Raw genomic sequence first — 90518 nt, forward strand, 5'->3', positions numbered from 1 at the left:
CTAAGTAAAAGTCAGCCGCCCGTTTTCGGGCGGCGAATCCACCATTATCTATGACAGGCAGTTAAGCAATCTGATGACAATTCGTGTGAGCAGTCTGGTGACAGCTCATGAAATCATTAACACCATTAGTACCACAAAATTTCTTATTGCAGAATTAGCGGTTGCAGATTATAATTTCCATAGGTGGACAAGCAAACCGACAGAATATTATTCTGTGAATAGCAAACCAACCTGCAAACCACCAGAACTGCACACAATAATGAAAAAATGCAATGGTACTGGAATGGTACTAAAAATATGTGAAACGAAAAATAATGTGTGGAAAAGACACATATTATCAATACAAAACAGTATAGATAACCATATTAAAACAACCAGAATCAAACCAAACTTTGCGAGTTTGAGTAGGAAATGGACTGAGAACAGTCATAAAATAAAGAAAGTGCCAACTGCAAGCTTGCTTGCATGTTGGCACTTTCTGATTTTTGAAATGAACTTTACACGATGACAAGTCGATGGTTTATAAGTACTATTGACACTATCCTCCATTGGATATTACGATGCGGCGGAGCCGCCAGTCTGGTGTGGCGGGAGCCACCTGTCCGGACTAACGGAGCCACCTAAGTTAAGCTGCCTATAGGTTACTGTGCCTGTGCTGGATCAAGACCGTAGACTTCTCTCATGAATCTGTCCTGAGTCTTATCGATGTACTCGATGTTGATCTTGTAGGAGTCATAGCAGATGCGATCCATGAGAGCATCTGCCAGAGTGTTTTCACCATTGCAGATCTGGCTGTACCAGTCTTTCTCCTCGAACTGAGAGCAGAAGATGGCCTCAAGATCGCTTAAGCACTAGGCATTGATCCACATGAGCTTTTTACATACGAAAATTTTGAATGACCCGCCCAAAATGGTGCATCGTTCAACGAATCCGGAGACGAAGAGCGGGGAGAATTCCAAGTAGAATTTAGTTGGGTGCTTTTTATCGGATTGCAGATTGGGCTCCGGGAACAGGAGATTTCCAGGATGTCCTTTGGGGCCTGGTGCGACCTGTTCGACCACTGGAAATCCTACCACAACATGAAAATACGGAAGTTGTTGTTTGAAGAAACAAAGAAAGAGAATTCCATTCTGGACCTGTAAATGGTATAATGGAAGATAGAAGGGAGTCTTTGCTATGAAGAATAAAATCAAACGATATGCAAGGCTTTTGTGGAAGTACAAATGGATTGTGTTATATGTGACATGTTTGATATTTGTCACGGCAGGAAGCAAGGAAAGTGATTTTAGCTTTTTCGAGGGATTATTTTATGACGGAATCCTGGTAGGACTGTTTGTTGGCGGAATGTGGCTGCTTGTGTTATATATCCGTTTTACCATTTCTTATTGCAAGGATGTGATTGATCTTAACAAGTATCTGGATGAAGCAACGTTTGAGAGCCGATACCAAAGGGAAGTGGAACGGAGAAGAAGAAAAGCAGAAAAGCGGATGAGATTAAAGAAAAAAATACAAATGTTACAGAACCGTCTGTGATGAAAGCAGGCGGTTTTTTCTTGAATGACCCGCCAAAAGAGTGTGTGAATTCTAATCCGAAATTCCAAGTTCAGCTTTTGTGAAATGTAGTGATATAATCTATATAACGTTCCTTTTCGCGAAAAACACAGATTATGTTATGAATAGATTGATTCAAAATACCATAAAGGGGGAACAAGAAAATGGCATTAAAGAAGTTGGGAAATTCAATTAGTAATATTGCAGGAGAAATAGGAAAAACAGCAGTAAATGCATCTCAAAAAGTGGCAAGCAATATTTCAAAAATAGATAAAGATAAAATCAATGAGTTAAGAGATAATGTAACAGATAATGCTCATAAATTGGTGGAAAAAGCATCTTCAAAGGTTAAGGAAGGGGTCAATAAATCAACAGAAATCGTAAATAATGTTATGGATGTAAATGGAGATGGTCAAGTTGATATTGAAGACGTGATCATCATGGGATTAAAAATACCGGGAATATGCATCAAACGAGAGGAGTTTCTGCGTGGAGAGTTTATGAAAGATTTTCCACAAGAGACAATAGATGATGCAATAGCATTTAATCCAGCGCATGCGGGAATTACAACAAAAGAAATTGAAAAGTATGCGGATGAAGTTATCAAGTATGAGAGAAATTGTGTTTCAGGTATTTCAGCAGCCTTATCAACACCTGGCGGCTTTGCTATGGCGGCAACAATTCCAGCAGATATTGCACAATATTATGGTTATATGTTAAGAGTAACGCAAAAATTATTGTATTTGTATGGATTTCCGGAAATTGACGTTACAGAAAAAGGAAAAAAATTTGATACTGAGACATTGAATATCTTGACCCTTTGCTTGGGAGTCATGTATGGAGTCGCAAGTGCTAATAATGCATTGAAAGCAATAGCGAAAGCTCTTGGTTCAGGGGTTCAGAAACAACTTATGAAAAAAGCATTAACCAAAGGTACGATATATCCGATAGTAAAGAGCGTAGCTAAATGGTTTGGTGTCAAAATGACAAAAGAGGTTTTTACGGGCTTTTTTAAGCATGCAATACCAGTAGTTGGAGGGGTTATTGGAGGTGGATTGACTTATGTATCCTTCAAACCTTGCTGCGATAAACTGAAAGCATCTTTGCAGGATACGCTTCTGAGCAATCCAGATCATGAGGTGACAGAGGAAGAAAATGCTTTCGATTTTGAAGATGCTGAAATCATAGAGTACGGTGAGGAAAGCGAAGAATAAAAACATGAGCTGTAAAATTTTAAGTTGAATTTTACAGCTCTTTTGCGTATAATAAAGATAGAAATAATAATGGTTAATCAAGGAAGGAGACAGGTTTATATGGCGAACATTTTACCAGTATCTGATTTGAGAAATTATAATGAGGTTTTAAAAAATTGTCGGACAGGAGAACCGGTGTTTTTGACAAAAAATGGAAGAGGACGCTTTGTAGTACTTGATATAGAGGATTATGAGCGTGATCGTGCAGAGAAGAAACTATTAATGAAACTGCAGGAGGCAGAGGATGCGGTCAAAGACGGCGAAGGTTGGCTCAGTTTGGATGAATTAAAAGCACTTGTGGGGGAATAACCTATGTTGAAATTGCGAATTAACCCATTAGTTGCATCAGATTTAAAAGAAATACGTGATTATATTGCCGAGGATAATGTAGAATATGCGGCAAAGACGATAAAGGAAATCTATGGTAAATTTGAAAATATTCAACTGTTTCCTGGGATGGGTACAGATCTCTCCAAAAGAGTTAGTTTCCGAACAGATTACAAGTATGCGGTTTGGGAAAATTATGTGATTATATATAAAGTTGGAGAAGAGTATGTGGAGATTTACCGGGTGGTGAATCGGTATCGTGATATTACGAAAATTTTTGATTTAGGAGAATAACAATGAAATTAATATCGTGTCAAGTTGCGTTATTTGCGATGGAAAAAATTAAACGACCGGATTTGCTTTTGAATGAGATAAATGCAAAGTTATCTAATCTTTTTGATGCTGAATCTGACAGAAGATATTCCTGACGAAATCCCAATTGTACAATCAAAATCGAATAATGGGAAATATATATTAAATATTACACGAAATAGGGTTGCTTTATTGTGAATATAGAAGAGTCATAAGACATTTCCCAGATGTACGAGTTCCTTTAACAGTATCAAGCTCGACTACAGAAGCATCAGGGTGGTGCTCCATATAGAATTCAAAATCCTTGTAAGTCCGCTTATTTCGATAAAACTGATTAAGGTGTCTACTGTCTGGTTTGCTGTCGGAACGACGCTTTTTGTAGCGTACACGACGGTGTAAGTCGATGTTTCTGGCTGCAAAGACACGCCGATCCAGATAGTTGTAAAGCGTTCTCATGCAAACAGGGATATCATCAGAATGGACAGCAAAGATATGACTAAGCGGCTGACCCTTCTTTATTAGTGGAGAGAGTATTGCATCAAGTTCGGCAAGTTCTTCAGGAGTCATATTTATGCCTTGACGTGAAGTAGTAAGCGTGGCTTCATATTCTGCCTGAGCTTTGGCTGCATGATAATAATGTTTCTCTAAATGGCAATGGTTTCTTTCATCGAAACCGTTACAGACGTAAGGCGGTTTGAATGGAGCATCACACGTGTACTGGTTATCATCAGGGCAATTGTGGTGATGTTGAAACAGGTTGCACGACTTACATTTTCTTTTGCAGGTTATGCTGCCACACATATGTTGAAGCGTACATTCCTTGTAATTCCGACAATTACTGCAACCGTGTGCACTTCCGGAGGCTTTACGTGTTTCCATATGAAGTTTTATTTCTTTAGCAATAGTAGAAGGAGCTTTGCCAAGTGCTTTCCCAATGTCAGTGAAAGAGGACCCTTTTACCAGTTCTTGCTCAATAAATGTTCTGTCAGTAAGAGAGAGATGACGTTGTTTTTTCTTTTTGCTTGCCATAAGTATTCCTTTCTGGCAGACAGATAACCAACATCATCATGAATCAAATAAAGAGTTTGTGCAAGACTTACTTCCAGTCCAAGAGAAAAAATCATGGTTTGACTGGAAATAAGAAATTCATTCTACAATTCTACGTTCAATATTTCAGCCAATAAAAAAGACGGAACGTTTGATCTGGGAGGTTTATTGGACATCCGGGGGTGTAAAATATGAACATATCAAAGGACTGAATGTTCATGTTTTTTATTATTTGTATTGAAATAAGATGGCTGATCATGAAGCGGATGATGTAAAAGGCCATTCGCCGGGCAATTGTGAAAGGAGAATCATGATGAAAAAAGAATATGTATTGAGCATATTAAGTATCATTGCGGTTGTGTTCGCAGTTGGTTTTGGAATGTATCTTGATTACTCGCATCGTCAGGAAGTAGAAAATGCATATGCGGAAGCGGGAAATCTGATCGATCAGGAGTACTATGAAGCAGCAATTGATGCATTGAGCGTTATCGAGCATGAGAACTATGAAGACACACATGAACTCATGGAATATTGCCGAGCGCATATTTCTTACGATTCCGGAAACCTGGAAGCAGCATATGAGAATTTAAAATATGGGATGTACGAAAACCAGCCGGTTGAGAGAAAGCAGAAAATGGCTGCATTTAAAAACCGGGTAGAAACGGAGTATGATGCATATTGCGAAGCGGAGAGGACAAGGGAGCGGGAGGAGGAAGAAAAAGCGTATCAGCAGAAGGTCAGGAGTGGGGTTCCGTTTGTAGGAATGCGGGAAAGCGATATTTCCAATACAATTATCGGAAGCCCATCTCCGAAAACCAGAGGAAATCATGAGTTTATCAATGGAAAACAGTATAAAGCTACCCTGTATGACTTTATGAAAGATGGCCGCGTGATATTTACTGCCCGATGCATTCGGGGAAAGGTAACAGAAGTATGGGATAAACGGGACAATCCACATGAGCCGTATGGATCCATCGGATCGAAATCCAGCAGCAAGCCAGGTAAACTTGATTCGTACGATGATGGTTACGAAGATATATACGAAAATGGTGACTACGACTGGGACAGATATCAAACAGATTTCGATTATGCGGATGGAGTAGACGAAGCGATAGAAGATGATGAATATTAAAAGTAATAAGTAAAGGAGCCTTGAGTGATATGAGATTTGAGACGGATAGATTATTTCTTCGTCCGTGGACAGAAGATGATGCAGAAAGTTTATTTGAATATGCGAAAGATCCTGCTGTTGGACCGATCGCAGGTTGGCCGGTACATAAAAGCGTTGACAACAGCAGAGAAATTATCAGGGGAGTATTATCGGCCGATGAAACATATGCGGTATGTCTTAAAGAAGACAATCGTGCAATCGGAAGTATTGGGCTGATTCCGCCGGCACAGTCACATACAAAGGCGGCCGATGATGAGATTGAAATCGGTTACTGGATTGGAGTTCCGTTTTGGGGGAGGGGATTGATCCCGGAAGCTGTGAGACGGCTGCAGGAGCATGCTTTTTTTGATCTTGGCTGCAGTGCCATGTGGTGTGGATATTATGATGGAAATGAAAAGTCTAAAAAGTGTCAGGAGAAATGTGGATTTACCTATCATCATACGGAGAAAAATAAGCCCTGTGTATTAATGGGTGATGTCAGGACTGAGCATTTTACGAAAATTACCAGGGATGAGTGGATGGCCGGACGGAAAACAAATGAAGTAGTCTTATACATTCATGGTAAAGGCGGCAGCGCAGATGAATCAGAGCATTACAGACAGTTCTTTCCCGGAACGGATGTATATGGATTTGATTATAAATCAGATAATCCCTGGGAGGCGAAACAGGAGTTTGCGGATAAGGCTGCTGAATTATCCGAAAAGTATCATAGGATCATTTTGATAGCCGGAAGTATTGGCGCGTATTTTTCAATGAATGCCGGTATCGGCAGATTTATAGATAAAGCATTTTTTATTTCTCCGATCGTTGATTTTGAAAAGTTGATATCCGATATGATTGACTGGGCCGGGACGAGTGAGTGTGAGCTGGAAAAGAGAAAGATAATACCTGTAGATTCTGGCGAAGATCTGTCGTGGGATTATTTGCAGTATGTAAGGAATCATAAGATCAGCTGGGATGTTCCAACAGAAATCCTGTATGGAAGCAATGACCATTTGCAGTCGATTGATACCATACAGGAGTTTGCCATGAAAGAAGCTGCGAAACTGACGATCATGGAAGGTGGGGAACACTGGTTTCATACAGATGAACAGATGAACTTCTTGGATCAATGGCTGAGGATGAAGATTTCGGAATAAACATTGGCGGATTTTAGTTTTGAGAGCTGAAAATGCTGCGGGACGTTGCCTGTCTCAATTGCATTGACCGGGATTTTCGTGTTATACTGAAACAAAATATCAGGAGAGATACCGAGTATGGAAATCAAATCAGAAGCCAGATTAACTACATTTGAGGCAATCAGTATGATCGTGGGCAACAGTATAGGAACCGGAATTATTGCGGTGCCCTATCTGGCGACGAAGAACAGCATGCTGGATGTGGTATGGATGGTGGCGCTTGCTTATGTTGTTAATGTGGTTCTGCATCTGATAATCGCAGAGCTGTCTTATAATAACGGAGGAGTACAGCTGGTCAAAAGCTTTGAAGGCGAACTGTTCCATGGTGCGGCAAAGAAAATATTCAGCTGGATTGTATTTGTTGTGTATGGATTGGCGATAATGCTTGGTGTAAGCGGGAACATTAATGGTGGGGCCCAGATATTCACAAACTGGTTTGGAATGCCTTTGTGGTCAGCGCAGCTTGTATATTATGTTATTGCAGGAAGCATAGTGTTCATGGGAATGAAGGCAGTTGGAATTGCACAGAAATATGCTGTGGTACTTCTCATGGGCATCGTGGCGGTCATGACAGCCGGAACATTTATGCGTCCGGTAAATGCACTGTATACGGCGACGTTTCACTGGAACAATCTGCTCGCACTTTACAGCATGGTAGTGTTTGCAACTTCAGCGAATCAGGCAGTAATTCAGGTGGTAAAGGGACTTGATGGGAATCCCGGCAAGATAAGAAAGTCAATATTCATCGGCTTCGGTCTCTCCTCTGTGTTTGTATTGATCGTGACAATGACGGTGCTGCTTGGGACAAAGGGGGAAATCAATAAGGAGCTCGCATATATGCAGCTTGGTGAGAGTATCGGAAAATGGGCAGTTATCCTGGCTGGAATTTTCTCGCTGTTTGCATTGCTGACTACTTTCTGGTCAAATACATTGGCTCTGCGTGATGTGGTCCATGAGCAGGTCGGCATTGGAAACCGTTTGAGCTGGCTTGCTGCCACGATTCCATGTATCCTGTTTGCCGTTTTTGGAGTAAACAGCTTTATTATTCTGACACGGATCATGAGTGGTGTTGTGATTTTGGTCAGTATCATGCTTGTGCTTACCTATGGCAAATCAAGACGAAAAGCCGGCGCGAGTCCGATTTGCGGTGTGATAGGAAGTGTGCCTTTTCAGGTACTTATGGTTGCTTCAACGATCGTGTCGGCTGTGGGATCCCTCATTCCGTTAAGCTAGGAGGCTTTTGTGTATAGTTCAGATAAGATAAGACAGATAGATGATGAAACCTTTCAGGTGAGAATACCGGCAGACAGGGATTTTCGAATTTTGCAGCTGACGGACCTGCATTTGGGCTTTGGGCTTATATCGAAGGGCAGGGACAGGCTTGCGCTGGATGCTGTACGGATAATTATAAAAAGATCCAGACCGGATATGATAGTGCTGACCGGGGATTCTGTATTTCCGTTTTTACCAAAGGCAGGGACCTTGAACAACCGCAAACAGGCAAAGAAGCTGATGGCGTTTCTGGATGGTTTTCAAATCCCTTATACGCTGGTTTTTGGCAATCATGATTGTGAAATGGGATCGACCTGCAATAAGGAAGAATTGGCACAACTGTTTAAAAAAGGAAAGTATTGCATATTCACAGAAGGCAGGAGGGCTCTTACAGGTGTGGGAAACTTTCTTATCGAATTAGTTGATAATTCCGGGAAAGTGCTTCTCCCGCTGGTTATGCTTGATTCCAATATGTACAGAGAGGGCGGCTGGTTTTACAGTGGGTTTGACTGTATTAAAGAGGATCAGGTCGATTGGTGTATGGAGCGTCTTAATGCACTGAAACAGCAGGATCCGGATATAAAGGCTATGGCATTTTTTCATATGCCGCTTCGGGAATTTAAAGAGGCATATGAAAAAATGAAGCTCGGTGACAAAAGTGTCCTCTACCGGCATGGCAGTGTTGGCGAGAAGAATGAGTATTTTGGTATTTCAAAGTATGAGGGAACATTTTTTGACAGGGCAGCAGAGAATGGTGTGATAAAGTGGATGTTCTGCGGACATGATCACTTAAATACATTGTCGCTCATATATAAGGGCATTCAGATGACTTATGGAATGTCAATCGATTACCTTGGTTACAAGGGCATAAAGAAAAGCTATATACAGCGAGGCGGAACGCTTATTACGAGGAAAGTGAACGGAAGCGTGGATATCAAAATGGTACCCCTTGGGGCGGTGGTGTCGACAAGGGTCAGAGGAGTGAAAGAAAAAACAGCCGGTTTGTAGTGTGTAAAGTGTTATACTTTGGATTTTAACAAATCAAAATTCCATAAAAGCTGCTTTGTTGCTCAGATCAAGGCATTGGTTTCTGTAATCCGGTTCATCCGGTCATAGGCCTCGTCCGTGTTCAGCAGTATTTACTTCAGACTCTTTCCCTCAGCATAACTGCCATAATCCAACTGACCGATCTCTTTATTATGGTTTGCCTGCTTCTTCAAAAAAATGTACATGGCAGAAATGATTTTTTCCTTAGAAGAAAAATGACTGTACTACGAGGATTCTTGGTATAGTCAGAAACAAAGACTCCTGCTATAATAAAATCAGAGCTGAATGGAATTGGCTTTGTAAATGGAGAAATGGATGTTGCCTGTTTGGGCAGAGGGGGGACGGGGAATATGGTTGTGGCGATTATTCTTGGTGCAATAGGTGCCCTCTTCCTCGTACTCGGTTATTTATTATGGAAAAAAGAAAGAATTTCGCTCCTTCATCAATATCATTATGATAAAGTATCGGAGGAGGACAAGAAGGCTTTTTGTGCAGTTTCGGGAAAAGGTGTGACGGTGATGGGCGCGGGAAGCCTGATCAGCGGCGTGCTGGTGGGGATCACTGGTTCAAAATGGAGTATGATTGCGTTTTTAGTCGGTTTTCTGGTGGGACTTGGAATGCTGATCTATGCAGGAATCCGGTATAATCAGTGAAGAACAGGCCAGATGAAAAGTGAGGGACGATTTTGTCAAATGGATAAGACTCAATTGATTGAAAATGTGATTGAACAGATAAAGGAGATCCAGCTTAAGCTGGGATTCGCAAAAGAGACTACAAGGCTGTATTTTCCGGTGGAGTCTTTGTGTCAGCTGCTGCGGACGGAACCGATGAACGGGGCAAAGCTGCTTTCCATATTGGAGAGTGACAAAAGTTTCGATGAAACGGTGCTGGGCCACATCCGTTTTTTTCTTTGTAAAGGGGAAAGGATGGAGGTGCGGATCCCTGCAGAAGGTGCCGCTTATGTGCATGAGTCTGTGCCGGATCCGCCGTTTCTGGTAAGTATGATCGGGCTGTTTCAGGAACATCATCATTTGACCATAGACGAGATCTGCACATGCTTTGCGGCGTTCAATGAACATTATGTCTGTGAAAAGATGCAGCCGGGAGCTGATTTTGACTACGTACTGTATTTTCCTGATCAAAAGCCGGATCCCTGGCATTACTGTATCCGGATGGAAATGGGACATACCATTTATCATCGGTTTACGGAGGCGGATTACCGAGCAATCATAAGTCCAGGGTCATAACATGGCAGGAAGAGGCAGCGGGGAAGCTATCATAAGCAACAGTGAAGTGGAACTTGCTGAGCAGGGCGGATGCGTCCATGTATCGGAAAAAAACAGGAGTATGGAATAATAGCTTTGAGCGTGGGGGGGGGTAAAAATGAAAAAACGGGAAGCTTTTCGTTCCAGATGGGGATTTATTCTTGCCTGTATCGGATCGGCAGTGGGAATGGGAAATATCTGGATGTTTCCGACCAGAGTCTCTCTTTATGGAGGCGGATCTTTTATTATTCCCTATCTGATTTTTGTTGTGCTGATCGGTTCGACCGGTATTATCGGTGAGATGAGCTTTGGCCGTGCGACCAGATCGGGCCCGGTGGATGCCTTTGGTTCTGCCTGTGGGCGGAGAGGAAAGCGGAAGCTGGGAGAAGGTATTGGCCTTATTCCGGTGCTGGGGTCTTTGGCCATGGCAATCGGCTATACCATTGTGCTTGGCTGGATTCTCAGGTATGCAGTGGGAGCCTTTATGGGGACAACGCTGGCCCCGCAGGACATAGACGGCTTCGCAGCTGCGTTCGGAACCATGGCCTCCGCTTTTGGAAATAATGGCTGGCTGTTGGGAGCCCTTGCCATCGGCATGATTATTCTGATGTTTGGTGTGGGAAAAGGAATTGAGAAGGCCAATAAGATCATGATGCCGATCTTCTTTTTCCTGTTTGTTGTGCTCGGCGTTTATGTGGTTTTCCAGCCGGGGGCGGTGGAGGGTTACCGGTATATTTTTCGGGTGGATGCTAAGGCTCTGGCCGATCCGGTTACCTGGATCTATGCTCTTGGACAGGCGTTTTTCTCTCTGTCCATTGCAGGAAACGGAACTTTGATCTATGGCTCCTATCTGTCAGACGAGGAGGATATTCCAGCTTCGGCAGCGCGGGTGGCTTTATTTGATACGATAGCGGCAATTCTGGCGGCACTGGTGATCATTCCGGCCATGGCAACGACAGGAACCCGGCTGAATCAGGGCGGCCCGGGGCTTATGTTTATCTTCCTTCCCAATCTGTTTCGATCCATGCCGGGCGGCACTGTGGTGGCAATGATCTTTTTTGTGGCGGTACTGGTTGCCGGTATGTCGTCACTGATCAATCTGTATGAGGCACCGATTGCCACTGTACAGGAAAAATTTGGCCTGGGACGCGTTTCAGCCTGTGCAGTTGTGGGCATTTTCAGCGGAGCTGCTGCTGTTTGTATCCAGGGAATTGTTTCCGGATGGATGGACGTGCTTTCCATTTATATCTGCCCCCTCGGCGCCGGACTTGCAGCAATCATGTTCTTCTGGGTGTGCGGAAAGCGATATGTGGAGGAGCAGGTCAATCTGGGAAGGAAAAAGCCGGTGGGAAAGATGTTCTATCCCCTCTGTAAATATGTATTCTGTCCGGTCTGCTTCCTGGTTTTGATCCTGGGTATCGTACTGGGAGGGATCGGCTGATCGATCATGATGAAAGAAAACAATTATTACTATAATCAGATGGACAAAAGACAGCAGAAAGCCTATCAGGCCATGAGGACCGGGCTTTGTTCGCTGGCACCGTCTTTTCCGGTACCATGGCTGGAGACCGGAGAACTGAATGATATATATTTCCGGCTTCGGCTGGACCATCCGGAGATATTCTGGACCTCTGGCTTTCGCTATCGGTATTATCCGGATTCGGAAAATGTGGAGCTGATGCCGGATTATCTTTTTAAGAAAAATAAGATCATGGAGCATCAGAAGGCCATGGAAGCCAGAGTGAGGAAGCTGGCAGGACAGGCAGAAAAGCTGGATGAAAAGGGAAAAGAGCTTTTTATCCATGATTTTATTTGTCAGAATGTCCGCTATGACAAGCTGAAAAAGGCTTATTCCCATGAGATCATCGGCCCTCTTGGTCAGGGAGTAGGAGTGTGCGAGGGGATCGCAAAGGCAGTTAAGATCCTCTGTGATACCCTTGGCATCTGGTGTATGATCGCTTTATCCGGTTCGAATCCGGAGAAGGGCATCAAATACCGCCATGCCTGGAATGTTGTCAGGCTGGGCGGAACCTATTACCATCTCGACGCGACTTTCGACAATACCATCAGCAAAGAGCATGGAATCCGTTACGATTATTATAATCTCAGCGATGGGCAGATTTTTCGGGATCACGAGCCGGTGATCTGGAAGGTGCCGGTCTGTGATGACGGGGCTCACAGCTATTATCGGGAGAAAAAATTAACTTTCACGAAGTATGAGGATGTGAGGAAGCGGAGCGCCCAGGCGGCAAAGAAGGGACGGGAATTCGTTTTTCAGTGGCGGGGCGGTTATCTGACAAAAGAGGTTCTTAAGGAGCTTCTGGCGATCCTGGAGGAAGAGGCGGAAAAACAGGGAAAATATGCACTTTTGTCGCTTAACTGGCCTCAGGCGGTACTGCGGATTTCCTTTGAAGCTTCGGTTCCGGAAAATCAGATCGTGGTGGAGGAACAGAATCCGGAACTGGCAGAAGGGGATATGCCGCAAAACGTGGAAGAAGCGGAATAAGGGCTTTTACGGATGGGATAATCCGATACAATAAAGGCAAATATACAGAAACAACAAAGGAGAGGGAAAATGAAACAGGATATGATTGTAATTTTGGATCTGGGAAGCACGGAGAATACGGTGCTGGCCCGTCAGATCCGTGACTTGGGCGTCTACAGCGAGATCCATCCCCACGATATTACGGTGGAGGAGCTTCGCGGGCTGGATAACGTGAAGGGTGTGATCCTGAATGGTGGGGAAAACCGGATCGTGGACGGAAAGCCTGTAGTGGTTCGTCCGGAGCTGTACAACTGCGGATATCCGATGATCTCTGTGGATTATCCGGAGTCAAAATGCGAAAAGCAGTATGAGGAGCTTCCGACAGAGGAAGAATTGAAGGCTTTTGTATTCCAGGAGTGCCATGCTGAGCCGAACTGGAACATGAAAAACTTCATTGAGGATCAGGTGGAGCTGGTGCGCAGGCAGGTGGGAGACAGAAAGGTTCTTCTGGCCCTGTCCGGCGGTGTGGATTCGTCGGTGGTTGCGGCGCTTCTTATTAAAGCCATCGGCAAGCAGCTGGTGTGCGTCCACGTCAACCATGGTCTGATGCGTAAAAATGAATCGGAGAGCGTGGTGGAAGTTTTCCGCAATCAGCTTCATGCCAATCTGATCTATGTGGACGCTACGGAGCGTTTCCTCGGCAAGCTGGAAAATGTGGCGGATCCGGAGAAAAAGCGCAAGATCATCGGCGGAGAATTTATCCGCGTGTTTGAGGAGGAGGCAAGAAAGCTGGAGGGAATCGATTTCCTGGGACAGGGAACCATTTATCCCGATATCATCGAAAGCGGCACAAAGACAGCCAAGATGGTAAAATCCCATCACAATGTGGGAGGTCTTCCTGAGGATCTGCAGTTTGAACTGGTTGAGCCCTTAAAGCAGCTGTTTAAGGACGAGGTGCGTGCCTGCGGCATCGAACTGGGACTTCCGGCTTCCATGGTATACCGTCAGCCCTTCCCCGGACCGGGACTTGGCGTCCGCTGCCTGGGCGCGATCACCAGAGATAGGCTGGAAGCAGTCCGTGAGTCCGATGCCATCCTCCGTGAGGAGTTTGCCAGAGCAGGGCTGGACAAGAAGGTATGGCAGTATTTTACCGTTGTGCCGGATTTCAAATCTGTCGGCATGAAAAATCACGCCAGATGCTTTGAGTATATGGTCATTATCCGCGCCATCAACACGGTCGATGCCATGACTGCCACCATTGAGAAGGTAGACTGGGAGGTTCTGGAGCGGATCACCAACCGGATCCTGGCTGAGGTGGACAATGTCAACCGGGTGTGCTATGATATGAGCCCGAAGCCGCCGGCTACCATTGAATTCGAGTAGAACAATTGATGCTTTCCGAACTCTACGCTCCGCAGGTTGCCGTTCTTTATGAAAAGAGATATGATTTTTCCATAAAGGAGGAAGCATTATGTGTTATGTAAACGGAAAGACCATCAGGGAATTGCGGGAGAAGCGCAGGTTCACCCAGAGGGAACTGGCGGAAAAGATCTGTGTCAGCGATAAAACGGTATCGAAATGGGAAACCGGAAAAGGGTTTCCGGATGTGGTGGTTATCGAAGATCTGGCGAAGGCTCTGGGGGTATCCATCGCCGAGCTGCTGACCGGCGATCTGAAGGAAAATGAAAATCCGTCGGGAAATATGAAGAAAATGCATTTCTTTGTGTGCCCGATCTGTGGAAATGTGATAACATCAGTGGGACTGGGCTCTTTTTCCTGCTGCGGAGTCACTCTGCCGGGCGAGGAGCCGCAGTCCTGCGATAAAGAGCATGAAATTCATCTGGAAGAGGTGGATCTGGAGTATCATTTGTTCCTGGATCATCCCATGGAGAAAAAGCATTATGTGTCCTTTGTGGCCTATGTCACAGCGGAAAGCGTGGAGGTCGTGAAATTATATCCGGAGCAGGATATTTCGGTGAGATTCAGAAAAAAAGGGCACGGATTGCTGTATGTTTACTGCAACAGACATGGAATGTTTCAGATCCGGGTCTGAAAAAAGAAGGAGCAGCGCTCCGGCGGAGATTCTTTGATCTCACACCGGAAGTGCTGCTCGATTTTTTGCAGAATCAGAATTTACAGCTTTTCGCCGGTCAGCATCTCATAGGCCTGGAGATACTTGCCGATGGTCTTGTCCACGATGTCCTGGGGCAGGGTCCAGTCGTTGCCGGGGTTTGCCTTCAGCCAGTCGCGGGCGAACTGCTTGTCGAAGGAGGGCTGTCCATGGCCGGGCTCATATCCGTCGGCAGGCCAGAACCGGGAGCTGTCAGGGGTGAGCATCTCGTCGCCGATGACAATGTTACCTTCCTCATCGAGACCAAATTCAAATTTGGTGTCGGCAATGATGATGCCGCGGCTCAGGGCATAATCGGCGCATTTTTTGTAGAGGGCGATGGTACAGTCGCGGAGCGTGGAGGCGTACTCCTCACCCTTGCCGGGGAAATATTTCTCCAGATGGGCAATGCTCTGCTCATAAGAGATATTTTCATCATGGTCACCGATCTCTGCCTTGGTGGAAGGGGTATAAATGGGCTCCGGCAGCTTGTCGGATTCCTTTAAGCCCTCGGGCAGGCGGATGCCGCATACGGTGCCGTCCTTCTGATAGCTGGCCCAGCCGCTTCCAGTGATGTAACCGCGGACGATGCACTCCAGAGGAAGCATGTTCAGCTTTTTGCACATCATGCTGTTTCCGTCGAATCTGGGCTGCTGGAAAAATTCAGGCATATCCTTCACATCGGTGGAGATCATATGATTGGGAAGAATATCTTTGGTCAGGTCAAACCAGAATTTGGACATCTGGGTCAGGACCGTTCCCTTTTTTGTTACAGTATTGTTTAAGATCACATCAAAGCAGCTGATCCGGTCGGTAGCGACCATGATCAGGCTGTCGCCGTTGTCGTAAATCTCACGGACTTTTCCTTCCTTCATGGGTTTCATGTGGTACACCTCGCTATGATATTCTTAAATTAATTACTTATTACTATACAATAGATGAAGGGATTTTTAAACAAGGAATCCGCGGATTTTGAAAATTTGTGTAAATTTATGTGGTGCAAGGGATGGGAAAAGCGCTTTTTGGGCATTTTTGCGCCGGAGCATTGATATCCGGCGCAATTGTGATTATAATAAGAAACGGCAGAAAATTTTTGCAGAAGGAGACGAACGTGATGAAGGGAATTTCAGAAGAAAAATTTGACAGAATAGAAGAAATCAAAGAGCAGGCAAAGGCGGTTTTCGATGAGCTGTGGGATGCGGCAAAGCTGGAAGAGGGAGATATCCTGGTGGTGGGCTGCTCCTCCAGCGAGATTGCCAGCCATAAAATCGGCTCCTGGTCCAGTGAAGAGGTCGGGAGAGCCGTTTTTGAGACGCTGTATCAGGCCTGTCGGGAAAAGAAGATCTATCTGGCAGCTCAGTGCTGTGAGCATCTGAACAGAGCGCTCATCGTGGAAAAAGAGGCGGCGAAGGCATATGGCCTGCCCAGGGTCAATGTGGTACCTCAGCTGAAGGCGGGCGGTTCCTTTGCAACGGCTGCTTATTACGGTATGGAATGTGCCGTTTCCGTGGAGGAACTGAAGGCTCAGGCGGGAATCGATATCGGCGATACGCTGATCGGCATGCATCTTGCCCCGGTGGCAGTTCCGGTACGCACCTCGGTAAAAAACATTGGAGCAGCCCATGTGGTATGTGCCCGCACAAGATTAAAATATATCGGCGGAGAGCGGGCGGCCTACTCACCGAATCCCAGATAGATACCGGACGATTCACCATAGCTTGATGGCCTGAACGGACAGGAAAGACAGGCTTCCTCCTGAGTGACCGCGAAGAAATGACAAATGACCGCGGGAGATTGACAAAACTGCTTGAATAATTGGAGTAAATACGATATGATTTTAATCAGTATGAATTTTCAGGAGGAAAGAATCAATGTATATCACATGTTTGGATCTGGAAGGCGTGCTGGTGCCGGAGATCTGGATCGCATTTTCAAAGGCCAGCGGAATCCCTGAGCTGAAACGGACGACGAGGGATGAGCCGGATTATGACAAGCTGATGAAATGGCGGCTCGGCATTTTGAAGGAGCACGGTCTGGGACTTAAAGAAATCCAGGATACTATTGCAACGATTGATCCGCTGCCCGGTGCGAAGGAGTTCCTTGATGAGCTCCGTTCCTTCACCCAGGTGATCATTATCAGCGACACCTTTACCCAGTTTGCCACACCGCTTATGGAGAAGCTGGGCTGGCCCACGATTTTCTGCAATTCGCTGGAGGTGGCTCCCGGCGGGGAGATCACCGGCTTTAAAATGCGGATCGAAAATTCCAAGCTGAGTACGGTTAAGGCACTTCAGTCCATCGGATACGATACTATTGCGGCGGGGGACAGCTATAATGATCTGGCGATGATCCGGGCCGGCAAAGATGGATTTTTATTCCGAAGCACCGAGCAGATCAAAAAGGATAACCCAGATCTTCCTGCCTTCGAGACCTTTGAGGAGCTTCTGGCAGGAATCAGACAAGCGATGAAATAGGGCGCCGTCGTCTTCGGGGAGTCTGCGGCGTTCATTTGACAAGGAGGAATAGTAGTATGAAAAACCTGATTAAAAAATGGAACAGCATCAGCCTGATCCTGCGGATCCTGATCGGAATGATCATCGGTGTTGTTCTCGGACTTTTGGTCCCTCAGTTTAAAGTGGTTTCCATTCTTGGAAGCGTGTTTGTAGGAGCATTGAAGGCGATCGCGCCGGTTCTCGTATTTGTACTGGTTATGAGTGCACTGGCCAATGCCAGTGTCGGTATCGGCGGACGGTTCCGGACCGTGATCATTCTGTACATGCTGAGCACTCTTCTGGCTGCAGTGGTGGCTGTTGTAGGAAGCTTTCTGTTTCCTGTCACCATCAAGCTGGATGTGGCGGCAGCCTCCAACACTCCGCCCAGCGGCATCGGGGAGGTCCTTACAAACCTGATCAATAATATGGTGGCAAACCCTGTTGCCTCCCTCATGAACGCCAACTATGTGGGCATTCTGTTCTGGGCTGTTATTTTCGGACTGGCCCTCAAGAAGCTGGCGGCCCCTGCAACCCGAAAACTTGTTTCAGACTTTGCAGATATGGTTTCCCAGGCGGTGCGCTGGGTGATCCAGCTGGCGCCCTTCGGTATTCTGGGTCTGGTGTTTGACACCGTTGCAGAAAACGGTCTTGGCATTTTTACCGATTACGGAAAGCTGCTGCTTCTTCTGGTGGGATGCATGCTGGCGGTGGCTCTTATCGTAGATCCGCTGATCGCCGCAGTTTTCCTGCGTCGGAATCCCTATCCCCTTGTATTCCGCTGCCTGAAGGAAAGCGGTCTGACGGCTTTCTTCACAAGAAGCTCTGCAGCCAATATTCCCGTCAATATGACCCTTTGCGAGAAGCTTGGACTGGAGCCTGATTTCTATTCGGTTTCCATCCCACTGGGGGCAACCATCAATATGGACGGTGCTGCCATTACCATTACCGTCATGGCACTGGCCGTGGCACGTACCATGCAGATCCCGGTGGACATTCCGACGGCATTGATTCTGAGCCTTCTGGCAACCCTGGGTGCCTGCGGCGCCTCCGGCGTGGCCGGCGGTTCCCTGCTGCTCATTCCCATGGCCTGTGCGCTGTTTGGCATCAGCAATGATATTGCCATGCAGGCGGTTGCAGTTGGCTTTATCATCGGCGTGGTACAGGATTCCCTGGAAACAGCCATCAATTCCAGCGGCGATGTCATGTTTGCAGCAGTCGCGGAGTTCCATGACCGTATGAAACGCGGTGAGGAAGTGAAATTCTGAGGTTGAAAGGAGACAGCCATTCATCTTTTCCGGAAGGTGGATGGCTGTTTTAGGAAAGGTTATGAAACGTTATCAGATTAAAAATGAGGAGCTGACACTGGAGATCGATTCTCTGGGGGCAGAAATGAAATCTCTGAAGTACAATGCCTCCGGGCAGGAATATTTGTGGCAGGCGGATCCGGCCTATTGGGGAAGAACGTCTCCTGTCCTGTTTCCGTTGGTGGGAAATTACCGGGAGAAGAAGACAGAATATGAGGGGACATATTATACGCTGTCTCAGCATGGCTTTGCGAGGGACATGGAATTTTCCGTGACCGCAGAGACAGATGGAGAGATCTGGTTCAGTCTTTCCGATACAGAAGCGACGAGGGCAGTCTATCCCTTCCGTTTCAGGCTGGAGCTGGGGTACCGTCTTTCCGGAAGAGAGGTGGAGGTGCTGTGGAGGGTAACCAATACTGATGAGAAGACGATGTATTTTTCCATCGGCGGCCATCCGGCTTTCCTGTGCCCGTTAAATCCGGAAGAGAGCCAGACTGACTGCAGACTTGGCTTTGATGCGAAAGGGCCGTTGATCTGCAGTGTACTGGGAGAAAGTGGCCTTGTGTCCGAAGAAACCAGGGAATTTGTCCTGGAGGAAGGGCAGCTTCCCATTGAAAAGGATCTGTTTGACCGGGATGCGCTGATCATTGAGAATCATCAGGCACACTGTGTTTCTCTGGCTGGGAGTGACAGAAAGCCGTATGTGGAGGTTTCCTTTGATGCGCCGCTCTTTGGGATATGGTCCCCGGCGGGAAAGCATGCTCCCTTTGTCTGTATTGAACCCTGGTATGGAAGGAGCGACCGGGAGGATTTCTCCCAGAAGCTTTCCGAGAGGGAGTGGGGCAACACACTGGGGCCGGGAGAGGTTTTTGAGAAGAGCTACCGGATCCGGATCATATGACAGGAGCTTGAAGAGGACAGATCATGGAAATCATTGCCCGTATTTATACGGATTTTGCGGAAAAATTTGGAATTCCCAGGCAGAGCGGTCTTGTGCGGGAGCTTACGGGAAAAATCGTATTTGAGCCGAAATACCGCTGTACCGATGCGGTCAAGGGTCTGGAGGGATTCGATTATATCTGGCTTTTATGGAAGTTTCAGGGGACAGAACGGGGGCACTGGTCGGCGACGGTCAAGCCGCCCCGGCTGGGAGGAAATACCCGCATGGGGGTGTTTGCCACCCGATCGCCCTTTCGCCCCAATCCCATCGGGCTTTCCTCAGTGAAGCTGGAACACATCGAGTATTCGGAGGATGGGCCGGTGCTTTTTGTATCAGGGATCGATCTGAAAAACGAGACGCCGATCTATGATATCAAACCGTATCTTCCCTATACCGACTGTCATCCGGATGCCAGAGAGGGCTTTGCCCATGCAGTGAAGGAGTATGCTCTTCAGGTGGAGTTCCCGGAGGAGCTTTTAAAGCTGTTTCCCGCTGAAAAGCAGGAGGCCATCATTGAGGTTTTAAGGCAGGATCCACGGCCGTCCTACCATGATGATGAAACAAGAAAATACGGCGTGGCTTTCGCCGGCTACGATGTACATTTTCGTGTAAAGGGAGATGTGCTGACGGTTTTTGAGGTGGTCCCTTATGTCGGCTGAGGGAAAAAAAGAAAATTTTTTGCCGAAGGGAGAAAGAGGTTGTACCCCGGTACGGCACGTGATAAAATGAAAAGAAAACACGGGAGGGTATGAAAAATGGAAGCAAGAAAGATCATTCAGGTGGAAGAAAAGGTGCCCATAAAGATGTTGATTCCGCTCAGTATTCAGCATATGTTTGCCATGTTCGGCGCATCGGTGCTGGTTCCTTTTCTGTTTGGAATCAGTCCTGCCATTGTGCTTTTTATGAATGGCGTGGGAACACTCATCTTCATCGCGGTGACAAAGGGAAAGGCGCCTGCCTATCTGGGCTCCAGCTTTGCGTTCCTGGCTCCGGCAGGGATCGTCATCAGCAAAATGGGCTATGAATACGCGCTGGGCGGCTTTGTGGTCGTGGGCTTTCTGGGCTGCGTCCTGGCACTGATCATTTATAAATTCGGCTCTGACTGGATCGATATCGTGCTTCCTCCGGCAGCTATGGGTCCGGTGGTGGCTCTTATCGGGCTGGAGCTTTCCGGCACTGCGGCCAGCAATGCAGGCCTTCTCGATGAGGTAGTTGATCCGAAAAACGTCATTGTATTTCTGGTGACTCTTGGAGTTGCCGTGTTCGGAAATATTCTGTTCCGGGGCTTTTTGTCGGTCATTCCCATTCTGATCGCGGTGGTGGCCGGATATGTTGCGGCGCTCTGCTGCGGTATCATTGATTTTGCTGCTGTGGCGGAGGCACCGATTCTGGCAATGCCCAATTTCCAGACGCCCAAATTCAATCTTGAGGCGATCCTCATTATCATGCCGGTCATTCTTGTCATTGCCTCGGAGCATATCGGCCACCAGGTAGTCACCAGCAAGATCATCGGACGGGATCTGCTCAAGGATCCCGGACTTCACCGTTCCCTGTTCGGCGATAATTTTTCTACTATGCTTTCCGGTCTTATCGGTTCCGTGCCGACGACCACCTATGGAGAGAATATTGGCGTCATGGCGGTGACCAAGGTTTACAGCGTGCGCGTGATCGCGGGAGCAGCGGTGCTCTCCATCATTTGCTCCTTTGTAGGAAAGCTGTCCATGCTGATTCAGACCATTCCCGGTCCCGTGATCGGAGGAATTTCCTTCCTCCTTTATGGAATGATCGGAGCATCCGGTCTTCGGATCCTTGTGGATTCCAAGGTGGATTACGGCCGTTCCAGAAATCTGACCCTGACCTCGGTGATTTTTGTAACCGGTCTTTCCGGCATTTCTCTGAAGCTTGGTAATGTGGAACTGTCCGGTATGGTTCTGGCCTGCGTGGTTGGCATGATTCTGAGCCTTATGTTCCATATCCTTGACAGATTGAAGCTGACCAACGATCAGGAGGAGTAAAGAATGGCAGTACGATTGAACGAAGATAAGGAGCTTGTGGCGACGATCCGGGAAGGGCTGAAGCAAAAGGGCGGTTACTGCCCCTGCCGTCTGGAGATCACAGAGGACAACAAGTGTATGTGCCGGGAATTCCGGGAGCAGATCGCTGATCCAGAGTTTGAGGGCTATTGTCACTGCATGCTCTATTATAAAAGCAAAGATTGAAACAGAAACGAAAAAGCCGGGCTTCCGGCTTTGGAGTAATAGAAAAGGACGTTTCGCCGACAGGCAAAACGTCCTTGTTTCAATCATCACACTACCGAAGTTTTGGAAAAGTCAATACTTTTTTCGGAAAAAAGTATCTGAGTTTTCGCTTATTCTGCCAACGTGGATTCTCCTGTTTTGTAATCCAGGGAAATACCGGGCTGGACATTGTAACAGAAGACACAGAAGGAAATTTCCTTTCCCTCATCTTCCACGGATTCTGCTTCCAGAAGAACACCGGAGGCCAGAAGATTGTCGTCTTCAAATACCGGTGTCACCCGGTACAGAACATGATTTTCCGTGAACAGTACATAATCGGCAATTTCATTTTCAAAGGGAAGCATTCCTTCCACGTTCAGATATCTGGTTCCGGTGATCAGATTCTTTTTGTTGGCGTTTTCACCGGAGAGCTGATAACCGATGAGATGACAGCGATTATAGAGATATTTTCCCTCCACACAGTCATACTTGACCGTCTGCCAGCCGGTAGGACGGACATTTCCGATGTTTCCGCGCTCCTCAGTGGGCATCAGATCGAGTCCGATGCAGGCAAAGGCAGGACCGCACCGTCCCAGACTGTCCAGTTCGCTGTAGCTTTCAAAGATTCCTACGATATCGGTGTCTGATGCCAGAGCCCGTTCTTCCTCAGTGAAGGAGGGGACATTGCCGTTCACCTCGATCCAGGGAGAACCGGAATAGGGAGGCAGCTCATCGAGAGATAAAGAACCGATGGATGAGTTTTGGGTATCTGCGGTTTCGGAAACTGCCGGTTTGATTTCGGGGACATGCTCATTGAGAGCCGGAATGCCCAGACCGAAGATCAGTGCCAGAGCGGCACAAATGGATGTAATAAGAGGCACCTTTGCCGGTTTCCGTTGTTTGGAAGACATCTTACGATCAATCCTTTCTGGTGAAAAATCCGATAAGGTTATGGAAAGCTGGTCAGTTTTTAACCGGGAATGGCCATCTCCGGCCAGGTGAGGATCAGATCAGCGATCTCTGTCTCGTAATCACCGAGGATATCTTCACTTTTCCCGGCACATTTCACATTGGTTTCAACGCCGTAGGTCTCTCCGTCAAGAAATTCCCAGATATGATAGCGGAGCCCCCGAAACTGAAAATCAAGGCTTCCGCAGTCATCTTCCTCGTGATAGGTGAAATTGATCTTTTTTGTGATAAGGGCATGCTGTATTTTTTTGAGCCGCATAAAAACCTCCTTGTCTGCAGGATTTCCCCGGACAGCGCCGGCTGTGAACGGGGAAACAGATCTCTTTATAGAGTATAAGGCATCGGGCTGTTTTTTTCAAATCCTTCGGACAGAATTTCTTCTTTACATATTCGAAAGATTGCGCTATCTTTAGAGGGATATATTTCTATACCCCGAGATACGCGTCAATGCATGCCACGTGGGCGGGCGCATTTTGTGCGGTAAAGTACACCAACAGGAGCGGATAAGCAGATGGAACAGCAGGCGAACAAAACCAGTGATTTCACAGAGGGCAGTATTGCAGGTAAGATGCTGAAATTCATGATACCCATTCTGGGAGCCCTGATTCTTCAGGCTATGTACGGCGCGGTGGACGTTCTGGTGGTCGGCCGGTTTGGCACGACAGCGGGAATTTCCGGTGTGTCCACGGGAAGCAATATTGTCAATCTGGTGATTTTTACGATCACGGGCCTGTCCATGGGTGTCACGGTGCTGATCGGTCAGTACATCGGCGAAAAGAAGGAGTCACAGATCGGAAGGCTCATCGGGGGAGCTATCTGCTTTTTTGCAGCACTGTCTGTGGTCCTTGCAGCAGTCCTTCTGATTTTTGCAAAGTCTTTTGCACTCCTCATGCAGGCGCCGGAGGAGGCGGTGGAGCTTACGGCTCAGTATGTGCAGATCTGCGGCGGCGGGATCATTTTCATTGTGGCCTACAATGTGATCAGCAGTATCTTCCGGGGAATGGGGAATTCCCGGCTGCCCCTTGTCTTCGTGGCCATCGCCTGTGTCGTCAATATTGTCGGCGACCTGTTTTTTGTGGCGGTGCTCCATATGAATGTGGTGGGCGCTGCTCTGGCAACCGTTATGGCTCAGGCGGTCAGTGTCGTTCTGTCATTTGTGATTATCCGCAGGCAGAAGCTGCCTTTTGTCATGAAGCGGAGGGATATCCGGTTTAACAGGGAGATCAAAAGCTTTGTCCGCGTGGGAGCCCCTGTTGCCTTTCAGGAGGTCATGACGCAGCTTTCTTTCCTGGCGCTGTGTGCCTTCATCAACCGGCTGGGGCTGGATGCCTCCTCCGGCTACGGTGTTGCCAATAAGATTGTTCGATTTGTTATGCTGGTTCCCAGTTCTCTCATGCAGTCCATGTCTTCCTTTGTTGCCCAGAATGTGGGGGCCGGAAAGGAAAAGAGAGCCAGACAGACCATGTTCACCGGCATGGCTGTGGGCTGCAGCATCGGAATCGTGATCGCTTCACTGGCTTTTTTCCGCGGGGATATCCTGGCAAAAGTGTTTTCCGATGACGGGGCAGTGGTGGCGAGAGCCGCCGAGTATCTGAAGGGCTTCAGTCCGGAGGCCGTTGTCACCTGCATTCTCTTCAGTTTCATCGGCTATTACAATGGCCACGGACAGACGTTTTTTGTGCTGCTGCAGGGCCTTGCCCAGACCTTCCTGGTGCGGCTGCCCATGTCTTATTATATGAGTATTCAGGAGAATGCCAGTCTGATGCACATCGGTCTTGCCGCGCCCTGTGCCACTGTCTTTGGCATTGGTATCAATGCTGTGTTTTTTGCATATTGTATGAGAAAAGAGAGAAAAAAGAAAAATTCCTGACAGGGTTGACAAATCCTGACGGGGTCATTATAATAAAACACAACTGAATAGCAAAAAACCTGTGACGGAGAGAAGTATCCGGCAGATGAACTTTCAGAGAGCCCCCGGTTGGTGTGAGTGGGGCAGGAAATCGTCGGTGAATGGGCTTCGGAGGGCGGACCGAAAGGGGCAGACCTGAGTAGGAACCGACGGGTATCCCACCCGTTATCCATCGGGACGCGTATAGATGGTACGTGTGAGCGAGAGGACGTGAAACGTCAATTTGGGTGGTATCGCAGAAGCAGAGGCTTTTGTCCCATGTGTGGGGCAGAGGCTTATTTTTTTTAAAAAGAAACTGCAATCCCCTTTTTGCTCCGGCGAGGCAAAAAGGCCATCTGCCGCTCAAAATGAAAAATATGGAGGACATCAAAATGAAAAAACACAGCCTGGTAAAAAAAGTAATCGCAATGACAGCAGCTATCGCCATGAGCCTTTCTCTGATTGCCTGCGGAGGGACAAAAGCGGAGGAGACAAAGGCAGAAACAAAGAAGGAAGAAACCACTGAGAAGGAGACAGAAAAGGGAACAGAGGCTTCAAAGGAGACTGCAGCACAGACTGAGAAGAAGGATCTGAAGATCGCCATCGTAAAACAGATGGATCACGCTTCCCTGGATGAGATCGCAAATGCCATCGCAGCCGAGCTGGATGCCATTGCAGAGAAAAACGGCATTACCATTGATTATGAGATCTATTCCGGTCAGGGAGAACAGAGCGTTTTGAAGCAGCTGGGAGATCAGGCCATTTCAGATCAGGTGGATGCGATCATTCCCATTGCCACCATGGCAGCGCAGGTCATGACCGTATGCGCCGAGGAGACAAAGACTCCCGTCATCTATGCAGCCATTTCTGATCCCATTGCGGCAGAGTTGACCGGCATTGATTATGTGACAGGAACCAGCGACGCTCTGAATGTGGAATTTATTATGGATATGATGCTGGCCCAGAATCCGGATGTGAAGAAGGTGGGTCTCCTGTATTCGCTGTCCGAGGTCAATTCTGCGACTCCCATTGCCGAGGCAAAGGCTTATCTGGAAGCAAAGAACATTGCCTATACGGAAGCAACCGGAAATACCAACGATGAGGTCATCGCAGCAGCCAGCGTTCTGGTATCAGAAAAGGTGGATGCCATCTTCACTCCTACGGACAATGTGGTCATGGCAGCAGAGCTTGCCAACGCAGATACCTTTATCGAGGCAGGCATTCCCCATTATACCGGAGCGGATTCCTTCGTGAGAAACGGTGCCTTTACCACCTGCGGCGTCAACTACACCGATCTGGGAACAAAGACTGCGGATCTTGCCTATGAGGCAGTTACCGAGGGAATGGATGGCCTGGAGGATTTCTATAAGATGGACGGCGGTATCATCACTGTCAATACAGAAACTGCAGCGGGTCTTAACATTGATTATTCCGTATTCAAGGATATGGGAGAGCTGGTTGAGGTGACGACCAGCGAGGAATAGTTAAAAAGAAAGGGGAGTTCTCATGCTTTTCATCACGCAGACAGCCCTGGAGCTGGGCTTCATGTACGCACTTGTTTCCATGGCCCTGTTTTTGAGCTACCGGGTGCTGGATATTGCTGATCTGACCACAGACGGTGCCTTTGTTCTGGGAATGGCGGTTTCGGTTTCTCTTGCAGCAGCCGGACATCCGTTCCTTGCCATACCGGCTGCCATGGCAGCGGGAGCCTGCGCAGGGTTTGTAACTGCTTTCCTGCAGACAAGGATGGGAGTGCCGTCCATTCTGGCCGGCATTATCACCAACACGGGCCTGTATACGGTCAATCTGATGGCTATGGGCTGGAGCTCCAATGTGAATCTGCTGAAGCAGCAGACCATTTTTACCATTTTTAAGAAAACGGGAATCGGCGGCGACTGGTATGAATTTATTCTCGCCGCGGTGGTGACAGTTCTTGCGGGAATTTTTATTATCTGGTTTCTCCGCACAAGGCTGGGGCTTTCCATCCGCGCCACCGGCGACAACCGGGATATGGTGAGGGCATCCTCCATCAATCCGGCGGTAACCGTTACGGTAGGACTATGTATTGCCAATGCCCTGACGGCTCTTTCGGGAGCCGTCGTTGGGCAGCTTCAGAAATCGGCTGATATCAACGGCGGTACCGGGATCGTGGTCGTCGGCCTTGCCTGCCTCATCATCGGTGAGACGGTCGTGGGGCGTGGAACTGTTCGTCGGGGCGTCGTTGCCGTTGTGGTGGGAAGTGTCATTTACCGGTTTATTTATGCCGTTGTGCTGAAAACAAAGGTGGTTCCCATCGAATGTCTCAAGCTGATGACAGCAATCATCGTGGCACTTGCGATTGCTGCACCGTCTCTCAGGGCATGGGCGGCCCTGAAACGGAGAAAGCTGGCTGCCAGACAGAAAGGAGGCCGGTGATATGCTGAAGATCACAAATATTTCAAAGACCTTTAATCCCGGCACGGTCAATGAAAAAAAGGCCCTGTCCGGGCTTTCTCTCCATCTGGCACCGGGAGATTTTGTCACTATTGTGGGCTCCAACGGAGCAGGAAAATCAACGCTGTTCAATGCGGTTGCCGGCAGCTTTTATGTGGATGAGGGCAGCATTCAGCTGGGAGGGAAGGATATCACCTTCGACCAGGAATACAGAAGGAGCCGATACATCGGCAGACTGTTTCAGGATCCTTTAAGGGGAACAGCTCCCCACATGACCATTGAGGAAAATCTGTCCCTCGCTTATCTTCGCACCTCAAAGGGGGCAGCGCCCTTCAGCTGCATTTCAAAAAAGGATAAGGCGCTCTTTCGGGAGAAGCTTTCTCTGCTTGACATGGGACTGGAGAACAGGATGTCCCAGCCGGTGGGCCTTCTTTCCGGCGGACAGAGACAGGCGCTGACTCTTCTTATGGCGACCATTGTTCCTCCCAGGCTGCTTCTTCTGGATGAACATACGGCAGCCCTGGATCCGGCGACGGCGGAGAAGGTTCTGAACCTGACAAAGGAGATCGTGGCAGAGAATAAGATCACCTGCATGATGGTCACTCACAACATGAACCAGGCGCTCACAGTGGGAAACCGTACGCTTATGATGGCTGACGGGTCCATCGTCCTGGATATTTCCGGGGAAGAGCGGAAGGGAATGACCGTGGAGGATCTGCTCCACAGGTTCCGGGTCGGTGCAGGCTATGAGTTGGATAATGACAGAATTCTTTTGTCGGAATGAGGATTGAAAATCTCAAAAAGCTGAGTTATAATAGCCCATAAGAAAAATTTACCCGCTGGCAGACAGCAGAATGGAGAAATGTGATGGAAAAGAAGAATATTGACTGGGGCAATCTTGGATTTGCCTACATGGAAACCGACAAACGATATGTTTCCTATTACAAGGATGGTACATGGGACGAGGGCGCCCTGATCTCTGACGCAACAGTCACCATGAGCGAATGTGCCTGTGTTCTTCAGTATGCGCAGACCTGCTTCGAGGGTCTGAAGGCATATACCACGGAGGATGGCCATATTGTCACCTTCCGTCCCGACCTGAATGCAGAGCGTCTGGAATCTTCCGCAAAGCGTCTGGAGATGCCTGTATTCCCCAAGGATCGTTTTATTGATGCAGTTGCCCAGGTAGTAGCGGCCAATGAGGCTTATGTTCCGCCCTATGGCTCCGGTGCGACCCTGTATCTGCGTCCCTATATGTATGGCAAGAACGCCGTGATCGGTGTTAAGCCTGCAGATGAGTTTGAGTTCCGTATCTTCTGTACACCGGTTGGTCCTTACTTCAAGGGCGGTGTGAGACCTCTGACTCTCTGCGTCAGCGACTTTGACCGTGCAGCGCCCTGCGGCACCGGCCATATCAAAGGCGGTTTAAACTATGCCATGAGCCTTCATGCAGGGGTTACTGCCCATGCAGCCGGCTATGATGAGAATATGTTCCTGGATCCCAAGACAAGGACCAAGGTTGAGGAGACCGGTGGAGCCAACTTCCTGTTCGTGACCAAGGACAACAAGGTGGTTACTCCCAAGTCCAACAGCATCCTGCCCTCCATCACCCGCCGCTCCCTGGTATATGTTGCCAAGGAATATCTGGGACTTGAGGTTGAGGAGAGAGAAGTATTCTTTGACGAGGTCAAGGATTTCGCAGAGTGCGGTCTTTGCGGTACTGCAGCTGTTATTTCTCCTGTTGGCAAGATCGTGGATCACGGCAAGGAGATCTGCATGCCCAGCGGTATGACCGAGATGGGCCCTGTTACAAAGAAGCTTTATGAGACTCTGACCGGCATCCAGATGGGACGCATCGAAGCTCCTGAGGGCTGGATCAAGGTTATCAAATGATCGGCAAGGATATGCTCATCAGTGAGCTGATCGAAACCTATGAGGAGGCGGCTCCGCTTCTTGCCCAGGCCGGGATGCACTGCATCGGCTGTGTTTCCGCTGGGGGAGAGACCATTGAGGAGGCTGCCCTGGAGCACGGAATAGATCCGGTCCTTTTGGTTCGGAAGCTGAATCTGCATCTGCTCCACACAATATAAAATTATCAGCTATATAATTATCAGAAGTCCGGCCTCAATGCCGGACTTCACGATTTTCCGGATTGCAAAAAATTGTGGCAGCCGAAACCGATTTATAAACCTGTTGTCCCTTGCTTTTCGAGATGTCCCCATAAAAAGAGGAGTAGCCGGTGCGTTGGCACCGGCCGAGTATGAAAAAGACAATCTATATAAATGGTAGTTGTTGTTTGGCGAAGCTGACAACGGATGCGCGCTTTTGAATTGTTATCAGCTCCTTTTGATGATTTTAGTATACCGGACAATTGTGACAAGAGTTTGTATGGTTTCTAAAAAAAACGTGAAGATTATTAGGGATTTCTTTACTTTCCTTTAGAGCCTAATGGGGTGTGCCCGTTTGTCCATGGCCGTGCACCTCTCTTTTTCCCTTAGTATATGAAAGAAAACAGGAATTATGCACATTGAGAATAAAAGATATAACTAATAGGTATGGAAATACCGGGGAAATATAACAAAAAAAGGGGAACAGCGATTGAAATTCCCAAAATGGTGTGATATTATTGGAATAATCCGTTGAAGAATTGGCGAGAAGGAGGATGCCTACAATGAGAAGAGCAGTGTTCTCACTTTTGATGGAAAACACGCCCGGAGTCCTTAGCAGAATTTCAGGGCTTTTCAGCCGCAGAGGCTACAATATCGACAGTCTGACCGTTGGCGAGACGGAGAATCCGCTGTATTCCAGGATGACTGTGGTGGCCAGAGGCGACGATGAGATTCTGGAGCAGATCCACAGGCAGCTGGAGAAGCTGGTAGACGTCATTGAGATCAAGGAGTTGAAATCCCATACCACATCGGTATGCCGGGAACTGGTGCTCCTGAAGGTGGAAGTGAAGCCGGAGGAAAGAGATCAGCTTCTGTCCATCGTAAATATTTTCCGCGCGAAGGTCATCGATGTGGCGGAGGAATCCATGATCATCGAGCTGACAGGAAATCAGGCGAAGGTGGATGCATTCCTTCGTTTGATCGGAGGCTTTGCGGTTCAGGAAATGGCAAGGACAGGTCTTACGGGTCTTGAAAGAGGCAGCGTATCACCCATAGATTAATTATTATCACATTTTATTATTACCACACTTTGGAGGAATGTATTATGGCAAAGATTTATTATCAGGAAGATTGCAATTTATCACTGCTGGAGGGAAAGACAATTGCAGTTATCGGCTACGGCAGCCAGGGACATGCACATGCACTGAATGCAAAAGAGTCCGGTTGTCATGTGATCATCGGTCTTTATGAGGGAAGCAAATCCTGGGCAAAGGCTGAAGCACAGGGATTTGAGGTATATACTGCTGCAGAGGCAGCAAAGAAGGCCGACATCATCATGATCCTCATCAACGATGAGAAGCAGGCTAAGATGTACAAAGAGTCCATCGAGCCCAATCTGGAGCCCGGCAACATGCTGATGTTTGCTCATGGTTTCGCGATCCACTTCGGACAGATCATTCCTCCGAAGAATGTAGATGTGGCTATGATCGCTCCCAAGGGACCGGGCCACACCGTAAGAAGCGAATATCAGGCCGGCAAGGGTGTTCCCTGCCTGATCGCTGTTCATCAGGATGCAACCGGCAAGGCTCATGATATGGCACTGGCATACGCTCTGGCCATCGGCGGCGCAAGAGCAGGCGTTCTTCAGACCACCTTCCGCGAGGAAACTGAGACTGACCTCTTCGGTGAGCAGGCAGTTCTCTGCGGCGGCGTGACTGCCCTGATGAAAGCAGGCTTTGAGACTCTGGTTGAGGCAGGCTATGAGCCCGAGAGCGCATACTTTGAGTGCATCCATGAGATGAAGCTCATTGTAGACCTGATCTATGAGAGCGGTTTCGCAGGCATGAGATATTCCATCTCCAACACTGCTGAGTACGGCGATTACATCACCGGACCGAAGATCGTGACCGAGGATACCAAGAAGGCCATGAAGAAGATCCTGTCCGACATTCAGGATGGTACCTTCGCAAAGGATTGGCTGACCGAGAACCAGGTAGGCGCTCCTCATTTCAAGGCTATGAGAAAGAGAGAGGCTGCTCATCAGCTGGAGGCTGTCGGCGAAGAGCTTCGTAAGCTTTACAGCTGGAACAATGACGGCAGCAAGCTGATCAACAACTAAGGCTGGCTTTATTAAAGAATATAGGAGGAGCTGTTGTTCCAGGCAGAGAAATCTACCGGAGCAGCAGCTCCTTTTTTCGATTATCGGAATGGAAAAACGATCCGGCTGACCAAAACTGAAACTGTCTGGTTTGCCTGCCGCCGATCATGCATTCTGATAAAAATGCCGGTAATATTTGATAAACATATTGAGCGCCTTGGAATGGGAGGACTGGCTGTTGTATACGAAGCCGATGGAACGCTTCGGAATGGGAGGCGTCAGCGGGATCTCCACAAACGTACCGTTTTTGATTTCCTCCCGGACAAAATTTTTAATGACACAGCCGGCTCCGAGACCGATCCTTGCAAAATCAATGATCAGATCCATGGTGGAGACCTCCAGCAGATGGTTGGGCTCTACGTGCTGCTCGCGGAAATAATCCTCAATGTAGGTGCGGCTGACATTGCCTTTTTCCAGCATCAGGACCGTACCGTTTTTGAATACGTCGGACTGGAGAGCGCCTTCCCTGAGCCGCATGTTGGTCAGGTAAGCGGGAGTGGCAATGAATCCGTCCTCGATATCCGTTACCTTGTCAAAGATGATGTTTTTTTTGTGGGAGGGCTCCGCCGTCAACCCCAGATCGATCTGCTGTTTTTCCAGAAGCTCCAGGGTCTGCAGGGTCGACTGGCAGTGGATGGTAAATTTTACATGGGGGTACCGGGCCACAAATTCCTTCAGGCAGGGGAGGAGCACATATTTGCACAGCACAGTGCTGACACCGATACGGATGTGGCCGACGCCCAGCTCCATCATCCGTTTCAGCTCGTCTTCGCCGTGATCCAGCATTTCAAAGGCAGCGCGGACGTGTTCGAAAAGAATGGCACCTTCCTCTGTCAGCTGGACTCCGCGGGAATTGCGGATGAACAGGGGAAGATGGAGATTGTCCTCCAGCTTGCTGATGGCCTTGCTGATGGCCGGCTGGCTGATGTAAAGATTTTTGGCGGCCCGGGAAATGTTTCCGGTCTGGGCAACCTCAAAGAAAATGCGGTATAAGGATAAATTTTGTTCCATGGCAGCCTCCCGATTAAAAAATCTGTGATTTCTTTCAGCATACCATAACTTCAGTTCATAGTAAACATGCAAAATCCGTATTTCAATTATAATGCATGGGATGGTATAATGAGCTGTGAGTTGAGGCGGCGGCCTCGTGTGCAGAAATGAAGGAGGATACATACTATGGGAATGACAATGACGCAGAAGATTCTGGCGGCCCACGCAGGCCTTGAGTCTGTGGAAGCAGGACAGTTAATCGAGGCCGATTTGGACCTGGTTTTGGGAAATGATATTACATCTCCTGTGGCGATCCATGAGATGGATGGCAAAATGAAGGACAGCTCAGTATTTCATAAAGATAAAATTGCTCTTGTTATGGATCATTTTGTTCCTAACAAGGATATCAAATCAGCAGAGCACTGCAAATGTGTGAGAGAATTTGCTGCAAAGCATGAAATCACCAATTTTTTCGATGTGGGAGAGATGGGCATTGAGCATGCACTGCTTCCGGAGAAAGGACTTGTGGTGGCTGGCGATGTGGTGATCGGCGCCGATTCCCACACCTGTACCTACGGTGCTCTCGGTGCTTTTTCCACCGGCGTGGGAAGTACGGATATGGCGGCTGGTATGGCCACCGGAAAGGCATGGTTCAAGGTGCCCTCCGCCATCAAGATCGAGCTGACCGGCAAGCTTCAGAAGTGGGTCAGCGGTAAGGATGTGATCCTTCACATCATTGGAATGATCGGTGTGGATGGTGCTCTTTATCAGTCTATGGAATTTACCGGTGACGGTGTGGCAGAGCTTTCCATGGACGACCGCTTTACCATTGCCAATATGGCCATTGAGGCCGGCGGCAAGAACGGAATTTTCCCGGTGGATGAAAAGGCTGTCGCTTATATGAAGGAACATTCCATGCGTCCCTTCAAGGCCTATGAAGCCGATGAGGATGCAGAGTATGCGCGGGTGATCCGTCTGGATCTGGGAAGCATCCGTCCGACGGTGGCATTCCCTCACCTTCCGGAAAATACACGCAGTATTGATGAAGTGGGAGATGTGCCCGTGGATCAGGTGGTCATCGGTTCCTGTACCAACGGTCGGATCGACGATCTGAGAGTGGCTGCGAAGATCCTGGAAGGGAAAAAGGTGAAGAAGGGAGTCCGCGTCATTATCATTCCTGCAACTCAGAAGATCTATCTGCAGGCAATGGAAGAGGGGCTTATCCGCACCTTCATTGAAGCGGGAGCCATTGTAAGCACTCCTACCTGCGGTCCCTGCCTGGGCGGATATATGGGAGTTCTGGCCGAGGGCGAGCGCTGCATTTCAACCACCAACCGGAACTTTGTAGGCCGTATGGGCCATGTGAAATCAGAGGTTTATCTGGCAAGCCCCGCAGTGGCGGCGGCAAGCGCTGTGACCGGAAAGATCTCCGGACCGGAAGAACTGGGAATGTAGGAGGGAGGACACATCATGAGAGCACAGGGTACTGTTTTTAAATATGGCGATAATGTGGATACCGACGTGATCATTCCGGCAAGGTATCTGAATTCCTCCGACCCGGCGGAGCTGGCGACCCATTGTATGGAGGATATTGATAAGGATTTTGTAAATAAGGTGAAAAAGGGTGATATCATCGTTGCCGCAAAGAATTTCGGCTGCGGCTCCTCCAGAGAGCATGCACCGCTTTCCATCAAGGCAGCAGGCGTCAGCTGTGTCATTGCCGAAACCTTTGCCAGAATTTTCTACAGAAATGCCATCAACATCGGGCTTCCCATCATTGAGTGCCCGGAGGCATCGAAGGGAATCGAGGCAGGAGACGAAGTAGAGATCGATTTTGACAGCGGTATGATTTACAATAAGACAAAGAATACCCAGTTCAAGGGACAGGCATTCCCGGAGTTTATGCAGAAGATCATTAAAGCTGAGGGCCTGATGAATTATATCAACGAACAGAAAAAGTAACAGAAAAATGAGACGGCCCCGGAGCAGATATTCTGCTTTCCGGGGCCTTTGTAAAGTTGAAATAAGAAATAAGCAAATCAGTTGGTTTGTGAGGCAGCCTTTTTCATCAGTCTTTCATGCATGAGGATCATCAGAAATATAAGCAGAAGCAGATAAAAGGGAAAAAGCCCGATGAGAACAAGTCCTGCAAGGGACAGCCTGGATCAGGGCAACGGAGCGGTAGCCTGCGGTCCAGCCAAGCTGCCTTGTCATGGCCCAGCCCATGAGCACAGGGCCGATGGAGGCACCGACGCCCCACATACAATGAAGCCAGCTCATGTGGCGGCTGGCAAAATGGAGAGCCACATAATTATTGAGGGCAGCATCGATGCTTCCTGCGCCCAGTCCGTAGGGGATGGCCCAGAGACAGAGCACGGAAAAGGATCTGCTCATTGAGAAGCCGAACAGGGCAGCCATGGTCATCGCTACGCTGAACAGCGTTACTTTTCCGACTCCCAGCCATTTGATCAGCCGGTCACTTTCAAGACTGGAGAGTACAGTGCCGGCGGCGATGATCATGGAAACGGTTCCTGCATAGGAGATAGGGACACTGAAATCCTGATAAATGCCGGGCCAGGCAGAGCCAAGCAGAGAGTCCGGAAGGCCCAGACTGATAAAGGTGAGATAAATAATTGCAAGAAGCAGAGTCATCATCTTGATTTCCTCCTTGTTTTGTAATAGGATTATATCATCAAAAATATAAGTATGTTAGAATAAAAACTGCAGAAATATAAGATAAAATCCTCAAAGTAAGAGAATTAAAGAAAGGAGCTGCAGCGATGCCCGTTAATATATTCGGTGAGCTGGATGAAAACGGCCGGGAGATCATAAACCGCAGGGCGGGAGAATTTCCGGCGATCATCTGCAATGACGATCTGACCTTTGATCCGGTTCCCTGGCATTGGCACGATGAACTGGAAATCAATGTGGTAAAAAAAGGAAAAATCCTGTTCAAAGCAGGGAAAAAAGAAATTCTCCTTTCAGAAGGAGAAGGATATTTTGTCAATGGAGGAGTTCTCCACGCAGGAGAGAGAGGAGACGGGACAGAAACGGATCCATGTCTTCTCCGGGCAGTGGTTTTCCATCCGCAGCTGGTGGGAGGAACCATGGACAGTGTTTTCTGGCAGAAATATCTGCTGCCGCTTCTGACCAGCCGGACCTTGCAGGGAATGGTGCTTTCTCCTCAGGTGGAATGGCAGAGAGAGGCGATAGAAGCCTCCCTGCAGGCTTGGCGGGCAATCAACGAGAAGCCCGATGGCTATGAATTTACGGCGAGAGAGCAGCTTTCCCGTCTTGTGTATCTTGTGACCGCCCACCGGCCGACAGCAGAAACTGCGTCCACAGAAAAAGTATTCAGGGATAACCGGCGGATCAAGGCAATGCTGCAGCACATTGAGACTCATTTCGGTGAGGAGCTTTCCATGGGGGAGATTGCAGTCAGTGCCGGAATCAGCGAAAGCGAATGCCTGCGCTGTTTTCGTTCGGTGCTGAACGTGACGCCGATCCAGTATCTGAAGAAGTATCGGATCGGCCGCGCCGCCGGGCTTCTGACTTCCACGGATGCCAGGATTTCGGACATTGCCGTCCGGTGCGGCTTCCAGGAGATGAGCTATTTTGCAAAGGTGTTTAAGGAATTGTACGGGAAGACTCCGTCGGCATACCGGAGGGAGCTGGCAGGGGAACAGGATTGTACCGAAGGAAAAGGGGAATAAGGATATGACAGAAAAATCGGTAAAAACAAATGCAATGCGTCTTTTGGAGACAGCGGGGATTCCTTACCGCACCGCCGAATATGAGGTGGATGAAAACGATCTGAGCGGCGCCCATGTGGTGGAACTTCTGGGGCTCGACAAGGATATGGTGTTCAAAACCCTTGTGGCAAGGGGAAAGAAACGTGGTATCCTGGTATTCTGTATTCCCGTCTGTGAGGAACTGGATTTAAAGAAGGCTGCGGTGGTGGCAGGAGACAAGCAGGTGGAAATGATCCACGTCAGGGAGCTTTTGGGGCTGACCGGCTATATCCGCGGCGGCTGTTCTCCCATTGGAATGAAAAAGAAGTATCCTACTTATATAGAAGAAACAGCGCAGCTTTTTGACGAGATCGGGATCAGCGCAGGGGTGAGGGGCTGCCAGATCTTTGCTGATCCGGAGAAGCTGGCCGGATATCTGGAGGCGGAATTCTGCAGTCTGGTGAAAGAATAGGGAAAAAGGACTGAAAACCGGGGTGACAAATGAAAAACCCTGTGATATGATGAAACGTGATATGAAAATATGTCAGTTTTTGACTACAGAGAGAGGAAAATCAAATGGCTGAATTATTATATGAAAGCACAAGAGGGGCAGGCGGCAAGGTGACTGCTTCCCAGGCAATTTTAAAGGGACTGGCTGAGGACGGAGGGCTTTTTGTACCTGAAACCATTCCGGCTCTCCCCATGAGTCTCAGGGAGCTTTCTCAGCTTTCCTATCAGGATACGGCATTTGCTGTGATGAAGCAGTTCCTGACAGATTTTACTGATGAGGAACTTCGTTCCTGCATTACAAATGCATATGACGAAAAATTTGATACGAAGGAAATCGCACCGTTAAAAGAAGCAGATGGTTCCTATTATCTGGAGCTGTTCCACGGCTCTACCATTGCTTTCAAGGACATGGCTCTTTCCATTCTGCCGTATCTGATGGTGACTTCCGCGAAAAAGAATCAGATCAAAAATGAGATCGTGATCCTGACTGCCACCTCCGGCGATACAGGAAAGGCGGCGCTGGCAGGCTTTGCCGATGTGCCCGGAACAAAGATCATCGTATTTTATCCCAAGGACGGTGTAAGCCCCATCCAGAAAAAACAGATGGTGACCCAGAAGGGAGCCAACACCTTTGTGGTGGGAATCCATGGAAATTTCGATGATGCTCAGAGCGGGGTAAAGGCCATGTTCGGGGACAAAGAGCTGGCAGCGGAGCTTGACAGCCACGGTTATCAGTTCTCCTCGGCCAACTCCATCAACATCGGACGGCTTGTTCCCCAGGTGGTCTATTACGTTTATGCGTACGGACAGCTTCTGAAAAAGGGAGTCATCACCGAAGGTGAGGAGATCAACGTGACTGTACCCACCGGAAATTTTGGAAATATTCTGGCAGCTTATTATGCCAAGCTCATGGGTCTGCCCATCGGTAAGCTGATCTGCGCCTCTAACGAAAACAAAGTGCTTTTTGATTTCTTCCAGACAGGCGCTTACGACAGAAACAGAGAATTTCTTCTGACCAGCTCACCGTCTATGGATATCCTCATTTCGAGCAATCTGGAGCGTCTTGTGTACCGGATTGCCGGAAGCGATGCAGGAAAGGATGCGGCTCTTATGAAATCCCTTTCCGAAACGGGACGCTACGAGATCACCGATGAGATGAGAGCACAGCTTTCTGATTTTTGCGGCGGCTTTGCAAGCGAGGAGGAGACTGCGAAAGAAATCAAAACGGTATACGAAAATACCGGCTATGTCATTGATACCCACACGGCTGTTGCTTCTTTTGTAGCCAGAAGCTATCGAAAAACATCCGGTGACAGAAAAAAGATGGTCATTGCTTCCACAGCAAGTCCCTATAAATTTACGAGAAGTGTCATGAAAGCCATTGACGCCAAATATGATGAAATGGAAGATTTTGCACTGGTTGATGTGCTGTCGGAGATTTCCGGCACAGCGGTACCTGCAGCCATCGAGGAGATCCGCACAGCGCCCGTGCTTCATAAGACTGTCTGCGAGACGGCTGAGATGAAGAATACGGTAAAAGCCTTCCTTGGAATCGAAGCATAAGAAAATTGTCATATTTTGTTAAGTGTATCTTTAAAAATATGTGCTATAGTATTGATACAGAGTGAGGCGCTTGCGGCGCAAATATAATTTTGAAAGAGGATGAAAGCATGTCACAGGAGGGGAAGGATGAGAGAAAGCTGGAATATATCCAGCTTTCCCACAGATCCAGAAATAATTCTCAGACTGGGGCCGGCCGCAGGGCGGCAGGCAGCCAGTCTGGCAGAAACGGTGCTTCAGAGGATATGACTGCCAGAAGGCGTCCGGCATCCGGTCAGCGTCCGGCATCCGGTCAGCGTCCGGCATCCGGTCAGCATCCGGCATCTAGTCAGCGTCCGGTATCCGGTCAGCGTTCGGCATCGGTGCAGCGTCCGGTATCCGGTCAGCGTTCCGTGCAGGGTCAGCACACGGCAGGAGCTCAGAGAAGTCAGGCTGTTTCCGGCTGGGAGCAGGAAAAGCGCCGGATGAGGGAAGAACGTCTCAAAAAGAAAAAGAGAATGAAAATTATGATCGCAGTTCTGCTGGTTATTCTGGCAGTGCTGGTTGTGGTGGCAGTCTGGATGCTGCGGAGCGGTTCGGAAAAAGAAAACAAACCGGCAGACGCTTCTGCCGGGGCCAATGAGTCCGGTTCCGTTTCAACGGCCAAGCTTACCGAACAGGATTTTCAGTTTACGGTGCCGGCCGATCAAAAGGAGCTGGGTACGGTTCAGGAAAAGAAGGAAATCGCAGATTATGAGGGGTATATTCTTCATTATCCGGCCATAGGAAATGAAACCATTGATGCTGCGGTTGCTCAGCGTGCAGACGATATCATTTCTTTATTTAAGAACCAGGTTCAGAGCCTGCGCACCGACGGAAGGACCAGGATGCTCATGACCGTGGATTATGAGATCTATCAGACCGATGAGGCGCTCGTCTCCGTGAAATTTAATATTCATCGGGAGCTTCCTCAGGAAAATCTGTCCGGGGACAGTGTGGAAACGTATACATACCGCCTCTCTGACGGAGCGGAGATATCTCTTTCCGACGTGATGAAGGAGGGGTATCTGGAGCTTCTGGCACAGAAAACGGAAGAATTCGCGGGAAACCAGACCGGTACTCTGAAGACGGGTGCTGCTGCGGCAGCAGATGTGAATTTCCAGTATTATACCTGGAATGAGGATGGTCTTACCCTGTATTTCCCCGGAAAGACCCTGATCGAGGAGACGGTAGAGCTTCTTTCTTTTACCATCCCCATGGATGAGGTTCGGGATTACCTGACTTTGGATCTGGGAGGCGAGCAGGCTGCGCAGGGAACAGTGACTTCCGGAGTGGATCCTGCAAAGCCCATGGTATGCCTTACCTTTGATGACGGTCCGAAGGCATCAACCACACCGGAGCTTCTCGATATTTTAGAGGCTAACGATGCCAGGGCAACATTTTTCGTTGTGGGCTCTTCTTTGAAGTCGGATTCTGCTGAGCAGATCGTGAAAAGAGCCGTCTCTCTTGGCTGCCAGATCGGAAACCATACCCTGGAGCATAAAAACTTCAAGGATATTTCTGACGATGAGATCACCCGTCAGATCGATGGGGTCAATGAGATCCTGGAGGGATGGGGGCTGTCTGCCTGCGGAACGGTCCGTCCTCCTTACGGCGGATGGAACAACCACGTGATTGCCTACGTGACGGATTATCCTTTTGCACGGTGGAATGTGGATACGGAGGACTGGAAGACGAGAGACGCTGAAGCTACCATTAACACAGTCCTTTACGACGAGGATCTGAAGGCGGCCGATGGCGACATCATCCTGATGCACGATATCCATCCGGAAACCATTGAAGCCTGCAGAACGATCATACCGGAGCTCAAAGCCAGAGGTTTCCAGCTAGTGACCATGGAAGAAATGTTTGCCGCTAAAGGGATTCCCTATGAGGGAGGTCACGTTTATTATTCCAGCGGCGACATCCGAACAGATTTTGGTTCATAAATGATACAAACAGCCGTCTTGTGTTTCTGGTCGACATAACCGGAAATGCAGGACGGCTGTTTTGGTGGAGAAGAATGGAATTATAAATAGAAAAATGTATATGGAATAGAGGCTTTGATGCATGATGTGCCATTACATTTGCGGCCTGATCACAAAATATCTGGAAAATTCATGGTGATTGTGCTACCATTATGATAAATAAGGAGGTTTTATGGGTGAGAGAATTCTGATTGTGGAGGACGAGCCCTCAGTTCGTGAAGGCTTGATCGAAGCACTTGCCTGGGAGGGCTATGAGCCCTGCGGCGTGGAAACCGGTGAGGAGGCATTGGAAAAATTTCAGGGAGAGAAATGGGATCTGTGCATCCTGGATGTGAAGCTGCCGGGAGAGAGCGGATTTGAGGTGTGCAGAAAATTGCGGGAGCATTGGCAGACTCCTATTCTTTTTTTAACGGCTTTTTCTGACGAGGCGAATACTGTGCGGGGATTGGAGCTGGGCGGAGATGATTATGTAGCGAAACCGTTCCGGTTGAAAGAGCTTTTGTCACGGGTCAGATCCCTGATCCGGAGGGCACGGATGGGACAGGAAACGGAAGAAGGAAAGTATCTTACCAGCGGTGCCTTCAGCCTGAATTTAAAAAGCAGAAAGATAGAACAGAATGGTGAAGAATTGATTTTCACACCGAAGGAATGCCAGATGGTCTATCTGCTCATGAATGCTTGGCCGGATAAGGTGAGCCGGCAGGAGCTTGTGGAGGTGGTCTGGGATAAGAACGGAAAATATATCGAGGACAATACCATTCGTGTCCACGTGAGCAGACTGCGGGAAAAGCTTGGTACCTTTGAGGGTAAAACCTATCTGGAGACAGTGCGGGGTGTGGGCTACCGCTGGAATCTGCCTGTGAAACGGCAGTGAGGAGGTTTTCATGGGAGAGGGAAAATATCGGGAAGAGAAAGCATTGGAAAGAGGATTCCTGCTTTTGGCAGTGTTGGTGATGGGAGCGTGGGTACTGGCTCTGTGGCTCAGTTTTCGATCAGAACGGAACAGAATTCTGGATGTTCTGACAACGTTATACGGAAGAACGGATGCCGCCCGTTTTTCCGCTCTTCTTGACGGGACGGCCCACAATCGGATCTGGCTTCTGGGCCTTTTTCCCATGGGGGCTCTCCTGGGCTTCTATCTTTATGGAAAAAAGTGGCTGATGAGACTGGAAAAGGAAATCAGCAGATTCAGTTTCTGCCTGGAGCAGCTGACTGCGGGAAAGGACGTGGCTCTGGCTCAGTGGAAAGAAGGGCTGTTATCCTCGTTGTCCAATCAGGTGGAGCTTCTGTATCGGAGAAATTGTCATATGATCGCTCTTGTCCAGGAGGAAAAGGAGAAAATATGCCGTTTTATGGAAAATATGGTTCATCAGATGAAGACACCGATGACGGCGCTCTGTCTGGATCTGGATCTTCTGGAGGGAAAGCTTGAAGGGCAGGAGGCAGCGCTGGGGAAGATACAAAATTGCCAGGAACAGTGTACCAGACTGAAGGATACCATAGATGAATTTCTGCTTTCCAGTCGGTTTTCGGCAGGAAAAGTGGCAGTGATTCCTGCACCGGCAGACATTGATGTGATGGTCGAGGGAGTCCGCAAAGAGCTTTCTTCTTTATTGGAAAAGCGAAAGATAAGTGTTTCCTATGACTCTCAGTCGAGAAAGCCATTGTTCTGTGACAGCGGCTGGATGAAGACGGCCATAGCAAATCTGGTAAAAAATTCTGTTGAATCTATGAGAGCGGGAGGAACGATCCATCTTCGACATTGGGATGAGGATCGGTGGAAGTATCTGGAGCTTACGGATGAAGGAGGCGGGTTTTCGGAGGAGGCCGGAAACAGGATCTTTGAGCGGTTTTATACGGGAAGGGCAGACAAAGGCGGTACCGGTTTGGGCCTTTCCATCGTAAAAGAGGTCGTGGAGGCCACTCATGGAACGATCTGTGCCTCTGCATTAGAGAAAGAAGGAAAAAGAATCGGAACCAGATTTTTAATGAAATTCAGAATACTGGACGGTCCGGATGCCTACGAAGGCTGAGCGCGTTCTTCGTCTCTTATGAAAAAGCTTACGAAAACGTCACGTGTAAATGGAAAACGTATGTGTTACCATTAAGGCAGATACAGAGAGTACATTTACACGTGATTTTTATTGGGGGGAGGAGCAGCATGGCAAAGAGTATAAAAGAGCTTGCCCGTTTGTCGGGACAGGGCCGCCGCAGAGAAAACACATCCTTATTTATTGTGCTGTTTTTTCTGTTTTTCCTGGTCAGTGCCGGAACTACCTGGTTCAGTATTTCCAGAGAAACGGAAAAGCAGCAGCGGCTGGACGCATGTGGGGAATGGAAGGCGGCCGTCTTTCATGTGGACAAGGAATTTGCTGACGAAATAATTAGCAATCCGGCCAATATACGTATTGGTATCAGCAGAATTGCAGGAATTGTTTTGGGACCTGAGGCTAAAGAGAAAATAAAAGAACTGGAGAAGATCGGAGAAGAAATTATTAAAATGCCGAAGGAGTCCTGGGAAAAGCCGTATCAAAGCCTTTTGGAGGCGGGAATGACAGGTATGGGGATTTCGGAAGGGGAACTGAATGCCTATTTAGGTGGGGGCAACCTTCTTGGTACGCTGGATGAAGGCGCAAGAGAACTAGGCAGGATCACCGTGGAGGAAGGGGCATTTCCGGAGAATATTAACGAAATTGCCATGACGAGGACATGCCTTTTGCGAATGGGGTATGAGGAACGGTTGGGACAGGAGATCAGTTTCCTGGTTTACAGCGGTGAAAACACGGCATCCAACGACAACATGGAGACCAGGTTTCAGGAAAAAAAATACAGACTCTGCGGGATTCTGACAGATTATGGCGGTGGATGGAACAGCAAAGGCTACGATGTCGCATCTGCAATAATTACAGATAAAGCAGCAGAGGCTTATTCATGGGACCCCTTCTATCATGTACTTACAGATGTGAACGGTTCTGTATCTGATACGATTCAGATTTATGGGATGCCGGATAAATCAATGGATACCATTCATCACTTTGCCTATAATTATTATTCCTATGACTTTTTTGGAACAGTGGATTACAGCTATTTAGGCATGACTCTGCTTATCGTTTTTCTGGGATCAGCAGTGGTTATATTCCAGATGATGGGAATCCAGATGAAAAAGCGGAGCAGACAGGTGGGACTATTAAAAGCCATAGGCGCTACAGATAAACAGGTACGGGCAATTCTGCTGAGAGAAATGTCCACAGTAATCGTTCGGGCACTGCCTTTCGGCGCATTGGCGGGATTTATTATTGTTCCGTCAGTTCTATGGCTCAGTGGTATAGCAAGGATACTGGGGCTGGTATTTTCGCTGGATATTCCGTTATGGTGCGGTGGACTTCTGACAGGCTGTCTTATTGCATATATTGGTGCAATGATCCCAATTAAAAAGGGAAGTAAAATTCCGATACGTGGGGAGATCGCTCCCAAAATACGCAGAATAAAGCCGCTTAAAAAAGAGAAGCGTTATACCGGAGGAAAGTTGACAGCGGGAAGAGACAGCGGATGGTTCCGGGTATGCGTAGTGATTCTTATGACGGTTATGACTTTCCTGGTATTTTTTGTCCTGTATCAGACAGGAAAGAAGATGATTCCCTATAATAACGGGGAGCGTGCACTGACTTATGAGCTCTCATTTCAGGGCAAGTACAGCGGGAACAATATGAATGATACCCTGTTGGAGCGGATCAGGAAGATTCCCGGGGTAGAGGCTGTTTATACAGGTAAGGACGATCTGGATTCAGATCTGTATCTTTCTTTTAATGGGGTAGAGAACAATGAACTGGAGAGGCTTCGAAAAAACTGGCATTCCCCGCCTTACAGCTTTCATGAGGATTACAAACAACGAAAAGGAGAGGCTCTTGTTAACCTGAAAGGCATTTACACTGGCTGGGAACAAAATATGGAAGGATTGGAGGAGTGGATTGAAGAGGGGGAATTTGACAAAGATCTTTTTGAATCAGGACAGGAGATTATTTTATTTCTTCCACCTTATAGAGATCGGGATTACCATGCGATGATTACGGGAATGGATAAGGTAGAGATCAATACAGATAAAAGATACAGAAGATTTTTTGAGTTGGAGCAGACAGTGAAGCCCGGTGACGTGGTCACGCTGACTGTTCGTGCCCAGGAGCAGGACGGAAATGGAAATCTTACCTGTTCTTTAGAAAAAAAGATTCAGGTGAAAGTGGGCGGTATTCTTCGGTATTTACCTCAGGATATAAAAAATCCTCTTTGGAATAATAATTTATATTATAATCAATATCATTTAAAACCGTATACAGTCATTGCAGGTGGGGGGCTGGTTGATCAACTTAGGCAGATATCTGTTGAACTGGAGCAGAAATTGAAGATTCAGAATCTGAAAGATAAAAAAGACGCAATAATCTCAGAAGTTGGAGAGGAGATTTATCAGATTTTGCTGGAAGAAGCTATATCAGGGGAATCTGCTTCATCTGTGAATGTGAAGTCCGAAGGAACTCCATATGATTCTGTCAAAATTGTATGTAATAACAGTGCAACGCAGTCTACAGAAGGAACTATTCAAAATCTTTCCAGTCTTTACGGATTTTTGTGTAATGCAAATTATGAAAGCTTCGAGGTATGGAAAGAGGAGTATAATATATCTTTGAATCGATCGATTCTTTTTATGGCGGGAGCTGTCACCGGTGGGTGTGTATTCCTTTGTTTCCTGCTGCAGATGGTAGAGTCACATCTTTCAGAGGATAAACGGCATTTTGGAATTTTTCAGTCTCTGGGAATTCGAAGGAAAGATATGCTTTGGAGCTATTTCCTTCGGGGATTAAAAAACAGCATCCTTGCATTGTCAATTTCTCAGGGATTCTTATTTCTTTGGGTCTGGCTTTCCAACAGGACGATCATCGGAAAAATTTCACCGTATGCATTCAGTGGGAAAACAGAGAAGATACTCTATTGGTATGACACATGTTTTGGAACATATAATTGGTTTTTGCACTTGTTATTCTGTAGTTGCTTTCTTCTGATTGGCATTATCATTTATCTGATGCCCCTTGGAGGAGTTTTGAAAAACAGTCCCGTAGAGAATATCAGAGAACTGGGGGAATAGGAGGGCGTATGAATATACTGTTGGAGACGAAACGGCTGGAAAAAACATATGGAACAGGAGAACGGGCAGTACAGGCGTTGAAGCCTCTTGATTTGCAGATCGAGGAAGGGAAGTTTTATGCAGTTATCGGCAGGAGCGGTTCCGGAAAATCAACGCTTTTACATCTTCTGGGAGGACTGGATAGGCCTACGGCAGGTGAAGTCATTATGGAAGGTAAAAATCTGGCTGCCTTTAATGACAGGGAAGCCGCCATTTTTCGTCGCAGACGAATCGGTTTTGTTTTTCAGGCCTATAATCTGCTCCCGGAATACACTGCCATCGACAACATCCGGATGCCGCTTTACCTGGACCAGAGGGAGATCGATGAAGAATACGAGATCATGCTTTTAAAGAAGCTTCGACTGGTGGGAAAGGAAAAGAAGTATCCAAATGAGTTATCCGGAGGGGAAGCACAGAGAGTAGCCATTGCCAGGGCTCTCATTGCAAAGCCGGCAGTTGTGCTGGCTGACGAGCCTACAGGCAATCTGGACGCGAAGAGTGCGGAGGAGGTGCTGCAGATCCTGCAGGGAACCTGCAGAATCTTTCATCAGACTCTGATTCTGGTGACCCATGATCTTCAGATCGCCAGAATGGCGGATGAGGTATTGACTCTGGAAGACGGGAACCTTGTGACGGGAGAGAAACAGGTATAAAAAGGATAAAAGCAGCAGACGGAAGGCCGGGGCGTTTGGCTCCGGCCTGTTCCTATTTCTTTCCGAGAATATCTGCCATTTTTCGAAGCATATCAATGCGGGATTGTTCCTGAGGGCTCATGCGGCTTTTTAACAGATTGACGATCAGATCTGTTTCTGCGTCACTGAACTGAAGCCCCATGGAGTTGGCGTTTTTGTTGGCGGATATCAGAAAGGGAAGAAGGGTATCCATGGATTTGCCGCCGGACTGGGAGGCCAGCTCCGAAAGAAAGGCCAGTTTTTTTAAATCCATATTCTTTAAGGTTGGGTCATTCTGCCAGCCGGCCTGATTCTGAGTGCTGGATTGCCCTTGAAAACCGGCCTGATTCTGAGGGGTGGCCTGCCCCTGGAAGCCGGTTCGATCCTGACTGCCTGATCGGTTTTGGCTGTCGTTTGGCGGACTTTCCTGGCTGTGGCGGGGCTTCTGTTCCCAGGATTGATTTTGAGGCTGGGGATAATCGGGATTCTGGCTTGAGGGCTGTTCCGGCTGCTGACCGGGATATGGATTTCTGTAGGGATTGTAATAGTCGCTCATGACAGACTTCTCCTTTCAAAGAATGATGTATGGACGATTGGACAGACTATGTGTTGTGGAACAGGGATCGGTAGGAATCAAACAGTGCCTGTTTTTCCGGAGGAAGGGAATTACGGATCTGGCTGCCAAGATCGGAATCCGGAGATGGATTGGCCGGCGCACCAGTCGGAGATTCCCGGGGGGACGCTGCAGAGTTCTGGGGAGAAGTCTGAGACATCTGCTCATATAGGCTGGAAAGCTGGATGAACTGCTGAAACTGTTCAAAGGCCTTTTTCTGCTCAGGACTTCCGTAATCCTTGATCTCACTCAGAATATCAAAAAAGCCTCGCTTTGGTACACCTTCTGCGGCAGAGCAGATGCTCAGTGCCTCCATACGGTCAGGGGAAGAGAAAAGCCTAACGGTATTTTGGAGCTCCTGAAGCTTGATCAGAAGGGAGAGAAGACGTCTTTGTCCGGAAGGAAAATATGAAAGAGCCGCCTTCAGCATCTGAAGGTTGTAGCTGCAGGTCATTTTATCAAATTCAGTTGCCTTTAAATCTTCCTGCTGCAACACAGCACCTCACCACTTTCATCTGTTCAGTGTATGCGCAGGCACAGAGGATTATGAGTGCAGACGGAAAAAACGGATTGCCGGGAGCGGGCAGGGAAAAAGCCGCATACAATAGCAATAAGCAGGAATCCTGGAGAGGAGTCCCCATGAAAACCAAGCTTATCATTGATGAAGATTCCGTTTATGAAATAGATGAAGAGTGTGATCAGGTCCGGGAGGAGCAGGAAAGGAACAGGAGAGAAAGAAGGCAGAGATCCGGCTGGCCCGGAAAAAGAAAACGGGAAAAGAGATGAAAAAGAAAGTGGGATGCTGCCCGGTAGATTACATATATCTACTTTTGCAGCATCCCATGACTGTTGTCGGTATCGTTTATTTTGCCAGCTTCAGCATAATATCGTTGGATCGGGTTACAAATTTGCTCATGCGCTCCGGTGACAGACTGCCGTGGGAGAGCAGGGCAAGATCATAAAGCTGTTCACAGAAGGCGGAAGTGTCCTCACCGTCAGCGTGGTCCAGAACGTAGGTCACCAGCGGGTGGTTGGCGTTAAGAACCAGGCTTTCGGAGGCACCGAACATATCCAGATTCATATCACCCATGTTATACATCTTCATCATATCCTGCATCCGGCGGCCTTCTTCGGAAAGGGTGACGACAGAAGCAATATCAGGATTTTTCAGCTTTTCAACCTTGACATCCAGCTTATCATTATCGAGGGCTTTCCGGAAGATTTCTGTCAGCTTGTCGGTCATGGCAGTCATGGATTCCTTATCCTCTTCCCTAGTCTCTTCCTTGAATGCCTTGTCCAGATCGGTATCGATCCTCAGGAAGTGAACATCCTCATTTTTCTGCTCCACGTGGCTGATGAAGGGAGCGTCGATGGCATGGGTCAGGATGACAGCGTCGATACCGGCATCCTTAAACATCTTGATATACTGGCTCTGGGCTTTTTCATCGGTCACATAGAAGACGGTATTCTCATGAGCCTCCTTGTTTTCCTCCAGACACTCAGCCAGGGTCAGATATCTGCCCTCCAGATTCTTGAAGAGGATGCAGTCCTTGATCTTTTCCTCAAATTTTTCATCGCGGATGTAGCCGTATTTGATAAAGGGACTTAAATCATCCCAGTATTTCTCATAGTTTTCTTTCTCGACCTTGTACATGCCGGTCAGCTTGTCAGCCACCTTCTTGGTGATGTAATCAGAGATCTTCTTCACGAAGCCGTCGTTCTGCAGGGCGCTTCTGGAAACGTTGAGGGGCAGGTCGGGGCAGTCGATGACGCCTTTTAAGAGCATCAGGAATTCGGGAATAACCTCCTTGATATTGTCCGCCACAAATACCTGATTGTTGTAAAGCTTGATGGTGCCCTCAATGCTTTCATACTGGGATCCGATCTTCGGGAAGTACAGGATGCCCTTTAAATTGAAGGGATAATCCATGTTCAGATGGATCCAGAACAGAGGCTCCTTGTAATCGTTGAATACGGTACGGTAGAATTTTTTGTATTCCTCGTCGGTACACTCGTTGGGATGCCTGGTCCACAGAGGATGAATATCATTGATGGGGACAGGGCGCTTGTGGATCTTGGCAAGCTCTCTTCTGGGGGAGATCTCCACCGTTTCCTTCTCGCCGTTTTCATTTTCCCGTTCCTCAGTCTTTGCTTCCTCTACGGTACGTTCCACGACCACATCCCTGTCGGTCACTTCGCTGGCATCGATGGTTTCAAACTCCTGGGGAGCGTTGGCCTTTTCCAGATAAATATTTACAGGCATGAAGGAACAATATTTGGTCATAACCTCTCTTGCCTTGTATTCGTTGGCGAATTCCAGACTGTCCTCATTCAGGTAAAGGGTGATCTCGGTACCGAAATCCTCCTTGTCACCCTCGGCCATGGCAAATTCCTGACCGCCGTCAGATTCCCAGTGAACGGCGGGAGCATCGGCACGGTAGGATTTGGTATCGATGGTGACCTTATCCGCAACCATGAAGGCGGAATAGAAGCCCAGACCGAAATGTCCGATGATCTGATCCTCGTTGGTCTTGTCCTTGTATTTTTCCAGGAAATCCTTTGCTCCGGAGAAAGCAATCTGATTGATGTATTCGTCCAGCTCTTCAAAGGTCATGCCGAGACCATTATCCTTGAAGGTGATGGTTTTTCCGTCAGGGTCAACGGTTACCAGAATCTTGAATTCTGTATCCTCCGGAATTTCAAACTCGCCCATCATATCCAGCTTCTTCAGCTTTGTGATGGCGTCGCAGCCGTTGGAGATCAGTTCCCGGTAGAAAATATCGTGGTCACTGTAAAGCCACTTCTTTATGATAGGAAATATGTTTTCACTGTTAATAGATAAATTGCCCTGTTTTTCCGGCATATCTGTCACACCTTTCTTTTAATTTTATTGTCTGAGAGGCTTCTGCCTCAGTGGATTATGATCTATTGTAATACCGACAGAAACAAAAGTCAAGAAAAAATTAGCACTCATCACGGATGAGTGCTAATAATTTTATAAAATTTTCTGTATTTTTGTCATTTACAGTTCCTCAAAAGGGATTTTCCGGGACCGAAAAAAGCGTTTTACCGCGTCATCCCAGATATGCTCCAGGGTTTTATCCATGATGAAGGAGGTGAAAGAGAGTCCGGTGGTGCAGGTAATGGCTCCCTGTTCATAACGAACATTCAAAAACAGACCCCCGATCTGATCAACAGAAAAAGCAAGACCGTTTCCTGAAATCAGTTTTTCTGTGTTGGAACGGGAAAGAACAAAGACAAGCTTAAACTGCTCCGGCAGCTGCGTCCCTTTGATGATTTGAAAACAGAGGGGCTTTAACAGGGACCAGCGGGCCAGATCGTGCTGCTCCATGGCTTCCCACTGGCTGTCAGTGAAATAGTCTTTGTGGAGGGCGCCATCGATGGAAATGGCAGTTCCGGTGGTAAAGGAAGCCTGAGACAGTAGAAAGGAGTCAAAGGTGTCCTGCAAAAACAGCATGGAAGTGAACGTTTTTTTTTCAGAAATATTCAGTGCGATCATGGAAACCTCCTTATTATGTACAGTATAGAAGAAAAACGGAAAAAAGGGAAGTGGTTTCTTCGAGTGGAAAACTGTGTTATAATGGGCGAAGCAGGAGGGCGTAAAAGCCCTGATCGGCGGACTATCTGACAACGGAGGAAACAGCTTATGAACGAAAGAAACCAGAGCCTTGACGGACTTATGGATTATATTGAAAAGGGGGTGTCACCTTTTCACACGGTGCAGAGAGCGGCAGAGGATTTTGCCATGGCCGGCTACGAGGAGCTTTCGCTTTGTGATAACTGGCAGTTAAACAGGGGCGGATGTTATTATGTGAAGGCATATGATTCGTCGTTGTTTGCTTTCCGGATCAACAAGGGCTTCGCCAGACTCCAGAGCTTCCGGATAGCAGCGGCTCACACTGACTGGCCCTGCATGCGCATAAAGAGTGCACCGGATCTGTCACAGGGGACATATGCGAAGCTCAATGTGGAAACCTACGGAGGTCCGATCCTGAATACCTGGCTGGACAGGCCGCTGTCGGCGGCAGGCCGGGTAGTTTTAAGGGGAGAAAGCTGTTTTTCACCGGTAACCAGACTGGTGGACTTTAAACGACCCATCTGTACCATTCCAAATCTGGCGATCCATATGAACCATGATATCAACAAGGGAATTGAATTAAACAAGCAGAAGGATATGGCTCCGCTCATCGGTCAGGCTCTTGCCGGGGAACTGAATCAGAAGGATTATTTTATCCGGATCCTTGCCGAAGAGATGGGAGTATCGCCGGAGGATATCCTGTTTTTTGAGCTTTCTGTTTATAATTGCGACAAGCCGGATATCCTTGGAGGGAAGGGAGAATTTTTGTCGGCTCCCCGCCTTGACAATCTGACCAGCGTGAAAGCCTGTGTGGACGGCCTTCTGGCAGGAACCGAACGGAGAGGCGGCATCGATATGGCAGTTCTGTTTGACCATGAGGAGATCGGCAGCAGGACAAAGCAGGGAGCAGGGTCAGTGCTTCTTCCTATGATAATGGAAAAGATCTGCCGTTCTTTCGGTTATACCGATGAGGACTGCTTAAACAGCAGGCTGAAAAGTTTTTTCCTTTCGGTAGATGTGGCCCACGGAATTCATCCAAGCCAGCCGGATAAGAGTGACGTGACGAATCTGGTGTATCTGAACGGCGGTGTGGCAATCAAGGCGGAGAGCAACCAGAAATACGCCACCGACGGGGAAGCAATTGCGGTCGTCCGCAGTCTCTGCGACAAATACGGGATTCCCAGTCAGTTGTTTGCCAACCGGTCTGATGTGGGAAGCGGCAGTACCCTGGGATCCATTGCCTCATCCTTTGCGGTAATGAGAACCGCAGATATCGGCATTCCTCTTCTTGCCATGCATTCAGCCCGGGAGCTTATGGGGGTCGGGGATGAGGCGGCGCTCACCGGACTTTTGAAAGCCTATTGGAATGAGCAGTAGGGAAAGCCTGACGGCCTTTATGGAATCTTAACACAGAAGTTAAAAAACCCTCTTTTCAAATGCAATATCCTGTGCTATCATAAATAGTAATGAAAACTACATGGAATGGTAAAAGATTCAAATAAAAGTAGTTGGGAAGTACAGGAGGAAAGACGTGAATTACAAAATAATAGTTGACAGCTGCTGCGATCTGACAGAGGAATGGAAGGCAGACAGCCATTTTCAGATTATTCCCCTGACTTTGCAGGTGGGAAACCGCTTTATCACTGACGACGAAAATTTTAACCAGGCAGAATATCTGGAACTGGTACGGACCACACCCAGCTGTCCCAAAACGGCATGTCCTTCCCCGGAGGCCTTTAAAAAGGCTTATGACTGTGATGCGGAGGCGGTATTTGTGGTGACACTTTCCCAGCATCTGAGCGGTACCTACAACAGCGCGGTGCTGGGCCGCAGTCTTTATCTGGAAGAGAAAGGAGATAAACAGATCGCCGTATTCAGCTCCGATTCGGCTTCTGTGGGTGAGGCAAAAATCGCTTTTAAAATCCGGGAGCTTGCAGAAGCGGGAAAAGGCTTTGAGGAGATCGTGAAAGAGGTGTCTGATTTCCGGGATCACATGAATACCTATTTTGTTCTGGAAACGCTGGATTATCTGAAGAAGAACGGCAGACTTACGGGCCTTCAGGCATTGTTCGCCACGGCGCTCAATATCAAGCCGGTCATGGGTGCTGACAAGGGCGTGATCATTAAGAAGGATCAGGCGAGAGGCATCGACAAGGCACTTGCAAAGATGGCAAAGTGGATCGCTGCAGAGGCAAAGGAGGCGGGAAATAAGACTCTTGCTATTGCCCATACCAACTGCCCGGAGCGGGCCCAGAAGGTGAAGGAACAGATCTTAAGCCTCATCAGAGTGAAGGATGTATATATGGTAAATACCGCGGGCGTCAGCACAACCTATGCCGGCGATGGCGGGATTATCATAGCATTATAAAGGAACAGAGCATATGAGCTGTCGTATCGCGGATCTCAGGATCCATTGATGCGGCAGCTTTTTTTGGATCAGAATTATTGACGGCAATGGCTTATTTTGTTATTATTAAAACACATATCTGGGAAAACTTCTAAACCGTTCGGTTGCCGAATCCCCATATGAATTCATTTTAATTTTATACAATCTGACAGGAGGACTATGCCTATGACCAACAACAGGTTGAGAGATCATTTTCCGATGCTTCGGGACAGGGAGGAGTTTTTAAATTTTTGTACGGGAATCCGAGGGGTAAAGGTTCTTTATGACTGCTTTTTTAAAGAAATTTTCAATCCGGATGAGAAACCGGAGCGGCTGGAACGATTGCTTTCCCTTCTTCTTGAAAATGAAGTTAGAATTCTCCATGTACTTCCCAATGAATCAGGCGGAATCGCTGCGGAGGGTGCGCTTCTGGTCATGGACATCGTAGTACAGCTTGCAGACGGAAGTATTGTCAATATTGAAATCCAGCACACCTGGATCCATAGGGTCAGTCCAAGATCCGATACGGGAGTCCAGCTGGAACTTTTGCAGGATTATCTGTTTGTTGCCCTTGACATCTTCCGGAAAAACCTTCAAAATAAAGCCAAGGAAACCATAAATGAACTTGAGGCATGGTTGATTTTTCTGTGCGTGGATGACCCGGAATGGATCACAGAGCTGACGGAATCCAGACCGGAGTTTCAGGCGTTTTACAGGGAAATCTACGAGATGTGCCGGAATACGGAGCGTGTTATGGGATTGTTTTCAGAAGAACTGGCGATTATGGATAAAAATACAGCACAGTACATGATTGACGAAATGCAGGAGCAGCTTGATGAGCAGAAGCGGCTTTTTGACCAACAGGAAAAACTTCTTGGTGAACGGGAAAGGCGTCTTGACGAGCAGGGAAAACGTCTTGACGAGCAGGAAAAACGTCTTGACGAAAAAGAGAAGCTCCTTGATGAAAAAGGAGCAGTAATCGCGAAACAGGAGAATGAGATTCTTGCATTGCGTCAGCAGATTGAAGAGCTTACAAAGCGTTTAAATGAGGAGAAACCATGATATAGCAGGAGGGTGTCCCGGGAGGACACCCTCGGTATTTGTTACCGTTTTCCGGCAAATTTCTTTTCCAGAAGCGAAATGATCCGGTAAAAGATCATGGAGAGGATACAGAGGATCACAATGCTCATCATGACAATGTCCATTTTGAAGACCTGGCTTCCGTAGATGATCAGATACCCCAGTCCTTTGTTGGCAGCCAAGAATTCACCGATGATGACGCCAACCAGACAGAGACCGATATTTACCTTCATGTTGTTGATGATGAGGGGGATGGCACTGGGGACGAGGACCTTGAACAGTACGTCCCGACGATTTCCTCCCAGAGTATAGATCAGCTTGATTTTATCCGGGTCCACCTGCTTGAAGCCGGTGTGAAGGGTCATAACAGAACCAAATACAGCTACGGAAACAGCGGCGGCAACGATGGTCTTTACGTTATTTCCCAGCCACACGATGAGAACGGGAGCAAGGGCCGATTTGGGAAGACTGTTTAACATGACCAGATAAGGCTCCAGAAGCTCTGCCAAAGAGGGAAAGCCCCAGAGAACCATGGCAGTGAAAAGACCGATGACCATGACAAGAAGAAAGCTTCCGAAGGTCTCCGTAAGCGTGATACCGATGTGAAGAAACAGGCTGCCGTCCTTTGCCATTTCAAAAAAAGTCTTTGCCATTCGGGAGGGGCTGCTGAAGATGAAATCATTGAGAAGACCCAGTCGGGCAAAGAACTCCCAGGAACCGACAAAGAGTATAAATAAAAGAAGCTGTCCTGCAAGCACTACATAGCGGTGGCGGGAACGGGCCCGCAGGTAATTGGCCTGGGCCGTGGAAAGAGGCTTATCCATCCGACTTTAACTCCTTCCAGATTTCTTCAAAGTAACCGCTGAAGCAGGGAGCACTTCGGCGCTTTAAGGGGGTATTGTGATTGTCGTCAAAGTGAAGCGGCAGGATCTTTCGGATACGGGCGGGCCGATGGGACAGAATAACGATACGGTCAGCCAGGGTAATGGCTTCAGCCAGATCGTGGGTCACTAAAATGGCAGTCCGTCCTTCCCGGCGGATGATTCCGCCGATGTCGTCGCCCACTTCCAGACGGGTCTGATAGTCCAAAGCGGAGAAGGGCTCGTCAAGAAGCAGGATATCCGGTTCCAGAGCAAGTGTGCGGATCAGGGCTGCCCTCTGGCGCATGCCGCCGGACAGGGCTGAGGGGGAGGCATCCCGGAAGGCTGTGAGGCCATAGGTGTCCAGCATGGAGCAGACGGATGCTTTTGTGTCATGACTCAGCTTATGTCGGATTTCCAGGCCGAGAAGCACATTGTCGTAGACTGTTCGCCATTCAAAAAGATGGTCCCGCTGGAGCATATAGCCGATATTGGCCCCGGAGGTGCCCTGAGCTTTTCCAAAAAGACGGATCTCCCCTGTTTCCGGCAGGAGCAGCCCGCTGATCAGGGACAGAAGCGTCGTTTTCCCGCAGCCGGACGGCCCTACAACGGCAATGAATTCCCCCGGCATGACTGACAGGGAAATGTCGGACAGGGCTGCCGTCTCTCCGTCCATAGAATGGTAGGAAAAGGAAACGTGTATAAATTCAAGGATTGGTTCCATAGGATTCCTCCGTCGATACATACTTTACCGCGTGAAATGCGTCCGCCCGCAGGATAGGAATTGCAGGCCTCTGGCATACGCAGGAAAATCCAAAACACAGTCACCGCGGACGGGCCGCGCTGCCTGTGCCAGGGTATACTTTATCATATGGAAAGGGAGGAAAAGGAGTGAAAGAACTGGTTGACAGGAAGCTTTTCCTATAGTATATTAGTAACGTTGACAAAGCTTTTGAGCTGTGTATCTGCTTCCGTGGCTCAGTTGGTAGAGCAATTGATTCGTAATCAATAGGTCGCCGGTTCGAGTCCGGCCGGGAGCTTTTACGGCAGAGGCGCCGTTTTATAGGAACCTGTTTTCGCGGAAGCGGAGACAGGTTTTCCTTTATTAGTGCTTTGTTTGCAATTTTCAAAAAAACACTTGCAATTTGAACAAAGATGGTGTAGAATACGCAAAGGAAAGACAAGTGTACGTATAGCAAAGACATTCAATAAAAACAACGAGGAGATTATGAAAATGGAAATGAAGGAAAAGCTGAAGGTTGGCGTATTAGGTGCGACAGGCATGGTAGGACAGCGGTTTGTATCCCTGCTGGCAGATCATCCCTGGTATGAGGTGGTGACGGTGGCTGCAAGCCCCAGAAGTGCCGGAAAGACCTATGAGGAGGCAGTGGGTGACCGTTGGAAGCTGGACAATCCCATGCCGGAAAATGTTAAGAAGCTGGTTGTGAAGGACCTTCACAATATTGAAGACGTAGTCGCTGACGTGGATTTCGTATTCAGCGCCGTGGATATGACGAAGGATGAGATCCGTGCCATTGAGGAGGCTTATGCGAAGGCAGAGGTTCCCGTGGTATCCAACAACAGCGCACATCGCTGGACGCCCGACGTTCCCATGATCATCCCGGAGCTGAATCCGGAGCATGCAGAGGTCATCGAGTTCCAGAAAAAGCGTCTTGGAACAAAGAGAGGCTTCGTTGCGGTAAAGCCCAACTGCTCCATCCAGAGCTATACCCCTGCTTTCCATGCGCTTCGTGAGTTTGGCGTGAAGACTGCAGTAGTTACGACTTATCAGGCAATTTCCGGTGCAGGAAAGACCTTCAAGGATTGGCCGGAGATGGTTGACAATATCATCCCCTACATCGGCGGCGAGGAGGAAAAATCCGAGCAGGAGCCTCTTAAGATCTGGGGTAAAATTGAGGACGGCGTGATCAAGAAGGCAGAAGGTCCCCTTATCACCTCCCAGTGTATCCGCGTTCCCGTTTCCAACGGACATACGGCAGCTGTATTTGTAAACTTCGAGAAGAAGCCCACCAAGGAAGAAATCCTGGAGCGTTGGGCAAACTTCTCCGGTGAGCCTCAGAGACTGGAGCTTCCCAGCGCTCCGAAGCAGTTCCTCAAATACTTTGAGGAGGATAACCGTCCTCAGGCCAAGCTGGACCGTGATTATGAGAACGGCATGGGCGTAACTCTGGGACGTCTCCGCGAGGATACCGTCTTTGATTACAAGTTTGTTGGTCTTGCCCACAACACCTTAAGAGGTGCGGCAGGCGGCGCTGTGCTCTGCGCAGAGCTTCTGACAGCCAAGGGATATATTACAAAGAAATAAAGAAGACGAAAAGCTATGCAGGAAAGCTCCTGTGTTCCATGAAGGTGGGATACAGGAGCTTTTTGAATACCAATATGTCTGTTTATCGAGGCCGGAGAGATCAGAGTGATATTGTTGATGTCTGATGGAAAGATCAGAAAGTTATACTAACAATAAAGAAACAATCCTATTGTTAAATAGATAAAGCGCAGATAATAAAATGAATTCAAAGAAGATAATGATAATAAATAGCATATTGTTTGAAAAATATATTGCAAAGCGATTAAAAATATAGTAGTATAAATATAAGATAGTACTGCTCGAGGTGATCGTATGGGACGCTTAAAAAAACAGAACAATTCAAACCTCAGTGAATGTGAGACTCTTATTATGAAGGCAATCTGGGATGCAAAAGAGGACATTTGCGTAGGAGATCTGACGGAGGTTCTTCGTGTGAGATTCGGTAAGGATTACGCTGCACAGACAGTGCGTACTTTTCTCATCGATCTTTCCGAAAAGGGATATATTGAAACTTATCGTAAAGGGAAGCTGTCTTATGCTCATGTATTAAAAAGTGAGGAAGAGTACAGACAGAAGCTACTCCGGGAGGAAATGGAGTTTTGGGATCAGGGCCGGCCGGCAAAGCTGGTGGCAGCTTTAAGCAGTGCCTCAAAGTTTTCAAAAGAGGATCTGGAGGAAATAAGGAGGATTATAGATGCACTGGACGATTAATCTGATGTGTGCTGTACTTTTAACGACGTTTACAGGAAGCTGTATGTTGGCCGTCTGGCACTTGATCGGAAGAGTCCTGGAAAAAATGGGATATCTGGATGTTCAATATCGAATTCTTCAGGCTGTATTATTGTTCTTTCTGATTCCGGCTGTTTATCTTGTCATGAAGTATCTGGATGAACAAAATCGACTAGGGAACGGAACCATATTTCTGCCTACACCCCGGATTCTGTTTGTAAGTCGTGTATTTTTCCTTTTGTGGTTATTGGGAGTAGTTCTTATGAGTGCCAGATATGCCCGTGAGATCCGGGAAATGCATCGGTGCTATCATGATAAAATTTCATGTGACAGGAGAACACAGGCATGTTTTGATGGAATCTGCCAGGAGCTTGGAATCGCAGAGGGTAAAGTTAAGCTGTTTCAGAGTTATCGGGCTACGGTTTCTGAATTTACAGGGCTCTTTCATCCCATGGTGGTGCTTCCGGTAAAGGATTACACGGAAAAAGAGCTTCGGGTCATGTTTGTCCATGAGTTAAGTCACTATCGGCAAAAGGATATCTGGATGAAATACGTGCTGATGTTGGTTTTGATTACTCAGTTTTTCAATCCCTTTGTCTGGTGGCTGTATTTACTTCTGCAAAGATTCAGTGAATATGCCTGTGACGATAAAACACGCGCAAAAATCGGAGAAGAAAAAACATATTACAAAGTGATTGTGAAAATGTCTTGTAACCGTGGAAAGTGGGAATCATTTTTTACTGCCCGACTGGTGGAGGAGGGTCATGAGGTGCTGGAAAGAATAAAACGTATGGAAAAGAATAAGAAAAACAGAAAACGTGGAACGGGAATTGCAGCATTTATATGTGTGGCAATGTTACTTTCGGGATCCTGTATGGTATATGCGTCCGCAGAGGGAATGGCAGAGGCTTATGAATGGCTTTATGTACAGACTGTGAAGGATGAACAGGAAGAAAATCTGATTACGGAGCTTATGGAGTATGAGGATTCCGGAGCGGAGAATGGGATTGTTGAAATAGAAGAAGAGGTAGATCAGATGTCCAGGGCAGTCAGTAGTTTTAATTGGAGTGTCGGAGGACATGTTATGAAGAAAACAAGTACCTTCAATGCAAGCTCCGGAGGAAATATTTCTGTCACTATATACATAACCCCGACGAATAAGACAGTCAGTGTGGGTATTATTGAACCGAATGGGATGAGACGATATGTGAATGGGAATGATTATATTACCCATAAGTTTGTGCTTGATCAGACAGGTAGCTACCGGGTATTCGTGGAGAATAAAAACGATGGAGCGGTGGAAGTGGAAGGAAGTTATATTGTGAGGTAAGGACAGAGTTTAGGGGCCAATCCCCTAAATTTTGGCACAAAATAACCATAAAAATAGAAGAAAATAACAGTGATAATATGAAGTTCGCAATGCATGAGTACCAATTCGTGTAAAACATAAACTGTTTAATTGTAAATATTGCGGGGAAAAACTGAATGAAAAAATTAAAACGATTATTAATAGGATATTTGATCCTGTGTTTTTCCTTGTCGGGATGTGATTCATTGGAAAGCAAGGAGATTGCCGGGCAATTGCGGGACACGGTGAAGCTCAGATGGGCTCTGTTTGATTGGTACGGAAATATGAAGCCGTTCGAAGACAGTGTAAATCGTATACTTGAAAACAATAATCTGCCTTATCAAATAGAATTTGTCAATATTCCGGGCGAATTTGATGGGGATTATGAGAAATATATAAATACATATCTGTCGGAGCTTAAAAAGGGAAACTATGATCTCGTAAGCTGCAGAGGACGTTATGGAAACTGCTATGATGTATACGAAATGGCTGTGGATGCAGGGGTTTTATGGCCGATTGAGGGCTGGCTTGCTGAGGTTGAGAATGGAAAACGGTTGAGGGCGGCCTATCCGGAGCTTGTATGGGAGTCTCTTATTTATAAAAGGCATATATATGGAGTGGGAGTTCCTTCTGTGTCCATGGAATACTATGCTGTTTTCAATGAGGCCTATGCAGAAAAATATGAGATCAATCTGACTGCAGACGCATTTTCAGATCTGGAGGAAGGATTAACAAAAGCGGCTGAAGGGGAAGCTGAAGAGAATAATAGTAAATTTATACCTTCAACGGCCTGGCCATATTTTTTATATGGAGATTATGAGAAGAGCAGATGTGAATTGATTTGTATAAATACGATGGGGGAGAAACTTCATGCAGAGAATATTTTGGAAAACGAATCTTATCTGTCCCATATGAGGCGATTGAGAGACTGGACAGAACAGGGGCTTATTCATCATGATCCGGATTTTTCTCAGATAACAGAAGGAAATTTTTTAGTAACCGGTATCGAGGCATATAGTGAAGCGGCAGCAGAAAGCTTCTGCAGGAACCGTTATAAAATATCCGATGATATTCCGTTGAAAGCGGTAAAACTTGAAGAGTTTTGCAGGCATTATGAGCGGGGAAACGGTGTAAATGGAATTGCGGCAGACAGCAGGCATAAGGAAGAGGCAAAGGATATTCTGGCAGCGATCCATAGCGATGAAGCTCTTTCCAATGGGATTGTTTTTGGAACGGAAGGACTGGATTACGAAATAATAGACGGAAGAGCAGTGATTCCGGAGGAGGAAAAGAATTATTTATTTATCAGGAAGATAAGCTTCGGGAATCCATTTTTAACGCTGCCGACAGAGGAAGAACCGTTGTCAAAATCAGAAGATATGAGAAGAGCAATGGAAAATGCGATTCTGGGGTATTCTTCTGAAATAACCAACTACAGCGATGAACGAAAGAAGCAGATTGCTGCAATTAATACGGTACTGATGGAAAAATATGCGGCTGCGCTGCGGGGGAAAAGCACGGATTGGGAAAATGATTTGGAAAAATTACGTGCAGAGGTAAAGTCGCTTGGAATGGATGATATTCTGGAAGAAATTAACAGGCAGTTACATGGACAATGATAATTACATAAACGGTGAGGGTTGAGAATATGAAAAGAGCAATATGGAAATATTTAGGGATCCTTATAATCTTATGCCTGAATCTGACGGCCTGCCGGGGAGAAAAAAATAGTGTGGAGGAAACAGATTTTTCCTATTGGCGGGTGAATGTATGCTATACAGAGGACGGGCTTTTGTATCATGATCCGAATACAGAGTTTGAAGGATATTTTGACTATGAAACGAAAAAATATTTTCCACTGTGCAGCAAACCGGAATGTCTTCATGATTCCGGGGAGTGTACGTCTGTTGCCATGAAGCAGAAAGCGACGATGGCGGGACGCCTCGGCAGTAGATGGTACTATCTTGCACAGGGGGATAATTCCACATGTGCCTTTCGTTCCTGTGATCTGGATGGGAAAAATGATCGGGAAATCGGAGAATTTTCCCATACCTTCAGCGGCGGTTCATCGGTCTGCCCTTTTTATGAGAACAGTTGTATTTTTTCCAGTTGGGATCCTGTTTACGATAAAGACATGGAGTGGGTTGGCATGACCAGCGGGATATATCGCTATCATTTTGATACAGGGGAGGCAGAGCTCCTTTGTCCGGAGAAAACATACGGTGCATCCGGAGGAGCCTATGAAGTTTATGGGTTATATGGGGATCAGCTCATTTATGTGGAACAGGAGGAAACGAGAGGTGCTGTACTGAAAAAAATGGATCTGAAAACAAATAAGGAGGAAGAACTGTTACGTGCTGATTTCGTCAGTGTGGATACTGTAGAGGGGAATCATGCTGTTTTTCGGATGAGGGAGGGAAACATCTTTAAACTCTCTGAGATTGACCTGGATTCTAAAAAGGTTACTGGAATCGTAGATATTGCAGAAGGGGAGAGTGTTTTCGCCTGTTGGATGCCCGAGTTGAAAATTTATACAGTTGTCAACAAGACGACATCAGGAAGTGAGAAGAAATTTCAATTTAAAACCTGGCAGTATACAGAGGAGGAATCGATACTGATCCGGGAAGGCGGAACTCAAGAATATTTTATGCCTACTGCCATGGCAGAAGAGATTCTCATTGGGCAGGTGAAAGGCGGGCAATATGAGGGCGATTTACTGGCATATATGGACAAGGCTGATTTCCTTTCAGGGAAAAATAACTGGACGGTATTAAGCTATTAAGTACAGATCCACAGAGAAGGTGGTGAAAACCAAATGAGAAAAGGATGCCGATATGGATTTCTGTTTCTGGTCATGGTAATTGCACTCAGCTTTATGAACGGGTGTGGCAAAAAACAAAAGGAAGTACAGTTGAAATGGGTCGTATATGATGTATTTTTCCCGGAGGGCTGGCAGGAAGATTTCAATGAGCTTTTAAAGAAAAAGGGGATTCCGTGCCAGGTGGAATTTGTAAGCGTCAGTGTGAAGGATGAGTGGTATCAGGGGGAAGAGTTTGATTATAGAAAATATCTGAAGCATTATGAAGATGCGGTTGCTGTGGGGAAATACGATATCATAGGGCTGCCCGGAACTCAGGGGTATTATGATTTTTACAGCATATTTGCAAGGGAAGGTTTACTGGAGCCTCTGGAACCATATTTTACTCAGGGAGAGGCAGGAGAAACGCTGCGAATGGTGTATCCGGAAAAAATCTGGAAGACCCTTGAGGTGGACGGAACGATTTATGGATTACTCAATTCCTGGGGGAATTTTAAACGGTATTTTGTATTGAATGAGAAATACCTGGATAAATACGGAATCATTCAGAATGAAACGGTAACAGTCAGCGCTATGGAAGAATTGTTAAAAACGGTGGCAGAGGGAGAACAAAAGGAACAGAACACGTTATTCGTTCCGGTGACAGGATGGAATCCCTTTCGCCAGGTCGGTTATGAAGACACGCCTTGTGTCATGGTGTCCATTGACACCAGAGGGGAACAGCTTGCTGCCAAAAGTAATCTGGAAATAGAACAGTTTAAAGAAAACTCCAGGCGTCTCCATGAGCTTGAAAAGGATAGAATCGTACAGAATTCGGAGGGAACGCTCAAACAGAAGCAGGAGGGTAATTTCTTTGCGGAGATGATTTACAGCTACAGTACAGAGGCTGCTGTGGAACAGATGAGAAACGGGTATGGATTAAAGGAGGAAATCCGGTTAAAGGCAGTGGAGTGTCCGGAGGGAAACAATCCTTTTTACCCCTGGGGTTATAGAACTGCATTGGCAAAAAACAGTACGAACAAGAAGGAAGCGATTGAGCTGCTTGCTCATATATATGCGGATGAGGAACTTTCAAACGCATTGGCATACGGAAAAGAAGGAAACAATTATCATATTGTGGATGGAAAGGCTGTTCCTGATCTGCGTCGCGGAATAGGGAGCGCATTTCAAATGTATTTTGGAAATAACCTGATTACTATTCCAACAGGTGTGGATTCAAGCGAAAAAAGAACAGAATTGCAGCAGGTCCTGGAAGATATCCCTCCTGCGCGGCAGAGCGGGTTTTATTTTGACATAACAAATGTGGAGGATGAAATGGGACAGGTTCTGCGGACTTATGAAAAATACAGAGGAGTACTTTTGGGAGAAGGAGAGAGTTTTGAAGACGACTGGAGAAGGATGGAAGAAGACTTTGAGCAGGCGGGGCTTTCCGAAATTGTCGATGAGATGAACCGGCAGCTTCTTCAGTTTCAGGAGGAACAGAAGAAAACAGAAATGTGAATCGGAGGCGGGGAAATGCTGAAAAAAAGATGGTTAATATTTGTGGCTGTTTTTATTATGATGGCAGGAACCGGATGTAAAACAGAAAAGGAGAATAAATGGGAAGGATTCGGACAGGGGATGAGTGTGACCGAGTCAAACTATTGTGTGGGAAGTGATGGCATCCTCATTCTTGATTCTGCAGGTATCGTTATGTTTTATGATTACGAAACGGATACTTATGTACCATTGTGTTCAAAACCCAACTGCAGGCATAGGACAACAGAATGCAGTGCAGTCTCTTTGGCGGCACATACAGACAAAATCGGATATCACAGGAATAAAATTTATTATTTTTACGGTGGGAACAGAAATCAAAGCCAATTGTATTCTGCAGATGTGGATGGAACCAATGTAAAAAAAGAAGGAGAGTATCAGCATAGTGTACATTGGGGAAAATTGGTATTTCTAGACGGAAAACTGTATTTGACAACAAGTGACGATCAGTTTAATGAGAATTATCAGTTTGAGGGAGTGCGAAGTCAGCTCATTTCCATTGATCTGGAAACAGGAGAAGAAACGGCTTTAACAGATGAAATTCTTGATGTGCAGCCCTTATTTCGGATCGTGGGTGCCTATGGAGGTTGTTTGTATTACATAGATAAGAATGAAAATGATTGTATGAAAAAGATAAATCTGAAAGACGGACGAACAGAGAATGTGGCAGAACCTGTTTATTGGGCAGAGCTTAAAGAGGATCGGCTGCTGTATTGTATGCGAACTGATTTTTCAGTGACGGAACGCAATCTGGAAACGGGAGGGGAGCAGATGATCGGCAATCATCAAATAGGAGTTTCTTATTGGGATTCTGAACTGCATACCCTTTCCCTGGAAGACGGGGAATATCGATGGACGGAGCAGGAGGGGCTTACTTTTATCAGGCCTTATAATGATGAAAAGCCCTTTGGAATGATTGCCAGAAACAAGGACACTCTGATAGGAACTTATACCGTCAGGGGAACTCCTGGGTTTGCCAGCATAAAGACCGAAGATTTTCTGGCAGGAAAAGAAAATTTCAATCAGCTTTCTCCTCCGGAATCATAAACATACCTGGGATCAAGGAGGATACAAATACAACAGGACTGAATTTATCAAAATTAAAAGAAGAATTAATAAAAAATTAAAGAGATATAATCGGAATAAAAAATTAATTAGAACTTAATTGGGGAAAATATTGCAAAAATAAGACTGATATAGTAGTCTTAATATAAGAAAAAGCCGGAAGGGGAGATCGTATGAGGAAAAAGCGCCTTACAGCAGTTTTTATGTTTTGTCTGCTTCTTTCCGGCTGTGGAAAATCTGTGGAGCAGACAGGGGCAGAAGGCTCTGTTCAGTGGGCAAACTATACTTTTACAGAAGAAGGAATCCTGCATCAAAACAACTCTTATAAAGGAAAGCTGGGATATTTTGATTATCAGACGAAAAGCTATCGGCCATTATGCGGAAGAGTAAACTGCCAGCATGACAGTCAGGAATGTCCGTCGGTGTATTTGGGCGGAACGAATGCGATGGGACGAATCGGTAATAAATGGTATTATCTGATGGCTTCCGAGAAAAATGATGGGATTCCGGAGTTTCGCTGTTGTGATCTGGATGGTCAGAATGAAATGGTAATCGGTGAGTTTCCGCATTATTGCTCGTATATGGAATTGTTTTTTGAAAATTCCTGTGTCATGGCCACACGAGATCCGGTTTTTGATGAAAAAACGGGAGAAATAACAGATCAGGAGGTAAGTGGAATTTACCGATATGATTTTGATACGGGAAAGGAAGAGCTTCTTTGTCCGGAAATAAAAGGCGAGGGTGAAAATTATGTCCTGTATGGCAGGTATGAAAATCTGCTGGCCTATGAGGAACGAATCGGGAAAAAAAGACTGCTCAGGGTTATGGATCTGGAAACAAAAACCATTACAGAGCCGTTTGGAAACAGCGATGTATTCAGCGGTCGGGTCAATGATCGCTATCTGGTATGTCACGTATTTGAGAATGACGTTTATAAAGTGATAGAGATGGATCTGGATTCCGGGGAAGAGAAGCTGGTTTTGGATGGTCTGGATCATGCAGCGAGTATTTGTTGGAGTCCGGAATTAAAACTGCTGACAATTATTGATGATACGGCGGGTGAACTCTATTATCAAACATATCGATATTTGGATAACGGAACATGTGAGGTGGTTCGGGAGGGTGGGAGTAATACTTATTTCAGACCGATCACCATCAAAGAAAACCTGATCGTCGGGCAGTATGAGATGAATGGGGAGCAGGAAAAGAAAGGTTTTGAACTGGCGGTTATGAATAAGGACGATTTCCTCGCCGGAAAAAACAACTGGACCATATTGGAATATTAAAGGGGGGAAACCATGGAGCTGGAGATCCGATCTCTTATAAAGAATTATGGAAAGAAGCAGGCGCTTAAGGGACTGAGTGTTACCCTTACAGAGGGGGTCTATGGTTTCCTCGGCCCCAACGGCGCCGGAAAGAGCACCTTTATGAACATCCTTACCGGGAATCTGAAGGCCACTTCCGGACAGATTTTCTATAACGGTGAGGATATCGGGAAGCTGGGGAGGGAATTTCGGGGAGTTCTTGGTTATATGCCCCAGCAGCAGGCCCTTTATCCCAATTTCACAGCAGCAGGATTTCTTTCCTATATGGCGGCACTTCGGGATATGAAAAAGGAACGGGCAAAGAAGCGGATCCCGGAGGTCCTCTCCCAGGTGGGTCTTTCCGAGGTGGCCGGGGATAAGATCCGTTCCTTTTCCGGCGGCATGAAGCAGCGGCTTTTGATTGCCCAGGCAGTACTCGATGAGCCGAAAATTCTGGTGTTGGATGAGCCTACGGCAGGTCTTGATCCCAAGCAGAGGATCGCCATTCGAAACCTGATCTCGGAAATGGCAGCGGGAAAGATCGTCCTCATTGCCACCCATGTGGTGACCGATGTGGAATCGGTGGCAAACAGGATCCTGTTGATTCGGGAGGGGGAGCTTCTGGCGGATTCTTCCAGGGAGGAGCTTACGGCTTCTCTTTCCGGCATGGTGTGGGAGGTTACGATCCCCCAGGAAGCACTGGAAGAAATCAGTGGACAGTATCTGGTGGGAAATGTTTCCAGAGAAGGTTCTACACTTTTTGTTCGGGTGATTTCGGAGAATAAGCCGGAAAAATGGGCGCCAGCTCCTGTGAGGCCGGGGCTGGAGGATGTGTATCTGTATTATTTTAAAGAATAGGGGGCGGTGAAATGGCAAAGCTCCTTTATTTTGAGATGAAAAAACTGTTTTCCGGGAAGCTGATGGCTTCTCTTCTTCTGTTTCTCTTTCTTTTTAACGGTTTGATGGTTTATCGGGAAAGTCAGACAAAAATCAACTGGAGCTATACGAAGGCCGATGTGGGCCGGGTGTATGACAGCCTGGAAGGAATGACGGCTCTGGAGGCGGAAACATATCTGGCGGAGAGGATCGAGCTTCTTGAGGCAGTGGATGTCTGGCGGCAGTGGGCAGACGGTTCGCCGGAATGGAATAAGGATGAACGGCAGAGCTTTTTGGATTATCACGAAGAGCTGATGGAACAATACCCAGATCTGGATATCGAAGCAGGCTATCTTCTGTATCTGCGAAATTTTTACAGCGAACAGAAGCTGTTAAACGATATGTATGACCAGGTGTCTGCAGTGGCGCATTATGGGGAATATTTAAACGGTCTTGAAGAGGAAGCAAAGATTATGACCTCCTCTTCTCTGTTTGGAAATCCCGGAACTTTTTCCTATCGGAATATTGAGAAAACGCCGCCGGTTTATGAGCATCTGAAGGGAACCGTGCTCCCGGCGGAGGATTCAGAGGGCGTGCTTCTGGCTACGGAATCAAGGATCACCGATCTTTTGCTTCTCTGTCTGATTTTCATTCTGGCTCTGTCTATGCTTATCGGAGAGAGGGACAGCGGAACTCTGCTTCTCATCAAACCGGCCAAAAAGGGATATCTGGAGACGATAACGGCAAAGCTTCTGACGATGCTTTTTCTGGCTGTGACGGGGACGATGCTTTTTTATGGGACTGATTTTCTGCTGGCAGAATGGCTTTTGGGCTTGGGATCTATGGACCGGCCGATCCAGAGCGTGGCCGGTTATCTGACTTCGCCCTATGCCCTTACGGTGGGCCGGTATCTGGTCGTATTTCTGATTACAAAGGTATTGACGGCGGTGGTTTACGCAAGTCTTCTTTTTTGTCTGTGTACCGTGTGCAGAAACGGGGTGAGTGCCTGTCTTTCCATGGGGGCAGTCCTTCTTCTGGAGTTTGTTCTTTATCTGACCATTGGCATCCATTCCTGGTTAAGTCCCCTGAAGGTCATCAATCTGGTGTGTATGGCTGACACGACCTGGTTTTATGGAAACTATCTGAACATGAATGTCTTTGGATACCCGGTCAACGTGGTGCCTGTCTGCGTGGGCGCAGCTTTTATGGTGGCGGTTCTTTCCTGTGTGATTTCCCTGCGTCGGTTTGTTACCGAGGCGTCGGCCCTAAGCGCTGAAAACCGGGTAACAGCCTTCGTCCGCGCCCGGTTAAAAAAGAGACAGAAACGGGGGCGGGGGAAGCTTCGCATCCAGGTGAATCTGTTGGGAAAGGAATTCTATAAGGTATTGGTCATGGAGCGGGCATGGCTTCTTCTGGTGGTCTTTGCTCTGCTTCAGTGGAACAGCTATCGGGGATTTAAGACTTATATGGATTCGGAGGAGGCCTTTTACCGGTATTATATTTCCTGGGCAGAGGATGTGCCTCTCACGGAGGCGGCCCGGAAATATAAAGAGGAAGACGCCCGTTTCCGGCAGCTTGACCGGGCAGTTTCTGATGGGAAGAAGGCGTACGACGCAGGTGAGCTTACCTACGAGGAATATATGGAACTCACCATGGAACTGCAGGCAACCTATAATGCAAGACAGGGCTTTTCAAGGGCCGTTGCCCAATATGAATACGTGCTTTCGCAGGTGAGAGCAGGAGAGGAGGCGGAGCTTTTCTGTACCACCGGCTGGGAGAATCTTCTGGGACCAGCCGGGCAGCGGGAGGATGTGATGAATGCAGGAAAGCTGGCTTTCTTTCTTGCAGTCGGGCTGGCGGCGGTGTTTTCTGTGGAGAAAACCACAGGGATGGAGCTTCTTCTGAAAAGCTCCATACGCGGGCGGGGAAGCGTCTGCCTTCGCAAATACGCGGTCTGTATCCTATACGGGACTGCGGCATTCCTGCTCGCTTTTTTGCCGCGGTATCTGGTGATTTTTTCGGCTTACGGGACGGCAGGGCTTTCGGCTCCTTTAAAGAGTCTGTCTCTTCTTGGGGATGTATCCTGTCATGCGCCCCTATGGGTTTACCTGGTTTTAGTGGGAGTTTCCCGTTATCTGGGAATGCTGGCTGCCGTCGGGCTGATTTTATGGCTGTCCAAAAGGACCGGAAATATGATACATACGATACTGATCTCCGTTCTTTTTCTGCTGCTGCCGGTATTTCTTTTCCTTATGGGGCTTTGTGGAGAAACGTACTTTTCTCTGCTTCCTATGATGACAGGTTATTCCATGTACCGGCTGACGGCGGGCCGTATCGTTTACTGGTGTGCGGTGGCTGCCATCGGTATCTGGTTTTATATTCAGAGTTATGAGGAGGGAAGTGCGTCATGAAGAAGAAATGGGTGATTTTTGCGGCAGCGGTATTATTTGTGGCGGCGGCAGGCCTGGGAGTTTATCTGGGGACGCCTTCCATACCCAAAAAACAGAAGGAAACAGCGGTACCGGTTCAATCTGTTGCGGTGATCACCGGCTATGCGGAAAAAGCAGCCGTGAGAAGCCGTTTTCTGGGCGTTGTCAGAGAAGAGGAGGCTGTGACAGTCCGGCTCGATGAGGGACGTAAAACAGCGGCTTATTCTGTTTCTCCGGGCGACCGGGTTGATACGGGGACAGTTCTGGCAGTCTACGACAATTCCGGGCTTTTATTGGAACGGGAACAGCTTTTGCTTGATAAAGAACAACTGGAATTTTCAGCGGAAAATGCAGGAATACGGATAAAAACCTTAAAGGCAGAGCGGGATCAGGCGGATGCCGGTCAGAAGGACAGCTATGATCTGCAGATTATAAATGCGCAGTCAGAGCTTGATCAGACAGAATTCAGTCTGGAACTTAAGGAGCAGGAGATCGCCCGCCTGGATGAGAAGCTTGCCTTAAGTCAGGTGATTTCTCCCTGCGCCGGTATTGTGACGGAGATTGATGAGGCGGAGGGAAGTTTGTCCATTGTATCGGAAGGGACTTTTGAACTGAGTTTTTCAGTAACTGAATCGGAGCTGGAGGAATTTCGGGCTGGTGACAGGCTTTTTGTGACCAATAGGGATGAAACGCTTTCTTATGATGGAACGGTGAGCCGGATCGAATCGACGAAACCGGAGAACAGTGAGACGCAGACCGGTGCAGCCCGTCCTTCCTCCTATCCGGTTTATGCTGTTTTGGAGGGAGCAAACGGCCTTCTTCCCGGTCAGCATGTGTACGTGGAAAAGCAGGAACCTACAGGGCAGAAATTGGAAATTGGGGAGGATGTGATTCTTCTTCCGGAAGGATATCTTATGGATGTGGAAGGCTCTGCATGGGTCTGGCTGGCAGGAGAACAGGGGACTCTTGAAAAGCGTTCTGTCATTCTGGGTGCCTACAACGACAGGCACGATGCCTATGAGGTGATCGAAGGACTTTCCATGACGGATTATCTGGCGTGGCCCATGGCATCTTATGAAGTGGGACAGAAGGCGGATTTCGGAGAATAAGGAGGGGGACGACAGATGGAGAAAGGCAGAAAAGAATCTGTAAAAAAGAGGCTTCTGGCGTTGCTCCTGGCGGCTGTTGTGGCTTTTTGCGGCTTCCTTTCCGGAATTGCCATAGGAAAATTTGCGGGAACAAAGGAAGAGACTGTATCAGTGTATTCAGTGGAAAGTCTGTGGGATAAAAAGTGGTCCGGTGCTGTGACGGTCTCGGCTGTGGTGGAGACAGGAACTGTGAAGGCATATTATTATGACAGCCGGTGCCCTGTAACGGAGCTTTATGTGACAGAGGGACAGGCAGTGACAGCGGGGACGATCCTCTATCGTTGTGACAGTGCGGAGTTTGACACAGAGCTTTCTGTTCTTAAGATGAGCCTGGATAACGAAAAAGTATATTTGAAGCGTCTGGAAAGCTACATAGAAACTCTTAAAAATACAAAACCTGTTATGGATGGTCTGGGAAGTAGAGGTGGTTTTTATTATGCTTCTTTGGGAGGAGGCCTTCTCAGGGTACCTCTCTCTTTGAAGGCACAGGATGAGCCGGTGGACGAAAGCAGCATGCCTTCGGAGGAAGAGTCATCAGAGCAGAGCAGCGAAGAAACGGAACCATTTTCAGAGAGCGGCGTTGAGGAGACGGAGCAGCCTTCAGAAAACAATGTTGAGGAAGCAGAGCAGCCTTCGGAAAGCAGTGATGAGATGGAACAGCCTTCGGGAGGAAGCAGCGATAATGTGGAACTGCCGGATTTTGATGGTAATTTTGATGATGCAGCGTTGGAAGAAGCACTGGGAGATCTGGACAGTGCGCCCCAGGGTTATACTAAAGAGGAGCTTACCCGTGTCATAAAGGAGCGGACCCTGGAATATGAAAATCTGGAGCTCGCTATCCGAAAAAAGGAAAAGCAGGCGGAGGAGCTGAAAAGGAAGATCGATGCCTGTGTCGTGAAAGCGGAAGAGGACGGCACAGTACAAAGAGTTTTGGATCCGGTAACTGCGGCTTCCCAGGGACAGCCAGTCTTTGAACTGCATGGGATAAACGGCTGCCGTATCCGGGGGCAGTTCAATGAATTTCTGGCATCTTCTCTGGTACCCGGAGCGGAAATTTCCGTGGAGACCGTGGTGAATGGAAAGAAAACATCCCTTCCGGCGAAGCTCCAATCCATAAGCAGGGAGCCGGAGGAGGCAGAAGCTTTTTCAGCATCAATGACAGAGAAGATGGGGCTTTCTGTCAACCCAGCCATGAGCTATTACAGCTTTACGGCATCCTTTACGGAGAATCCGGATACCGCAGAGGGAACGGTAGTAGAAATCATGGTTGCACAGGCTGTGTCTGCAGGCGAAACGGAGACGGGCAGGATCGTATTACCGGACGCGTGGCTTTTTTATGAAGGCGGACAATCTTATGTTTATGCCATGGGCACAGACGGCAGGCTGGAAAAACGTTCGGTAGTTCCGGGAAGAAGTATTTTCGGAGCAAAAACAGAGATTTTGTCAGGCATTTCGGCGGAGGATTATCTGGCAGATCCGCGGGACAGCCTGGCAGAAACGGGGCGAAAGACGAAGATCGTATACGGAAAGGAAATGGAAATCGGGGAAGAAGAAACCCGGGAGGAATAGGGGGTGTTCTGATGAAAAGAAAAGGACGGGCACTTTGGGGAATTCTTTTTGCGGCAGTCCTTATCGGAACTGCAGTCTGTTCCTATCATCTGGGAGAAGAGCAGGGAAAGGCGTCCAGGAGTGCAGAGACAGAACAAGAGAAGACTTCTCCGCTGAATCCGGGAAAGGATTGCGCAGTCATTGCTCCTTTCCTGGGCGGAGAAATATGCGACTTCTCTCAGACGGAACCTTCTCCTGCTGTCGTTTCTCTGGCTGAGTGCCTGCTTACTGAATTGAAAGATCAGATACAGACAGTATCTGTTTTTTATCAGAGAAGCAAAACAGTTTCTGTTTATCATGGGACAGCAGGACTTCCTGATGGAAGTGTTTTTGGCGTGAATGAGGAATTTCTGTCTGCATCAGGACTTATGATCGAAAAAGGAAGAGGAATTACAGCTCACGACGTGTCAGCGGGAAAGCGGGCGGCAGTTCTTGACAGCCGCAGCGCACAGATTCTGTTTCAGGGGACGGATCCGGTGGGAGAGACTGTGGAAATCGAAGGACGCCTATATGAGGTGGTCGGCGTAGCCGGATTCCCGGAACCGGACATGGGAAATGGGTTGGTACTTATAACGGAAAGTACCTGGCCGGAGGTGTATCAGTATGAGGAACCGAGATCGATACTCATTCATGTTTCAAAGGAGGACGGCGACAGGAGCCTTGAAGAGCAGGCCGGATGTGCTGTCAGGCTTCTGAACAGTATGATACCGGAAGGGGAATCGATCCGGTATCGAATAGTGGAGTAGGGCCTGACACAGTCGAAAACGGTGAAAAGAGCACAACGAAGCTCAAAAGCAGGATGGACTTCCGGCTTTATTCTGTCACATGATCGAAGCCCTGGCTTAAGATGGTCATGACATGCTCGTCGGCCAGAGAGTAGAAGACCTGCTTGCCGTCCCGGCGGAATTTCACCAGGCTGGCCTGTTTGAGGATACGGAGCTGATGGGAGATGGAGCTCTGGCTCATCCCCAGAAGCTGGGCGATATCGCAGACACACATCTCATGCTCCAGAAGCACATAGAGAATTTTGATTCTGGTGGGATCCCCGAAAATCTTAAAAAGCTCCGCAAGGCGGATCAGAGTTTCGTCGTCGGGGGTCTGCTGCTTCAGCGCATCAACGAGCTCCTCGTGAACATGGCTGCACTCGCAGACCGGCATTTCAAATTTTTCGTTCTGTTCCATACAGCAGCCTCCCTTGCGCGGCTCAGCCGCAAAATTTATATTTAGTTTACTACCGGGGCCGGAAACTGTCAATGGACAACCCCTTTCCATACTTTATAAAAAGTTTAGACACTCAAAATTGACTTTCTTTTTTTCGTAGAATATAATAAGCACAGATAAGCCGACCGGCTGGTCGGCTTTTGGCTGCTTTTGGTTTTTGGTGATTTCGCAGACCGCGGATTCAGAAAACATTCGGAAAGGGCCGTTGACAAAAATCGAGATAACTAGGAGGAGCAGCATGTTTGCAAAATTCAGTGTGAAAAAGCCGATGACTGTGTTTGTGGCTGTGATTCTGGTGCTGATTTTAGGCGTGGTTTCCTTTACGGAAATGACGCCTGATTTATTGCCCAGTATCAATCTGCCCTATGCAGTGGTTGTGACCACATATCCGGGAGCCAGTCCGGAAACGGTGGAGACAACGGTGACAAAACCGGTGGAACAGTCCATGTCCACTCTGAACAACATTAAAAATGTGATGTCTGTATCCAGTGAAAATGTATCCATGGTAATTCTGGAATTCAATGATGATGTCAATATGGATTCCATGACGGTGGATATCAGGGAGAAGCTGGATCAGATCACCGGATATTGGGATGATTCGGTCGGTTCCCCGTTGATTATGAAGATCAATCCCGATATGCTTCCGATCGTGGTGGCTTCCGTAGATGCCGATGATATGGATGTGAAGGAAATTTCCGAGTATGTGGAGAATACGGTAAAGCCTGCACTTGAGGGGGTAAACGGAGTGGCCAGCGTTACGGCATCCGGCCTTCTGGAGGAGGAAATTCACGTGGTGATCCGGGAGGATCTGGTAAATGAGGTCAACGAGGATCTGAGATCCTCGGTACAAAATTCCCTTTCTGAGGCAGAGGCTGCGTTAAAGGAAGCCGAGGAAAAGATTGCCGACGGAAAAGCAACGCTGGAGGGGCAGACCTCCCAGTTCCAGAGCGGTATGGTCCAGGCGGATCAGGCGCTTTCTGAGGCTAGAATACAGCTTCTCCAGGGAGAAATTGCCCTGGATAATGCGGAAAAGGAACTTTCAGATAAAGAAAAAGAAGTGCTCGCCCAGGCGGGCTTCAGAAGTCTTGATGAGATGGAGACGGGGTTGACGGCATCTCTGGAACAGATCAATACCCTTCTTTCCCAGGAAGGGACCATCCGGGACGGCCTTGCAGCCATGGAGGAGGGCCTTGCACAGCTGGAAGACAGCCTTGCACAGATCGAGGCGGGAAAAGCCGCCCTTGAAAGCAATGCGGAGCTTTCCGCGGCCAGAACTGCCTTTGACCAGATGGTAGCGGAAGGAATCGTGGATGAAGACGGAAATCTTCTGATTCCATCGGATACACCGGGCTATGCGGAAACAGCAGCTGAAGTAACGGCGCTTAAGACTGCGGTGGATACGTATTATACAAAAAAGGCGGAGCTGGTAACCACAGAGGAGCAGCTCACTTCTCAGAAGACGGAGCTGGAAGGGAAAAAGGCAGAGGCGGAGGCAGGACTTGCTCAGATTGAAAAGATCAAAAGCGAAGGAACTGTGGAAACGCTTGAAGAAGGGCTTTCCGGTGTCGAGGCTTTAAGAAGCGGCAAGGCTCAGATGGCGGCTTCCAGAGCGGAGCTTGCTTCAGGAAAGGAAACGCTGCTTGCCAGGGCTCAGGAAGCGGGCATGACCAAATACGAGGCTGAGGCTAAACTTGCCGAGGCCAAGCGTCAGCTGGAAGATGGAGAGAAGGAGCTGACGGCACAGAAGGAGACGTTTGAAGACTCGAAAGAGACAGCTCTGGAGGCAGCCGATGTATCCGACAAGCTCACTGTGGATACGATTTCCCAGATCCTGACGGCACAGAACTTTTCCATGCCGGCAGGCTATGTGACCGAGGCGGGTATTCAGTATCTGGTCCGTGTCGGAAACAAGCTGGAGGATGTGGAAGAGCTGGAAAATCTGATCCTTTTTGACACCGGAGCAGAGGGAATGGAGCCGGTCCGTCTGTCCGATGTGGCGGATGTGTTCAAAACCGACAACAGCGCAGAGATCTATGCGAAGATCAACGGCAATGACGGTGTGGTCCTTTCCATTGAAAAGCAGCCCACCTATGCCACTGCCGATGTGGCGGAAAGCATCCAGGATAAATTCGACGAGCTTTCAGAATCTCATGAAGGGCTTCATTTTACCATGCTGTCCAATCAGGGGGACTATATTCATCTGGTGGTGGATTCTGTACTGAAAAATCTCCTTTACGGAGCTGTCCTGGCAATCATCATCCTTCTTCTGTTCCTGAAGGATCTGCGGCCTACGGCGATCATTGCCTGCTCCATCCCCATAAGCGTGATCTTTGCCATTGTGCTCATGTATTTTTCCGGCGTTACTCTCAACATGATCTCTCTGTCGGGTCTTGCCGTGGGAGTAGGTATGCTGGTGGATAATTCGGTCGTTGTTATTGAGAATATCTATCGTTTGAGAAAGAAGGGTGTGCCGGCTGTTCAGGCGGCAGTCAGCGGTACTGTTCAGGTGGCGGGAGCGATCACTGCTTCGACACTGACTACTGTCAGTGTATTTCTTCCGATCGTGTTTATCAAGGGAATGACAAGGCAGCTCTTTACGGATATGGCTCTTACCATCGGCTATTCCCTGGGCGCCAGTCTGATCGTCGCTGTGACCCTCGTTCCGGCCATGGCTTCCGGAATGCTGAAGAGACCGCAGAAGGAGCGCTCCCACAGACTGTTTGACGGCATGCTTCGCGGATATCGGAAGGCAGCCGGCTGGTGCCTCAGACACCGGGCTGTCACCCTCCTGGCAGCATTGGCGATCCTGGTATTCAGCGTGATTGCCAGCACCAGCCGCGGGACGGCTTACATGCCGGAGATGGACAGCACCCAGATCTCCGTGTCCGTTACCATGCCGGATGAAACAACAGACGAGGAAGCCAGAGAGCTGGCAGATGAGGTCATTGAGCGTATCATGTCCGTAAAGGATGTGGAAACAGTCGGCGCCACCATGGGCGGCGGCGGAATGATGTCTATGATGGGCGGCGGAGCTTCTGATTCTGTTTCGATCTATGCGATTTTGAAGGAAGAGAAGGAAGGAACAAGTAAGGAAATCGCGGCAGAGATCGAAAAGGTCTGTGAAGATCTGCCCTGTGAGGTTTCAGCCAACGGTTCAGCCATGGACATGAGTGTCCTGGGAGGCTCCGGCATTTCCATCAAGGTCATAGGACAGGATCTGGATGCCCTGAAGGAAGCTGCTGATCTGGTGGCCAAGCGGCTTGAGACTGTGGAAGGTGTCACGGCGGTCAACAACGGTATTGAGGATCCGACACCGGAGATTCGTGTGGTCATCGATAAAGAAAAGGCTATGGCTGAGGGGGTTACGGTGGCACAGGCTTACCTGGATCTTCAGAAATCCATGAATTCTTTAAAGGAAGCAACCGAACTTACCGAAGGAGCAGACAGCTATCCGGTGATGGTGGACGATGCTTCCCTGTCAGAAATGACCGTGGAGGATGTGGAAAATTATACATTCCATGTGACCGGCATGGATGGAACGGAAAAAGAGATTGCTCTCAAGGACATTGCTGAGGTGGAACGGACGGAGAGCCTTTCCTCTATCCGGAGAGAGAGTCAGCGCCGTTATCTGACTGTCAGCGGACAGATCGCGGAAGGCTACAATGTGGGGCTTGTAGGAAATGATGTGGATAAGGCCTTTGAGGATATGGAGCTTCCTGTAGGCTGTACTCTGGAATTTGCCGGAGAGAACGAGACCATAACGGAGGCCATAGTTCAGCTGGTTAAGATGCTGATCATTGCTGTTGCTTTTATTTACCTGATCATGGTAGCCCAGTTCCAGTCCCTGCTGTCGCCGTTTATTGTCATGTTCACCATTCCGCTTGCCTTCACCGGCGGTTTCCTGGGGCTGTTCCTTACAGGGAAGGAGGTCAGCGTCATTGCCATGATCGGCTTTGTCATGCTGTCCGGTATCATTGTCAACAACGGGATTGTTCTGGTGGATTACATCAATCAGCTCCGGAGAGAAGGCATGGAGAAGCGGGAGGCCATTATGGAGGCCGGTCTTACCCGTATGCGGCCCATCCTGATGACGGCTTTGACTACCATCCTGGGTCTTCTTACCATGGCTATCGGTGTGGGGACCGGCGCGGAAATGATGCAGCCGGTGGCAATCGTCACCATCGGAGGACTTTTGTATGCAACGTTAATGACACTGTTTGTTGTACCTGTGCTTTATGATATCTTCAACAGGAAAAAGCTGCATGTGGTGAAAGAGGAGGAGCTGGAGGTGCTCGATGAATAAGGGAACTGCTTCGAAGAAGGAGCGTTTATATGAATGCGTCTGGCAGCTTCATCTGAAGGGGACGGATCTGGGACAGATTCGGATGAGTGAGGTGGCGGAGCTTTCCGGAATCCCGAAGGGAACCATCTATGAGCATTTCCGGAGCAAGGATCAGCTGATTGCGGAGTCCGTGGTCTGGTTTCTGGAAAAGGAGGCCAAGGAGCTTCAGCGTCGGATCACGGAGGCGGACAGCTTCGATGTCAGAATGGATGTGGTTCTGGAATGGGTGGCCTCTCCGTCCGGCCGTTCCCTGCTCATGAAGGATTTTGCCGATGACGGCAGACTTCCGGAAGGACTTCGCAGAGAATTTCTCCGCTGCGGACAGGAAAGCGGCATGTGCAGCGTGTGCTTAAACGGTACAGAGATGGTGACAAAGGCGCTGGAGGAAGCGGGAAAAAAAGAGGGAATCCTTACCGACGGAAGCCAGCTGGCCAGGAAGACAGCGTTGTACAGCACCCTGGCACCTGTGGTCATGTACACCATGTTCCCGGAACGATATGAGGAGACCTGCTGGGAGAAGGTAAAGGTTCACGCAAAAAGGATTTTTGTGGCTGCCTTTGAAACGGATTAGAAAAAACCGCCCGGATTTTTGAAAACCGGGCGGTTTTCGGTTCCCGAAAAAGGCGGAATATGGTATAATGAGGACAGCTTTTAAACGAATCAAAACAGGGGAGAAGGTAAATTATGGACAAAATGCTTGCAAAACAGGAGATTATGGAAGGAAGAGCCGTTCTCGGAATTGAGTTTGGCTCCACCAGGATCAAGGCGGTGCTCATCGGAAGCAGTCATGAGCCTCTTGCCCAGGGAAGCTATGAATGGGAAAACCGCTATGAAGGCGGATACTGGACGTATTCTCTGGAGGATATCTGGACAGGTCTTCAGGACTGTTACCGGGATATGGTGCGGGATGTGAGGGAAAAATATGATACTCCGGTGAAGTCTCTGGCTTCCATCGGATTCAGTGCCATGATGCACGGCTATATGGCTTTTAACCGGGCAGGAGAGCTTCTGGTGCCCTTCCGGACCTGGAGAAACGGGACGACAGGAGAGGCGGCGGATAAGCTGATCGAACTGTTCGGCTACAATATTCCGCAGAGATGGACCATTGCCCATCTGTATCAGGCCATGTTGAGCCGTGAGCCCCATATCACGGAGATCGATTTTGTAACAACACTGGCCGGCTACATTCACTGGAAGCTGACCGGTGAGCGGGTGCTCGGCGTGGGAGACGCCTCCGGCGTATTCCCTATTGATACGGAAAAAAATGACTATGACAATACTATGGTGGAGAAGTTTGACCGTCTGGTGGAGGAACAGGGGCTTCCCTGGAAACTCCGTCAGGTGCTTCCGGCAGTCCGCGTGGCAGGAGAGGGCGCAGGGACGCTTACTGAGGAGGGGGCAGCGCTTCTCGATGTGAGCGGAGAGCTTGCGGCCGGAATCCCTCTTTGTCCGCCTGAGGGAGATGCGGGAACCGGTATGGCTGCCACCAACAGTGTGGCGGAACGCACCGGCAATGTATCTGCGGGAACCTCCGTTTTTGCCATGATCGTTCTGGAACAGGAGCTTTCCAGGGTTTATCCGGAGATCGATATGGTGACGACACCCTCCGGCCATCCGGTGGCCATGGTACACGCCAATAATTGTACCTCCGATATCAATGCCTGGGCAGGGCTGTTCCGGGAATTTGCCGAGAGCATGGGGTATCCGGCAGATATGAATCAGATTTTCACCACTCTTTACAGCAAGGCACTGGAGGGTGATGCAGACTGCGGCGGGCTTCTGTCCTACGGATATCTTTCCGGGGAATTTCTGACCGGTATTGAAGAGGGACGGCCTCTTTTTGTCCGCACACCGGACAGCCGTTTTACTCTGGCAAACTTTATGAGGACCCATCTGTTCTCGGCTCTGGGAGCCCTTAAGGTGGGATTGGATATCCTGGAAAAGGAGAAGGTGCAGGTGGATGAGATCCTTGGCCACGGCGGCTTCTTTAAGACGAAGGGAGTGGGCCAGCGGCTTATGGCGGCAGCCATGAACACCGATATTTCCGTTATGGAGACGGCAGGCGAGGGCGGAGCCTGGGGAATCGCCCTGCTGGCAGCCTATATGGTAAAGAAGGCTGATGGCGAGACGCTGGAGGCTTACCTGTCAGAGAAGGTATTCGGCTCCATGGAAAAGGTGAAGGTATCTCCCGACGAAAGGGATGTGAAGGGCTTTGCAGCCTTCATGGACAGCTACAGAAAAGGACTCGTCATTGAAAAGACTGCATCGGAAAACTTTGCATAAGGAATGAGCATGTAAGGCTCCCGCATACCATAGAAAAAAGGGCTGCGGGAGCTTTTTTATGATCTATATCTCCAATCTGATGATACCGGCGGTGGTCTGTCTGATCGTGATATATGGCCTATGGAAGGGAAGACCTATTTTTGAGGATTTTATCCGGGGAGCCAAAGAAGGAATGAAAACGGTTGCAGGCATCCTGCCTACCCTTGTGGGCCTGATGATCGGCACCGGTGTCCTCCGTGCCTCCGGCTTTCTTGATCTTCTGGCAGAGGGATTATCCAGGGTGATTCCTGTTTCGCTTCTGCCTGCCCAGGTACTTCCGGTTATTCTGGTAAAGCTGTTTTCTTCGTCAGCAGCCACCGGTCTTGCACTGGATATTTTCAAGGAGTTCGGGCCGGATTCTCTGTCGGGCCGCATGGTTTCCATTATTCTAAGCTGCACGGAAACGGTGTTCTATACCATGAGCGTTTACTATATGAGTGTGAAGATCAAAAAGACAAGATATACGCTGGCAGGAGCGCTGCTTGCTGTTTTTATGGGAATCATCGTCAGTGTGGTTCTGGCATGGAAGCTGTGAAATGGACAGATTGACATTACAGATTTCCTGTGGTATTATTGTTCGGTGCAAAACAGTTCGGAACGCAACAATTTGAAGGGAAACAATTCGGTGGCGAACAATAAGAAGACAGAAACATAAGAAGGAGGATATGGCTATGGAAAAGGAGGAACCGCGCCACATCGGTTTTGAAATCAAGCAGACCTCAAAAATGATTCACCGTTATATCAACAAGCTGGCTGCAGTGGAGCATGCCAATGAGATGACAGGGACGCACGCCTGGATTCTCCGTTATCTGTGGGAAAACAGAAACCGGGAGATCTTCCAGAAGGACATCGAAAAGCGGTTTGATATCAACCGGTCATCAGCCACAGGACTTTTAAAGCTGATGGAAAAAAACGGATTGATCACAAGAGAGCCGGTGCCCTATGATGCGAGACTGAAACGGATCGTGATGACAGAAAAGGCGATTTCTCTCCACAAATCGGTTAAGGAGGACATTGATCTGGCTGAGGAACGGATCACCAAAGGGATTTCTGCAGAAGAACTGGAACTCCTACGATCGGTTCTGTCGCGAATCAGGGATAATCTGAGCAGTGCGAAGGATATGGAAGAATAGAGGTGGACAGTATGATAAAACGACTTGCAGCATGTATCAGAGAGTATAAACGGAATACGGTTCTTGCGCCCCTTTGTATTGTCGGGGAGGGAGCCATGGAAGTGATCATTCCCCTGTTCATGGCCAGGCTCATCGACAATGGGATTGATAAAGGCAATATGACAGCCATCTGGCAGACAGGTCTGATCCTTGCAGCCTGCTGTCTGGTGTCTCTGACCTTCGGAATCCTTGCGGGGCGCCATGCAGCCATTGCTTCCGCAGGCTTTGCAAAGAATCTGCGCCATGATATGTTTTATAAGGTGCAGGAATACTCTTTTTCCAACATTGACCGATTTTCTACGGCCAGCATTGTTACCAGGCTGACCACCGACGTGACCAATGTGCAGAATGCCTTTCAGATGATCATCCGAATGGCGGTCCGTGCACCGATCCTTCTGATTTTTGCCCTTATCATGGCCTTCGGCGTCAATCCGAAGCTGGCCCTGATTTATCTATGTGTGATCCCTTTTCTCGGAATCGGGCTTTTTATCGTTGTCACCAGAGCCCATCCTCTTTTTGAGCGGGTGTTCCGGACATATGACAAGCTGAATATGGTGGTTCAGGAGAATCTTCACGGGATCCGGGTGGTAAAATCCTTTGTCCGGGAGGAACATGAAAAGGAAAAGTTCGGTGAGGTGTCTCAGAGTATTTACAAGGACTTCAAACGGGCAGAACGGATCGTGGCCTTCAATATGCCGTTGATGCAGTTTTCCGTCTACACCTGTATGCTTTTAATCTCCTGGATCGGTGCGCGGCTGATCGTGGGAGGACGGGGAATGGCAGGAGCCATGACCACCGGGCAGCTCATGAGCATGTTTTCCTATACGATGCAGATCCTGATGAGTCTTATGATGCTTTCCAATGTGTTTGTCATGCTGATCATTTCCAGGGCTTCCGCAGAGCGGATCGTGGAGATTCTTGAGGAAGAAAGCAGTCTGAAGGATCCGGAGAAGCCTCTTCTTCAGGTGGCCGATGGTTCCGTTTCTTTTAAAAATGTATCCTTCAGTTATACGGGAGATGCCGATCGACTCTGTCTGACCGGCGTTGATCTGGATATCAGGTCCGGAGAAACCGTCGGCATCATCGGAGGAACCGGTTCCTCCAAGAGCTCTCTGGTACAGCTCATTCCCCGTCTTTACGATGTTACCGGAGGAGCTGTGTATGTGGGAGGTCATGATGTACGGAAATACGGCCTTGAGGCGCTGCGGAGTCAGGTGGCAATGGTACTGCAGAAGAATGTACTCTTTTCCGGCACCATAAAAGACAATCTTCGCTGGGGGAAGCCGGATGCATCTGAGGAGGAAATGGTACATGCCTGCGTTCTTGCCCAGGCGGACGGCTTTATCCGTGAATTTCCAGATGGCTACGATACCTTTATTGAACAGGGCGGTTCCAATGTGTCGGGCGGACAGAGACAGAGGCTCTGTATTGCCAGAGCGCTTCTTGCCAGACCGAAGATTCTGATCCTGGATGATTCCACCAGCGCGGTTGATACGAAGACGGATGCCATGATCCGAAAGGCTTTCCGGGAAGAAATTCCGGAAACGACCAAGTTTATCATTGCCCAGAGAATTTCCTCGGTGGAGAATGCCGATAAGATCATTGTCATGGATGGCGGCCGGGTCAACGGCTTCGGTACTCATGAGGAGCTTATGAAGACCAATGAAATCTACCGGGAGGTATATGAATCTCAGAAGAAGGGAGGTACAGAACATGGAACAGAGAAATGAAAATGACAGAATGAAAGGTGTACCTCAGAGTGTAAGGGTGAACAGAATGCCGGGGCGGATGGGAACCAGGGTACCCGTGGGAGCCATGCCCGGAGGAAAGAGCGGGCTGAATAAAAAAACAGCCGGTCGGCTGTTCCGGTACATTTCCGGTCAGAATAAAGGACTGTTTGCATTGGTAATTGTCTGCATTTTAATAAGTACTGCTGCCAATGTGGCCGGTTCCATGTTTATCCGGATCCTCATCGACAGCTATATTGAGCCGCTGCTCCTTTCTGGAGAGCCGGTATTTGATGGCCTGATCCGGGCAATCTTTACCATGGGCTGTATTTATCTGGCCGGTGTGGGAGCAACCTTCAGCTACAACTGGATCATGGCGGGGATCTCTCAGCGGGTTCAGAAGCGGATCCGGGATGAAATGTTTGCCCATATGCAGACGCTTCCGGTCAGTTATTTTGATACCCATACCTTTGGTGACGTGATGAGCCATTATACCAATGATATCGATACCTTAAGACAGATGATCTCCCAGAGCTTTCCCCAGCTTCTGTCTTCTGTCATGAGTATCATTATGGTGTTTTGTGCCATGCTCTTTACCAGCGTATATCTGACTCTTTTTATTCTGGTGACCATTACCTGCCTGATGACGGTTTCCAAAAAAATTGCCGGAAGGAGTGCTTCGTATTTTATCCGGCAGCAGAAATCTCTGGGAGATGTCAACGGTTACATTGAAGAAATGATAAACGGACAGAAGGTCGTCAAGGTCTTCTGCCATGAGGACGCGTCCAAAGAAGCGTTTGACAGAAAGAATGAGGAGCTTTGCCGGAATGCGGCAAGCGCCAACAGTTTTGCCAATGTGATGGGGCCGATTTCCATGAATCTGGGCAATCTCCAGTATGCGCTTTTGGCTGTGTTTGGCGGGATTCTGGCCGTGAACGGGATCGGTGGACTGACCCTTGGAACGATCGCCTCGTTTCTTCAGCTGTCCAGGAGCTTTACCATGCCCATCAACCAGATTTCCATGCAGCTCAATTCCATTATCATGGCGCTGGCGGGAGCTGAGCGGATTTTTGAACTGACGGATGAGGAGCCGGAGGCCGATGAAGGCTATGTGACGCTGACAAGAATCAAATTCCGGAAAGGAGCAGCGGAGCACGAGCTTCTGGAGCAGATTCCTGCATCCTATGTGGAAGAAACAGAAGAACGGGACGGGATCTGGGCCTGGAAGCATCCTCATGAGACAGGAGAGACTACCTATACCAGATTGACCGGTGATGTTCGGTTTTTCGATGTGGACTTTGGCTATGAAGAGGGAAAGACAGTCCTTCATAATGTGACGCTTTATGCGAAGCCGGGGCAGAAGATCGCCTTTGTGGGGGCCACAGGTGCAGGAAAGACCACCATTACCAATCTGATCAACCGGTTTTACGACATTGACGACGGGAAGATCCGGTATGACAACATCAATATCAACAAGATCAAAAAGACGGATCTCAGACGTTCCCTGGGAATGGTGCTGCAGGATACCAACCTGTTTACCGGGACTGTCATGGAAAATATCCGTTACGGCCGGCTGGATGCCACCGATGAGGAGGTGCGCCAGGCAGCGAAGCTGGCCGGTGCGGATGATTTTATCAGACGGCTTCCCAATGGCTATGATACGGTCATTACCGGCAACGGTGCAAGTCTGTCCCAGGGACAGCGGCAGCTGTTCTCCATTGCCAGAGCGGCGGTGGCAGATCCGCCGGTTATGATCCTGGACGAGGCGACCTCCAGTATTGATACCAGGACGGAGGCCATTGTCCAGAGGGGAATGGACAGTCTGATGAAGGGACGGACCGTATTTGTCATTGCCCACCGTCTTTCCACCATAAAGAATTCCGATGCCATCATGGTGCTGGATCATGGCCGTATCATCGAGAGGGGCAATCATGATCAGCTCATTGCAGAGAAAGGAAAATATTATCAGCTCTATACGGGTGCATTTGAACTGGATTAAAAAAGAAAGGCTCTTTCCATGTCGGAGGAGCCTTTCTTTTGTGAAATGGATTTTATTTTAACACTGCCTTATGATAGACTTTCTTTCCCTTGCGGATTTTTACGCCTTCCTTCAGCTGAGCTTCGCTGAACTGGGTGTCCAGGGAAGTCTTTTCGCCGTCGGCGGTGACGCCGCCCTGCTGAACCAGACGTCTCGCCTCGCTTCTGGTGGGGGCCAACTTACAGGCCATCATCAGGTCGAGGATGCCGATGGAACCGTCGGTCAGGCTGTCGGCGGAAAGCTCGGTGGTGGGCATATTGGAATCATCGCCGCCCCCGATGAAAAGGGCATGGGAGGCCTGCTTTGCCTTGTCAGCCTCTTCCTTTCCGTGTACCAGGCTGGTGAGCTCGTAGGCCAGAATTTCCTTGGCTTCGTTGAGCTGGCTGCCTTCCCACTGATCCATCTTGTCGATCTCTTCCAGAGGAAGGAAGGTCAGCATGCGGATACACTTGAGAACATCGGCATCGCCGATATTTCTCCAGTACTGGAAGAACTCGAAGGGAGAAGTTTTATTGGGATCAAGCCATACGGCTCCGGACGCGGTTTTGCCCATTTTCTTACCTTCAGAATTTAAGAGCAGGGTAATGGTCATGGCGTAGGCATCTTCGTTCTCCGTTGTCTTTTTACGGATCAGCTCAGTTCCGGCCAGCATGTTGGACCACTGGTCATTGCCGCCGAATTGCATGTTGCAGCCGTAGTGCTGATGCAGGTAATAGAAATCGTAAGCCTGCATGATCATGTAGTTGAACTCCAGAAAGCTCAGACCCTTTTCCATGCGCTGCTTATAGCATTCGGCACGGAGCATGTTGTTGACGGAGAAGCAGGCTCCCACATCGCGGAGAAGCTCCACATAATTGAGCTTTAACAGCCAGTCGGCGTTGTTTACCATGATGGCCTTGTCTTCACCGAATTCGATGAAACGCTCCATCTGTTTTCGGAAGCATTCACAGTTGTGCTCGATGGTCTCGCTGGACATCATGGAGCGCATGTCGGTACGGCCGGAGGGATCGCCCACGTGGCCTGTGCCGCCTCCAATGAGGACGATGGGCTTATTCCCAGCCATCTGGAGACGCTTCATCAGGCACAGAGCCATGAAATGTCCCACATGGAGAGAATCGGCGGTGGGGTCGAAGCCGATGTAGAATTTGGCGTTTCCGCTGTTGATGAGCTCCCGGATCTCCGGCTCATCTGTGACCTGGGCAATGAGCCCTCTGGCTTTCAGTTCTTCATAAATTTGCATGAGATTCTTCCTTTCCTGTTTTCTGATGAAATATTTGTCGTCCATGGAGCAGCGTTTCGACGCATAAAAAAACTCTGCCCCAATGGACAGAGGACGAAAGCTTTCGTGGTACCACCTCTTGTTCAGAGATCCCTCACAGGATCTCCCTCAGCAGGAACTTCTGTTTCTCACAGGCATTCCCCGGCGCGGTAACGGGCGCTCACGGTCGGCCCTACTGGCAACATACGGTTCGGGCAGACAGCTCAAGGATGTATTCAGTACGGAGGCGCCTGCATCCTTTCACCGGCCGGATGCTCTCTGGAAGGCGGAACACCGTCTTACTTTTTCCTGTCACAGCTTTTTCTTATCAGATATTGGAATTATAACAGAAAAAAACAAAAATGCAAGAGGGGAAAGAAAATTCACACATTTTCAAAAGACGCATATGGTAATATGAAGCCAGCTTAAGAAGCAGGAGAAAGTTATGGCAGTAAAGGTAATTCTGGATCCCGGACACGGTGGGCGTGATCCTGGAGCTGTTTATCAGGGACGTCAGGAAAAGGACGATGCCCTGGCCCTTGCTCTGGCGGTGGGAAGGATCCTGGAAAACGCAGGAGTGGATGTGGCCTACACAAGAACGGAGGATGTCTATAATACGCCTTATGAGAAAGCAGTCATGGGAAATAATTCTGACGCGGACTATTTTATTTCTTTCCATAGAAATGCTTCGGCGTCGCCCGGCAGTGCTTCCGGTATTGAGACCCTTGTATACAGTAAGGGCGGGGAAGCAGAGAAATTGGCGGGAAACATCAACGAGGAGCTGGAAGCAATGGGCTTCCGCAACCGCGGGATTATCGAGCGGCCCAATCTGGTGGTTTTAAGAAGGACGGAAATGCCGGCAGTTCTCATCGAGGCAGGGTTTATCGATTCGCCGGAGGATAATGCACGGTTTGACGAGGAATTCGATCAGATCACCCAGGGAATTGCGGACGCGGTTTTGAAAACAACGGAAGAAAACATGGGAGTTCAGACAACAGAGCCGGACAGACCGCCGCTCTATCAGGTACAGACCGGGGCGTTTCGAATCCGCCAGTTTGCCGACCAGATGATGGCAGAGCTTCAATCGGAAGGGTTTCCGGCATGGATCGAGGCAGACAATGGATTCTTCCGGGTGAAAGTCGGAGCCTTCGAAAAGCTGGATAATGCAGTCCGCATGGAAAAAAGGCTGCGTCAGATGGGGTACAATACCTTTATTACCGTAGGATAGCAGGCGGGCTGCCCGTTGTATATTGACATCAGGAGGCTTATTGGGGAAGACGGTGTGGTTCACCGTCTTTCTTAAGGTCCTGAGGGAAAACTTTCTGAAAATCTATCGAAACCAAATAGATGTGTTACAATAAAAGCACTTGAGCATATGAAAACTATTTATTCAGAAGTGTGACCGGCTTCTGTGGTTTGCCGTGTATTAGGATGAAAGACTTATCCGTACGGAGGGGGAAAAGAGATGGACGATAAACAGATTCTGGATTTATACTGGGCGCGTTCGGAAAATGCCATACAGGAGACTGCGGACAAGTATGGGCGCTACTGTCATTTCATCGCGTTCCATATCCTGAATAATGTGGAGGACAGCGAGGAATGTGTCAACGATACTTATCTCAGGGCATGGAAGACGATACCGCCGAAGCGGCCGGAAAGACTGTCTGTCTTTCTGGGAAAGCTCACCCGCAATTTATCCCTGGACAGATACAGGCGGAACACAGCGGCAAAACGGGGCTTCGGTCAGGTGGCTCTTGCCCTGGAAGAACTTAAGCAGTGCGTTCCGGCCCCCAATTCTGTGGAGCAGGTCATTGACAATCTGACACTGCAGGAAATTCTTAACCGGTTTCTTGGAGCACTGCCAGCGAAAACAAGAAAGATTTTTATGCGCCGGTACTGGTATTTCTGTTCGGTCAAAGAGATCGCGGAGGATCTGAATGTCAGCGAAAGCAGGGTGAAAATGACTTTGCTGCGGGCAAGAAAGGAACTCAGAACACTTTTGGAGGAGGAGGGAATCATGTTATGAAGGAAAATCGCATTCTGGATAATCTCGGTCAGGTGGATGAAAAATACATCGAAGAAGCAGCTCCTGTCACCAGGCAGCATAAGAAAAAGAATGGATGGGTCAAATGGGGTGTAACGGCTGCATGCCTGGCTTCTGCCGTATATGCAGGAACACGGCTGATTTCGTTGGAGGCACCCGGAGACGGGCCGGAGCAACCGTCCTCTGTATATGAAAGTCAGCAAGCGGAACCGGACGAGCCTTCCACTTCAGCCGGGAATCCAAACAGCGAAGCGGAGCTTCCCATGCTCACCATTGACAAGCTGACAAATGAAGAGATGGGGTTTGAAGGTTATATGGCACATGACATATCGGAACTGGTCAACGGTAATCCATGGAATGAGTCGGTGGAATTGTCTGCATTGCCGGTGTATGCAAATCAATTGGAGTATGACAGCAGATTCATCGTCCGTGGAGACAGGGAAGCGATGAAGAAAATGCTGGAAGATCTCATGGTACAGTTTGGGCTGGATGTCAATGAGACTGAAATAACAGACAATGCACCTGACGCACAGGAACAGGAGATGATCCGTGAGAAACTTAAAGAGGTGGGAGAGGATTTTACAGAAGATTATGCCGAACCGACCGAGGTTATTGCAGAAGGGAACGGAATCAGGATCACAGTGGACAATGAAATGACTGCACTGATCTATTTTGAACCGGCTGTTCCTCTTCCGGATGAATATAATTTTACTTTTTATTCTTCTTATGAAGATATGGCGGCGGTGGCTGAATATCTGAGAGAGGAATATAAGGGTAAGCTGGGGATGGAGAATGCAAAGCTTGCTATTTGCGGAGGTGATTATGATATTTATTCCCGACAGTCCTATCGCATCGGAATGTACAGCGAGGGGGAAACTGTGACGGACCGGATCGTCCGGTATAATTTCAAACAGGCAGTTTTTTATTGTGACGATGCGGGAGATCTTTCTATGATAAGGATCTATAATCTGGATCTGTCCGAAAAAACGGGAGAATATCCTGTGATTTCTGTGCAGGAGGCAAAAGAACTTCTTCTGAACGGAAACTATATCACTACAGTTCCCTATGAAATGCCGGGAAAGGAATATATAGCGAGGGTTGAACTTGTTTACCGTAAGGGTACGTATGAAACATACTACATGCCGTATTACCGCTTCTATGTAGAAGTGCCTTACGAAGAGCGGGAGAATGGATTGAAAACGTACGGTGCCTATTATGTGCCTGCCGTGGAAGGAAAGTATCTCACAGAGATGCCTGTATGGGACGGAAGCTTTAACTGATTGATGATTGATACCGAGAGCGCCCGGACGAAGTGTTCGGGCATTTCCTGCGTAAACGGTAGAATTTATTGTTTTTTTCTGATATACTTTGTTCAGTTAAAGAGTAAGATGATCGGGATTAATAAGCAGTTACAGCCGGTTATTTTTGTTTATATATGACGGTGAGAAACAGTAACTTTATGTTTTGCTATAGACAGAAGTTGAACACTTTATTTCAGGAGCCTATTCGCAGACGAGGAGGAACGGACGGTGGTATCCAATTATGAAATCATGCGCAATCAAATGCGTGGAGAGTTTGTGAAATACGATCAGGAAAAAATGATAAAAAAGTTTTCGCTTAGAAATGATGAAGATTACATTTATATAGAGTTTATGTTAAGGGAATACAGAATTGATCGTAAAACTGGAGTGGTAGAATGGTCAGAAAATAATTTTTCAACAAGTGTTGAGGCAGATTATAATGAATCCATGACGATCTATGACATATTTTGTTATTCGAAAGATGACTGCAGCCTTTCGGGAAATTACTGCACGGTCAATATGCTGAAAGGGACAGTGAAATCGAGTGGTGTTGGCAGCAACATGTTTCAGAGGGCAGCAGACGCTTTCAACGGAAAACGAAAGGAAGTGGAAGCTGTATGTGAGATTTTTGGCGAAAAACTCGAGCTGAAAGGCGATGTGGCAGCAAAATTGTATCCGTTTACTTTTTTACCGGTTATCATCCAATACTGGGAGGCAGATGAAGAATTCCCTGCAAATCTAAAGTTTATGTTTGATGAGAATATTTTGGATTATATGCATTTTGAAACGATTTTTTTTATGACAGGGCATATTGTGAAGCGAATAGAGGAAATGTTGAAAACCAATATCAGTATATAAGTGTTTAAATTGTGTAAAAAAAACATACAAAAGATGTTGACAAACAGAAAGAACCGTGATAGACTATGTTTCGCTGACGGAGATATGACAGTTGACGACAAAAAAGATTAAAATAAATCAAAAAAGTTGTTGACATGACGGCGACGATGTGATATATTAGACAAGCTGTCGCTGATAACTAAATCGAAGAACAGTAAAGCACCTTGATAACTGAACAGTATATTCCAACCCCTGAAAATTCTAAAAAAGAAGTTTCAGAGAACAGATGCGAAAGCATCACCTTTAAGTAAAGTAAACGGGATAAAAGGAAAAGCTAGAGCTTA

79 protein-coding genes, 1 tRNA gene, 2 pseudogenes and 2 other annotated features are annotated in these 90518 nt (G+C 48.1%); of the genes and pseudogenes, 68 read left to right on the plus strand and 14 right to left on the minus strand.

Annotation, left to right across the window (positions count from 1 at the left end):
• The first annotated feature begins 1176 nt into the window (after positions 1 to 1176).
• From QJ036_RS05875 to QJ036_RS05890, 4 genes are all read left to right on the plus strand, one after another.
• A complete protein-coding gene (locus tag QJ036_RS05875; RefSeq protein WP_283230520.1) occupies positions 1177 to 1533 on the plus strand; it encodes a hypothetical protein in 357 nt (118 codons plus the stop codon).
• 182 nt (positions 1534 to 1715) lie between these two features.
• On the plus strand, positions 1716 to 2765 hold the full coding sequence (locus QJ036_RS05880; protein ID WP_283230521.1) for a hypothetical protein: 1050 nt from the start codon (positions 1716 to 1718) through the stop codon (positions 2763 to 2765).
• A gap of 99 nt (positions 2766 to 2864) precedes the next feature.
• On the plus strand, positions 2865 to 3113 hold the full coding sequence (locus tag QJ036_RS05885; RefSeq protein WP_283230522.1) for a type II toxin-antitoxin system prevent-host-death family antitoxin: 249 nt from the start codon (positions 2865 to 2867) through the stop codon (positions 3111 to 3113).
• Between the two features lie 3 nt (positions 3114 to 3116).
• Entirely contained in the window at positions 3117 to 3425 is a 309-nt protein-coding gene (locus QJ036_RS05890; protein WP_283230523.1) for a type II toxin-antitoxin system RelE/ParE family toxin, read from the plus strand.
• Positions 3426 to 3632: 207 nt separating this feature from the next.
• Here the strand turns inward: QJ036_RS05890 and QJ036_RS05895 are convergent, their stop codons facing one another.
• Positions 3633 to 4472, minus strand: coding sequence for a helix-turn-helix domain-containing protein (locus tag QJ036_RS05895; RefSeq protein WP_283230524.1), 840 nt, complete (start codon positions 4470 to 4472; stop codon positions 3633 to 3635).
• 328 nt (positions 4473 to 4800) lie between these two features.
• On the opposite strand from QJ036_RS05895, the gene QJ036_RS05900 reads away from it, so the two are divergent.
• From QJ036_RS05900 to QJ036_RS05950, 10 genes and pseudogenes are all read left to right on the plus strand, one after another.
• Positions 4801 to 5622 (plus strand): hypothetical protein, encoded by an 822-nt coding sequence (locus tag QJ036_RS05900; RefSeq protein ID WP_283230525.1) that lies wholly within the window; start codon positions 4801 to 4803, stop codon positions 5620 to 5622.
• Between the two features lie 29 nt (positions 5623 to 5651).
• A pseudogene (locus QJ036_RS14220) lies at positions 5652 to 6179 on the plus strand (GNAT family N-acetyltransferase); the annotation flags it as partial.
• A gap of 738 nt (positions 6180 to 6917) precedes the next feature.
• A complete protein-coding gene (locus tag QJ036_RS05915) occupies positions 6918 to 8072 on the plus strand; it encodes an amino acid permease (protein WP_283230526.1) in 1155 nt (384 codons plus the stop codon).
• Positions 8073 to 8081: 9 nt separating this feature from the next.
• Positions 8082 to 9119 (plus strand): metallophosphoesterase, encoded by a 1038-nt coding sequence (locus QJ036_RS05920; protein WP_283230527.1) that lies wholly within the window; start codon positions 8082 to 8084, stop codon positions 9117 to 9119.
• Between the two features lie 389 nt (positions 9120 to 9508).
• Positions 9509 to 9811: a DUF3784 domain-containing protein gene (locus QJ036_RS05925; RefSeq protein WP_283230528.1), complete on the plus strand. Its 303-nt coding sequence runs from the start codon at positions 9509 to 9511 to the stop codon at positions 9809 to 9811.
• Positions 9812 to 9850: 39 nt separating this feature from the next.
• Positions 9851 to 10405, plus strand: coding sequence for a DUF3877 family protein (locus QJ036_RS05930; protein ID WP_283230529.1), 555 nt, complete (start codon positions 9851 to 9853; stop codon positions 10403 to 10405).
• 136 nt (positions 10406 to 10541) lie between these two features.
• Complete coding sequence (locus tag QJ036_RS05935) at positions 10542 to 11864, plus strand: sodium-dependent transporter (protein ID WP_283230530.1); 1323 nt, start codon at positions 10542 to 10544, stop codon at positions 11862 to 11864.
• Between the two features lie 6 nt (positions 11865 to 11870).
• A complete protein-coding gene (locus QJ036_RS05940) occupies positions 11871 to 12929 on the plus strand; it encodes a transglutaminase domain-containing protein (protein WP_283230531.1) in 1059 nt (352 codons plus the stop codon).
• 69 nt (positions 12930 to 12998) lie between these two features.
• Complete coding sequence (gene guaA, locus QJ036_RS05945; protein ID WP_283230532.1) at positions 12999 to 14291, plus strand: glutamine-hydrolyzing GMP synthase; 1293 nt, start codon at positions 12999 to 13001, stop codon at positions 14289 to 14291.
• An 88-nt stretch (positions 14292 to 14379) separates the two neighbouring features.
• Entirely contained in the window at positions 14380 to 14961 is a 582-nt protein-coding gene (locus tag QJ036_RS05950; RefSeq protein ID WP_283230533.1) for a helix-turn-helix domain-containing protein, read from the plus strand.
• 80 nt (positions 14962 to 15041) lie between these two features.
• Here QJ036_RS05950 and QJ036_RS05955 read toward each other — a convergent pair whose 3' ends face one another.
• A complete protein-coding gene (locus QJ036_RS05955; RefSeq protein WP_283230534.1) occupies positions 15042 to 15911 on the minus strand; it encodes a phosphoribosylaminoimidazolesuccinocarboxamide synthase in 870 nt (289 codons plus the stop codon).
• Positions 15912 to 16132: 221 nt separating this feature from the next.
• Between QJ036_RS05955 and QJ036_RS05960 the strand changes: the two genes are divergently transcribed.
• The 7 genes from QJ036_RS05960 (at position 16133) to QJ036_RS05990 (ending at position 21973) form a co-directional block, all read left to right on the plus strand.
• Complete coding sequence (locus QJ036_RS05960; RefSeq protein WP_283230535.1) at positions 16133 to 16714, plus strand: TIGR01440 family protein; 582 nt, start codon at positions 16133 to 16135, stop codon at positions 16712 to 16714.
• A gap of 175 nt (positions 16715 to 16889) precedes the next feature.
• Complete coding sequence (thrH, locus tag QJ036_RS05965) at positions 16890 to 17492, plus strand: bifunctional phosphoserine phosphatase/homoserine phosphotransferase ThrH (protein WP_283230536.1); 603 nt, start codon at positions 16890 to 16892, stop codon at positions 17490 to 17492.
• Positions 17493 to 17548: 56 nt separating this feature from the next.
• Entirely contained in the window at positions 17549 to 18775 is a 1227-nt protein-coding gene (sstT, locus tag QJ036_RS05970; protein WP_283230537.1) for a serine/threonine transporter SstT, read from the plus strand.
• 61 nt (positions 18776 to 18836) lie between these two features.
• A complete protein-coding gene (locus QJ036_RS05975; RefSeq protein WP_283230538.1) occupies positions 18837 to 19715 on the plus strand; it encodes an aldose 1-epimerase family protein in 879 nt (292 codons plus the stop codon).
• A gap of 23 nt (positions 19716 to 19738) precedes the next feature.
• Positions 19739 to 20413, plus strand: a complete 675-nt coding sequence (tsaA, locus tag QJ036_RS05980; protein ID WP_283230539.1) for a tRNA (N6-threonylcarbamoyladenosine(37)-N6)-methyltransferase TrmO — start codon at positions 19739 to 19741, stop codon at positions 20411 to 20413.
• A gap of 96 nt (positions 20414 to 20509) precedes the next feature.
• Positions 20510 to 21769 (plus strand): uracil permease, encoded by a 1260-nt coding sequence (gene uraA / locus QJ036_RS05985; protein WP_283230540.1) that lies wholly within the window; start codon positions 20510 to 20512, stop codon positions 21767 to 21769.
• A gap of 3 nt (positions 21770 to 21772) precedes the next feature.
• On the plus strand, positions 21773 to 21973 hold the full coding sequence (locus QJ036_RS05990; RefSeq protein WP_283230541.1) for a ferredoxin-thioredoxin reductase catalytic domain-containing protein: 201 nt from the start codon (positions 21773 to 21775) through the stop codon (positions 21971 to 21973).
• Positions 21974 to 22122: 149 nt separating this feature from the next.
• Here QJ036_RS05990 and QJ036_RS05995 read toward each other — a convergent pair whose 3' ends face one another.
• Together QJ036_RS05995 and QJ036_RS06000 are read right to left on the minus strand one after the other, a co-directional pair.
• Positions 22123 to 22902 carry a DNA/RNA non-specific endonuclease gene (locus QJ036_RS05995; RefSeq protein WP_331487497.1) on the minus strand — a complete coding sequence of 260 codons (780 nt, stop codon included), beginning with the start codon at positions 22900 to 22902 and terminating at the stop codon, positions 22123 to 22125.
• Positions 22903 to 22961: 59 nt separating this feature from the next.
• Positions 22962 to 23219 (minus strand): kinase, encoded by a 258-nt coding sequence (locus tag QJ036_RS06000; protein ID WP_283230542.1) that lies wholly within the window; start codon positions 23217 to 23219, stop codon positions 22962 to 22964.
• A gap of 252 nt (positions 23220 to 23471) precedes the next feature.
• Here QJ036_RS06000 and QJ036_RS06005 point away from each other — a divergent pair, with 252 nt between their 5' ends.
• From QJ036_RS06005 to ilvC, 8 genes are all read left to right on the plus strand, one after another.
• A complete protein-coding gene (locus QJ036_RS06005; RefSeq protein WP_283230543.1) occupies positions 23472 to 24830 on the plus strand; it encodes an MATE family efflux transporter in 1359 nt (452 codons plus the stop codon).
• Positions 24831 to 24882: 52 nt separating this feature from the next.
• Positions 24883 to 25131 (plus strand) — a binding site (T-box leader).
• Between the two features lie 109 nt (positions 25132 to 25240).
• Entirely contained in the window at positions 25241 to 26332 is a 1092-nt protein-coding gene (locus tag QJ036_RS06010) for an ABC transporter substrate-binding protein (RefSeq protein WP_283230544.1), read from the plus strand.
• 22 nt (positions 26333 to 26354) lie between these two features.
• Complete coding sequence (locus QJ036_RS06015; RefSeq protein WP_283230545.1) at positions 26355 to 27263, plus strand: ABC transporter permease; 909 nt, start codon at positions 26355 to 26357, stop codon at positions 27261 to 27263.
• Position 27264: 1 nt separating this feature from the next.
• Complete coding sequence (locus tag QJ036_RS06020) at positions 27265 to 28065, plus strand: ABC transporter ATP-binding protein (RefSeq protein WP_283230546.1); 801 nt, start codon at positions 27265 to 27267, stop codon at positions 28063 to 28065.
• 83 nt (positions 28066 to 28148) lie between these two features.
• Positions 28149 to 29174 (plus strand): branched-chain amino acid aminotransferase, encoded by a 1026-nt coding sequence (locus tag QJ036_RS06025; protein WP_283230547.1) that lies wholly within the window; start codon positions 28149 to 28151, stop codon positions 29172 to 29174.
• Positions 29171 to 29371, plus strand: coding sequence for a DUF1858 domain-containing protein (locus tag QJ036_RS06030; RefSeq protein ID WP_283230548.1), 201 nt, complete (start codon positions 29171 to 29173; stop codon positions 29369 to 29371). Before QJ036_RS06025 ends, QJ036_RS06030 begins: the two co-directional genes overlap by 4 nt.
• A gap of 581 nt (positions 29372 to 29952) precedes the next feature.
• On the plus strand, positions 29953 to 30450 hold the full coding sequence (ilvN, locus tag QJ036_RS06035) for an acetolactate synthase small subunit (RefSeq protein ID WP_283230549.1): 498 nt from the start codon (positions 29953 to 29955) through the stop codon (positions 30448 to 30450).
• A 44-nt stretch (positions 30451 to 30494) separates the two neighbouring features.
• The gene (ilvC, locus tag QJ036_RS06040; RefSeq protein ID WP_283230550.1) at positions 30495 to 31508 is read left to right on the plus strand and encodes a ketol-acid reductoisomerase; all 1014 of its coding nucleotides are present in this window, start codon (positions 30495 to 30497) and stop codon (positions 31506 to 31508) included.
• 144 nt (positions 31509 to 31652) lie between these two features.
• Here the strand turns inward: ilvC and QJ036_RS06045 are convergent, their stop codons facing one another.
• The gene (locus QJ036_RS06045) at positions 31653 to 32558 is read right to left on the minus strand and encodes a LysR family transcriptional regulator (RefSeq protein ID WP_283230551.1); all 906 of its coding nucleotides are present in this window, start codon (positions 32556 to 32558) and stop codon (positions 31653 to 31655) included.
• A gap of 165 nt (positions 32559 to 32723) precedes the next feature.
• On the opposite strand from QJ036_RS06045, the gene leuC reads away from it, so the two are divergent.
• Both leuC and leuD read left to right on the plus strand, forming a co-directional pair.
• On the plus strand, positions 32724 to 33992 hold the full coding sequence (gene leuC, locus QJ036_RS06050; RefSeq protein ID WP_283230552.1) for a 3-isopropylmalate dehydratase large subunit: 1269 nt from the start codon (positions 32724 to 32726) through the stop codon (positions 33990 to 33992).
• 15 nt (positions 33993 to 34007) lie between these two features.
• Entirely contained in the window at positions 34008 to 34499 is a 492-nt protein-coding gene (gene leuD / locus QJ036_RS06055) for a 3-isopropylmalate dehydratase small subunit (RefSeq protein WP_283230553.1), read from the plus strand.
• Between the two features lie 198 nt (positions 34500 to 34697).
• Here leuD and QJ036_RS06060 read toward each other — a convergent pair.
• Positions 34698 to 35192 (minus strand): annotated as a pseudogene (locus QJ036_RS06060) (MFS transporter); the annotation flags it as partial.
• 125 nt (positions 35193 to 35317) lie between these two features.
• Here QJ036_RS06060 and QJ036_RS06065 point away from each other — a divergent pair.
• From QJ036_RS06065 to QJ036_RS06100, 8 genes are all read left to right on the plus strand, one after another.
• Positions 35318 to 36250 carry an AraC family transcriptional regulator gene (locus QJ036_RS06065; protein WP_283230554.1) on the plus strand — a complete coding sequence of 311 codons (933 nt, stop codon included), beginning with the start codon at positions 35318 to 35320 and terminating at the stop codon, positions 36248 to 36250.
• 4 nt (positions 36251 to 36254) lie between these two features.
• Entirely contained in the window at positions 36255 to 36740 is a 486-nt protein-coding gene (gene ybaK, locus QJ036_RS06070; protein ID WP_283230555.1) for a Cys-tRNA(Pro) deacylase, read from the plus strand.
• A 104-nt stretch (positions 36741 to 36844) separates the two neighbouring features.
• Positions 36845 to 38341 carry a threonine synthase gene (gene thrC, locus QJ036_RS06075; RefSeq protein ID WP_283230556.1) on the plus strand — a complete coding sequence of 499 codons (1497 nt, stop codon included), beginning with the start codon at positions 36845 to 36847 and terminating at the stop codon, positions 38339 to 38341.
• Positions 38342 to 38448: 107 nt separating this feature from the next.
• The gene (locus tag QJ036_RS06080; RefSeq protein WP_283230557.1) at positions 38449 to 40305 is read left to right on the plus strand and encodes a polysaccharide deacetylase family protein; all 1857 of its coding nucleotides are present in this window, start codon (positions 38449 to 38451) and stop codon (positions 40303 to 40305) included.
• A 211-nt stretch (positions 40306 to 40516) separates the two neighbouring features.
• Entirely contained in the window at positions 40517 to 41218 is a 702-nt protein-coding gene (locus QJ036_RS06085) for a response regulator transcription factor (protein WP_283230558.1), read from the plus strand.
• A gap of 10 nt (positions 41219 to 41228) precedes the next feature.
• Positions 41229 to 42377 carry a sensor histidine kinase gene (locus tag QJ036_RS06090; protein WP_283230559.1) on the plus strand — a complete coding sequence of 383 codons (1149 nt, stop codon included), beginning with the start codon at positions 41229 to 41231 and terminating at the stop codon, positions 42375 to 42377.
• A gap of 128 nt (positions 42378 to 42505) precedes the next feature.
• Positions 42506 to 45478 carry an ABC transporter permease gene (locus QJ036_RS06095; protein ID WP_283230560.1) on the plus strand — a complete coding sequence of 991 codons (2973 nt, stop codon included), beginning with the start codon at positions 42506 to 42508 and terminating at the stop codon, positions 45476 to 45478.
• Positions 45479 to 45486: 8 nt separating this feature from the next.
• The gene (locus QJ036_RS06100) at positions 45487 to 46170 is read left to right on the plus strand and encodes an ABC transporter ATP-binding protein (protein WP_283230561.1); all 684 of its coding nucleotides are present in this window, start codon (positions 45487 to 45489) and stop codon (positions 46168 to 46170) included.
• A 52-nt stretch (positions 46171 to 46222) separates the two neighbouring features.
• On the opposite strand, the gene QJ036_RS06105 is transcribed toward QJ036_RS06100, so the two are convergent.
• Both QJ036_RS06105 and QJ036_RS06110 read right to left on the minus strand, forming a co-directional pair.
• On the minus strand, positions 46223 to 46744 hold the full coding sequence (locus tag QJ036_RS06105; protein ID WP_283230562.1) for a hypothetical protein: 522 nt from the start codon (positions 46742 to 46744) through the stop codon (positions 46223 to 46225).
• A 46-nt stretch (positions 46745 to 46790) separates the two neighbouring features.
• Complete coding sequence (locus QJ036_RS06110) at positions 46791 to 47297, minus strand: hypothetical protein (protein WP_283230563.1); 507 nt, start codon at positions 47295 to 47297, stop codon at positions 46791 to 46793.
• A 143-nt stretch (positions 47298 to 47440) separates the two neighbouring features.
• Here QJ036_RS06110 and QJ036_RS06115 point away from each other — a divergent pair, with 143 nt between their 5' ends.
• Positions 47441 to 47587 (plus strand): hypothetical protein, encoded by a 147-nt coding sequence (locus QJ036_RS06115; RefSeq protein WP_283230564.1) that lies wholly within the window; start codon positions 47441 to 47443, stop codon positions 47585 to 47587.
• A gap of 76 nt (positions 47588 to 47663) precedes the next feature.
• Here the strand turns inward: QJ036_RS06115 and htpG are convergent, their stop codons facing one another.
• Both htpG and QJ036_RS06125 read right to left on the minus strand, forming a co-directional pair.
• The gene (htpG, locus tag QJ036_RS06120) at positions 47664 to 49664 is read right to left on the minus strand and encodes a molecular chaperone HtpG (protein WP_283230565.1); all 2001 of its coding nucleotides are present in this window, start codon (positions 49662 to 49664) and stop codon (positions 47664 to 47666) included.
• Between the two features lie 159 nt (positions 49665 to 49823).
• Positions 49824 to 50321: a DUF5721 family protein gene (locus QJ036_RS06125; protein WP_283230566.1), complete on the minus strand. Its 498-nt coding sequence runs from the start codon at positions 50319 to 50321 to the stop codon at positions 49824 to 49826.
• Between the two features lie 147 nt (positions 50322 to 50468).
• On the opposite strand from QJ036_RS06125, the gene QJ036_RS06130 reads away from it, so the two are divergent.
• From QJ036_RS06130 to QJ036_RS06140, 3 genes are all read left to right on the plus strand, one after another.
• Entirely contained in the window at positions 50469 to 51776 is a 1308-nt protein-coding gene (locus tag QJ036_RS06130; protein ID WP_283230567.1) for a M18 family aminopeptidase, read from the plus strand.
• Between the two features lie 154 nt (positions 51777 to 51930).
• Positions 51931 to 52767, plus strand: coding sequence for a DegV family protein (locus tag QJ036_RS06135; RefSeq protein ID WP_283230568.1), 837 nt, complete (start codon positions 51931 to 51933; stop codon positions 52765 to 52767).
• A gap of 204 nt (positions 52768 to 52971) precedes the next feature.
• Positions 52972 to 53847 carry a PD-(D/E)XK nuclease family transposase gene (locus QJ036_RS06140; protein ID WP_283230569.1) on the plus strand — a complete coding sequence of 292 codons (876 nt, stop codon included), beginning with the start codon at positions 52972 to 52974 and terminating at the stop codon, positions 53845 to 53847.
• Positions 53848 to 53888: 41 nt separating this feature from the next.
• Here the strand turns inward: QJ036_RS06140 and QJ036_RS06145 are convergent, their stop codons facing one another.
• Together QJ036_RS06145 and QJ036_RS06150 are read right to left on the minus strand one after the other, a co-directional pair.
• Positions 53889 to 54689, minus strand: a complete 801-nt coding sequence (locus QJ036_RS06145) for an ABC transporter permease (protein ID WP_283230570.1) — start codon at positions 54687 to 54689, stop codon at positions 53889 to 53891.
• Complete coding sequence (locus QJ036_RS06150) at positions 54682 to 55449, minus strand: ABC transporter ATP-binding protein (protein WP_283230571.1); 768 nt, start codon at positions 55447 to 55449, stop codon at positions 54682 to 54684. The genes QJ036_RS06145 and QJ036_RS06150 overlap by 8 nt, the downstream gene beginning before the upstream one ends.
• A 243-nt stretch (positions 55450 to 55692) precedes the next feature.
• On the opposite strand from QJ036_RS06150, the gene QJ036_RS06155 reads away from it, so the two are divergent.
• From QJ036_RS06155 to QJ036_RS06220, 14 genes are all read left to right on the plus strand, one after another.
• Positions 55693 to 55765 (plus strand) — tRNA-Thr (locus QJ036_RS06155).
• 200 nt (positions 55766 to 55965) lie between these two features.
• Entirely contained in the window at positions 55966 to 57051 is a 1086-nt protein-coding gene (gene asd, locus QJ036_RS06160) for an aspartate-semialdehyde dehydrogenase (RefSeq protein WP_334305446.1), read from the plus strand.
• A 312-nt stretch (positions 57052 to 57363) separates the two neighbouring features.
• The gene (locus tag QJ036_RS06165) at positions 57364 to 57762 is read left to right on the plus strand and encodes a BlaI/MecI/CopY family transcriptional regulator (protein WP_283230573.1); all 399 of its coding nucleotides are present in this window, start codon (positions 57364 to 57366) and stop codon (positions 57760 to 57762) included.
• Entirely contained in the window at positions 57746 to 59110 is a 1365-nt protein-coding gene (locus QJ036_RS06170; RefSeq protein ID WP_283230574.1) for a M56 family metallopeptidase, read from the plus strand. Before QJ036_RS06165 ends, QJ036_RS06170 begins: the two co-directional genes overlap by 17 nt.
• A 224-nt stretch (positions 59111 to 59334) precedes the next feature.
• Complete coding sequence (locus QJ036_RS06175) at positions 59335 to 60747, plus strand: DUF3502 domain-containing protein (RefSeq protein WP_283230575.1); 1413 nt, start codon at positions 59335 to 59337, stop codon at positions 60745 to 60747.
• A 29-nt stretch (positions 60748 to 60776) separates the two neighbouring features.
• Positions 60777 to 61910 (plus strand): hypothetical protein, encoded by a 1134-nt coding sequence (locus QJ036_RS06180; RefSeq protein ID WP_283230576.1) that lies wholly within the window; start codon positions 60777 to 60779, stop codon positions 61908 to 61910.
• Positions 61911 to 61943: 33 nt separating this feature from the next.
• Positions 61944 to 63446 (plus strand): DUF3502 domain-containing protein, encoded by a 1503-nt coding sequence (locus tag QJ036_RS06185; RefSeq protein WP_283230577.1) that lies wholly within the window; start codon positions 61944 to 61946, stop codon positions 63444 to 63446.
• A gap of 15 nt (positions 63447 to 63461) precedes the next feature.
• Entirely contained in the window at positions 63462 to 64529 is a 1068-nt protein-coding gene (locus tag QJ036_RS06190) for a DUF5050 domain-containing protein (RefSeq protein ID WP_283230578.1), read from the plus strand.
• A 191-nt stretch (positions 64530 to 64720) separates the two neighbouring features.
• A complete protein-coding gene (locus QJ036_RS06195; RefSeq protein WP_283230579.1) occupies positions 64721 to 65833 on the plus strand; it encodes a hypothetical protein in 1113 nt (370 codons plus the stop codon).
• Positions 65834 to 65845: 12 nt separating this feature from the next.
• Positions 65846 to 66709, plus strand: coding sequence for an ABC transporter ATP-binding protein (locus QJ036_RS06200; protein ID WP_283230580.1), 864 nt, complete (start codon positions 65846 to 65848; stop codon positions 66707 to 66709).
• A gap of 11 nt (positions 66710 to 66720) precedes the next feature.
• Positions 66721 to 69138 carry an ABC transporter permease subunit gene (locus QJ036_RS06205; protein ID WP_283230581.1) on the plus strand — a complete coding sequence of 806 codons (2418 nt, stop codon included), beginning with the start codon at positions 66721 to 66723 and terminating at the stop codon, positions 69136 to 69138.
• Complete coding sequence (locus tag QJ036_RS06210) at positions 69135 to 70265, plus strand: efflux RND transporter periplasmic adaptor subunit (protein ID WP_283230582.1); 1131 nt, start codon at positions 69135 to 69137, stop codon at positions 70263 to 70265. The genes QJ036_RS06205 and QJ036_RS06210 overlap by 4 nt, the downstream gene beginning before the upstream one ends.
• A gap of 15 nt (positions 70266 to 70280) precedes the next feature.
• Complete coding sequence (locus QJ036_RS06215) at positions 70281 to 71873, plus strand: biotin/lipoyl-binding protein (RefSeq protein WP_283230583.1); 1593 nt, start codon at positions 70281 to 70283, stop codon at positions 71871 to 71873.
• 11 nt (positions 71874 to 71884) lie between these two features.
• Positions 71885 to 72658, plus strand: a complete 774-nt coding sequence (locus QJ036_RS06220; protein WP_283230584.1) for an ABC transporter permease — start codon at positions 71885 to 71887, stop codon at positions 72656 to 72658.
• Between the two features lie 67 nt (positions 72659 to 72725).
• On the opposite strand, the gene QJ036_RS06225 is transcribed toward QJ036_RS06220, so the two are convergent.
• Positions 72726 to 73094 carry a metalloregulator ArsR/SmtB family transcription factor gene (locus QJ036_RS06225; protein WP_283230585.1) on the minus strand — a complete coding sequence of 123 codons (369 nt, stop codon included), beginning with the start codon at positions 73092 to 73094 and terminating at the stop codon, positions 72726 to 72728.
• A gap of 277 nt (positions 73095 to 73371) precedes the next feature.
• Here QJ036_RS06225 and QJ036_RS06230 point away from each other — a divergent pair, with 277 nt between their 5' ends.
• From QJ036_RS06230 to QJ036_RS06260, 7 genes are all read left to right on the plus strand, one after another.
• A complete protein-coding gene (locus QJ036_RS06230; protein ID WP_283230586.1) occupies positions 73372 to 77436 on the plus strand; it encodes an efflux RND transporter permease subunit in 4065 nt (1354 codons plus the stop codon).
• Positions 77429 to 78046 carry a TetR/AcrR family transcriptional regulator gene (locus QJ036_RS06235; protein WP_283230587.1) on the plus strand — a complete coding sequence of 206 codons (618 nt, stop codon included), beginning with the start codon at positions 77429 to 77431 and terminating at the stop codon, positions 78044 to 78046. The genes QJ036_RS06230 and QJ036_RS06235 overlap by 8 nt, the downstream gene beginning before the upstream one ends.
• Positions 78047 to 78168: 122 nt before the next feature.
• Positions 78169 to 79758: a xylulokinase gene (locus tag QJ036_RS06240; protein WP_334305447.1), complete on the plus strand. Its 1590-nt coding sequence runs from the start codon at positions 78169 to 78171 to the stop codon at positions 79756 to 79758.
• Positions 79759 to 79816: 58 nt separating this feature from the next.
• Positions 79817 to 80332 carry a spore maturation protein gene (locus QJ036_RS06245; protein ID WP_283230589.1) on the plus strand — a complete coding sequence of 172 codons (516 nt, stop codon included), beginning with the start codon at positions 79817 to 79819 and terminating at the stop codon, positions 80330 to 80332.
• Positions 80333 to 80468: 136 nt separating this feature from the next.
• The gene (locus QJ036_RS06250; RefSeq protein ID WP_283230590.1) at positions 80469 to 80930 is read left to right on the plus strand and encodes a MarR family winged helix-turn-helix transcriptional regulator; all 462 of its coding nucleotides are present in this window, start codon (positions 80469 to 80471) and stop codon (positions 80928 to 80930) included.
• 11 nt (positions 80931 to 80941) lie between these two features.
• Positions 80942 to 82699: an ABC transporter ATP-binding protein gene (locus QJ036_RS06255; RefSeq protein WP_283230591.1), complete on the plus strand. Its 1758-nt coding sequence runs from the start codon at positions 80942 to 80944 to the stop codon at positions 82697 to 82699.
• A gap of 85 nt (positions 82700 to 82784) precedes the next feature.
• Positions 82785 to 84695 (plus strand): ABC transporter ATP-binding protein, encoded by a 1911-nt coding sequence (locus QJ036_RS06260; RefSeq protein WP_283230598.1) that lies wholly within the window; start codon positions 82785 to 82787, stop codon positions 84693 to 84695.
• A 52-nt stretch (positions 84696 to 84747) separates the two neighbouring features.
• On the opposite strand, the gene tyrS is transcribed toward QJ036_RS06260, so the two are convergent.
• Entirely contained in the window at positions 84748 to 85974 is a 1227-nt protein-coding gene (gene tyrS / locus QJ036_RS06265) for a tyrosine--tRNA ligase (protein WP_283230592.1), read from the minus strand.
• 86 nt (positions 85975 to 86060) lie between these two features.
• Positions 86061 to 86317 (minus strand) — a binding site (T-box leader).
• Between the two features lie 120 nt (positions 86318 to 86437).
• On the opposite strand from tyrS, the gene QJ036_RS06270 reads away from it, so the two are divergent.
• The 4 genes from QJ036_RS06270 (at position 86438) to QJ036_RS06285 (ending at position 90195) form a co-directional block, all read left to right on the plus strand.
• Entirely contained in the window at positions 86438 to 87220 is a 783-nt protein-coding gene (locus tag QJ036_RS06270) for an N-acetylmuramoyl-L-alanine amidase (RefSeq protein WP_283230593.1), read from the plus strand.
• Positions 87221 to 87457: 237 nt separating this feature from the next.
• On the plus strand, positions 87458 to 88018 hold the full coding sequence (locus tag QJ036_RS06275) for an RNA polymerase sigma factor (RefSeq protein WP_283230594.1): 561 nt from the start codon (positions 87458 to 87460) through the stop codon (positions 88016 to 88018).
• Positions 88015 to 89316 (plus strand): hypothetical protein, encoded by a 1302-nt coding sequence (locus tag QJ036_RS06280; RefSeq protein WP_283230595.1) that lies wholly within the window; start codon positions 88015 to 88017, stop codon positions 89314 to 89316. Before QJ036_RS06275 ends, QJ036_RS06280 begins: the two co-directional genes overlap by 4 nt.
• Before the next feature lie 249 nt (positions 89317 to 89565).
• Complete coding sequence (locus QJ036_RS06285; protein WP_283230596.1) at positions 89566 to 90195, plus strand: DUF3786 domain-containing protein; 630 nt, start codon at positions 89566 to 89568, stop codon at positions 90193 to 90195.
• Positions 90196 to 90518 lie beyond the last annotated feature (323 nt).

The sequence above is a fragment of the Fusibacillus kribbianus genome (genome assembly GCF_030053595.1).
In the GTDB taxonomy this organism is placed as follows: Bacteria; Bacillota; Clostridia; order Lachnospirales; family Lachnospiraceae; genus Lientehia; species Lientehia kribbiana.

Coding starts and splice junctions, on each gene's coding strand:
- QJ036_RS05875 (WP_283230520.1), top strand. CDS start 1,177: ATGAAGAATAAAATCAAACGATATGCAAGGCTTTTGTGGAAGTACAAA.
- QJ036_RS05880 (WP_283230521.1), top strand. CDS start 1,716: ATGGCATTAAAGAAGTTGGGAAATTCAATTAGTAATATTGCAGGAGAA.
- QJ036_RS05885 (WP_283230522.1), top strand. CDS start 2,865: ATGGCGAACATTTTACCAGTATCTGATTTGAGAAATTATAATGAGGTT.
- QJ036_RS05890 (WP_283230523.1), top strand. CDS start 3,117: ATGTTGAAATTGCGAATTAACCCATTAGTTGCATCAGATTTAAAAGAA.
- QJ036_RS05895 (WP_283230524.1), bottom strand. CDS start 4,472: ATGGCAAGCAAAAAGAAAAAACAACGTCATCTCTCTCTTACTGACAGA.
- QJ036_RS05900 (WP_283230525.1), top strand. CDS start 4,801: ATGATGAAAAAAGAATATGTATTGAGCATATTAAGTATCATTGCGGTT.
- QJ036_RS05915 (WP_283230526.1), top strand. CDS start 6,918: ATGGAAATCAAATCAGAAGCCAGATTAACTACATTTGAGGCAATCAGT.
- QJ036_RS05925 (WP_283230528.1), top strand. CDS start 9,509: ATGGTTGTGGCGATTATTCTTGGTGCAATAGGTGCCCTCTTCCTCGTA.
- QJ036_RS05930 (WP_283230529.1), top strand. CDS start 9,851: ATGGATAAGACTCAATTGATTGAAAATGTGATTGAACAGATAAAGGAG.
- QJ036_RS05935 (WP_283230530.1), top strand. CDS start 10,542: ATGAAAAAACGGGAAGCTTTTCGTTCCAGATGGGGATTTATTCTTGCC.
- QJ036_RS05940 (WP_283230531.1), top strand. CDS start 11,871: ATGATGAAAGAAAACAATTATTACTATAATCAGATGGACAAAAGACAG.
- guaA (WP_283230532.1), top strand. CDS start 12,999: ATGAAACAGGATATGATTGTAATTTTGGATCTGGGAAGCACGGAGAAT.
- QJ036_RS05950 (WP_283230533.1), top strand. CDS start 14,380: ATGTGTTATGTAAACGGAAAGACCATCAGGGAATTGCGGGAGAAGCGC.
- QJ036_RS05960 (WP_283230535.1), top strand. CDS start 16,133: ATGAAGGGAATTTCAGAAGAAAAATTTGACAGAATAGAAGAAATCAAA.
- thrH (WP_283230536.1), top strand. CDS start 16,890: ATGTATATCACATGTTTGGATCTGGAAGGCGTGCTGGTGCCGGAGATC.
- sstT (WP_283230537.1), top strand. CDS start 17,549: ATGAAAAACCTGATTAAAAAATGGAACAGCATCAGCCTGATCCTGCGG.
- QJ036_RS05975 (WP_283230538.1), top strand. CDS start 18,837: ATGAAACGTTATCAGATTAAAAATGAGGAGCTGACACTGGAGATCGAT.
- tsaA (WP_283230539.1), top strand. CDS start 19,739: ATGGAAATCATTGCCCGTATTTATACGGATTTTGCGGAAAAATTTGGA.
- uraA (WP_283230540.1), top strand. CDS start 20,510: ATGGAAGCAAGAAAGATCATTCAGGTGGAAGAAAAGGTGCCCATAAAG.
- QJ036_RS05990 (WP_283230541.1), top strand. CDS start 21,773: ATGGCAGTACGATTGAACGAAGATAAGGAGCTTGTGGCGACGATCCGG.
- QJ036_RS05995 (WP_331487497.1), bottom strand. CDS start 22,902: ATGTCTTCCAAACAACGGAAACCGGCAAAGGTGCCTCTTATTACATCC.
- QJ036_RS06000 (WP_283230542.1), bottom strand. CDS start 23,219: ATGCGGCTCAAAAAAATACAGCATGCCCTTATCACAAAAAAGATCAAT.
- QJ036_RS06005 (WP_283230543.1), top strand. CDS start 23,472: ATGGAACAGCAGGCGAACAAAACCAGTGATTTCACAGAGGGCAGTATT.
- QJ036_RS06010 (WP_283230544.1), top strand. CDS start 25,241: ATGAAAAAACACAGCCTGGTAAAAAAAGTAATCGCAATGACAGCAGCT.
- QJ036_RS06015 (WP_283230545.1), top strand. CDS start 26,355: ATGCTTTTCATCACGCAGACAGCCCTGGAGCTGGGCTTCATGTACGCA.
- QJ036_RS06020 (WP_283230546.1), top strand. CDS start 27,265: ATGCTGAAGATCACAAATATTTCAAAGACCTTTAATCCCGGCACGGTC.
- QJ036_RS06025 (WP_283230547.1), top strand. CDS start 28,149: ATGGAAAAGAAGAATATTGACTGGGGCAATCTTGGATTTGCCTACATG.
- QJ036_RS06030 (WP_283230548.1), top strand. CDS start 29,171: ATGATCGGCAAGGATATGCTCATCAGTGAGCTGATCGAAACCTATGAG.
- ilvN (WP_283230549.1), top strand. CDS start 29,953: ATGAGAAGAGCAGTGTTCTCACTTTTGATGGAAAACACGCCCGGAGTC.
- ilvC (WP_283230550.1), top strand. CDS start 30,495: ATGGCAAAGATTTATTATCAGGAAGATTGCAATTTATCACTGCTGGAG.
- QJ036_RS06045 (WP_283230551.1), bottom strand. CDS start 32,558: ATGGAACAAAATTTATCCTTATACCGCATTTTCTTTGAGGTTGCCCAG.
- leuC (WP_283230552.1), top strand. CDS start 32,724: ATGGGAATGACAATGACGCAGAAGATTCTGGCGGCCCACGCAGGCCTT.
- leuD (WP_283230553.1), top strand. CDS start 34,008: ATGAGAGCACAGGGTACTGTTTTTAAATATGGCGATAATGTGGATACC.
- QJ036_RS06065 (WP_283230554.1), top strand. CDS start 35,318: ATGCCCGTTAATATATTCGGTGAGCTGGATGAAAACGGCCGGGAGATC.
- ybaK (WP_283230555.1), top strand. CDS start 36,255: ATGACAGAAAAATCGGTAAAAACAAATGCAATGCGTCTTTTGGAGACA.
- thrC (WP_283230556.1), top strand. CDS start 36,845: ATGGCTGAATTATTATATGAAAGCACAAGAGGGGCAGGCGGCAAGGTG.
- QJ036_RS06080 (WP_283230557.1), top strand. CDS start 38,449: ATGTCACAGGAGGGGAAGGATGAGAGAAAGCTGGAATATATCCAGCTT.
- QJ036_RS06085 (WP_283230558.1), top strand. CDS start 40,517: ATGGGTGAGAGAATTCTGATTGTGGAGGACGAGCCCTCAGTTCGTGAA.
- QJ036_RS06090 (WP_283230559.1), top strand. CDS start 41,229: ATGGGAGAGGGAAAATATCGGGAAGAGAAAGCATTGGAAAGAGGATTC.
- QJ036_RS06095 (WP_283230560.1), top strand. CDS start 42,506: ATGGCAAAGAGTATAAAAGAGCTTGCCCGTTTGTCGGGACAGGGCCGC.
- QJ036_RS06100 (WP_283230561.1), top strand. CDS start 45,487: ATGAATATACTGTTGGAGACGAAACGGCTGGAAAAAACATATGGAACA.
- QJ036_RS06105 (WP_283230562.1), bottom strand. CDS start 46,744: ATGAGCGACTATTACAATCCCTACAGAAATCCATATCCCGGTCAGCAG.
- QJ036_RS06115 (WP_283230564.1), top strand. CDS start 47,441: ATGAAAACCAAGCTTATCATTGATGAAGATTCCGTTTATGAAATAGAT.
- htpG (WP_283230565.1), bottom strand. CDS start 49,664: ATGCCGGAAAAACAGGGCAATTTATCTATTAACAGTGAAAACATATTT.
- QJ036_RS06125 (WP_283230566.1), bottom strand. CDS start 50,321: ATGATCGCACTGAATATTTCTGAAAAAAAAACGTTCACTTCCATGCTG.
- QJ036_RS06130 (WP_283230567.1), top strand. CDS start 50,469: ATGAACGAAAGAAACCAGAGCCTTGACGGACTTATGGATTATATTGAA.
- QJ036_RS06140 (WP_283230569.1), top strand. CDS start 52,972: ATGACCAACAACAGGTTGAGAGATCATTTTCCGATGCTTCGGGACAGG.
- QJ036_RS06145 (WP_283230570.1), bottom strand. CDS start 54,689: ATGGATAAGCCTCTTTCCACGGCCCAGGCCAATTACCTGCGGGCCCGT.
- QJ036_RS06150 (WP_283230571.1), bottom strand. CDS start 55,449: ATGGAACCAATCCTTGAATTTATACACGTTTCCTTTTCCTACCATTCT.
- asd (WP_334305446.1), top strand. CDS start 55,966: ATGAAGGAAAAGCTGAAGGTTGGCGTATTAGGTGCGACAGGCATGGTA.
- QJ036_RS06165 (WP_283230573.1), top strand. CDS start 57,364: ATGGGACGCTTAAAAAAACAGAACAATTCAAACCTCAGTGAATGTGAG.
- QJ036_RS06170 (WP_283230574.1), top strand. CDS start 57,746: ATGCACTGGACGATTAATCTGATGTGTGCTGTACTTTTAACGACGTTT.
- QJ036_RS06180 (WP_283230576.1), top strand. CDS start 60,777: ATGAAAAGAGCAATATGGAAATATTTAGGGATCCTTATAATCTTATGC.
- QJ036_RS06185 (WP_283230577.1), top strand. CDS start 61,944: ATGAGAAAAGGATGCCGATATGGATTTCTGTTTCTGGTCATGGTAATT.
- QJ036_RS06190 (WP_283230578.1), top strand. CDS start 63,462: ATGCTGAAAAAAAGATGGTTAATATTTGTGGCTGTTTTTATTATGATG.
- QJ036_RS06195 (WP_283230579.1), top strand. CDS start 64,721: ATGAGGAAAAAGCGCCTTACAGCAGTTTTTATGTTTTGTCTGCTTCTT.
- QJ036_RS06200 (WP_283230580.1), top strand. CDS start 65,846: ATGGAGCTGGAGATCCGATCTCTTATAAAGAATTATGGAAAGAAGCAG.
- QJ036_RS06205 (WP_283230581.1), top strand. CDS start 66,721: ATGGCAAAGCTCCTTTATTTTGAGATGAAAAAACTGTTTTCCGGGAAG.
- QJ036_RS06210 (WP_283230582.1), top strand. CDS start 69,135: ATGAAGAAGAAATGGGTGATTTTTGCGGCAGCGGTATTATTTGTGGCG.
- QJ036_RS06215 (WP_283230583.1), top strand. CDS start 70,281: ATGGAGAAAGGCAGAAAAGAATCTGTAAAAAAGAGGCTTCTGGCGTTG.
- QJ036_RS06220 (WP_283230584.1), top strand. CDS start 71,885: ATGAAAAGAAAAGGACGGGCACTTTGGGGAATTCTTTTTGCGGCAGTC.
- QJ036_RS06225 (WP_283230585.1), bottom strand. CDS start 73,094: ATGGAACAGAACGAAAAATTTGAAATGCCGGTCTGCGAGTGCAGCCAT.
- QJ036_RS06230 (WP_283230586.1), top strand. CDS start 73,372: ATGTTTGCAAAATTCAGTGTGAAAAAGCCGATGACTGTGTTTGTGGCT.
- QJ036_RS06235 (WP_283230587.1), top strand. CDS start 77,429: ATGAATAAGGGAACTGCTTCGAAGAAGGAGCGTTTATATGAATGCGTC.
- QJ036_RS06240 (WP_334305447.1), top strand. CDS start 78,169: ATGCTTGCAAAACAGGAGATTATGGAAGGAAGAGCCGTTCTCGGAATT.
- QJ036_RS06245 (WP_283230589.1), top strand. CDS start 79,817: ATGATCTATATCTCCAATCTGATGATACCGGCGGTGGTCTGTCTGATC.
- QJ036_RS06250 (WP_283230590.1), top strand. CDS start 80,469: ATGGAAAAGGAGGAACCGCGCCACATCGGTTTTGAAATCAAGCAGACC.
- QJ036_RS06255 (WP_283230591.1), top strand. CDS start 80,942: ATGATAAAACGACTTGCAGCATGTATCAGAGAGTATAAACGGAATACG.
- QJ036_RS06260 (WP_283230598.1), top strand. CDS start 82,785: ATGCCCGGAGGAAAGAGCGGGCTGAATAAAAAAACAGCCGGTCGGCTG.
- tyrS (WP_283230592.1), bottom strand. CDS start 85,974: ATGCAAATTTATGAAGAACTGAAAGCCAGAGGGCTCATTGCCCAGGTC.
- QJ036_RS06270 (WP_283230593.1), top strand. CDS start 86,438: ATGGCAGTAAAGGTAATTCTGGATCCCGGACACGGTGGGCGTGATCCT.
- QJ036_RS06275 (WP_283230594.1), top strand. CDS start 87,458: ATGGACGATAAACAGATTCTGGATTTATACTGGGCGCGTTCGGAAAAT.
- QJ036_RS06280 (WP_283230595.1), top strand. CDS start 88,015: ATGAAGGAAAATCGCATTCTGGATAATCTCGGTCAGGTGGATGAAAAA.